Source organism: Paenibacillus sp. VTT E-133280 (genome assembly GCF_002264385.1).
GTDB lineage: Bacteria > Bacillota > Bacilli > Paenibacillales > Paenibacillaceae > Paenibacillus_AQ > Paenibacillus_AQ nitricinens.
In genome coordinates this window covers 1-80,825 of sequence record NZ_NFUX01000022.1, presented here as the reverse complement: position 1 = coordinate 80,825, position 80,825 = coordinate 1, and the positions used below count along the sequence as shown (strand labels likewise).

66 protein-coding genes are annotated in these 80,825 nt (G+C 43.8%); 12 read left to right on the top strand and 54 right to left on the bottom strand.

The genetic code is table 11. The features are described from left to right. Nucleotides 1-38: 38 nt before the first annotated feature. From CA600_RS12165 to CA600_RS12070, 20 genes are all read right to left on the bottom strand, one after another. Nucleotides 39-1,019: a hypothetical protein gene (locus tag CA600_RS12165; protein ID WP_094870411.1), complete on the bottom strand. Its 981-nt coding sequence runs from the start codon at nucleotides 1,017-1,019 to the stop codon at nucleotides 39-41. After that, on the bottom strand, nucleotides 1,006-1,557 hold the full coding sequence (locus CA600_RS12160) for a hypothetical protein (protein ID WP_094870410.1): 552 nt from the start codon (nucleotides 1,555-1,557) through the stop codon (nucleotides 1,006-1,008). Before CA600_RS12160 ends, CA600_RS12165 begins: the two co-directional genes overlap by 14 nt. A 14-nt stretch (nucleotides 1,558-1,571) precedes the next feature. After that, a complete protein-coding gene (locus tag CA600_RS12155; RefSeq protein ID WP_143812135.1) occupies nucleotides 1,572-1,934 on the bottom strand; it encodes a hypothetical protein in 363 nt (120 codons plus the stop codon). Further along, nucleotides 1,931-2,473, bottom strand: coding sequence for a hypothetical protein (locus CA600_RS12150; protein WP_094870408.1), 543 nt, complete (start codon nucleotides 2,471-2,473; stop codon nucleotides 1,931-1,933). The genes CA600_RS12155 and CA600_RS12150 overlap by 4 nt, the downstream gene beginning before the upstream one ends. Before the next feature lie 27 nt (nucleotides 2,474-2,500). Next, nucleotides 2,501-3,022: a hypothetical protein gene (locus tag CA600_RS12145; RefSeq protein WP_094870407.1), complete on the bottom strand. Its 522-nt coding sequence runs from the start codon at nucleotides 3,020-3,022 to the stop codon at nucleotides 2,501-2,503. 56 nt (nucleotides 3,023-3,078) lie between these two features. Then, a complete protein-coding gene (locus CA600_RS12140) occupies nucleotides 3,079-3,585 on the bottom strand; it encodes a hypothetical protein (RefSeq protein ID WP_094870406.1) in 507 nt (168 codons plus the stop codon). Nucleotides 3,586-3,598: 13 nt separating this feature from the next. Further along, complete coding sequence (locus CA600_RS12135; protein WP_094870405.1) at nucleotides 3,599-5,680, bottom strand: hypothetical protein; 2,082 nt, start codon at nucleotides 5,678-5,680, stop codon at nucleotides 3,599-3,601. Beyond that, the gene (locus CA600_RS12130) at nucleotides 5,677-7,524 is read right to left on the bottom strand and encodes an ATPase, T2SS/T4P/T4SS family (RefSeq protein WP_094870404.1); all 1,848 of its coding nucleotides are present in this window, start codon (nucleotides 7,522-7,524) and stop codon (nucleotides 5,677-5,679) included. Before CA600_RS12130 ends, CA600_RS12135 begins: the two co-directional genes overlap by 4 nt. Next, nucleotides 7,517-8,350: a hypothetical protein gene (locus tag CA600_RS12125; RefSeq protein ID WP_094870403.1), complete on the bottom strand. Its 834-nt coding sequence runs from the start codon at nucleotides 8,348-8,350 to the stop codon at nucleotides 7,517-7,519. Before CA600_RS12125 ends, CA600_RS12130 begins: the two co-directional genes overlap by 8 nt. Before the next feature lie 6 nt (nucleotides 8,351-8,356). After that, the gene (locus CA600_RS12120; protein WP_094870402.1) at nucleotides 8,357-8,926 is read right to left on the bottom strand and encodes a hypothetical protein; all 570 of its coding nucleotides are present in this window, start codon (nucleotides 8,924-8,926) and stop codon (nucleotides 8,357-8,359) included. A gap of 5 nt (nucleotides 8,927-8,931) precedes the next feature. Continuing rightward, nucleotides 8,932-9,981, bottom strand: coding sequence for an SAF domain-containing protein (locus CA600_RS12115; protein ID WP_076208263.1), 1,050 nt, complete (start codon nucleotides 9,979-9,981; stop codon nucleotides 8,932-8,934). Between the two features lie 21 nt (nucleotides 9,982-10,002). Further along, nucleotides 10,003-10,350: a hypothetical protein gene (locus CA600_RS12110; protein ID WP_094870401.1), complete on the bottom strand. Its 348-nt coding sequence runs from the start codon at nucleotides 10,348-10,350 to the stop codon at nucleotides 10,003-10,005. A 21-nt stretch (nucleotides 10,351-10,371) separates the two neighbouring features. Continuing rightward, entirely contained in the window at nucleotides 10,372-11,832 is a 1,461-nt protein-coding gene (locus tag CA600_RS12105) for a hypothetical protein (protein ID WP_094870400.1), read from the bottom strand. A gap of 27 nt (nucleotides 11,833-11,859) precedes the next feature. After that, entirely contained in the window at nucleotides 11,860-12,111 is a 252-nt protein-coding gene (locus tag CA600_RS12100) for a hypothetical protein (protein ID WP_094870399.1), read from the bottom strand. Between the two features lie 20 nt (nucleotides 12,112-12,131). Beyond that, the gene (locus CA600_RS12095) at nucleotides 12,132-12,839 is read right to left on the bottom strand and encodes a hypothetical protein (protein WP_094870398.1); all 708 of its coding nucleotides are present in this window, start codon (nucleotides 12,837-12,839) and stop codon (nucleotides 12,132-12,134) included. 20 nt (nucleotides 12,840-12,859) lie between these two features. Continuing rightward, nucleotides 12,860-16,846: a type VII secretion protein EssC gene (gene essC / locus CA600_RS12090; protein WP_179281600.1), complete on the bottom strand. Its 3,987-nt coding sequence runs from the start codon at nucleotides 16,844-16,846 to the stop codon at nucleotides 12,860-12,862. Between the two features lie 727 nt (nucleotides 16,847-17,573). Further along, nucleotides 17,574-19,505, bottom strand: coding sequence for a beta-glucoside-specific PTS transporter subunit IIABC (locus CA600_RS12085; RefSeq protein WP_094870396.1), 1,932 nt, complete (start codon nucleotides 19,503-19,505; stop codon nucleotides 17,574-17,576). Nucleotides 19,506-19,604: 99 nt separating this feature from the next. Further along, entirely contained in the window at nucleotides 19,605-21,029 is a 1,425-nt protein-coding gene (locus tag CA600_RS12080) for a 6-phospho-beta-glucosidase (protein ID WP_094870395.1), read from the bottom strand. Between the two features lie 134 nt (nucleotides 21,030-21,163). Beyond that, a complete protein-coding gene (locus CA600_RS12075; RefSeq protein ID WP_094870394.1) occupies nucleotides 21,164-22,045 on the bottom strand; it encodes an AraC family transcriptional regulator in 882 nt (293 codons plus the stop codon). A gap of 161 nt (nucleotides 22,046-22,206) precedes the next feature. Next, on the bottom strand, nucleotides 22,207-22,965 hold the full coding sequence (locus CA600_RS12070) for an AraC family transcriptional regulator (RefSeq protein WP_094870393.1): 759 nt from the start codon (nucleotides 22,963-22,965) through the stop codon (nucleotides 22,207-22,209). A 111-nt stretch (nucleotides 22,966-23,076) separates the two neighbouring features. On the opposite strand from CA600_RS12070, the gene CA600_RS12065 reads away from it, so the two are divergent. Beyond that, complete coding sequence (locus CA600_RS12065; protein ID WP_094870392.1) at nucleotides 23,077-25,365, top strand: glycoside hydrolase family 65 protein; 2,289 nt, start codon at nucleotides 23,077-23,079, stop codon at nucleotides 25,363-25,365. A 20-nt stretch (nucleotides 25,366-25,385) separates the two neighbouring features. Then, nucleotides 25,386-26,075: a beta-phosphoglucomutase gene (gene pgmB / locus CA600_RS12060; RefSeq protein ID WP_094870391.1), complete on the top strand. Its 690-nt coding sequence runs from the start codon at nucleotides 25,386-25,388 to the stop codon at nucleotides 26,073-26,075. 131 nt (nucleotides 26,076-26,206) lie between these two features. Here pgmB and CA600_RS12055 read toward each other — a convergent pair whose 3' ends face one another. The 4 genes from CA600_RS12055 to CA600_RS12040 all read right to left on the bottom strand — a co-directional run bounded on the left by CA600_RS12055 (nucleotide 26,207) and on the right by CA600_RS12040 (nucleotide 31,770). Then, nucleotides 26,207-27,991, bottom strand: coding sequence for an ABC transporter ATP-binding protein (locus tag CA600_RS12055; protein WP_094870390.1), 1,785 nt, complete (start codon nucleotides 27,989-27,991; stop codon nucleotides 26,207-26,209). 3 nt (nucleotides 27,992-27,994) lie between these two features. Beyond that, complete coding sequence (locus CA600_RS12050) at nucleotides 27,995-29,797, bottom strand: ABC transporter ATP-binding protein (RefSeq protein ID WP_094870389.1); 1,803 nt, start codon at nucleotides 29,795-29,797, stop codon at nucleotides 27,995-27,997. Between the two features lie 233 nt (nucleotides 29,798-30,030). Beyond that, the gene (locus tag CA600_RS12045) at nucleotides 30,031-31,410 is read right to left on the bottom strand and encodes an MATE family efflux transporter (RefSeq protein ID WP_094870388.1); all 1,380 of its coding nucleotides are present in this window, start codon (nucleotides 31,408-31,410) and stop codon (nucleotides 30,031-30,033) included. Beyond that, complete coding sequence (locus tag CA600_RS12040; RefSeq protein ID WP_094870387.1) at nucleotides 31,411-31,770, bottom strand: MmcQ/YjbR family DNA-binding protein; 360 nt, start codon at nucleotides 31,768-31,770, stop codon at nucleotides 31,411-31,413. Between the two features lie 206 nt (nucleotides 31,771-31,976). Here CA600_RS12040 and CA600_RS12035 point away from each other — a divergent pair, with 206 nt between their 5' ends. Next, on the top strand, nucleotides 31,977-32,492 hold the full coding sequence (locus CA600_RS12035) for a DUF3231 family protein (RefSeq protein ID WP_094870386.1): 516 nt from the start codon (nucleotides 31,977-31,979) through the stop codon (nucleotides 32,490-32,492). A gap of 280 nt (nucleotides 32,493-32,772) precedes the next feature. Here the strand turns inward: CA600_RS12035 and CA600_RS12030 are convergent, their stop codons facing one another. The 13 genes from CA600_RS12030 to CA600_RS11970 form a co-directional block, all read right to left on the bottom strand. Continuing rightward, nucleotides 32,773-33,342 (bottom strand): manganese catalase family protein, encoded by a 570-nt coding sequence (locus CA600_RS12030; protein WP_042186391.1) that lies wholly within the window; start codon nucleotides 33,340-33,342, stop codon nucleotides 32,773-32,775. A gap of 50 nt (nucleotides 33,343-33,392) precedes the next feature. Beyond that, nucleotides 33,393-33,659: a spore coat protein CotJB gene (locus CA600_RS12025; RefSeq protein ID WP_094870385.1), complete on the bottom strand. Its 267-nt coding sequence runs from the start codon at nucleotides 33,657-33,659 to the stop codon at nucleotides 33,393-33,395. Nucleotides 33,660-33,662: 3 nt separating this feature from the next. Then, nucleotides 33,663-33,881 carry a spore coat associated protein CotJA gene (locus tag CA600_RS12020; RefSeq protein ID WP_094870384.1) on the bottom strand — a complete coding sequence of 73 codons (219 nt, stop codon included), beginning with the start codon at nucleotides 33,879-33,881 and terminating at the stop codon, nucleotides 33,663-33,665. 209 nt (nucleotides 33,882-34,090) lie between these two features. Beyond that, complete coding sequence (locus tag CA600_RS12015; protein ID WP_094870383.1) at nucleotides 34,091-35,116, bottom strand: AI-2E family transporter; 1,026 nt, start codon at nucleotides 35,114-35,116, stop codon at nucleotides 34,091-34,093. A gap of 48 nt (nucleotides 35,117-35,164) precedes the next feature. Beyond that, nucleotides 35,165-35,659: a DedA family protein gene (locus CA600_RS12010; RefSeq protein WP_094870382.1), complete on the bottom strand. Its 495-nt coding sequence runs from the start codon at nucleotides 35,657-35,659 to the stop codon at nucleotides 35,165-35,167. A gap of 7 nt (nucleotides 35,660-35,666) precedes the next feature. Further along, on the bottom strand, nucleotides 35,667-36,191 hold the full coding sequence (gene pssA / locus CA600_RS12005; protein ID WP_094870381.1) for a CDP-diacylglycerol--serine O-phosphatidyltransferase: 525 nt from the start codon (nucleotides 36,189-36,191) through the stop codon (nucleotides 35,667-35,669). A 42-nt stretch (nucleotides 36,192-36,233) separates the two neighbouring features. Next, nucleotides 36,234-37,988 carry a sensor histidine kinase gene (locus CA600_RS12000; RefSeq protein WP_094870380.1) on the bottom strand — a complete coding sequence of 585 codons (1,755 nt, stop codon included), beginning with the start codon at nucleotides 37,986-37,988 and terminating at the stop codon, nucleotides 36,234-36,236. Beyond that, nucleotides 37,985-38,665 carry a response regulator transcription factor gene (locus tag CA600_RS11995; protein WP_094870415.1) on the bottom strand — a complete coding sequence of 227 codons (681 nt, stop codon included), beginning with the start codon at nucleotides 38,663-38,665 and terminating at the stop codon, nucleotides 37,985-37,987. The genes CA600_RS12000 and CA600_RS11995 overlap by 4 nt, the downstream gene beginning before the upstream one ends. A 163-nt stretch (nucleotides 38,666-38,828) precedes the next feature. Continuing rightward, nucleotides 38,829-40,157 (bottom strand): hemolysin family protein, encoded by a 1,329-nt coding sequence (locus tag CA600_RS11990; protein ID WP_094870414.1) that lies wholly within the window; start codon nucleotides 40,155-40,157, stop codon nucleotides 38,829-38,831. A 51-nt stretch (nucleotides 40,158-40,208) separates the two neighbouring features. Next, nucleotides 40,209-41,345, bottom strand: coding sequence for a radical SAM/CxCxxxxC motif protein YfkAB (yfkAB, locus tag CA600_RS11985; protein ID WP_094870379.1), 1,137 nt, complete (start codon nucleotides 41,343-41,345; stop codon nucleotides 40,209-40,211). Nucleotides 41,346-41,576: 231 nt separating this feature from the next. Then, nucleotides 41,577-42,680 (bottom strand): HD-GYP domain-containing protein, encoded by a 1,104-nt coding sequence (locus CA600_RS11980; protein WP_094870378.1) that lies wholly within the window; start codon nucleotides 42,678-42,680, stop codon nucleotides 41,577-41,579. Between the two features lie 145 nt (nucleotides 42,681-42,825). Next, nucleotides 42,826-43,653: an undecaprenyl-diphosphate phosphatase gene (locus tag CA600_RS11975; protein WP_094870377.1), complete on the bottom strand. Its 828-nt coding sequence runs from the start codon at nucleotides 43,651-43,653 to the stop codon at nucleotides 42,826-42,828. 73 nt (nucleotides 43,654-43,726) lie between these two features. Continuing rightward, a complete protein-coding gene (locus CA600_RS11970) occupies nucleotides 43,727-45,166 on the bottom strand; it encodes a bifunctional metallophosphatase/5'-nucleotidase (RefSeq protein ID WP_256989819.1) in 1,440 nt (479 codons plus the stop codon). 136 nt (nucleotides 45,167-45,302) lie between these two features. Between CA600_RS11970 and CA600_RS11965 the strand changes: the two genes are divergently transcribed. From CA600_RS11965 to CA600_RS11955, 3 genes are all read left to right on the top strand, one after another. After that, on the top strand, nucleotides 45,303-46,016 hold the full coding sequence (locus tag CA600_RS11965; protein WP_094870375.1) for a molybdenum cofactor biosynthesis protein: 714 nt from the start codon (nucleotides 45,303-45,305) through the stop codon (nucleotides 46,014-46,016). A gap of 77 nt (nucleotides 46,017-46,093) precedes the next feature. Beyond that, the gene (locus CA600_RS11960) at nucleotides 46,094-47,134 is read left to right on the top strand and encodes an HD-GYP domain-containing protein (protein WP_094870374.1); all 1,041 of its coding nucleotides are present in this window, start codon (nucleotides 46,094-46,096) and stop codon (nucleotides 47,132-47,134) included. Between the two features lie 128 nt (nucleotides 47,135-47,262). Beyond that, nucleotides 47,263-47,511 (top strand): DUF7667 family protein, encoded by a 249-nt coding sequence (locus CA600_RS11955; RefSeq protein ID WP_094870373.1) that lies wholly within the window; start codon nucleotides 47,263-47,265, stop codon nucleotides 47,509-47,511. 69 nt (nucleotides 47,512-47,580) lie between these two features. Here the strand turns inward: CA600_RS11955 and CA600_RS11950 are convergent, their stop codons facing one another. From CA600_RS11950 to CA600_RS11910, 9 genes are all read right to left on the bottom strand, one after another. Next, nucleotides 47,581-49,440, bottom strand: coding sequence for an ABC transporter ATP-binding protein (locus CA600_RS11950; RefSeq protein ID WP_094870372.1), 1,860 nt, complete (start codon nucleotides 49,438-49,440; stop codon nucleotides 47,581-47,583). 5 nt (nucleotides 49,441-49,445) lie between these two features. Continuing rightward, the gene (locus CA600_RS11945; RefSeq protein WP_094870371.1) at nucleotides 49,446-51,206 is read right to left on the bottom strand and encodes an ABC transporter ATP-binding protein; all 1,761 of its coding nucleotides are present in this window, start codon (nucleotides 51,204-51,206) and stop codon (nucleotides 49,446-49,448) included. Nucleotides 51,207-51,681: 475 nt separating this feature from the next. Then, complete coding sequence (sufB, locus tag CA600_RS11940) at nucleotides 51,682-53,079, bottom strand: Fe-S cluster assembly protein SufB (RefSeq protein ID WP_042186357.1); 1,398 nt, start codon at nucleotides 53,077-53,079, stop codon at nucleotides 51,682-51,684. A 24-nt stretch (nucleotides 53,080-53,103) separates the two neighbouring features. Continuing rightward, complete coding sequence (gene sufU / locus CA600_RS11935; protein ID WP_094870370.1) at nucleotides 53,104-53,535, bottom strand: Fe-S cluster assembly sulfur transfer protein SufU; 432 nt, start codon at nucleotides 53,533-53,535, stop codon at nucleotides 53,104-53,106. Beyond that, nucleotides 53,522-54,748 (bottom strand): cysteine desulfurase, encoded by a 1,227-nt coding sequence (locus CA600_RS11930; RefSeq protein WP_094870369.1) that lies wholly within the window; start codon nucleotides 54,746-54,748, stop codon nucleotides 53,522-53,524. The genes sufU and CA600_RS11930 overlap by 14 nt, the downstream gene beginning before the upstream one ends. After that, entirely contained in the window at nucleotides 54,745-56,046 is a 1,302-nt protein-coding gene (sufD, locus tag CA600_RS11925) for a Fe-S cluster assembly protein SufD (RefSeq protein WP_042186353.1), read from the bottom strand. Before sufD ends, CA600_RS11930 begins: the two co-directional genes overlap by 4 nt. A gap of 27 nt (nucleotides 56,047-56,073) precedes the next feature. Beyond that, nucleotides 56,074-56,856: a Fe-S cluster assembly ATPase SufC gene (sufC, locus tag CA600_RS11920; RefSeq protein ID WP_042186351.1), complete on the bottom strand. Its 783-nt coding sequence runs from the start codon at nucleotides 56,854-56,856 to the stop codon at nucleotides 56,074-56,076. A gap of 313 nt (nucleotides 56,857-57,169) precedes the next feature. Continuing rightward, nucleotides 57,170-57,631, bottom strand: a complete 462-nt coding sequence (locus tag CA600_RS11915) for a Dps family protein (RefSeq protein ID WP_094870368.1) — start codon at nucleotides 57,629-57,631, stop codon at nucleotides 57,170-57,172. A gap of 244 nt (nucleotides 57,632-57,875) precedes the next feature. Continuing rightward, a complete protein-coding gene (locus CA600_RS11910) occupies nucleotides 57,876-58,178 on the bottom strand; it encodes a YunC family protein (RefSeq protein ID WP_094870367.1) in 303 nt (100 codons plus the stop codon). 214 nt (nucleotides 58,179-58,392) lie between these two features. Here CA600_RS11910 and CA600_RS11905 point away from each other — a divergent pair, with 214 nt between their 5' ends. Then, nucleotides 58,393-58,920 carry a hypothetical protein gene (locus CA600_RS11905; protein ID WP_094870366.1) on the top strand — a complete coding sequence of 176 codons (528 nt, stop codon included), beginning with the start codon at nucleotides 58,393-58,395 and terminating at the stop codon, nucleotides 58,918-58,920. A gap of 77 nt (nucleotides 58,921-58,997) precedes the next feature. Here the strand turns inward: CA600_RS11905 and CA600_RS11900 are convergent, their stop codons facing one another. Beyond that, nucleotides 58,998-59,384, bottom strand: coding sequence for a DUF423 domain-containing protein (locus CA600_RS11900; protein WP_094870365.1), 387 nt, complete (start codon nucleotides 59,382-59,384; stop codon nucleotides 58,998-59,000). Nucleotides 59,385-59,553: 169 nt separating this feature from the next. On the opposite strand from CA600_RS11900, the gene CA600_RS11895 reads away from it, so the two are divergent. Beyond that, nucleotides 59,554-60,015 (top strand): hypothetical protein, encoded by a 462-nt coding sequence (locus CA600_RS11895; protein WP_094870364.1) that lies wholly within the window; start codon nucleotides 59,554-59,556, stop codon nucleotides 60,013-60,015. An 85-nt stretch (nucleotides 60,016-60,100) separates the two neighbouring features. On the opposite strand, the gene CA600_RS11890 is transcribed toward CA600_RS11895, so the two are convergent. Beyond that, the gene (locus CA600_RS11890; protein WP_094870363.1) at nucleotides 60,101-60,568 is read right to left on the bottom strand and encodes a hypothetical protein; all 468 of its coding nucleotides are present in this window, start codon (nucleotides 60,566-60,568) and stop codon (nucleotides 60,101-60,103) included. 204 nt (nucleotides 60,569-60,772) lie between these two features. Between CA600_RS11890 and CA600_RS11885 the strand changes: the two genes are divergently transcribed. From CA600_RS11885 to yhbH, 4 genes are all read left to right on the top strand, one after another. Further along, the gene (locus tag CA600_RS11885; RefSeq protein WP_094870362.1) at nucleotides 60,773-61,417 is read left to right on the top strand and encodes a methyltransferase domain-containing protein; all 645 of its coding nucleotides are present in this window, start codon (nucleotides 60,773-60,775) and stop codon (nucleotides 61,415-61,417) included. A gap of 121 nt (nucleotides 61,418-61,538) precedes the next feature. Continuing rightward, nucleotides 61,539-68,270: a beta strand repeat-containing protein gene (locus CA600_RS11880; RefSeq protein WP_094870361.1), complete on the top strand. Its 6,732-nt coding sequence runs from the start codon at nucleotides 61,539-61,541 to the stop codon at nucleotides 68,268-68,270. Beyond that, nucleotides 68,267-69,952, top strand: a complete 1,686-nt coding sequence (locus CA600_RS11875; protein WP_094870360.1) for a DUF11 domain-containing protein — start codon at nucleotides 68,267-68,269, stop codon at nucleotides 69,950-69,952. Before CA600_RS11880 ends, CA600_RS11875 begins: the two co-directional genes overlap by 4 nt. Before the next feature lie 221 nt (nucleotides 69,953-70,173). Then, entirely contained in the window at nucleotides 70,174-71,337 is a 1,164-nt protein-coding gene (gene yhbH, locus CA600_RS11870; protein ID WP_094870413.1) for a sporulation protein YhbH, read from the top strand. A 249-nt stretch (nucleotides 71,338-71,586) separates the two neighbouring features. Here the strand turns inward: yhbH and CA600_RS11865 are convergent, their stop codons facing one another. The 6 genes from CA600_RS11865 to CA600_RS11840 all read right to left on the bottom strand — a co-directional run bounded on the left by CA600_RS11865 (nucleotide 71,587) and on the right by CA600_RS11840 (nucleotide 80,050). Next, complete coding sequence (locus CA600_RS11865; RefSeq protein WP_094870359.1) at nucleotides 71,587-73,092, bottom strand: alpha-glucosidase/alpha-galactosidase; 1,506 nt, start codon at nucleotides 73,090-73,092, stop codon at nucleotides 71,587-71,589. A 118-nt stretch (nucleotides 73,093-73,210) separates the two neighbouring features. Then, complete coding sequence (locus CA600_RS11860) at nucleotides 73,211-74,143, bottom strand: AraC family transcriptional regulator (protein WP_373455813.1); 933 nt, start codon at nucleotides 74,141-74,143, stop codon at nucleotides 73,211-73,213. Nucleotides 74,144-74,307: 164 nt separating this feature from the next. Further along, nucleotides 74,308-76,362 (bottom strand): methyl-accepting chemotaxis protein, encoded by a 2,055-nt coding sequence (locus CA600_RS11855; protein WP_094870358.1) that lies wholly within the window; start codon nucleotides 76,360-76,362, stop codon nucleotides 74,308-74,310. A gap of 93 nt (nucleotides 76,363-76,455) precedes the next feature. Then, nucleotides 76,456-77,298 (bottom strand): sugar ABC transporter permease, encoded by an 843-nt coding sequence (locus CA600_RS11850; RefSeq protein ID WP_094870357.1) that lies wholly within the window; start codon nucleotides 77,296-77,298, stop codon nucleotides 76,456-76,458. Continuing rightward, the gene (locus CA600_RS11845; RefSeq protein WP_094870356.1) at nucleotides 77,295-78,608 is read right to left on the bottom strand and encodes a sugar ABC transporter permease; all 1,314 of its coding nucleotides are present in this window, start codon (nucleotides 78,606-78,608) and stop codon (nucleotides 77,295-77,297) included. The genes CA600_RS11850 and CA600_RS11845 overlap by 4 nt, the downstream gene beginning before the upstream one ends. Nucleotides 78,609-78,715: 107 nt before the next feature. Beyond that, nucleotides 78,716-80,050 carry a sugar ABC transporter substrate-binding protein gene (locus CA600_RS11840; RefSeq protein WP_094870355.1) on the bottom strand — a complete coding sequence of 445 codons (1,335 nt, stop codon included), beginning with the start codon at nucleotides 80,048-80,050 and terminating at the stop codon, nucleotides 78,716-78,718. Between the last annotated feature and the right edge of the window lie 775 nt (nucleotides 80,051-80,825).

The following is an 80,825-nucleotide window of genomic DNA, read 5'->3' as shown; positions in this document are numbered from 1 at the left end:
CTTCCTTCCGTCGCTAATATGTATTTATAGATCTAGATTTACCTAACCGCACAATCCTCAATAAAATATCCTTTTCGCGCGGCCTCCTCTGGATCGAACAGACTTTCTATAACAGTAACCCCCGAGGGTACACAGCTTTCTCCGTAAGCAATATGTCGCCCAGCTGAATTCCGGGTACCTATCAGAACCTTTCGTCGCATTACTGCCCCACTACCTAAGGAATATGCATCCAGCAGTTCTCCACCAGGAAGCGGATAACCTTGAATAAAAGCCATGATCCCTACATCCTGTATGGATTGCTCCTGCAAGCCACGGGGAAGGGTGAACTGAATCGACAAGCCCATTCGTTTCACCAGCTCCAAATGTCTGTTAATGGCTGTTGCCAAGTCTTTTTCAACGAGTGATGTGATCGTACTCTGCCGGATTTCGTGAAATAGTTCTATAGAGGTCAGAGGATTAAGATTGGTCTCAGCCGCTAGGGTTGTATACTCCCCCTCATAGAATTCATTAGTGCTAGTATCATACACCCGCGCATTGTCATCCAAAGTGAAATAAAGCAAATTGCCGTTCTGAAGCTTGTAGTAATAGGGACGCTCAGGCCAACTCACAGGCATAAGTTCGTCCTTCCCGCTATCACTAGCCGTGTCGTCCAGAGTAACCAACGTATAGCCGCTATATCCAAACATCACCAGTGCGGGTATATGCATTTTTAAATTGTTCATTTCAGTCTGGTTGTTCTCCAGCCCAAATTTCAAAGCTAAATTACTGTAAAAAACACTTAGCACATCCTGATCCAGTTGCAGCTGGCGTTCCCGCCCATAGTGCACTGCTGTGGTAGTAGGCTGCTGTTCCAGTCGTGACAGATAATCGCCAGCATCATCCACTGCGGCTTGAAAATCATCCGAATAGCGTTTATACATGTCCTGATTGAAGACCTGAAGATCTTCTCGAGTGTCGCCCATAAGAACAAGAGGAATGACCAGAATTAGAAAAACAAGCACAACACTAAGGGGCTTCACTTCGTACCATCCCCCCATACTTCAAATTGACCGGAATCATTTCACTATGAAACAAGAGCGATCGCATCCGTGAGGCAAGTGTCGTCCCTTCAGATTCCAGCCGGACATTGAACAGATCGCCTACATGCATGGTAAACCTTCTAGCTGGATCATCTGCAGCCAGTAAAGGTCCTGAATGCGGATATAAGATTTCCAAAATATCCTTGCTGAAATATCCGTCATATCGGACACTAAAGCTGTTCTGGAATGTAGAATAATCATCAGGATTCGTATATAAGGGCTGTAAATTCTTTTTGTAATACTCCATTTGCACTTTGAAAACACCATATGAAGCATCCAACGAATGAAGAAACAGCTCATAATCGGAAGTATCCACGTACCCTTTAGCACGAACGGTATCCACAAATTCCACCACAGCCGCATTGGCGGCGAGCTTAGTATTCCTTTCTACAACTTCGGATTGACGGAATGCCGGATAGACTCCGAACACAAATGCCAGCAAAATAATTATAATTACACCTTTCAGCGCGTCTGCCATGCGGCTCCTCCTTTCTAGCGGGTGGCGGAGATTTCCGTAATCATCTCATCGGTTCGCGTGACTCTTAACTGATAAGCAGCATCAGGCACTCCACGCAAATCCACTGCTGTAAGGTCCGATTCCTCATTAATTGCAATGCCATCGATATATAAAATATATTCCCCCTCCAGTGCTGGAGGGATCATACCGATGACCTGCTCACCGCTAATTTTGTTCAAATCACCTGTCCCTTTGTAAGGTGCCGATGCAACTGTCGGCAGCTCATAGTGCCTGTTTGGAACAGCACTCTCCATCTCCAGCCGCAAAAACGTAAATCCGCCTACGGCGAACAAGATCCAAGCAAAGAGGGTTAGTAGGAATTGGGTGCTATTTTTCATTTATGATCCGGGTTCTGATTAAATTCAATAATTCGAACCTCATCATTTTTGTCCTTATGTAAGGTAGCTCTAAAAATAGAAAGCGTATTGACATTACAGTTTTTACTGTTATCTTGGTCTGAGCTCTGGTCAAGCATTGCTGATACACTAAAGTTATCGGCACCACTGTTCTTGTCTCCAAGATCAAGCTCTGATGCCGGGTCTTCACCACTGGCCGCTTTCGCTGGCGCATAATAAGTTTTATATGTGTTTTTCGCATAAAAACCTGTTTTATTTACGCCAGTCTTTATCAGAATGGAAAATTGCGGACGCCCCTTATATCTCATTGCCGCATTAATCACATCCTGGCCAGATACATCCTTATTATCATAAGAATTGAACTCCGCTTGATTGATCATCTGAGTCTGGGCCAATGTCTGCTCCTGGGCACGAATAAAATAATTATTAATGACAAGATATATACTGACACCTGCGGCAATAATCAGAATTGTGACAATAATGCCAATCACCCATTTAAGTCCCGTAGAAATATTCTCCATCTATACCCACCCTTTTCGATATCGTTTTTATTTCTGTTTAAAAACAATTAAACGAACTTCCTCATTGCTGTCCTTATAAACAACCGCTTTAAAGACAGAGAGTGTATTCACCAAATAATTATCTCTGTTATATGAATCTGTATTTGTTTGATCAAGCATTGTCGAAACACTGACACCCTTTGTATATTTGTTATTCTTAGATAAATCAACTACCGGATTAGACGTATCTTTAGGTTCTTCGTAACTAGATTTATAAGTATTCTCCGCATAGAACCCAGTCGTATTTTCCCCTGTTTTAATCAAAATCGCGAACTGCGGACGTCCCTTATACCGCATTGCCGCATTAATCACATCCTGGCCGGATACATCCTTGTTATCATAGCTGTTGAACTCCGCTTGATTAATCATTTGGGTTTGGGCCAGAGTCTGTTCCTGTGCGCGGATGAAGTAGTTGTTGATAACCAGATATATACTTACGCCTGCGGCAATAATAAGAATGGTAACAATAATGCCGATAACCCATTTAAGTCCGGTCGAGATATTCTCCATGATGTTTCCTCCTCACCTTATTTGAAGCTAGTTTTATTTTTTTGCTCTTTACGCATCTACTCCGCAACGAAATAAATAGCTGCAATCCGCTCATTTTTATCTTTTATCAGCTTAGCCTTAAATCTGGCTTGCGGACTAATATAATATCTTCCTGAAGCCTCCGAGAGTTCTTCTACATCTACACCTCTAGTATCAGGTCCCTCTTTGAAACTCCCACTGGAATAATCAAACGCACGGCAATAATCTTCTCCGTTTGGATTCATGCTAAATCTTCTTTCTGCCTCATTCTGACCATTCGCATATGGTTTTTCAATGTATAAGCAGAAGCCCTGCTGCGATTCGTACCTCCGATAAGCCGTAAGAATCTGGGAGCCGCTGACGATCTGATTGTCAAATGCGGAATATTGCTGCTCCGAAAGCTCCCTGGCCTGTGCCGCCGCCTGGCTATTCGCCAATTCGACAACGGGCTGTGTCTTCCCCCACAAGAACAGACCGGATGATATAATGGCCAGCGTAATCAGAATCGATATCGTTGTTTTCAAAAAGCTTGCTATATTCTCCATGCCTGTATCTCCTTCACATTTTGCCAGTTACAACAGTCAGGTCACCCAGCTGCTGGAAGGCCATATAGACGAAGGGAAGCAGTAAATATAAGGTGAACGTTGCCTGCATCGGCAAGAACCCAAACATTTTACCCAGTGTACTTTTCCTGCTGATGACCTTCTCATAGTGCTCCTTGCGCTGATCCATCGCGAATGCCCTCTCCGCATCCATATCATCAAACGCCTTCTTCACCGGGATCAGATCGGCTGCCACCTGCAAGCGGTCTGCGAGCCGTTCGAGGGGAATGAAACGTGCGTCCTCCTTCAGATTCTCAATGGCGCTCCAGCCTCCAGCCTCATAATCCAGCATGCAGCGCAGCAGCTGCCGCTCAAAAATATAGCTGTAACGATGCAGCCACTCTATCATTTCGTACACGCTGATATTCGGAAATTGAGACAGCATCATGGAAAGTGTATTGAAGCCATCCACCTCATTCTGCATTTCCCACTTTCGCAGCTGAGTACGAATGATTAAGTAAGCATCCGGAAGATAAAACCCTGCCAACGCCAGCCCAAAAGCCAGCAAAAGCTCATACCATTTGTAATACTCCTCATGATATTGCTCTACCCTGTTCATTAACTGTGCAGCATAGGCATTCTGGTTCAGATTGTTCTGAAGGAAAGACTTATTCTCCGCTTTCTCCTGAATGTAGGGCAACATCTGATCCGGTGTAATATCCTTCGCTACCAGTTCTCCAATTAAAGTCTGCTCAAAAGCGTACCGTTCCTCGCTAAGCATCTTCTGAGATTCTGTCTGATTGCCGCCTGTGGTGATCTGCTTATTGGGGTACAGGATGTTATGCTTGATATTGGCATGGATCGAGAATTGAAGCGATACGATCAACGTAAAGATAACGACTGCCGCTAGTGTTTTCTGCAAAAAGAAGGCATGTTGCGACAACCCAGAGTTAGCATCCTTCAGTTTGCCGGCTACCTTGAAATGAAGAGGCTCATGTTCTGCCGGTGTGATCCGATCCACCAGTTTGAAAATCCATTTTTTCTTCAGGATCCGATTTAACCACTTACCCTCATCTTTGATAGATTGCGTGTCTTCATCCACACCCTTGAGAATCCGCAAGGCAATAAACGATATTATGAACGTGATATACAGTAAGATTAAAGAATATAACCCCCAGGCCGAATTGTAGTAATTAGATACAATAGGAAACATTCCCTCCGCCCAATTGCGGATTGGATCCAGCATGAATACCGGTGAAATGGCTACAAAAACGATACCGTATAACAAACGATCGATTCGTTCACGGCGATTAATATCCATATGAATCTCTTCTCTGATATTGCCAAGCATCGATAGATAAATCGAACGCTCCCCTTTATGGATATCCGCATCACCATATTCACCTATTTTGTAACTCACCCCAGCCAGTTGCTTCATATAACGGTTAGGTGCAATCTCATAATATTTCTGCAGTTCATCTTCCGGGTCCACCGCTGCCAGAATCCCGGCAATCTGCCGGGCATGCACGGCTACCATTGGTTTCGAACGTTCCGCAGAATTCTCCAAGCTGACTTGCACCATATGTGTCTGATGATATTCATGGCGAATATCCAGAATCATGGACGATTGGTCATATAACATCTGCTTTACTAAACGCCCAATGAAGAGATCACTAAGGACACCTCCAAGATAAACTGAGACTAGCATAATAGTCGCACGGCTTACCCAGGATGAAGTCCAGAGGAATGAACTCAACGAAATGATCAGAATACAAGCAACAATCATTAGCGTCAGCGCAGCCGCGCGACTTCTGATCATGATTTCATTGCCTGCATGAACCAAGGTCAGACGCGAGCGCATCCGGTGAAGAAGTTTCTTCACTAATGGCAGTTCATCAAGTACCGGATAAGTTTTATGGGCCTGCTCCAACCATCTTTTTTCCTTTGTTCTCGTTGGCAGGAGAGCCTTTAGTCGCCTTTGCTCTTGATATTGTGTTCCCTTCAATTTACGCTGCACTATGTTAAGCAGCACAAGCAGGACAACCAGTAGCACTCCCGAGGTTCCCAAAATAATCAACAATAGGTTTTGCAGATTCATGCGGATTGCCCCCAATACTTCTCAAGAAATGCAGCGAATTCTAGTGCATCCTCTTCATCCATATTTTTGCGCATTTCATCGATTTTACGGCTGCTGATCGGATGCTTGGTCACGTATTCTCCGGCTTCCCACATAATGACATCCTTATAGTCATAGGAACGCCGATCTGTCATCCGGCCAAAATATTCGGTCATGGTATCCATAAAAGCATCCAGCTTGTCCGTAATATTCTCAGGATCCTTGTAGTTCTGAGGATATTCGAACTGTGGATCTGCCGGGATAATCTCTGTAATCCGTTCGATATATCTTTTCCCAGCACGCAGGACCAGATGGACGTTGAAGCCAAGCGCCTCAACAACCTGAACCTCAGCAATTTTCTCATTACTGAAGGCTCCCGATGCGATAAGACTATTGCGCAAAGCGCTGACCAAATTGGGCAGTGTTTTGCCGTGGTGTGTAAATAATGTATATTCAGAAGCTACCTGGGCTGCCTGAATCACATAACTGACCACACTATGAGTAGCCGCCTCACCAACAATATTCACAGCGCCATCCGTTTTTTTCTGCACATCCAGCCCATCCTGCCCACTAACGGAGGGGGTTTCTCTAAACGATAAAATATTTTTACCCGGATACATTTTTCTTGCCCAGATCTCGAAGGAAGTCTCCTGAATCCGGATATTCTTCGCATCAATATATTTGATCAGTGCCTTAAGCAGCGTTGTTTTCCCCGAGCCCTGTCTGCCAGTGATAGCAGTGACCTGATGGCCCAGGATGAGAAAAACAAGCATATCAATCGCAAGCTGTGCCCCTTGATCTTGAATCTGCTGATCCAATTCCACGAGCGAATCGTTAAATTTGCGGACAAAAAAAGCCCAGCTTTCAGCCATTTTGGGCCGCACAACCACGACCCGGCTGCCATCAGCCATATCGTTGATGATATAACCCTTGGATTCATTTAATTGTCCAGGGTTACCAAACCCATAGATATTTTGGCAAACCCGCTTAAGCTCCTTCTCAGAACCAAAACTTAAGAATTCCAGGTGAAGCGACTTTCCGCGATAGAACGTCCACACCGCATCATAGGATTGTGGTATGAAATGCTGCTGCTTCGTATATTCCAGAAAATCTGTAGTCTGAACGACATCAGGAGGCATGCCACTTGTTCCTCCATTGACTCCGTCGATGTTCTGATCTCGAAGCTCATCAATAACGCCGAGCCCCTTATAAATTTGATAAGCTCTCTGGACAATAATTTCAATCTTGTCCTGGATGGACAATCTCGGCTGCTCGGACTGATAGATATGGCGAATCTGCTCTTCGGTGATCTTATACCCCTTAGATCCATCAGGCAGCTTTTGCAGTGTATCCAGGCTATATTTGCTTACTATTACATTAAATGCATTCTGACCATGATCTTTTTTGAAAACATAAAGCAAGATATCGAAGCAATCCTGTGAAGTCAATCGATTCGTATGGCCGAAGCTGATAATCTTATCTACATTTCCTTCATCCAGACCGTAGGTCTGAACCAATAGATCCTTCATATAAAGCTTCACGTATTTCTTAGCGGATAGATCGCCGTGCATGCAACTTCGGAGCGCTTTCTGCAATTCCCTTCGCCGCGCCTTCCGACGGTTGTATTCTTCCTCACTTGGGCTTCCTTCATAAAGAGACGCAGCTATAATCTCCTCAAAAGCCCTTCTCAGAAATAGCACGATTTCATTCATATCATATTTCAGTTGGACGGAAGGTGGAGCAGCATCCTTACGTCTGCCCAGCCATAAGTAGAGGAACACTCCAATAGCTATCAGGACTACAAAGATCAGAATCAGATTAATCATTCGCAACATCCAATTCCGATACTGGAGAAATCTCCAGCATCCGGAGAATAAGCTGTCCCATATGTCGTACCGCCTCAGTGAAGCTTCCGTCCTCACTAAACTCCAGAAAACGGGATTTAGCTTCTCTTGCCTTCAATAGAAACTGAACAAAACGCCGTTCATTTTGAGCATCCATATAACCAATATGATGTGGGATAACACCTACTGCTTTTTTCTTCAATTCATACAGCTTAATAATTCTCTCTTTATTGAACCTGGAGCTGCGCTCATAAGCCCCAATACAATAGAGGACTGGCTTATGACTCGGCACAGGAGCTTTGTTTTTATTCAAAAAATAGGAATCCAGACTGACCTGATTCTGATTTAGGTTAACCACAATCAAATCTGCCTGCTCCATAACCAGAGACACAACATCCGGATCATCTTCAGAGGAAAGGTCCACAAATAACAAATCATAAAACCTGCGATAATCCTTGTAGATATGCGGAAGCAAGAGCTTTGTCTCATGTTTCTCAGTACTCATAGATCCCCTAAGCAGTTCCAACCGATCCTTAAGAATGGACTCCGCATGATCTCTAATTCCTTCAGGTGTCAGCATTCCACACTGCACTAATCTCTCAATCGCATCCATTCCGCCGGTTGTCTGTGCAGACTGAAGCGTTGTTCTTGTCTGTGAGAATAAATGCTCAAGCACCCCTTGCTCCAAATGTGTATGTGTCATTAACACGCGGATATGATGATCTAGCGCTATGGTAGCCGCAACAGCTGCCATATTCGAAGTTGTTCTCCCCTGCCCTTGAGCAGGTCCCCAGAAAGCCACTAGCACAATTACCTACCCCCGTTTCCTTGCATACTGCCATAGCTTCTTGATGTCTTGCTTTGGAACATCGCAAATTTCAATCAAAAAGTCATTTACAGCTTCAGCAAAATCCTTATCTACCTTAAGATCCACCCTTCCATCATGGACCCAATCAATTCTTCGCTCCGGACTACTGATGTAACTGATTTTTGAAGTAATCACTGGATAATATTTATCCACATACTTCAGTCCAAGTCCGCATTCTTCTTCTATGATAAGCAGTACAGTAGGAATCCGTTTCTGATCCAGCAACATATCTACGTTCTCCATAGCCTGACGTTCATAGGTGGTTGCGAAGACAATAATCTCCTCCTCAAGACCCTCAGGATACCCATGATGCCAGTCATACAGAACGATATCCGGTTTGTCAGCTACGCTTGAATCAGCAATCTTTATACCAGACACTTCGCCTTCAAAATACTGATAATTCCTGCTGTTATCCGAAATAATCATGACATCGTTGTTGAAATAACTTTTCAACAGAATAGCCGCTGCCAGTATGAAATCGTGCTTCTCGCAATCCCCTGCGACAACAATGTGCAAATCGGTCACTCTCCTTCCAGCAGACTGTCATCTGTGGCTGCTTCTTTATTCGTCACACCCGTTGAACTCTGGTCTGCACTTGAATCGATCGGCGCTTGATTGGTCCGATCTATCACTCCGTTCACGGATTGGCTGTCATCAACTTTCGCAGCCTCCTCTGCTGCCGCCGCTCCCTGCACAGCCTTTCTCTGGATCACACCACTGCCGCTTGGTGCCTGTGCTCCCACACGAATTCTATCTTCATCCTCCATAACTTCGAGCCGTTTCTCCAGTTCCTTACGAAGATTGGCAGCAAGACTCCACTTGGCCTGATCTATAATGAAAGGATTATCCTTAATTACTCCAAGTACATCCAGATTAGGGACATAATTAACTACAGGTTCAGGCTGAAGCTCCGGTTCTACGTACTGTTTCATATACAGTTCTGCGTTATTTATGTATGCATCTACCAGGGCAGCTTGCAGGAGCTGTGCTTCTTCTTCATTGTCATTAAAAAATGTATATTGATTCGCTAAATCTACGTCCTTCAGCGACTTCTTTCCTACGACTATGTAATCCTCGCCATTCGGGAAAACGATCCGAATATCTACGACATCTTTTTTCGTTAACCGAAGCGGCAGTTTAATATATTCAGTCTCTTCTTTTCGTTCTGATGGCTCCAATCTCGCTTCATCACGTACCATTTCAGTAGTTACCGCTGTGCCTGACAATGCATCAATCTTCAAGTACTTGCCTACAATCGCTTTAGACTCACTGATCAGATTATCCGGTGAGGAGAATTTGGGTAGCTTCTCTTCCATTACATCCTCAGCGGTAATCACCTCTCCAGCTAGCTTTGGAGATATCAGAACATACGCTGTCTGGGATTGATCCATATAGCGCTGCAAGACTTCATCTTTATCATTCAGCTGTTCTTCGTAAGCTGCCCGCTCGTCGATCAGCTTAGCGTTATAATGGCGATAAGTTGCAAACCATACCCCGGATGTGGCAACGGCAACAAGACAACCTGATAGGATCGTATATCTCAGTATTTTTTTCCGCTTACGTATTGCCACTTCAAGACCTCATTTCCATCCCTATTTGATTTTCCCTTTCGATTTTGCGGCCGCCGCTGCCGCTGCTGCCCGTTCGGTGGCTTGTCTTTCAGCTTCCTTAATTCTGGCTGCCTCTGCTCTCTCTTCCTCCACCTGTAATTTATCTGCATATTTCATCATATTTGATTCAATTTGGGCTATGGCGGCTTTAAATTCGTTCATTTTCTTTATCCATTCCTCACAATGCTGCTTAAACTCTTCCCCACCCAAATCTACCCAATAACCAGACACTCCTGTGATTGCTGCTCTCATCTTATCGCTGCACTCCTGGGCAGGGGAGAGAAGTCGATGGCAATCAAAAGCAATGCCCCTTACCATACCTGAATTCATACCCAGCCTCCTGATTGATAATTACCGGCTCTCCGGAACAAATGAAAATCCTATGCCTATTAATAACAAGGTCACAAACAAAACCGTCCCAACAATTCCCCAGAGCAGCGTTTGCTTGCGAAAGAGCTTTTTCTGAACGGTCAGCAGCTTCATTACCCATTCAACAGCCGCTTTATCTGGATACAAAGGATCTTGATGTGCAGGCATCAGAGTCGTTTGAATTTCTGCAAAATCCTTTTTCAACATTTGTAATACTTCCTGATGTCCATTTTCCAGCAGTAGCCTGCACCGCTTGCGCTCATAAGGATTAAGGGTGTTCAGCTTCTCTTTCAGCAGTTCATACTTCCACATAGCCCCGTTGCCTACCAAAATAGGAATTTGCGAGTTCCACCACAGCTCGAGTCCGCTGGTGCCCTTCCGCTCCCGATGGATATCCACCCATAGAATGATATGCGTGAAATCACTGGCCAAAAGCTCCGAAATATCCCACGAATACCCTCTGCGATAGAAAGTGACTCCTTCATATTCGAACATGGTAGAAACCGAATCTTCTTTCTCACCCTTAAAAACAATCTGTTCAAGCGAACTGATTTCGGGCCTGTCATCTCCGCATACCAGGGGCTTCCAGCCCAGTTCTGCCAGACCCGCGGCCAGTAGAAACGCCGCTGCACCTACGTCTTCTTCCCCTCCGACACCACAAACTCCGATGACAAGTGGTACATTACTGCCCAGAATTCTCGCACTAACTGCTGGCGTAGATTTTTCTTCTACCGGAATAGATTGTTCCAGACTCTCCAGCGTTTCCGCTTCGGTTAATGACGGGGTCTCCTTTCTGGCCGGAGGCCCCGGTCTAGACGGAGTTGATCCTGCTGAAGAGCGAGGAGCAACGGATGGTCTCCTGTTGGCGGCATCTGCTACAGTTCTGGAACCGGCCGCCACTGGCTGTGGACGGGTAAGCGACTCCACCGGTCTCGGAGGAGCAGACGGTGCCTCTTCCACTGCCGCGTCAAAAGCTACTCTTGATGATGAGCCTTTAAACGAAGAAAAAAGGCCTTTCTTTTTACCCAGGATATGATAATAATCCCTTGTAGTTTTTTTCTCTTTGATCCAATTCAGAAGATCATCGCCCTGGAATTCCGTAGTGAACTGAAGATCATGTATGTTCATATTTACCAGGGTCCGTATAAATTCAATATCCGTTTGCAGCGCCGGGTCTAACTGAACGATCAGCCGAGTATGTTTAAGATATTTGCGGATCAGTGTCATGAAACTGATAATATCCGCAGCCTTGACCGGTGTGCCCAGACCCGCGCCGCCCTCCATAATTACAATGGATGAAGGATCGACTTCCTTACTACTGAAACCACTTATAAAACTATGTAATGTAGAATGTTTACCGGAAATTACATAACCCTCATGCTCCAGCGACCTGGATAGCAGCATTATAAGTTCAGGTGAGCAGACTAAGTGTACGCTTTTCATAGGAATCCTCCTTTACGATCTCCCAGCTCAATAGGGCAAAATACGAACTATGGCTCCGTCCCCTTGTATAATCTCTGCGAGAACAGCATGCGGCCCCAACTCCATCCATTCTTCGCCCGTACGGCTGGCTTCACATTTAAATTCCCAGTGATCCGGAAGCCAGTTGGCTTGCTTAAGTAGCTCGATACATTGCCCTGTAGAAATAGAAAGAGAGACTTCCAAATCCAAATACTTCTCTCTTTCACCTTTAAATACAAAAGTAGTCAGTGCAGTTGACATAGTCTGATCCCCCAGATTTGTTAAGCTTCTTGCAGCCAATTACATAATTCATTTACTACTGTAGACAAGGATTGTGTGGTTTGACTGGCGTCTTCTTCCACCCCACGCAGCAGCCACATTTGATCTTCATGAATCAACAGGTTCAGTTCGCGAATCACCTGTGCCTCCTCGGTAATGCATTGGATTTCTGCCAAGGAAGTTATGAATGCACCTGCTTGAAGAGACTTTCCCACCCACGTTTCAAAATCCACTTCTTTATTTATCGCTTTTTGTAATTTATCTTTATCGCTCAATTCCCACACTAAAGGGATTCTCTCAATGACCTGATACATCAGCTCATGTAATGCATAAATCTCCTGAAGCTTATAAGTGTTACTTTCCGGCTGATGCTCAAGTTCAAACCAAACTTCATCCTGAACAAAATAGAAGACCTTGCAAGTCTGTCGATTCGTATGCATAAGCTGGCAAAAATAAGATTTGCAGCTGGATGCAACAGCGATACCTCTATGAAGCACTTCATTCACTTTGGCGAGCCCCGCAAAATCAACCTCTAAATATCCCTTCACTTCAAGCGACCTCATCTGAGCATCCATTAAGGAGCGTAAATTACGCTCCGACTCGTCTTTGAGATCGATTTCCAGACCTGGAAAACTAGTTCCTCCTATCAATGCAGTCAAATAGATAATTTCTAAAGGATGCAATTCAAACATTTCACGAGCCGGCTTCATCGCTTTTTTCACCTGCTTATCTATAGTTCTGTAATCATTTTGAGGCGTGAAATGGTCCCCTCAGTTAGCAGTATCGCTTCAGTATTATCCAATACCTCGTTCAGCTCATGGTATTCCATACTCTCGAGTAGTGGAGCATAAGACAAATGATCATTGGGTCTTCCATCGGACAACAACGCATGTCCACTGTTAATCAGTTCACCCGCAAAATCAGTGACCAATTGCATTTGATTCAGTTCAAACGAATCGCTGCCGACCAGCAGCATTACACCAAGTCCACCGCCAAACCTCGCTACCCGCTCCAAATGATCCAGTGAATCATTCTCCATCAGATCAAAAGCGGACTTAAGATGAGGCATTACAATGACGAGAAGCGGATACTTAGACAGAATATACTCTGCCTCGTCAAACTCTTCACGGTTTTGAGCATCTGCAAAAGCTTGCCGTGCATCATTTTTCCTTAGTTGCAGCTGATCCACTAAAGATTGTGTGAGCTGTAAAAACTCTTCAGCTGTGCACATATAGCGGGTAATCGTTGAACTAGCTTTCAAGCTCGGTATACTGACAACACCACTATCAAACAGATGGAATTCCATAGTTACTTCACCTGCTGATTTATCAAGAACTTGTATTAAGGCGTTAAATCTAAAATCCACATGCTTTTGAGTAGTATAAGACACTACAAAATTGCTAACCTGCTTTACATTGATCTCTACCGGAAGTGTAGTATCCCAATCCAGCCCGAGCGGTACCTGATAATTCCCCTGCGGTTGTTCCTTCGGCACACGTTCCAGAAGCTCTGCCAGTGAAAGCTTGTCCGGGATCACTGAAATCCCCACAGGGTTATTCACACCTGCCACTGCTTTCATCTCCGAACTAATCCGGCGGAGAGAGGCAGCAATCTGATCATCCGAGCTGCCATCCACAGGAAGCGCGGTATGAAATTCCAGAATCAGGTTATCTTTGAGCAGTCCGCGGCCTACTGTATTCGTTGGCTCCATCCCTTCTGTTCTGCCCAGAATACTGGAATAATCCAATCTATCAGACATTTGGTATACTAGAGCCTGCTTAATATTCTGGCTGATTCGGTAAGGATAAGAGTTTACAGCATTGGCAGCGAACACGAAGTATATCCCGTAATTACCGCCTTCACGCACCAACTTGGAAAGCTCTAAGATAAAGTCATCATAGGCTTCTGAGAATCCTGTGTAATTATCGAGCAGAATAACAATGTAAGGAACCTTCTCTCCAGTGGCCGCACTGTACGAGACCAAATTGCTGATTCCAAGCTGAGAAAACTTACGTTTGCGTTCATCCAATTGGGACAACAACCAACTGATCAGTTTTCCAAGCTTTTGTTCGTCCTCTGGAAAAATAATATCCCCTACATGTGGAAGCTCGTGGAATACTCCCAAGGTGCGTGTACCAAAATCCAATATATAGAAATGAACGTAATCAGGTTCATATTTCAAGGCGAGGGACATGATAATTGTCTTTAACAGCGTAGTCTTACCGCTGCTCGGCGCTCCATAAACCAGTAAATGTCCATCCTGATTAAAATTAATATCCAGATTGTATTGCTCCTGATCTGACGGATTATCAATTCGTCCAACGGTGGCAATAAGACTCTGATCTGGCTGCTTCCATGATTGCCCATCCCAGATCTGATTCTGATCCATAACATCCGCTAAAGTCATAGTCTCCGGAAGTGGAGGCAGCCATAGCTGAAAGGCCTCTCCGATCGATTGCTCAGCAGAAATGGCAGCTATATGATTAACCACAGCCTGCAGCTCACTCAGTTGCGAGGCATGATCACTGTTTTTCGCCTTAGGAATCAGAGCTCTGCGTTCACCACTTAGTGAAACGATATCCATCTTTGGACTTCCATCCTGATCTGTCTCCCCTGCTTGATAAGGCGCTCCGCTCCAGGAGGATTGGAACAAAGTGAACACTTCATTATTACCAACTTGCAAATACCCACGGCCTTTTTCTTTGATCTCTGCTGCCTCCGTGCGTTTCAGCATCTCCTGACTATCCGAAGGTGTCTGCACCTTCAGACATAGCTTAAATCTGGAGTTACTCCAGATCTGGTCATCGACTACGCCAGAAGGTTTTTGTGTTGCCAATATTAAGTGAATCCCCAAGCTTCTTCCGACCCGTGCCGCACTGACTAGCTCTTTCATAAATTCCGGTTGATCTGATTTAAGTTCTGCGAACTCATCTACCACTATGATCAAATGCGGCAAAGGAAGGTTAACTTCTTTATTGCGGTAAAGAACGATGTAATTATCAATGCTGGTCACTCCGGCTTCACTGAACAGTCGCTGTCTCCGCAAAAGCTCACTTTTGATGGAGGCAAGGGCCCGATTGATCTGATTACCGCCAAGATTGGTGATTGTTCCCACCAGATGTGGAAGTCCAAGAAAAGCATTAGCCATTCCTCCACCCTTATAGTCGATCAATACAAAAGCAATCTCATGCGGATGAAAGTTCACTGCCAGACCCAAAAGTAGAGACTGAAGCAGCTCACTTTTCCCCGATCCGGTAGTGCCGGCTACTAGACCATGTGGACCATAGCTTTTTTCGTGCATATCGAACAAAAGAAATTTCCCGCCTGCCCCGAGCCCCAGAGGAATGGACAATGTACGGTTAGCCTGGTTTTTTGACCAGCGCTCCAATACCTTTAGAGCCTCTACCTGCTCAACCTCAAAGCTCTCCAGAAAAGTTACCATTGGTGGGATATAGCTGTTATTTTGACCTTCCTTAATTCTGAGCGGAGACAAAGAACGGGCAAAAAACTCTGAATTTTTTTTATCCAGAGAATCGGCAGAAAAATAATCCGCTAAATGACTTAACAGCTGATTAGTATCTTTTCGAACCATCCCCTTACCATCCTTGATTTCCAGAATAGCCTGGGAATTCAGCGGCAGCGCAACATCAATCTTTTCCGATGTAAAAATGCTGGTCACCCCAAGTGAAGCATTGGCCGAGAGCAAATACTTCATCATATCCGTGCTGTCCCACAGTTCAGGAGCAAAAACCAGAAAAACATAATGCGGGGTCTGCATTGGCTGTAGTCCATAACCATTCGTGCTGTTTTCTTCTCTTTTTCTAAGCTCTGGAAGTAATTCATCCGCAATATTGGAGGCATCAAAGGATGTTGTAGCCAAACTTCTCTGGCTTCGATTTTTATTCCATGTATGGGGCAACCATTTCAACCATTCCCAGTGCTGCAGATCATCAGGCTGCATCACGCATATTACCCTTACATCATCGTAGCCTTGGTGTGTTGTTAAATGAACTAGAACACCATTGAGGAAATCACGAACCTCCTGCTGTTTGCCGTAAATTCCGAGCGTATTAATATTCCTTAGCGGTATGTAGACCGGAATATCTCGCACAAAATACATCTCTTCGCATATTTTACTGGCGATTTCTTCAAGTGGGTTGTCATCGTCAATCGCTTTCGCTTTCGAGCTATATATTGGCACCAGAGCAATCGGCTGGATACCAACACCAACCCTGAGATTCAAAAAGTCATCTTCAATTCCGGTTTTTTCCCACAGCTGCTTGCTTCTCACCCGTACGATTTCAACACAAGATTGAATACTTGGATGGATATATGTATAGGCTTCTCTTTGCGTACTGGCGGCACTTTGTAAATCATTACGAACCTGGAATAAGTAGTTGAGATATTTCTTTTCAAGTTTTTTGTTCTGTTCATGATGTTTTTTCACACTGGATTTATAATTCAAAATTGAAACCATGACCGTCAGAACAGTCATACCCATGGTTGATATCAGCATGGTAAACGACCTGGTCAATGTTGACATAAATATAGAGATGACTAACATCCCGATGGGAGGGACTATAATCGTCAACCATGAGAAGGTTGGTTTTCCCGATGGTCGGGCAGGATCCTCCAAAACCAATTCGCCTTCCGGGTAATTCGGTTTAATTCGAGGGGTTCTTTGTACCTGATTAGTTAGCATTTCTTGAGTACTCATCTTTTTCATCACCACTGGATAGGAATTTTGGATTAACAAGAATAAATAGTGTAAATTTTAAATAAAAAAATAAATTATTTTCCAATTTAGGAGATACATACTGCATTATCGGTTCGACGACTAAATAGTTTATATTTTCCATAACATTTTTTGCTAAAATGGTTCAAAGATCCCCAATAAATTACCATTATTTTCATAAAAGTAAAATTACTAGTGTATATAGATCCAGTTCTAAGGTCACCTAATCGTGCTTTATTTTTGATATAATTTAAGACATATGGCACATTTACTTTTTTTATTTCTTTTTGTCCATCATACTTCTCGGTACTAAAATTACGAGTTTTTTGTATCCAATATTCCATTTTAGACCCTATGTATCAGACCATTTCTACCAAACTGGAGAGAATTCATACTTCTGGAAGGAATTAACCCGTGAAAAAACCAGGAAATTCCTGCTAACTCGAACTATTTCCCGGTATCAAATCTCATATATGTTTAAGCAAATGCAAACAGACAACCTCGTATGAGGCTGCCTGGCTACCCTGTATATTCATAATTTACGTCTTCTCAACTAATACTGGAATTTGACTTTTTAACGCAAATTCAAAACATTTATTTTGTTGAACTTTTTACAATTATATTGCCCCACGGTACCAGTGAAACTATTTGGGTTCAGACAAACCGCTAGGACACTGAAACGCCGGATCGGCCCTATCACTTCCTATTATTAACGTGTAACCAAGGCCAACTTTTCGTTTATCTTCACAGAAGTCCCCGCCTGATTTATGACTTTTGTCGTTTCGGTCGTATTCGTAATGATGATCGGTGTAATAATGTTGAAGCCTTCACGGCGGATGCTTTCCAGATCAACTTCCATCAAGATGTCACCTGCATTCACCGTATCCCCCGGCTGAACCCGAGTATTGAAGTATTTACCTTTCAGCTTAACTGTATCTATCCCCACATGAATCAGTACTTCTGTACCATCATGGCCTACTATCGCAATCGCGTGCTTCGATTTCGCCAGGGTAGCTACTATACCGCCAATAGGTGAAGCTACCTGCCCGGAGGATGGCTCAAGTGCCAACCCTTTTCCCATCGCCTCACTTGCGAACGCCTCATCCGGCACTGCTGAGAGCGGCAATACCTTGCCTGACATAGGACTAGTCAACAATGCGGAATTAACCTTGTCCGTTTCTATAGCACTGGAGTTTACTTCAATGGTCCCTGAATCTTGCACAGGATTGTTTCCGGACTCCTGAGCAGCATCAGCTGCAACCAGCGTATTATCTTCAACATCGTTGAAGCCGAACATGAGAGACAGCAGAAACGCTGCGACAAAAGAAACGACAATCATAATCACACCATAAATAATGTTTGAAGTTCCTCTTTCACCGGAAAAAGCAAGCAGAGCCATAATATTGTTCTGCGGAACATATAGAGTTACATGTACAATCCCCGCGAAGCAGCCTGCGATGCCCGCTGAGATAGCGGCGGCTAACATCGGTTTCTTCAACTTCAAGAGTACACCATACAAAGCTGGTTCGGTGATGCCCATCGTGGAAGAAACCCAAGAAGCGGAAGCTAATTGCTTCATCGACTTGCTCTTAGAGCGAATGGCAACGGCTAACGTAGCTCCAGCCTGAGCAAGGTTCGCACAAATCTGAGCTACCAGAATTAAGGCTTCCTGCCCGGTAGCTGCAAAGGCAGAGATGAATATTGGTGTAAGCGCATGGTGCATCCCAGTCATAACAATGAACGGGAAAGCAGCAGCAAGGAGAGCTACCATGACAAAACCGAGCGTGCCTTGCATCAATTCAATCACATAAGCCAGTCCTTGTCCGGCATAGTTCCCGAGCGGTCCGACAACGATTAGCGCCAAAGGTGCGCTGATCAACAATAGCAGCGTTGGATTTAACAGGATTTTCAGCATATTAGGAACGATTCGATCTATATATTTCTCAATATAGGACATCATCCATACTGTCAACAGGACAGGAATGACTGAGGCTGCATATATGACAGGTGAAACCGTTATCCCCAGGAAGGAGATTGGATCTTTAGAAGCCACCCAGGAAGAGAAGTTAGGATGGAGTAGAACACCTGCGACGATAACTGCAACTGAAGTATTGACTTTGAATTTCCGGGATGCACTAACCGCTAACAGAATCGGCATGAAATAGAATGCAGCATCCCCGATAATATCCAAGATTCGATAGGTGTCTGCTTCTGGTGACATCAGATCGAAGGTGGTCAACAGCGACAGAATGACCTTGATCATCCCTGCAGCCGTTAACGCCGGAATCATTGGTGTCATACAACCGGTAATCGTATCAATGATCCGGCCTAGGACTCCTTTGGTTTTACCGTTCCCTGGAGACTTACCGGAACCACTCTCATCTGCACTTTGCACATTAAGATCAATAATTTCTTTATAGACCGCATTTACTTCATTGCCGATGATGACCTGATATTGATCAGATGTTACGTTTACTCCCGCTACCGCTTCCATGCCGTTCAACTGTTCCTTGTCGGCTTTATCATTGTCTTTTAAACGGAACCGCAAGCGAGTCATGCAATGCTCCAGGTCAATGATGTTTTCCTTCCCGCCGACGAGAGATATGATTTGTTCCGCAATTTGTTTGTAGTCTTTTTTCATATGGTCTTCCCCCTTAACCGTTTTCATTCGAGCCCTTTGAAAATAACGGAGCCGCAAGTCCTCTTCCAGAGGACCGCTGCTACGTATATAGAGACCTCTCTAGAGGCACTCACCATTTGATTCAATCACCTTTTTATACCAGTGGTAACTGGCCTTTTTATACCGTTTAAAAGTACCCTTGCCATAATCATCAGCGTCCACATAAATAAATCCGTAACGTTTGGACATTTTGCCTTCACTTACACTGACCAAGTCGATGCAACCCCATGACATATAACCAATAAGCTCGACTCCATCCTGTTCTACAGCATCCTTCATATTGCGTAAATGATCGGATAGGTATTCAATTCGGTAATCATCTTGAACATGAAAGTCCTGATCTGGTTCATCAGCGATGCCAAGGCCATTCTCGACAATAAACAACGGAATCCGGTAGCGATCATATAATTGATTCATTGTTATACGAAGTCCAATCGGGTCTATTTGCCACACACTTCCACTTGGTGGTAGATAAGGATTCTTCACCGTCTCAAAACCATTCGTACGACGAGTCTCCAGTCCTTCCGTGGAAGCTGCTGTACAAGCACTTGAGTAATAACTGAAGGAGACAAAGTCTACTGTATGGTTCTTGAGGATTTCAAAATCTTCCGGTTCCGTATGAATGTTGATCTTGTGCTTCGCAAAATAGGGTGCGATATAATTTGGATATTTGCCGTATACCTGTACATCGGAGAAGAACAGTGTATGTTTGTCACTTTCCAGAGAAGCGAATACATCCTCCGGCTTGCATGTATATGGATAGGTCTTGCCAGCCGCTAGCATACAGCCGAACTGAATGCCCGGAACCATTTGCTTGCCCGCTTCCACGGTCAGAGCGTTAGCCAGAAGCTGATGATGCGCTGCCTGATATTTTTTCTCCAGCTTGTTATCTTCCGCAGTAAAGGTTAAGCCCCCGCCTATAAAAGGAATATGCAAAACCATATTCATCTCATTAAAAGGGATCCAGTATTTTACTCGGTGCCCAAATCGGTGAAGCAGCGCCTTAGCGTAATTTAAGTAAAAGCCAACCACTTGGCGATTCGCCCAGCCCCCGTAATGTTCCACCAAATGCATCGGCAAGTCAAAGTGAGAGATCGTAATCACTGGCTCAATGTTGTATTTCTCAAGCTCGTCCAATATGCTCTCATAAAACGCGAGGCCTGACTCCAGCGCAGTAGCTTCATCCCCATTCGGAAATAGGCGCGGCCAAGAGATAGAGAATCGAAAAGAATTGATGCCCATTTCCGCCAGCAATGCGATATCCTCTTTGTAATGTTCTCGGAAATGAATCCCGGTATGGCTCGGATAATGTTGGCCTTCTTCTGTAAAAATATTATCTTCGTCCATCATAACGTCTTTTAAACGACGGTCATTCATAGGCAGTACGTCAAAATTAGATAGACCTTTGCCATCCTCTAAATACGCACCCTCGGTCTGTATAGCCGAAATAGCGCCGCCCCACAAGAAATCTCGGGATAATTTCATGATAAAACCTCCAAGTTGCTAACAATTTGTAAATGCTCTCATTGATGAGCACCCAGCCTGTTTTCTTTAGTTGCCTATGCCTATAATAAGGCTTGCTACGAAAGATTGAATCCCTTGATTTTGTCAAATTGTTCTCATATTTGGTCCTGTCCAAAGGCACCTTTGATGGTTGAGCTTTTATATTGCAGAGGCGCAATTCCAATACTTTCCTTAAACAAACGATAGAAGGTCTTAGTACTTCCGAAGCCCACCTTGCCGGCGATCTCCGTCACAGGATCATCTTCATTGAGGAGAATCCATTTCGCTTTATCAATCCGATATTCGTTCAAAAAGGTGACAAAAGTTTTGCCGGTATGCTTCTTAAAGAATTTTGTGAAATACGATGGGGTGAAGCCCAGAATTTTGGCAGCATCCTCAAGTTTTATAGGATGGGTATAGTTTTTCTCCACATACTGGAAGACCATGGACAACTGCTCAAGAATTTCACGGGAATAAGGCTTATTGCTGACCATACGCGGTTTAAAATGATCCAGTTCGCGATACATCACAGTGATCAGCTCACATAAAAGGCTTTTAATGGCATATGCGTAACCGATCTGCTGCGTCTTGCCTTCCTGATATAGCTCATTCAATAACTGAAGAATCTTTTTCTGAACCTCTGGCCGCCAGTACGTGGAATACGGTTCAATTGAGGCAAACAGCTCCTTCAGCGTAAAAGGTGTGTTGTTCAGAATCATCACGTCCTGAAAAAAACTAAGGTCAAATTGGAAGACCAGCCGCTCACTTTTAGGTGAAGCCATCACATAATGAATGTCTCCACCTTTGATGAAGACGAACTCATTTTCTTTGAGCTGCATCGGCTGGTCATTTACTCCAAGGTTCACTTTTCCTTTTACAATCCAGATAATCTCCATTTCCTTGTGCCAATGCGGTGTAGTCAATATATTGCCATCGTTCTCAATACAGCGGTACGGAAAGGCTTTATCCAGTCGTGGGAATTCCAAATAAATGGCCATCTTATCATCTCTCTAACTTAATTTAGTGGATTAATAATCTCATTTATCACGGATAAAGGCGAGTTTGGCTATTGAAGCTGAAACGTAAAAAGAGCTATCCAGTACCCAACCAGGGAAGCATGGACAGCAAATTTTAGGGATCATTAATGATTCCATTTCTCTCATTTCGTAAGTGCTCCACCGTCCCGGCGAAACTGCTTGGGGGTCAGGCCAGTGTATTTTTTAAATAACTGTGTATAGTAACTTTGGCTGCAAAATTTAAACATTAAAGCGATTTCGGAAATAGACTGATTCGTATGAATGAGGATCGACTGCGATTCCTCAATTCTACGCCGGTTGATAAATTCCGTGAGCGGCATACCCGTTTCACGCTTGAAGCGGTCGGACAAATAACTGGGATGCACACCGACATGTCCGGAAATCAAGCTAAGGTTCAAATCTTGAAACAGATGCTCGCGTATAAAATATATGGATAGATTGACAATATGTGAATAGTGAAGGTTCTCCTTCTGCTGCCGCATCACTGTGATGAATTGCAGGACCATTTCATATTCATATCGATGAAGTGCATCAAGCTCCGTCGAAGCTTCCACTGCACGGATGAACGTATCACTCAGCTGAAATGCTGTCTCAGGGTCAACACCACCGCGGATAATCGCACGTGTAAACAAGGTGCAGGATGCAATCATAGCGTTTTTCTTGGAGCGCAGCGGATATCGGGCTAGCGTAGCGGCTTCCATTGTGTTAATTCTATGCAGTGCTTCGAGTGCCCGGTTCTCGTCTCCCAGTCGGATAGCTTCCAAAAGCTCATGTTCATAATCCAGCGGAGGATGGACAAATCCCTCTGTCAGATCCACAGAACGTGTGGACCAATATTCCGGTAGTTTATGTTGTCCTTTAAGTCCTTTAAGTTGATCCATACTTATTAACCTCACCTAAAAATTTTGATAATATGCTAAATAATTTAGTATAATCTTAGCTCTTTCGGACTTAAAATTCAATTCATAACCATCAAGGGAGGAAACACTAGCATGAGCTGGAGCATTGCTAATCAAGGGTTATCAGCAGATACCCTGCTAAATTTGGAAAGTATTTTTGCGCTGGGGAACGGATATTTGGGCGTGCGTGGAAATTTTGAAGAAGGCTATTCCGATAATGAAATCCGCAGTATCCGCGGTACGTATTTGAACGCTTTTCACGATGTGATTGACATTCCCTATGGGGAGAAGCTGTTCGCCTTTCCAGGGACCCAGCAAAAACTAGTTAATATTATTGATTCCCAAGAGATAAATATTTATATAGGCGAAGATAAGGAGCCCTTTGCACTTACTGAAGAGAGTGTGCTTGCTTATGAGCGTAACCTCCATATGGACAAGGGCTATTCGGAGCGTAAAATCCACTGGAAATCCCCCTCCGGTAAAGAACTCAAGCTGCATTTCCGGAGACTCGTTTCTTTTACTACCCGGGAGCTATTTGCTATTCATCTCACACTTGAGCCTGTTAATTTCAGTGGTCCAATTCAAGTTGTATCCCGTGTAAAAGGCGATGTTAGCAATTATACGAATCCGAATGATCCACGTGTAGCAGCTGGCCATGCCAAACGCCTAAGTGTAGTAGCGTCTGATGTTCGCGGTGAATATATATGCCTGGAGAATGAGACGATGGCTTCCGGTCTGCGGACCTCCTGTGTCACCCGTCATGAATGGGACGGTGATTGGCTGGTTGAAACTCTAGCTGGAGAAACCGATGCTACAGTGACAGCAACTGCATCTATATCCGGTCCGATGTCTATGACCAAATGGAATGTTTATACGGATACACTACGCCATGAACAAGGTCTTGTAGATAGAGGAATTCAGGTACAGGAATCACTCCAGAACCGTTCCTTTGAAGACATGCTGGAACAGCAGGAGCAATATTTAGCTGACTTCTGGAAGCGTTCCGATGTAGGGATTGAGAACGACTCATCACTTCAGGAGGGCATACGTTTCAACCTTTATCAGTTGTTGCAATCTGCCGGACGCGACGCGCACAGCAATATCTCTGCCAAAGGTTTATCCGGAGAAGGATACGAGGGTCATTATTTCTGGGATACGGAAATTTACATGTTCCCTGTGTTCCTAATGACTTCTCCTGACTTGGCCCGGCAGCTCCTATTGTACCGGTATTCCAAGCTGGAGGAAGCAAGAGAACGGGCTAAAGAGATGGGCCATGCCCAAGGGGCACTGTTCCCATGGCGGACGATCTCAGGTACGGAATGTTCCTCTTTCTTCCCATCCGGCACAGCCCAATATCATATCAGTGCCGATGTAGCCTACAGCTATATCCAATATCATCTCGCGGAAGAAGATGACGCCTTCTTGCTCCAATACGGCGCAGAGGTGCTATTTGAGACGGCGCGGCTGTGGATGGAAATCGGTCATTTTTACGAAGGTAAATTCCACATTGACGAAGTAACCGGTCCAGATGAGTACACTTGTCTGGTGAACAATAACTATTACACCAATGTAATGGCCAAACATAATTTGAAATGGGCGGCACGCAGCTTCGCTCGACTTCAGGAGTATGACAAGGTTGCATTTCAAGCACTGTGTATCCGTCTGCATGTTACTGAACAGGAAGCGGATAGCTGGCTGACAGCGGCGAATGCCATGTTCCTCCCTTACGACGAGAAGCTGGGCATTAACCCACAGGATGATACTTTCTTACGCAAAGCGGTCTGGGATTTCGAGAACACACCACCGGAGAAACATCCGCTGCTGCTGCATTACCACCCGCTTACCCTGTACCGTTATCAGGTCTGTAAGCAAGCGGATACCGTACTGGCTCATTACTTGCTGGAAGACGAGCAGTCGCTAGAAACCATTCGCAAGTCGTATGATTATTATGAGCAAATCACTACTCATGACTCTTCCCTATCTTCTTGCATATTCAGCATTATGGCCTCGAAAATCGGGTATAAGGACAAGGCGTATAACTACTTTATCGAGACTGCTCGGCTGGATCTCGACAATACACACGGAAACACCAAAGATGGATTACATCTCGCCAATATGGGTGGAACGTGGATGGCTATTGTGTACGGTTTTGCCGGAACACGACTCAAGGAAAATGGCTTATCGCTCGCTCCGTCCCTACCTACTGGCTGGCAGAAATACAATTTCCGCCTCACCTTCCGCGGGCGTCTCATTGCTGTAACCATTCGCGAGGAAGGCGTGGAGCTTGAATTGCTAGAGGGTGAAGCACTGGATCTAATTCTCTACGGCCATTCGGTGACTCTGGGCAACGACAAGCCAGTAACTCAAGCACTACAAGCCTAATTCATAAGGAGCACAATACAATGAATGCAACCTCTCAAATTCAAGCCGTAATCTTTGATCTGGACGGCGTTATTACCGATACCGCAGAATATCATTATCAGGCTTGGGGTATGATTGCGAAAGAGCTGAGCCTCCCGTTCACCCGAGAGTTCAATGAGAACCTCAAAGGTGTATCGCGCATAGCCTCTCTGGAGTTGCTACTTGGACAAGCGACAACTCTGCACACCTACTCTCCCGAAGAGATGGAGGAGATGGCGAACCGCAAAAATGAGTTTTATCAGCAACTCATTAAGCAGTTAACCCCGGCCGATGTGCTGCCTGGTATTTCTGAATTGCTCGCCGAGCTGAAGAACCACGGAGTGAAGACTGGCATTGCCTCCGCTAGCAAAAATGCCTTTACTGTTATCCGCCTTCTAGGTATGGAGAAAGACTTCGGAGTTATTGTAGATGCAGCCAAGCTTGCCCGCAACAAACCAGACCCGGAAGTGTTCCTGACCGCCGCCGATGCGCTTGATGTAGATCCGCAATTTTGCGTCGGGGTCGAAGACGCAGTCGCCGGGGTAGAAGCGATCAAAGCGGCAGGTATGTTCGCGGTATATATCTCCTTACAGGAGAGCTTGTCCATCGCTGATATGAACTTGAACAACACTGCTGAACTTAACTACTCCGAGCTAAACCAGCAATTCTCTAATAAGAATAGAGTAAGCTAAATAATTGGGTATCCCAGTCTAAATATATGTAAGTTACGAACTAAGCCGGCAAGCTCATAAGGGAAGCTTGCCGGCTTTTGTTTGAAATATGCTTTTCAGAACATCCGCTTCTGATTTCGATTGTCAATAACCTATTGATAATATTTCGCTTGTGCTTTCCACATCGTGCTGTACTCCTGCTGATCTTTCAACAATTGATCATGTGGACCGTATTCACGCAATTCACCATTGTTAAAAAGTGCGATTTTATCGCAGAATTTACAAGCAGATAACCGATGCGAGATATAAATAACGGTTTTATTTGCTGCCAAGAGATTGAAGTTGTTGTACATCTCAAACTCCGCATAAGGGTCTAGCGCAGCTGTAGGCTCGTCCAGAATAAGAATAGGTGACTTTTTGAGTAAAGCTCTAGCAATTGCTATCTTCTGACTTTCACCACCCGAAAAGTCTGTGCCTCTATCATCAAAGATTTTAAATACCTGTGTATCTAGTCCTCTTTCTAAATATTTCATTTTTGCTTCCAATCCTACTTGATTAAGCACTTCTTCCATTTCCTTATCCGATGTTTCGCTATCCTTCACGCATAAGTTGTCTTTGATAGAAAATGAAAATAATTTATAATCCTGAAACACAACACCTAAGATTTTCATATATTCATCGTATTGATAATCTTGAATAGATCTTCCATTCAGAAGAATCTCTCCTTGATCAGGTTCATACAATCGGCACAGCAGTTTAATAAAAGTCGTTTTACCTGCGCCATTTTGACCTACTATAGCTAACTTCTCTCCATTTTTTATGGTCATTGATACATTTTTTATTGAATAGCTCTCGTTTCCCGCATATTTAAAAGACACATTACAAAATTCAATCTCAACATTCATGAGTTTCTCAAGACGCTCTTCTCCGCTTTTCATTGTCGGACTTAGACTTTCAAATTCTCTAAACACCTCAATATATTTACACATTTGTCTAAACTCTACATAGGCATTCATTGCTAACGAAACTTGTGCAGAAAAGCTATTGGCGGCAGAAATATACATAACAAAACCACCCATTTGAATTTCACCTGTAACTACTTTCACAACCATGTAGGTGTAGATAATGACCATTTGCAATTGAAGATTAACACTGGCCAGTCCCTTATATCTCCCCACTTTTTCGTATAGCCCTCCAAAACCACGAACACTTTCATTATGGTAAGTATCCACTTTATTCAGCAAATAAGGAGCCATCCCAAACAAACGGACATCTTTAGCCATGGAAAAATCAACAGCCAGTTTGGAATAATAACCAAATTTCCGATTCAGAGGAGTTAATAATTCATGAAAATTGAATTGAGCTTGCTGCGACTTTCTAAAGATAAAGGTATTAAGTACAATCATCCCAATAATTACCACGATGATTCCAACGTTTAAAGTAGAAACTAAGGCTGTTAATCCCAAAAGGGAGAGCATTGTTTGCAGCAAAGTCTTCATACTAACTAACATTTTACGTATAACATCCTGCTGACGAATGGGAGCAAGCGCCTGTTCTTTAAGATCTAGCACTTTGGAATTTTCTAAACTCTCATAATCCAGATTCATAATATGATTTCCAATATGTAGCTCTAAACTATCCATGACCAAGAAATTGGACAGTTCAATTTGTTTATTTAGGTAACTCTGAAGTAACCCCAAGACAGCATTACCTGCCACCAAAATTCCTATCCAGAGGATAATATTCATTTCGCGGCCGGCCCCCATCAATTCATCAATCAAATATTTGGGAAGGATGATGTTTATAAACGGGAAGATTGCGCTGCATAATGAAGATACCACCATTAGCGGGATGTACGATTTAGACATGGAATGTACCAGCTTCCAAAAGTAGAGGGTCACATGCCAATCCTTTTTCAGCGCAGGGAATGGATTCATAAGCTAGGCTTCACTCCCATTATAATATTGTGCTTGAATCTGATACATTTGATTGTATTTTCCTCTGCGTTCCATCAATTCGCTGTGAGAACCAGCTTCGGAAATCTCTCCTTGCTCCATATACAATATCTGGTCACAGAACCGTGTGCTAGACAACCGATGAGAAATATATAATGCTGTTCTCTCACCGATCATTTCATTAAATCTTGTATACAGGTTGAATTCAGCAATTGCATCAACTGCTGCAGTCGGCTCATCCAAAATAATCAATTCTCCATTCTTATAAAGCGCCCTTGCCAACATCATTCTTTGGTTTTCCCCTCCAGAGAACTCAACACCTTGATCATCCAAAAACTTTTGCATTGGGGTGAGAATGCCTGATTTCAAAGAGGCGACTTTTTCGCTTAGTCCCGCTTTTCCAAGACTGTCATGAATTCTTAAAGCATCAGACTCTCTATGCTCTTTTAGAGAAATATTCTCTGCTAGTGAGAAAGCGAGTACGCGAATTTCTTGAAAAACCGTAGAAAATAATTTCCAATAATCCGTTTTAGCAAACTGTTTGATATTGATTCCATTCAGCGTAATCTCTCCACTATCGGGTTCATACAACCTGCATAACAATTTGATAAGCGTTGTCTTACCAGCACCATTATGACCCACAATAGCAAGTCGTTGATGCGGAGGTATGATGAAGGATATTTTATTAAACACAGGCAAGCTGTTACCAGGATAAGTAAAGGAAACTTCTTTAAATTCTATCGAATAAGGACCTGTTGGGAGTGCATGCATTGCTCCTTCCCCCTGCTTATCATGCGGCTTCTCTAAAAAGTTACGGAGTTCCTCTATGTATAAATTCTGTGTGCGCAGATGGGCTAAATCTTTCATAAATCCCTGAAGAACGCCAGAAAATCCAGCGACAGCAGTTGTGTACATCACAAAATCACCTATAGTTATCCTCTGATGAAGGTAAAGATACGCCAAATAACCATATACAATCCCCTCACGGAACAACCGGATCAAAATATCTAATATTTCACTCTGAAAATAAGAGCTGCTGATAGAGGACTGAATTTTCTGTCTATTTTGAACGCTTGAATGGTATAGTGACACCAATGTATTGTTAAAGGAATTAATCCGAATTTCCTTACCAATAGTAAAGTCTTGCATAATATCCGTATAATACCTTCTCTTCCTCTCCAATTCCGAAAGCTGTTGTTCATGTTCATACTCATAACGTTTAGCACGAAGGGAAAACACATAAGAACACCCAATACTTACAATTAGAAAAACAATAACACCAAAACTTAATCCTCCAATTACAGTTATATAACCCGCAAAAGCAAGAAATCCAGCCAGACTTGCAAAAAATGTATGGAATAGTCCCTGAAATCCATTCTCCACACTTTGTAGGGAACGCTTGGCCTGCTCCATCTGATTAAGATAACCGGGATCTTCTGTATTTTTGAAATCAACATTCATATTTTGTGCAGTGTGGGCGTGGATCTGTTTAAATACAACTTTCATTAATTGAGTTAAACCCAAATTTTGTAGATATCCTGTAAAGTAGCTAATGATAGTCAGTAATAAAAACATCAGTGAAATTAGGAAGATAAACTGCTGAAGTCTTTGCTGTCCGGTCAATTCATCTATAATAAATTTTGGGAATAGGATCAAAAGGAAGGGCTGTATAGCCGAAAGAAGCGTTACAGTTGAGTAATAAATAATGGAACGTCTACTGTTAGTCCAGGATGTGTAGAGGACATAGCCAATGCTGGTACAAGCGGAGGTTAAGGATTTTGTTCTCATTACGGAAAGTTCTCCTTAGTATTTAAAATGTTTCTTGATTACATACATTTTATCAATACTATTATTTGGAAACAGTATGAATAAATTAGTATAAACAGTATTATTTTAGGTGGATTAACTCATGAATTCATGCATCACAAATAAAAAGGTTCTTGATAGCCGAAGCTAGCAAGAACCTTAATCTTTAGTTTCATCCTCAGAACACCGACTTCTAATCGCCATTTCGGGCATTTTCACAGCATTTCAGCTTTATCAGATCTATCTTTAAAAAGCTTCTTTATCGTGAGTCCAAATAAAACACAGCAAGTCAGTGCCGCACAAAAATCAGCAATAGGCTCAGCTATAATCACTGCATCTGTTTTCGGGCTAATAAATGTCGGGAGCAAAAGGACTAATGGAATAAGCAAGATAATCTTACGCAAGATTGCGATAAAAATAGAAACCCGGGCTTGTCCCAAAGCAATAAATACTTGTTGAAACGCTAATTGAATACCAAAAATACAAGTGCCAAGGAAAAATATCTTCATTAATCTAGCCGTGAGAGCCACAAGCTCAGGATTATTGGTAAAAATGATTATGGGCAACTGTGGAACGAAAATGGCTATGCTCCACATCGACAATCCAAAAGCTGCGCAAAAAACACTGCAATATAAAATGGTGGATTTTACACGTGCAAAATCACGAGCTCCATAATTATAGCTAATAATAGGCTGTGCCCCTTGCGCAAAACCAGATAACAACGTCCCAAAGATTTGCATCAGCGTGCCCATAATCCCCATGGCAGCAACGTACATATCGCCTCCAAATTTAGCTAAGGACGTGTTAAATACAATTTGAATTAAACTTTCGGTCGACATCATAATAAACGGAGAAAGCCCCAATGCAAGTACACTTGCAGCTTCTTTAGGTTTAATGCGCATATTCGATAGACGCAAGCGCAGATGCGCACGTTTAGAGATTAAGAACCCCAATACCCAAATCGCCGAAATAAATTGGGCAATTACAGTTGCCAACGCTGCACCCTTAATGCCCATATTCATCTCAAAAATAAAAATGGCGTCAAGGACGATATTCACAACCGCTCCAATGCATACCGTGAGCATGGCTGTTTTGGCGTATCCTTGTGCTGCAATGAATGGATTCAATCCTAAAGAAATGAGCACCGCCACAGTTCCTAGAAGGTAAATGCTTAAAAAATCGTCGGCTAGCGGCAATGTATCGTGACTCGCCCCGAATAACGTTAAGAATGGCGACTTAAAGATAAGAAACAAAGCGGTTAGGATTATGGATGCCATCAGCAGCATAGTAAAACAACTTCCCAGTAATTCTTCTGCTTTTTTATGTTCTCCTTCGCCCATCTTTATGGAAGCTAGGGGTGCCCCACCAGCTCCGATTAGAGCTGCAAATGCTGAAATCAACATAATGATCGGAAAAGATATCCCTATAGCGGATAAGGCTAACGTTCCCCCCTCCTCCATTCTTCCAAGGAACATCCGGTCAACTACGCTGTACATGGCATTGATTAACTGAGCGATAACGGCAGGAATAGCCAACAAGAAAATCAGCTTGGGAATACTTTGCTTGGCAAAACGATCCTTCATTTGATTATTCATTTAATTCAATTCCACTATAGCTTCTCGCAGGCTTTTAGGAAGCTTTTTGACAACCATATCGTAGGAATGGTCTATCATGTCAAAGACATCCGACTCTGACAAGGAACCATCGATCATGATTGAATTCCAGTGTTTTTTGTTCATATGAAATCCCGGTTGAACGCTCTCATGTTGCTCTCTAAGGTTTTCCGCAATGATCGGGTCACATTTTAGATTTAAGCGAACGACCTTCCCTGTTTCCTCAAAAATAAGCGCGAACATTTTATCAGCTACTTTGATGACCAATGGAGTGGGGCCAAACGGATGCTCTTGAGTCGCTCCTTTCTTTTTCAAACAGTATTCGATGATATTATTCTTCAAATCTCTCTCTCCTTCGCTGATCAACAATATGATCATCTCTGCCTTTAACCACGTTTCTTAATTATATCATTTTGTTCAGCTGAGCAGTTTCTGTATAATTTTTTTAGCTTTGAGATAACTCATATTTTTGGAGCAAACGACCGCAACATCTGAACATTTATGGGCATACTACATACGTTTAAATTTAAATATAAAGGAGCTTTCTTATGACAGGAATTTTAGGTGGCAACCCCAAGGATGAACCAATGCATTATGGAGAGATCTTTAGTGTATGGCAAGCTTCGATGGTAGCAAAGGGCGCCCTTTCGTGTTACCGAGCTTACTTATATCATGCCGGCGACAATGATCTCAAAAAAGTATTAAGCACATTAATTGATCAAGCTGAGCTTGAAATTAGTGAGTGTGATACGCTGCTGGCAGATAACGGGATTGCTTCAGTACCAGCGATGCCGAATAGACCCGAAGTTAAGCTTGAAGATATTCCTATAGGTGCACGATTCACAGATCCCGAGATTGCTGCTAAAATTGCTGCCGATACTGCTACAGGATTGGTAGCTTGTAGCCAGGTTATGGGTCTTTCTATCAGAGAAGATATTGGTGCATTATTTGCAAAATATCACCTAACTAAAGCAGCGATAGGCGTTAAAATCCTCAATTTGAGCAAGAAAAAAGGGTGGCTAATTCCTCCACCACTTCAGGTAAAAAGACCAGCGTCTGAATAAGCCTTAAATTTGTTTAGCTCCTTTCCGTTGCTGGTGCGGAGCTTCTATTTTAAAGTCATTTTCTCATTAGTTGATTGCACCCTGAAAAGGCCTTCGATAAATCGGAGGCCTTTTTGGTTGTCCCACAAATTGTTTCTTTTGAATAGGCTAAGCGATCAGTACTGCAGGCCCGCCTATAGAAATGGCTAAGCCTGAACCTAAGAAATGCAAAGGGAATGAGAGCTGTATAAATTTAAAAAGAGTAAAGTGACCTATTGGTCGCTTTACTCTTTAGTATCACTCAGAATACCCGCTTCTGATTCCGGTCATCAATAATAATCTGCACGGCTTCTTTAAACCGAATCGCATGGATAATCTCCCGCTCCCGCAGGAACTTGAGGCTATCCTGCAGATCCACATCATCTGTCATGTCAATCAGCCACTGATATGTAGCCCGGGCCTTTTCTTCCGCAGCAATGTCCTCATACAAATCTGCCAGTGGGTCACCCTTAGCTTGAATATAAGCCGTCGTAAACGGTACGCCTGAGGCATTATTGTAGAACAGGGCATGATCATGCGCGGCAAAATGAGGACCTAATCCAGCTTCCTCTAATTCGCATACCGACGCGTCCTTTGTCAGCTTGTAGATCATGGTAGCAATCATTTCGAGGTGGGCGAATTCTTCTGTAGAAATATCGTTCAAAACGCCAATAACTTTATCCGGTATCGTGTATCTTTGATTCATATAGCGCAGGGCTGCGGCCAGCTCGCCGTCTGCTCCTCCGTATTGCTCACTTAAATAACGCGCCATCCGGATATCACATTTGCCGACCCGTACCGGATATTGCAGCTTCTTCTCATATATCCACATTCGGGAACTTCCCCTCCTCTAGAAATTTAGTTCTTTACAGTACACACTTCTTATACCTGCCAAGGCCAAGGCGTCTGATTCCATTCCCACGGACATTTCGAATAAGCGCGGCCAAAATTCTGCAGCGGACCATATAATTCCTGAAATTGATTCGCTAGCTTGGTACGTTCCTGAGTCAGCTGATTAAATTGTTCAATACTTCTCAAATCATCAGGATGAGTATTTAGATATAAGTTCAACTCCACTAAGGCAAAGTCAAGTGTCTGCAGCTGCTCAAGCAATTCATAATAACGTTGATCGCAAGGATTTGCCTCCATAATCTATTTTCCTCCTCCTTTGCACTTGGATTCATACGGACTGTAAAATGCTGGCCATAACGTGCCATACCTTAGAGCCTCCTGCAAACTAAACTGAGGTAAATCTGGCGGCTGAAAATTAACAAATTGATTGGGTGGAACTACATAAGTCTTAAACGGCACCGGCGGGCAAGGATCAAATGGGCCCCTAAAGGGGGTGTACCTCCGTACCTGTGATTCCATCTTTTAGTACCTCCTTTGTTCCTGTTCCTTTTTTGAAGACTCTGAACATAGCTTCCTTAGCTAACTTATGACAGCAGAACACAATATAAAACGTTATTTACAAAAAAAGCTCCCAGGCTTGTACTTTTCGTGTAATTACACGACAAATAAGCTGCCTTCGGAAAAGTACCGAAAACAGCTTGTAACTTGGATCATATTGAGTATTAAGATCAAGACTTCACTTTTTCGGACGACTCTTCGTGGGTAATCTCAAGGATATCCAACATAAATACAAAGATGGGAATACCAAGAAGAAGTCCCCACACACCTATATAATGCTCAGAAAACAACAACACGATAAAGGTGTAGAACATCGGCAAATTCATTTTTGTAGACATCAACTTAGGATTCAAGAAATAGCCTTCGATAAAATGCAATACCGCAATAATCCCCAGCACATAAGTGACTGTTGTCAGACCACCGATGTTGTAGCCGATGATTAAGAGCGGAATGAGCGAAATCAAAAAACCAACCACCGGAATGAGACTGAGCAGAAAAATCAAGATCGAAAGGGCAAATAAATATGGGAAGTTAAGCAGCCACAAGCCAATTACAGTAAGACAGGTGTTGAACATGGCAATGAGAATTTGTGCTTCAATTACTTTCCCAAAGGAAACGATGAATTTTCGGCTGAAATACTCCAAATCTATATAAAACCAGGCAATCCGGCTCTCTCTCATCCTAGAAGTGAAACTGACGACCCGGTTCTTCTCCAGAATAAACACAAAACTTAGAATGGTCGATATAACAAATGTCGCACCCCAGTTGCTAACCTTCAGCACATAATCGATACCTCTTTTGATGTAGGACTGATAGTTAAGGTCCCTGAACATATCATACAAATACAATGTAATCTTGTTCTGCGGAAGATCTTCTGATTTGAGATTGGTAAGGAAGATGGTTAATTGCTTAATCTGTTCCAATACTTTAGGGAGATATTTAGCAAGGGCCAGTACAATCACTGCGATTAAAGCGAGGTATAAAATGACAATAATCACCTTACTGTTAACCTTCATAAATTTACCGATTTGTTTACTAAGCAATGTCTGAAAGCTGTTCATGACAAAAGCAATCAAAAACGTCAGCAACACCAGATTAAGCATCCCTCGAATACTGAACAGCAGCAACCCGATAAGTGCGAGAATAAAAAAACGCCTGGTGGTTATATTCGCGTAGAATCGCTTCAATACATTCATAGATCTTGCTCCATTCAATTGCGATTAATATTGCTGATCATCCATTGGCTATAAAAAGGAAAACCTTGCCCCCACAAAAAAGCCGATGGAAACAAAAAGGAGTGACCAGGTTAGGGCTCCTGCAGTCGTTATGAGTATATATTTTTTGAAAGACATCGCACTGATTCCTGAGATATAGCTTGATACATGCCTCAGACCGGGAATGAAATAGGCAATGAAAATCGCCCAGTTGCCGAACCGCAAAAACCATCTTTTCATACTGGCAAAACGCTTGGGTGTAAGTCCAACCCACTTGCCGAATTTTTCTACCACAGGTTGCCCTAGTCTTAAACCAATGGTATAGCTGATAAGCATTCCTGTGATAGATCCCATGAAACAAACCAATACAGAAAGTGAAAAGTCCAAAACCATAACGGATGATAAATAGCCTACAAACAGCATTAACACCTCATCTGGTACAGGAAGTCCGATAATCCCAAGTGCCATAAGGGCAAATATGGCTAAATATCCGTACTGCGAAATGATCTCAATAATCCAAGGCATGGGTGTATCACTTCCTGTTGAAGGATTTTTTAAGTGACGGAAATGGGATACGACTGACCATCATTACGGACAGTATTGCCATTAATACGATGACTAGTCCTGGTTTCATGCGTTCATCTAGTAAAGAAATCATCGACAGAATGACTCCAGCAGCAGTAATGGGCATCCCCACGAACCCTTTGGAAGGCGCCGACAGATTAAATCTGGCCAAACGAAGTGCACCACAGATCAAAAAGAAAACTGAAGCTGCAGGTCCAATCCAGTGAGCATCTTCTAACCTATACAATAAGATAAGGAAGGTTGGCGCTAAACCAAATGATATAATATCCGCCAATGAGTCCAATTGTTTACCGAATTCACTGGTACATTGCAGTATTCTTGCCAGTAATCCATCGAGTACATCGCATATTGCCGCAAACAATATCATTAATAAAGCCAGGCTGTATCGTTCTTGAACCGTGAAATACAAAGATAGTGATCCAAGCCCCAAGTTTCCAAGTGTGCACATTGAAGGCAACCAATTCAATTTCATACGGTTTCACCCCTTTCATTGTAGTATTTTTTGTAGATCCGTTTAACCTTCAAAGGTCACAGTAAAGCTCACGCCGTTCTCCGTATTTTTCACTGTATAAAGACAAGCGTGCATATCTAGTATTCGCTTTGCAATGGAAAGCCCCAGACCTGTACCACCCGTCATTCGACTGCGAGACGGCTCAGACCGATAGAACCGTTCCCAAATTTGCTCCAGCTGATCTTCGGGGATAGATTCTCCTATATTTTGAACAGTGAATACAATAGTCTGGGCATGACTCTCAATATTGACAGTGATAGAACTTCTTTCTTCCGCATGTCTGATAGCATTGGTCATAAAATTCAGCACAACTTGTTCGATCCAGTTCATATCAGCATATATTGGTAATTCGTTCGCAGGAATAATGATGACCTCCAAATGTTTTTCACTCAGCAAGTGAACCAGCTTGTCCGTCACCTTTTCCGTCAGTTCACTTAACATGAAGGAAGTTTTCCGAAGTTTAATCGTGCCCGACTCCAACCGAGCTAGATCTAGCATGTTTTTAACAAGAAACTCCATTTTATCTGCTTCCTCAATAATCACCTTAATGTAGTGATCCTGCTTTCCGGCGCTAACACCGTCTTCTAATCCCTCCGCAAAACCTTTGATAATACTGAGCGGTGTCTTCAATTCATGGGAGGCATTGGCAAAAAAGTCCTGCTGCATGATCTCCATTCTTTTTTTCTGCTCCATATCCTCAACCAGCTGCTGGTTGGCCTCTCTTAACTCTCGTAAAGCAGAATCCAGACTTAGTGATAAAGTAAACATGCTATTAGAAAGACTGCCTAGCTCATCCTTCTGCCGAATCGATGTATCCCCTGTAAAGTCCAGAGAAACCATCCGTTTGGCTATGTTGTTTAACTTAATTAGCGGACGCGTGACCATTTTCGAAAAAAAGAGAGAAAGAACCAAAATCAGAACAATACCGCCTATTCCCAGATATAAAAAGAACCAACGCAACGCCTCGTTCGAATCCTTGACTTCCTGTAATGAGGTAACTGTGAATAGTAGTTCAATTTCTCCGTTACTTTGCTTAAGGGGCATGATAATCACAGAATTACGACTCCCACTCCAGGGAGCAATCCAGTCTTGCTTCTGCAATTTCAAATTTTTGAAGTCGTCTATCTGCGCCGGCGTCAAAGGAAACCATTCCTCTAGTGCCTCAAACAGTATGCCTTGGCGTGGATTCCATATTTTCATATCAGGCAGTACAATTTCTGCAACTGTACCAGATGCATGAATCATCCCGGTTTCTTCCGTCTCCCCTATTGTCCCGCTCCCTTTTTTTGTAATACTTATAGGGTAGAGTATAACGGGTGAAGAACTGTCTTCATCCAGAAGTTCACCTTCAACGCTCAACTGATCATCTACTTTTATGTTTGCTGCTCTAAGCGCATCCCCGTACTGATTCATGAATAGGGATAAAGAAACAACCATACTCTTTCCATCATCATCAATTAACTTTATATGAAATGGATCTTCCGAATTCATTTTTCCATCCAGCTTCAAAATAACCATTTGTGTTTTATTCCGCAGCATAAACCGAACGAGCTCCTGGGAGGTTCGAGTGCTTCCCCACGGCTCGCTTATATATCTTGCAGCAAAGCTCTTAAGATGTTTCTCCACGCGGTTCTCTTTTTGTTTTTGGTAGAAATTATCAAACAATAGCGTTTGGCTTAGAATGACCATCCCATAAAAGCAGAGGAAAAAGATAACAGTCATTACAAACAGTTTAAAAGTAATTCCGCGTCTTCTCATGCCTCTTCCTCAAACATGTACCCTGTACCAATCACCGTACGAATAAACCGAGATTCATACCCCAATTTACTTCTAAGCTTTTTAATATGACTGTCCACAACTCTGGAGTCTCCTTCAAATTCAATTCCCCAAATCCGACTAAGGATCGTATCCCTTGAAATGACAATCCCTTTATTTCGTATTAAAAGCCATAAAAGATCGTATTCCTTAGGGCTAAGCTCCACTTCCGCATCTTCTACCTCTAACCGATGAGCTAAGGTGTTAAACATCGCAGAACCAAATTTTATTATGCTGGATTCAGGCTGATGGGTGCCTTCAACACGCTTCATAAGTGCATTTGCCCGGGCTACCAGCACCTTTGGACTAAATGGCTTTGTAACATAATCATCCGCACCTAATTCAAATCCATAGATCTTGTCTTCATCTGTGGACTTGGCAGTTAACAATATGATTGGTATCGCTGATTTCTCACGAACTTCTCGGCACACTTCAAAGCCATTCATGGCAGGCATCATGATATCCAAAATCAGCAGATCCGGCAGCAGTGAGTCAAACCAAATCAATGCATCTTTTCCATTATCCGCTTCGAGCACTTCCCAATCATTCTGTATGAAATAATCAGACACCAGTTCACGAATACGAATTTCATCCTCAACGAGAAGAAGCTTCTTTTTCAATCTAGACCCCGCTTTCAAATCATTTATAAACATTAGCATAGTCGAACGCTATGTCCTTTATGTGTCCACAAAAAACTCCCCCTGTCATGAGCCATGCAGCTCTAGCAGGAGGAGTTCATTTTATCCCTGATCACCCGGAACAATACGTACTATTTTCAATAGGTTAATCTTTATCCTCGTCTTGTTCTGAAGAGGTTTCTTCATCCTCCACACGCGGTTCGTGATGAATATTAATTCTAGTAATCCGTAGTCTTGTCGATTCCTCTACTTCAAAAACAACATCTTCAACTTTAACTCGTTTACCCTTACTTGGATTACCTTCCAGCTCCTTAAACAACCAGCCACCTATGGAATCCACTTCATCATCTTCGATCACTACACCTGTAAGATCGTTGACATCTTCAATCAACATCCGGCCCTCAACGGAAATATACTCTCCATTACGCTCCACACTTGGACGCTCATCTTCGAACTCGTCATGAAGATCGCCTACGATTTCTTCCAGAATTTCTTCTGCTGTCAGTAGCCCGGCTGTACCGCCGTATTCATCAACAACTAGCGTTAGCTGAGCTTTATTCTTCTGCATAAATCGCAGTGTGTGGCTAATCTCCATCGATTCCGGTACGTTAAGGATCGGTCGAACCAAAGTCGTAAGATCATTCTGCTGCTCAGGTGGAGCAAACAACAGGTCGGTAATATGAATAAAACCGATAATACGGTCCTTATCTTCAAAGGCAACCGGATAACGTGAATGTCTCGTTTCGGTAATGATCTTCATGTTTTCTTCGAGCGAAAGATTACTGTACAGCACATCCATGTCCGTACGCGGCATCATAACTTCACGTGCGAGCAGATCAGAGAATTCAAAGATATTATCCATCAGCTTCATCTCATCTTTATCAATGACACCACTCTTAGCACTCTGATTCATCAGGATACGAATTTCCTCTTCTGAGTGGGCGGCTTCTCCCTCATTCGCAGGCTCAACACCCACTAAGCGAAGCAATGCGTTCGCCGATGCATTCAGTACCCAGATAAAAGGCATGAACAGATTATAGAAGAACATCAGAGGTGCCGAGAGCAATAGCGCAGACCCTTCTGTTCTTTGAATTGCAAGGGATTTCGGTGCAAGCTCCCCAAGTACAATATGTAAAAATGTAATAATTGAAAATCCAATAACAACAGAAACGGTAGAAATCAGAGTACCATCGGTAATTCCCATCTTATACATTAACGGTTCGACGAGCAGCTCAGAAATGGCCGGCTCACCGACCCAACCTAACCCCAGTGAGGCAAGTGTTATCCCGAATTGGGTGGCAGATAAGTACGAATCCAGTTTCTTATTGACCTTGAGTGCATATCCAGCCATTTTATTACCTTCACTGACAAGTTGGGTCAGACGAGACTGTCTGACCTTAACTAATGAGAACTCCGCTGCTACAAAAATACCGTTCAATAATACGAGCACCAGAACAAGCAAAAGATTAAGCATTAATCTCCCAACTTCAAATTCCGTATGCACCACGTTAACAACGCCTCATTTCTACAGATTGATCGCTTTTCTAGTTTTGAAGTCCACTTCCGGATAATACATATCCGCTACTAACAGGTTAGGTCCGCAACAACCAGCTGCATCACAGTAACAGTTTACCTTCTGGTTCAGCGGATGCTTCGTCTGCCAATCGATAAATATATCATCCAATTTTTGGTTATCTATGTTGCCAAAGGCTGCGATATCCGCGAAATCTGTAACAAAAACATCTCCAGTAAACATATTTACGTTCACACGATTCCGACCATCCGGATCATTACGAAGCGTAACATTCTTCTCTGCACGCATTCTACTTAGCAACTTCTGATCTTCTTCCAGGAAGCTACATGCAAAAAACGGAAGCGTGCCGAACAGCATCCATACCTCTGGATCACGCTGGTCCAGTAACGAATGGATCGCAGTCCGCATTTCATTTAAGGACAACACTGGCAGTGCGGAAGCAAAGCTTGAATTGTACATCGGATGAACCTCATGTCGTTTTGCTCCCATGTCAAGAATCAGCTTATGAATTTCAGGCAGCTTAGTGTGGGTACGGTAATTAATCATAGTTTCCGCAGAAATTAACATACCATCCTCACTTAACTGACGAGAGTTCTCAATCATTGTATTATATAACCGGTAAGCGGCTTCCTTGGCAACCGCATGACCACTGTTCGCAAAACCGACTTCATGAAAATCATCACCGTTCACATAATTAAATGAAATATGCATAACGTCCAGATAAGGAAGCAGCTTCTCATATCGGGAATATGGCATTGTCAGATTAGAATTAATTTGTGATCTGATTCCCCGCTCCTTGGCGTACTTCAACAATGGCACAATGATATTATCTACTGTTCCGGCGCGGAACATAGGCTCTCCGCCTGTAATACTAATGGTCTCCAGATGTTCAACTTCCTCTAAACGGTCTAGCATATTCTTAAGGGGTAGCATATCCCCTTCTCTAGAGGTTAGACTATCACCTACAGCACAGTGCTCGCATCGCATATTGCATAAATTGGTTACAGTGAATTCCACACTCGTTAGCACATGGCGGCCATGCTTACGTAGAGAAGTGATTGGATCCCATGGATCGTAACTTGGCGACAGCTCCCTCGGTGAAGATATTAATGGTCTTAAAACATTCATTTGTACTAGCTCCTTTAAATCTTATTCCTATTATTAACCCAAAATCATGAAGAAAGAACGATGACTTACCCTATATCATACCACGTTAGTCAAAAAAACTGCACTTTGGATGTCTTTCTGGCCGTCTTTACTTACCTTACATTTCAAAAAAATAAAAGCAGCGAGACGAAAAATAGGCTTCCGACATCTCTTCGGACAAGCCTAATCTTCTCTCCACGCTGCTATAAATAATCAATTTTGCGTTTCCAAAGAACCGCCTTGTTCTGCGACGTCAATAATAACAACGGAGAGGGCTTTACTAAGATCTCGTTCAAATGGTACGACTTTCTCTCCTTCAGCACCCGTAAGCACACGTATGGTGGGCCTGTGAGGCGTACTTGGATCTATTTTGACCACAACCCCGCTCTCACCCGTACTAAGCTTCACCGTAAGTCCCAGCGGATAGATAGCTACGCGATCTCTAAACAGCTCTAAATGCTTCTGCTCATACAAAGTACCGGAACCAACATAGAGGGCCTCAACGGCTTGATGTGGCAGCATAGCCTTTTTGTAGACTCTATTGGAGGTCATGGCATCGTAGGAGTCCGCTATACCCAGCCACTTGGCATATTCATGGATTTGGGGTCCTGTTAATCCCCGAGGATATCCGGAACCGTCGATGCGTTCATGATGCTGCAAGGCACAATGTGCTGCGAGCAGCGGGATATTCGGTTCCTCCTTTAGAATCTGAAACCCGATCTCGGTATGAGCCTGCATGTGGCGGAATTCTTCATCACTGAGCCTGCCGGGTTTCTGTACGATTTTTATCGGAATTTGTGTCTTCCCAATATCATGCAGCAGCGCGCCAAGCCCAATCACTCGAAGTTCCTCTTTGCTATACCCGTGAGCTATACCAAGCACTAAAGTGTACAAGCAGACATTCAGGGAATGGACATATAAATAGTTATCAGCAGTGTGCATATCCATCAGCATGATCATCGGATCTTCTTGCAAAGACATATCATCTAAAATATTATCCATGATCTTAGAAAATTTTTTGTCCAGATGATACAGACCCTTGGTAATTCCTGAAGCCCCAGACATATGCTGAAATTGATTACGAATCACCTTTAGGGCCTGATTGCGCGTCTCATCCTGTAGAATACTAGTAATCACAATATCGTCTGTGACAGAATCCTCTATGTAGATATAGCCGATGTCAATCCTTGCAAGACGCTTGATCAATGCATCCGTAAGCTCCACCCCATCCGCGAGTAGAGTTAGACCTTCATCATTATATATTTTTTTACCTAATTTCATGCCTGCTTGAAGCTGATTCACGGATACTAAACGCACTAAACTCACTCCTGCCTTTAACGGTAAAATACTATTCTGTATTGAAATCCTTGGGCAACACGCTTTGTCTATACCGTTTTGATGGACATTCAGACAGGTGTACCTTTAAGAAAATCAGATGTGTCTAGGTATATGCCAATGGACATTAACGCATAATAAACAACCAGAATACAGCAGCAAGTATGAATCGATAGATCGCGAAATGCGTTAATCTAATTTTCTGAATCAATTTCATAAACAAAATGACTACTATATACGCCACTACAAAAGAAATCAAAAATCCAATTACAAAATAACCAATCGACTCACTTGTGAAATCTTTATACGAATCCAGCAGTTCATATCCGGAAGCCGCACACATGATAGGAATCGCTATGAGGAAGGAAAAATCCGCAGAGGCCTTATAGCTGACCCCGCTTAACATCCCTCCAGAAATCGTAGACCCGGAGCGGGAGAAGCCAGGCCAGAGGACCGAAATAATCTGATACAATCCAATCGCCAGCGCCTGTCCGTAAGACAAATCATCCAGTTCGTGAGCAGTAATCCGTATTTTGCGTCTGTTCACCCATTCTGCTACAATCATTAGAATCCCTCCGGCCACAAGCGCCCAGAGCACAGTGGAAGCACCAAAGAGACTTTTGATAAAATCACGGGCAAAAAATGCCACAGCAAGCGCTGGGGCAATCCCAAGAATCACATGAATTAAATTCAGACGGGATGCCGGCATAACGCCTCCTCTGCCCGAACTACTACGTCCTATCCCTAGCAAATTAAGCACACGCTTGCGGTAAACAAGTGCAATCGCCAAAATCGCCCCTAGTTGAATTACAATTTCATAAGTCTTCATAATCGAATCTTGCTCAGCGAAACCCAATAGCTTCGTAGTCAAGATCATGTGCCCGGTCGAAGATACAGGAATAAATTCAGTGATCCCTTCGACAATTGCTAGAATAATAGCGGTAATCGTGTCCATAACTGTCCTCCTATTTTTGGAAATCTAGCACTGTTAGATCGAGCCTATAAGTGTAGATTATGAGCTGTTGGCCTTATTCAGACTTAGCCTCCCAGCGAGTAAGCAAGCATTCATCGAGGCTGTTTGGACGCTGTAACTCCATCCGCAAGAGATCGCGCAAAAAATGTGGTAATAGAAACAAAGCATCCTTCCCATTCGCGATCGTCTCATAGCCAGCCCTGAAAGTAAACATGTCCAGCGTACCAACATTATACTCTCTTTCATCCTCCAGTGGGTTTCCTTCGACAAAAACTGCAACACTCTTATCATACGGTATCTTTAGTGGGTCGTACAAGATTTTTAATCCATCTACTGCCAAACTGCCCAGATGAATCCCGCGGAAACCGTACCCGTAGATGACCTTATTATAAAATTCCTCTGTAAGGCTCTGTTCCAAAGCTGTGCGAATATCTTTACCCTTTAGCTTAATTATGCAAGTATTGATGGGAGAAGGACAAAGTGCGTGTAGCATCCCTGTCGTAACCTCGCCTTCCGGCAATGGTCCTAGCAGTTGACCCGTGTTAACTAATGACAAACTAGTTCCTGTAAATCTACGTACTGCTTGTGCCAGAAGATTGCCAAAAGGAGACTCTCCCTGCAAATCCAAAGGAAGCTCACGATCTGTAATCGCTACTACTGTCTGAAGAGATTCACGACCATGCTCCAAATGAATTGCGACGGCAGGACCTACAATCCCTTCCTTAAGTAAGGGGTCAATTGAAATACAACCACCTGTAACCAGGTAGAATTCAGCTTGTTCATCTCTCCGCTCAAATTGCAACTTCCCGAGATAACGCCCGAATTTCCCCGCTCCGCATACCGCTGTTCCGTTAATCATGAGCGGCTCTTCCAGCAAATGATGCGTATGTCCACCAAGAATGGCATGTACGCCCTCTAACCGTTCTGCCAGAATTTTATCCGTAGGAAGTCCGAGATGAGATAGAACGATTAAAATATCCACTTGTGGCGCTAAAAGTTGGCATTGTTCCCGGAGCGCAGTCTCAGGATCTAAAGCATCCCAGCCCAAAAGGGAATAGAACGAAGTAAATGCCGCTGTTGCTCCGGTCACTCCAATTCTAATTCCATCCTTCTCCAAGATCGCATGACACTTCATCCAGCTTGGTGGCTTTCCTGTCGAAGACTCTACAAAATTACAACAAACTACCGGACACTGTAACCCGGCAAAAATAGATGACAACATTTCCTGTGAGAACGTAAGTCCCTCATTATTGCCAATGGTTACAGCATCATATCCTGTTAAGTTTAATACGTCGATGTTAGCCTGACCCATAGTGCCTTCTGTTTCAACAGCTGCACGATCCATATGATCACCAATATCCAGCAGCAGTACAGGCTCTTCTCCCGCTGCAGCCCTTTGTGCGAATATTTCCGCTGCCATCGGACTTACCATTTCAAAATGGCTATGTATATCATTGGTATGAAGTATGGTCAGTCTTTGCGGCACATGCCCCATAAGCAACATTCCTCCTACCCTTGAGCTGCTCTTTAATGAAGCAGTCGGTGCGTGATCTTATAGAGCCTAGCATAACATTTTCAGACACATTATGGTATATTGAAGACATCAGATCATACATCAGAGGAGAATAAAAATGCATATTACTATCCGACTATTCGCGGGTCTGGCTGAGACAATCGGCTCTTCTTCTCTGTCCTTCCAAGCGACTGAGATTCCCTTAACAGCTGGCAAGCTGAAGGAGCTTCTATCTGCCTCTTATCCGAACGCAGCATCCCAAATTGGGGCTTCTTTAATTGCCATTGACCAAGAATATGCTCCTGATGATTCTATCATCACAGCGTCTTCCGAAGTCGCACTTATTCCTCCAGTTTCCGGGGGGGAGAATGGCACTATATATGAAACTTCTACTAATGGTCTCTACAGTATATCGGACCAGCCTTTAAATGCAGAGAAGCTTCTAAATGCTGTTCTTGACGTCGATCACGGAGCATCCTTAGTATTTATCGGCACTACACGTGAAATGACCGGTGAACAACGTACAACCGCACTTCATTATGAAGCCTATATTCCTATGGCCTTAAGTAAACTAGAGGAGATTGGTAAAGAGGTCAAGAACCGCTGGAGCGCAAACTGCGCCATATCTCACCGCATTGGGCATGTAGGTTTAAAGGAAGCAAGTGTTATCATTGCCATCTCCACACCCCATCGCGATACCTGTTACGAAGCCAGCCGCTTTGCCATTGAACAATTGAAACAGACGGTTCCCGTTTGGAAAAAAGACATTAATGAATCGGGCCAACATTGGGTGAACTCTGATCAAAAAGCTTTCGATATAACCTCCAAATAATCTTTTCTCCTTTTTGATTGAAAAATCTGAACTTTGTTGATATTCTGGATAAAATCGGATAAAAGGTGGCATAGGCATTGAGAGTACACGTCTCGGATCTAAAACCTGGTAATCACCTTAACGCGGACGCGTATAGTTCTAGGGGTTTACATGTATTACCAAAAGGATCGCTGCTCCAAATAAATGATATTGCCAAGCTGATGCAGCTCGGAGTTGATTATGTTGATATCGAGACGTTAGAGGAAGAGGTATCACCCCTCAGCAGACCTTCAATTATTCAAACGGTGACCACTAGTTTTGATACCATGATTGACGGCTTCGAGTCTCTTTATATGGAAGCGTTATTAAAAGGAAGCTTCAACCAATCCGTGGTAAACGACATTCTTCAGCCTTCGCTTCAAACTTTGGACAAGCATAAAGATGTAGTGTCCCTCCTGCTTTTGCTAGATCGGGAAGATAACTATACCTACAATCACTCCCTTCAGGTAGGCATGCTCTCTTATTATATTGCGATATGGCTTGGTTATTCCAAACAAGAATGCTATGAAATTGGTCGTGCAGGATATTTGATTGATATTGGAAAATGTCGGATTTCACCCTCTCTCTTGAATAAACCAGGCAAGCTAACGCCAGATGAGTTCGAGGAAATCAAACTACATACAAAGTACGGCTACGAAATTATACGGAATTCCATGGACGATTCTTACACAGCTTTGGCTGCTCTCCAACATCATGAACGTGAGGACGGCTCTGGCTATCCGAGCGGTCTAACCAAAGCCGATATTCATCCTTATGCACAAATCGCAGCTGTAGCTGACATCTATAGTGCGATGACTTCTAAACGAGTCTATCAGTCGAAGCAAGAGCTTATTTCCGTCCTGCGTGAAATAAACAATCTAAGCTTCGGTAAACTGAATGCTAGAACGGTTCAAGCGTTTATCCAGCATTTAATGCCCAATTTCATCGGCAAGCGTGTGTTGCTGGACACAGGTGATATTGGCGTGATTATTATGAACAATATGGTCGATATTTTCCGTCCACTGGTAAAGATTGACGGAATGTTCGTGGATCTTTCCCGCGAACGGAACGTTGCCATTGTAGAAATTTATATGGACTAAGGCGTTTCGATTCCTGATCCCCCCTTTTCTTTCGGGGGGATCTTTTCTGTCATCATATTTGATGATTGGAGTACAAATTTTTTGGCGAGACTAATATATGGCTTAACTATTTCCAGGAGGTAAAATGTATGCTTCCAGTCCATGAACGTCTTGCCGAGCTATTCACTCTAAGTCGTCTACGTCAGCTTACAGCCTCCGAAGAAACGGAACAACAGCAATGCCTTCAGGTGAATGCTACTTACTGCTTCGAGATGGCTCGGCTACAAAATGAAATACTGTTAGCGGAACAAACAACGGATACACAGTGGCATCAGGATATTTGTGCCCAAATGTTTGAGTTACGTGTAACGGGTAGATTGCCTAAACGCCCGAAATAATTGGATGTACGATATAAAACAGCCCACTCCTCAGTTGCTTTGGCAAGGGGAATGGGCTGTTGTTCTTTGCTATAGAAAGCGGAACTGCGCTTCTATTAAACCGTTATACACACCATCACGTGATGTCAGTTCCCGGTGGGTTCCTTCTTCTTTAATCTCACCATGGTCCAGAACGACAATTTTATCCGCATGGCGAATGGTAGATAGTCTATGAGCGACGATAAAGGAGGTCCGGCCCTGAAGTAAGATTTTGAGTGCCTCTTGAATCTTCAGCTCCGTTTCTGTATCAATACTTGCCGTAGCTTCATCAAGGATCAGAATCCGTGGATTCGCCAATAGTGCACGGGCAAAGGAGAGCAGCTGACGCTGTCCCATGGACAAGGCACTACCACGCTCTTCTACCTCTGTCTCATACCCGCCAGGAAGCTTCATAATAAAGTCATGGGCGTCTACGGCTTTCGCAGCATTTTCCACTTCTTCATCGGTAGCATCCAGTCGGCCAAATCGGATATTATCGCGAATCGTTCCTGAGAAGATGAAGGTGTCCTGCAGCACGATTCCGATCTGCCTTCTCAGACTATCTAGTGTAACTTCACGGATATCTTCACCGTCAATCGTAATTCTTCCGCTCTTAATATCATAGAACCGGCCAATCAGATTAATAATTGTACTTTTCCCTGAGCCAGTATGACCCACCAGCGCGATCGATTGCCCAGCTTTTACATCCAGATCGATGCCTTTTAAAGCCGCCCGACCTTTTTCATATTCAAAAACAACTTTATTAAAGGTAATATCTCCACGAATCATCCCTAGTGGTTTAGCCCCTGGATTATCTTGAACCGAAGGCTGCTCATCCAAATATTCAAAGATCCGTTCTGAGGAAGCCATCGCTACCAGGAGCTGGTTATACATCTGCCCCAGACGGTTGATCGGGTCCCAGAAGTTGCTGACATAAGAACTGAACGCTACCAGCAAACCGACAGTAAGCTCGCCAGATTGGATGAGATACGCTCCTAGCCAAAAGAGGATCATCGTTCCAAAACCACCAGTGATCTCGATCATCGGCCCGAAAGCTTGGTTCATCGCAGATGCTTTATTCCAGGACTTTTTGCTGTCTGTATTCATAAAATCGAAATAATTCATGTTTTCACGTTCTTGTGTATAGGCCTGTGTGACTCTGATCCCCTGAATCGATTCGTTTAAGTGAGAATTAATTCTAGAGTTCTTCATCCGCACATCCTGCCAAGCGATCCGAATCTTCTGACGCAGCTTAGTAGAAATAAAGAACATGATCGGAACCGTAACCATTACTGCAAGACCAAGTTTCCAGTTGATCAATAACAGAATAATGGTAATCCCCAAAAGCTGTACACAGTCAATCATCAGATTGACTACCCCGTTCGTGAACAAATCCTGCAGTGAGTTGATATCATTCGTTACACGTACTAATACCGAGCCTGCCGGGCGTTTATCGAAGAAGTTAAAAGAGAGCTTCTGAATATGCTTGAACAAGTCAGAACGCAAGTCATAAATGACTCTTTGTCCAATGATGTTCGTGTACTTAATCCGGTACACACCTGCAATCCATTGAATGAGATATAAGACAATGACACCTGCCGTAAGCGAATAAAGAAGTGTTAAGCTTGGATTCCCAACCTTAGGCGCTATAGCACGGTCGATAGCTAAACTTGTCAAGAAAGGAACGGTCAGCTTCGTAATGGTTCCCAGAATCATCATGATAGATACCAGTGGAAGCATCTGTTTGGCGTAAGGCTTCATATAGCTGAATAATCTGGTGAACTGCTTCCAGTCAAACGCTTTGTCGATAACATCATCGTCTTTGTACACGAAACGTTCATCAAGTGTCTTCTGCTCGGCTGCTTTACGCTTTGCTACCGTAGCGGTGTTCTGTTTGGCTTCAAGTTTCATATGCCTCACTCCTCCCCTCTTCCGGTAGCTCTGGCCAGATAGTCAGCATATTGTATCCGGTATACATCTTGGTATGGGCCCGGAACCTCAATTAGCTCCTGATGAGTACCACGCTGCTGAACATGACCTTCGTTCATGACAATGATCTGATCCGCATGTCGCAAGGAGGATATCCGATGGGCAATTATAAGTGTTGTACGCCCATTCATGACCTCCTGGAATCCTGCTTGAATCTCATGTTCCGTTTCCATATCGACCGCACTAGTCGCATCGTCGAGGATGAGAATACGCGGATTCTTAAGCAGGGCTCTTGCGATCGCAATCCGCTGCTTTTGTCCGCCAGAGAGCCCCATCCCGCGTTCACCCACTACAGTGTCATAGCCGTCTGCCATCTCCATGATGAAATCATGCGCCTTTGCCAGCTGTGCAGCACGGATAATCTCCTCCATGCTTACATTTTTCAAGCCATATGAGATATTGTTGCGGATGGATGAGGAGAACAGGAATGTTTCCTGGAATACGGTGGCAATCTGTGACCGCAGACTGCGCACACTATATTCTCTAATATCAATGCCATCCAGCGTAATACTCCCTTCATTTACATCATAAGCACGCATCATCAGTTGAGTAATAGTGGATTTACCTGAACCTGTGCCTCCAAGAAATCCGATAATTTCACCTGATTTGGCTTCAAAATGGATGTCAGTAACAGCAGGCATTTTGTTCCCGTACGCAAAGGTGACATGATTAAAGGCAACGTCCCCTTTAACCTCGGAAGGCACCAGTTCACGGGCATCCTCTATATCCTTCACATCAATTTTTTGATTAAGTACTTCAAGTACACGTTCTCCCGAAGCTTTGGACTGTGTATAGTTATTAATATGAAAGCCTAGCCCCCATACCGGTCCAATGATGTACCAAATCAAACTGAAGAAGGCGACCAATTCCCCTAGTGACATTTTCCCGTTAATGACAAGTGTACCACCCACGCCTAACAGGATAGCTATACTCACCGATGCTAAAAGCTCCATGACAGGAAAGAACTTACTCCAGAGCTCTGCGGCAAAAATCTGATTATTCTTATAACGTTCATTACGGTGTGAGAATTTCTCAACTTCGTGAGCCTCTCTAGCAAACGATTTGACAGTTCGCACACCCGTGATATTCTCCTGTACAGCCGTTGTCAGAGAACTCAGCGCAAGGCGCATCTCTTGGAAGGCCGGATGAATCTTGGACTCAAATCTTAAAGCTACTGCTGCCAGAAATGGCATAGTAATCAAAGTAACCAATGTTAGCTGCCAATTAATGGTGAACATCATAATAGAACCAAAGAACACCATAAAAAACACATTTAGCAACTGAGCAAAACCAAAACCGATAAAGTTCCGAATCGCTTCCAAATCCCCGGTCAGCCGGGACATCAGATCTCCTGTTTTCGCGGTATCATAATAACGGAAAGATAGAAATTGCAATTTCTCATAACAAGCGTTACGTAGCCGATATGCTAGAAAATTACCTAACCGCCCTCCGTAAAAACCATGTGCAAATTGCAGGCATGCTTTTACGATTACTACAGCTAACACACTGAGAGCCAACACAGGCACCTCTTTAAACTTGAGTGGAACAATTACTTCATCGATCAGCTTCCTTAACAAATTTGGGGTAATTAGCCCCACTGCAGTTGCGGCGGCCAAGCATACAATCGAAAGAATTAAATAATGCAGCTTCTCTCGGTAATAGCCTCGCAGTTGCCTGAGAACATCCATATCTCTCCTCCTTAAAGCTTTACGAAGTAAAGCTGACCTTCGTAAGCATAGACTTAGCTTTACTTCGTAAAGCTATTTTTTAGCGCTTTCAATTTAGTGACTTTAAGCAGTGTATCATCCCTAATTTAAAGCGGCAAAGGGTAGAATTGAGCGTTTATCCTGTTATTTCGGAAAAAAGACCCATATATAGGTGATAAACGACCATCATTGTCTTAAAATACTCGAGTTTCCTCCTTAATGCTGTTGAATTAAGAAACATCATAATCCTTAATGTGACCGCCTCCTCCAAAAAAAACTTTTATCATGCTTTTTTGCATAAAATTTGGATTTTAGGCCTCTCAAATGAAAACCTCACTTCAATTTCCAATAAAAAAATACGTATTCGAGTGACTTGAGCATAAAAGCATCAAGATCACTGCGAATACGTATTTTGTATTACTTATTAGAGTGAAGCCGGAACCTTGATAAATCAAGGTTAACCGATACTTCCCTCCATTTCGAATTTGATCAAACGGTTCATTTCGACTGCATATTCCATCGGCAGTTCTTTGGTGAATGGTTCGATGAAGCCCATAACGATCATTTGAGTTGCCTCAGCTTCTGTTAGGCCGCGGCTCATTAGATAGAACAGCTGCTCCTCAGAAACTTTGGATACCGTTGCTTCGTGCTCAAGAACGATGTTATCGTTCATGATTTCATTGTAAGGAATCGTATCCGAAGTGGATTCGTTATCCAAAATGAGTGTATCACATTTGATGTTCGATTTCGCACCTTCTGCCTGACGGCCGAAGGAAGCAAGACCACGATAAGTCACTTTACCGCCGTGCTTACTAATTGATTTCGATACAATGGTGGAAGTTGTGTCTGGAGCCAAATGGATCATCTTGGCGCCTGCATCCTGATGCTGGCCTTTACCCGCTACCGCGATGGACAGCACTGAACCTTTAGCTCCACGGCCTTTAAGAACAACCGCAGGGTATTTCATAGTCAGCTTGGAACCGATGTTGCCATCGACCCATTCCATCGTAGCATTCTCTTCTGCAACCGCACGTTTTGTAACGAGGTTGTAGATGTTTGGAGCCCAGTTCTGAATCGTAGTATAACGAACGCGTGAGTTCTTCATACACAAGATTTCAACAACCGCACTATGCAGAGAATTCGTGCTATAGATTGGCGCTGTACAACCTTCTACATAATGCACGAAGCTGTCTTCGTCAGCGAGGATCAAGGTACGCTCAAATTGTCCCATGTTCTCGGAGTTAATACGGAAGTAAGCCTGCAAAGGAACTTCACATTTCACACCCTTAGGAACGTAGATGAAGCTTCCGCCTGACCAAACTGCACTGTTAAGTGCTGCAAATTTATTATCGGTTGGAGGGATGATCGTCCCGAAGAACTTCTTAAGAAGTTCTGGATGTTCACGCAGTGCAGTATCGGTATCTGTAAAAATAACCCCTTGATCTTCAAGGCTCTTCTGCATGCTGTGGTATACAACCTCAGATTCATATTGTGCCGAGACGCCGGCGAGGAACTTCTGTTCCGCTTCAGGAATACCCAGCTTATCAAAGGTTTCCTTGATTTCGGAAGGAACTTCTTCCCAAGTCTTCCCTTGTTTCTCGGAAGGTCTTACATAATATTGAATATCCTCAAAATCTAAATCGTCCATATTGCCGCCCCATGTAGGCATTGGCATTTTACGGAACTGTTCAAGGGATTTTAAGCGGAAATCAAGCATCCACTGTGGTTCATTTTTGATTGCTGAAATTTCTTTAACAATTTCGGCCGTCAAACCTTTACCAGACTGGAATATCGACTTATGCTCATCACGGAACCCGTACTGGTATTCTTCCATATCAGGCGCTTTCTTAGCCATGGTGTCAGCCTCCTTGTTCTACTATTATTTATGTTGCTCTTCTTCGTCAATTCCTTTACGAAGTGCGTTCCAAGCCAGTGTTGCGCATTTGATCCGCGCAGGAAATTTATTCACACCCGATAGGGCTTCGATATCTTCATACTCTCCAAAATCCACATCTTCACCCTTCATCAATAAGGAGAAGTTATCAGCTAGTTCAAGCGCACGTTCAACCGTTTGTCCTTTGATCGCCTCAGTCATCATCGAAGCCGATGACATACTGATCGAACAACCTTCACCGTTATAACGGGCATCTTTTACGATTCCATCTTCTACCTTAAGCTGAAGTGTAATACGGTCACCACAAGTTGGGTTATTCAGTTCAATTTTCAGAGCATCATCTTCAAATGAACCACGATTCCGAGGACTTTTATAATGATCCATAATTACGCGTCTGTACAAGTCATCCAAGTTCATAGCCGAAGTACTCCTTTGTCTTGATTAAAGCGTCCACCAGTCGATCTACATCCTGCTCGGTGTTATACAGGTAAAAGCTCGCACGTGCTGTTGAACTGGCTTCCAGCCAGCGCATCAGCGGCTGACAGCAGTGATGACCAGCACGGATGGCAATACCCTCCGCATCTAGTACTGTAGCGACATCATGCGGGTGAACGTCACCCAGATTAAAGGTGACAACGCCAACCTCACGATTGCGAGGACCATAAATAGTTAAACCATCTATTTCAGATAGACGTTGCTCTGCGTAAGCTGCAAGCTGCTTCTCATGGCTGTGAATCGCATCCATGCCGATTTCTTGCAAGAAATCTACTGCCGCACCTAATCCAACAGCACCCGCAATGATCGGTGTGCCTCCCTCGAACTTCCAAGGGAGTTCCTTCCATGTCGATTCGTAGAGACCGACATCATCAATCATTTCGCCACCGAACTCGACAGGCTCCATAGCTTCCAAAAGTGCTCTTTTGCCGTACAAAGCTCCAATTCCAGTCGGTGCTAGCATTTTATGTCCGGAAAGTGCATAGAAATCACAATCCAGATCCTGCATATCAACCTTCATATGAGGTGTGCTCTGTGCGCCGTCTACGACAATTACCGCACCGTTACGATGAGCAATTGCCGCAAGCTCTTTAATCGGATGAGTTACTCCCATAACATTAGATACATAAGCGATAGCAACGATCTTAGTTTTATCCGTAATCGTCTTCTCAGCATCTTGAAGCGTAATCGTTCCGTCAGGTTGCAACGGTATATATTTTAAAGTAGCACCTGTCTTCTTAGCTAGCTGCTGCCAAGGGATCAAATTACTATGATGCTCCATCAGGGTGATGACAATTTCATCGCCTTCACCCACTGCAGATGGCCCGTAAGAAGAGGCAACAAGATTTAGGGCAGTGGTTGTGCCGCGCGTAAAGATGATTTCTTTAGTGCTGCGGGCGTTAATAAACTTAGCTAGCTTCTCCCGGGCTCCCTCGTAGGCATCTGTTGCACGGCTGCCTAGAGTATGGACGCCACGGTGTACGTTGGCGTTATCCCACTCATAATACGACTTGACCGCCTCAATCACTTGACGAGGCTTCTGTGAAGTAGCAGCACTGTCCAGATAGACCAGTGGATGTCCGTTCACATTCTGGTTCAGTATGGGAAATTGCTCCCGGATGGCATTGCTAATCATTGACCTAACTTCCTTTCCACAAGAGATTGGAGCTGATTGCGCAGTCCCTCTAGTGGAATTTGCGACACAACAGGAGCCAAGAAGCCATAGATGATCAGAGTTTCTGCATCATGCCGTGTAATTCCGCGGGACATCAGGTAAAAGACTTGCTCGTGATTGACCTGTCCTACGGAAGCGGCATGGCCTGCTGTAACATCATCTTCATCAATCAGCAGGATCGGATTGGCGTCACCACGGGCTTTTGGACTCAGCATCAATACTTTCTCCGTTTGCTGACCGTCGGCTCTTGTAGCACCTTTCTCGATCTTGGTAATTCCGTTGATGATAGAAGTCGCATTATCACGCATAACCGCACGAGTGATCATGTCACTTGGGGTATTTTTGCCGAAATGCTGAGCTTGAGTAGTGTAATTCAGTTTCTGTGATCCCGTACCCACAGCAATTACTTTAGCATCCGAGCTAGAGCCATTACCTTTAAGCACAGACTTGGTATCACTTGCTGTATCACCATAGTTCATCTCTCCAACAATCCATTCGATCGTTCCGTCATTCTCAACAACAGCGCGGCGGTAAGTCACATCTGTTGTATCCACGCCCAGCTGATGCACTGTAGCATAACGTACTTTAGCACCTGCACCCACGAATACTTCTACAGCACCATTGTGCAAGCCAGCTTCCTCTTTATCCGACACGTAGTTGTCTACATATGTCAGGGAGCTGTTAGTATCCGCTACAATCAGAATGTGAGGAACAAATGAAGCTTCCGCATCATCTGTTAACAGCACCGCCTGAAGTGGAGTTTCAACCACTACATTCTTAGGAACATAGAGGAAGACTCCCCCGTTCCATAGTGCTGCATGAAGCGCAGCGATAGAATGCTCGTCAGGCTGAATCGCCTTATGCAGGTAACGTTGTACCAAATCTCCGTGCTCTTTAACAGCCGTTTGCAGGTCAGTAAAAATAACACCTTGTGCTGCAAGTTCAGGAGCTAGTCGTGTATATACTGCACCAGAGTTACGTTGAATAATCAGACTGCCTTCTTCCTGATCCTTGATCAAGGAGGAAATGGAAGCAGGTGCATCCTTCAGTGAAGCAATAGTTTCGCTTGCTTTGTAGCTACCATAATTGTTCACATTCCAACGATCAATCCGTGTCTTCTCTAATTTAGGCAGTGTCAGAGTAGCTGCCAGTTCTAGTGCTTTCAAGCGGCTTTCTTTCAGCCAACCCGGTTCGCCGCTACTATGCGATAATTCGCTCAAGCGCTCGGCATCCACCGGAAGAATGGTCTGTGTCGTCATAAGTGTTCTCCTCCTTCCTGGCGTTTCTTACGCGTCTTGCCCTACTGTTTCGTCTTCAATTCCAAGTTCTTCTTTAATCCATTCGTAGCCTTCTGCTTCCAGACGTTGTGCAAGCTCAGGACCACCGGATTTCACAATTCTGCCCTGCATCATAACATGTACAAAATCAGGCTTGATGTAGTTCAAGAGACGTTGATAGTGGGTAATAACCAGGAAACCGCGATCTTCACTCCGCATGGAGTTTACGCCTTCGGCAACAATTTTCAAAGCATCAATATCAAGACCAGAGTCAATTTCGTCCAGAATCACGATTTTTGGATCTAGCATCATCATTTGTAGAATTTCGTTACGTTTCTTCTCACCACCGGAGAAGCCTTCGTTCAGGTAACGGTGTAGGAACTCAGGATTCATGTCCAGTTCCTTCATCTTCGCTTCCATAAGACGGATAAAACGAATCAAAGAAATTTCGCTTCCCTCTTCACGACGGGCATTAATGGCAGAGCGCAAGAAATCGGAGTTTGTTACTCCAGAAATTTCACTTGGGTATTGCATAGCAAGGAAAAGACCTGCACGTGCGCGTTCATCAACTGCCATCTCCAGAAGATCTTCACCTTCAAGTGTTGCTGTTCCTTCAGTCACTTCATATTTAGGGTGACCCATAAGAGCTGACGCCAAGGTACTTTTACCTGTACCGTTTGGTCCCATGATGGCGTGAATTTCGCCACCTTTCATTTGAAGGTTAATCCCCTTCAAAATCTCTTTTCCCTCAATCGTCGCTTTAAGTCCCTCAATGACAAAATCTGCTGCCATAATATTATTCCCTCCATTGATCGATTTGCGAAATCAAAAGTTGTATTGAAACAGGATGATCCTGATTCCCAGCACAATTAGATTCTATATCACATTATAATTATTATAAATTGAATCACAATGATTATCAATGATTCTCAACAATTTTATAACAAAGCCTGTTTTTTTACAAATATCTCTTTTTATTTTGCCTATGATGTACCGCATAATTTCGCTATTTTTAGCGTTGACTCCAAGTACAACACAATGATGATCAGGTTAACGCAAAAAATAAGACCTCCCGCAGGAAGCCTTATTTCATGCGCTTTATCGTTTAGCTAAGAAAGGAACGCAGCATCCATTGATGTTTCTCAAGATCACCACGAATTTTAATAAACATGTCGGAGGTTGGCTGATCCTTAATTTCCTCAGCAAGCTCAATGCCTTCTGTCAACTCTTCAGAAATAGTAGCGAAGTCTTCAATCAGAGACTGGACCATTCCACGTGTATCCTCTTTACCCGTAGCTTCTTGAATCGTTGCCAATTCCAGATATTCTTTCATCGTCGCAGCGGGACTTCCCTTGATGCTTAGCAGACGCTCTGCAACTTCATCCATTTGCAGCGTCACTTCATTATATAGATCCTCAAATTTCACGTGAAGAGAGAAGAATTGTTCTCCTTTTACGTACCAATGAAAATTATGGATTTTAACGTACAGTACATTCAAGTTAGCAACCTGACGATTCATAATTTGTTCCAATGAAGTTGTATTTACTTTATTAGATGCTTTAGCCATGAGATGATCCCATCCTTATCCTTTATATTTACCGGGCTGCTTAATCCTTCGTCCGGCAGCAACTTGTCTATTCTTAATTTACCCCTTAGCATGTAAGACGAAACAAGAAGTACCCTTCCATAAAATCTCTGTTTCAATTATTCACACTAGAGACGCTCTCTATAATGTTCAATTTGTGATTCTTGCCAAAAAAACACAAGAGGCCATTGGCCTCTTGTGTTTTGGATTTTGTAAGATGGTTCAGTCAGACCATAAGAAGTAATGCATCTGCACCCGTCATGCCGGGTACGATACCTAGACGCTCCGCTTCAATGGTAACCGACTCCAATGGGGCAGCTAACAGCTGAGACAGCGTACGTACACCAACCGCCCTGGCTGCGATAATATTCCGATCACTGAGCTTTTCATTGAGCAAACCAACATCCAGCGCACCACACATAATATACCCTCGGCTTGTGCTGATTGAGAGCAGCGTTGTTTTCGGAAGCTTAACCTCTACCCCGATCAGCGTATGTTCACCTACGATAATGGGCTCCATAGTAACCAATAGCAGCACCTCCTTTATTCACCAACCACGATGTATATGTATGCTTCACCCCCTGCTGATGTGCAGTTGGTAGTCCTAGGCTTTTCGTAAAAACACAGTACCTTGGTCCCATTTTCTCTAGTGTCAGGTATATGATTATTACTTGTTTAATGTTATAGTTTATTTACATTCTTATAATTGTAAAGAAATGTTCAAACGAAAAGCTGGGGGATCTATGGACGAGAAACTACAACACACAGACGGCAACTATTTATTTAATGTCGACATCCTGATTAATGCCCGTACCAACCCGCTTGCATTGCAATATCTGCTTGAAATGTTGAACAATAATGACAAAATCACAGATTTCAACATTAACTCCGGTCTTGAATTAGGGAGAACCATTGACAGCTTGCTTCGTTCTGCCAAACTAGCCTTGAATCAAAGCTCTGCTCCTCCCACTTCATTTAAGCTGCCTCCAAAGACCGCTAAAAAGCAGCTCGATAAACCGATAGATAAACAGGCAGAATTGCCTGCACAGCAGTCAGCTATTGAGACACCAGCTGATGCATACGGGAAAATTCGACAGTATATTCAGAACAACCAATTAGTACGTTTACGAGCGAATCGGTACGGAAAACAAGTGTCCATGCCCTGTCGTATTTTAAATTTTGATGAAGCAGCCAACTCAATTAGTGTCTATCACGTGGATGAGAAACAGGTATACAGCTTTAATTTAAATGAGATCGACGAATTTCTGTAAACGTATACGTTACATAAATAAGCATCCGCCCCTATAAGGAACGGATGCTTATTTATCAACTTCTGTAATTTGATCGCTTAGGATGCCTCTTTGCTGCGTGAGAATGCTTCCACAGCCAAACATAACCAGCCTGCTATGAAGCATACACCACCAATAGGTGTAATCGCTCCAAGCACCTTAATCCCGGAAATACTCAGTACATACAAGCTGCCCGAGAACAAAATCGTGCCTGCTATTAATAGCCTTCCTGCCCAGCGTAACCGGGTGCTTTCTCCCCATTGACCCACAGCCAGCGCTATCAGAATTACACCCAGCGCATGTACCAAATGATACTGTACACCCGTCTCATATACCTTCATATATTCTTCGCTAATAACAGGTTTTAATAAATGAGCGCCAAAAGCGCCTATTCCTACTGCCAGCATTGCTAGCACAGCCCCCCAGGCCATAAGTTTCCGTTGCATGCGATTACAACTCCTTAATATTAGACTTCTTCTATCATAAACGATTACCGATTGCTTTTTCCAGCAGCCATTTACGAATTAGCCACAATCAGGGGTTGCTTTTTTAGCATCAATATGAAAAAGTGGATATAAACAACATTTCATTCTTATCTCTCAAGGAGTGCAACCTATGAACCTTAATTCTCTCTCAAAATCTGACGCGCCTACAGCAGAGGTAGGAAATACCCAACCTGATCTGAGCCAACCAAGTGCTGGTTCGTCGTCTTCGTACCAGAAAGCAGATCATGATCTACAACACTCTGGACCTGGTATTGCTTCTTTCATCATCAGCCTCGTGACCATAATGGGTTATGCAGCTCTCTTCATCTTCATTATTATGAAGGCTTCTTCCATGGTTAACGAGAACTCGAATCTACTAGCCGAATCCTCGCAGTCCATCATGCTTCTTGGAATGACTGTTATTATTCTTTCAGCTCTTAATGTAATTGGTGTTGTCATCGGCATTATTGGACTTTCCATTCGGAAGAGACGTAAAGTGTTCGGCATCATAGGCACAATCATTAATGGTGTGATTCTCTTACTCTTTATGTTGCTTATTACTATTTTCTTAGTCAATGCCGGGACGTTATAACGTTTCTATCAGATTCCATAATAAAAGGGCTGTTCCTGAATTTAATCAGGGCAGCCCTTTTATTATTCCTAAATGATAAAGTTCTTTATTTTGCAAGGGATAGTTTCGAAAGGATCCGCTGTTTAACTGTAGCATCGCCATCCACTGCTTTTTCTACATATTCAAAAACTACAGCATCATCCGTATTTAACTTCTCAAGAACGCTCTCCATACCAGCTGTGATCTCAAAAGCCGTAGGACCTTCTTTGGTCTCAATCTCAACAGAATGACTATCTATTTGTCCGACGTAAACGCCTGTTCCTTTAAGAATTTTGGCTTCTGGATTTGTAGTAGGTTTGGGCGCTGGAGTACTAGGGTTCTCTGTGGGTGCAGTTGTACTCGTACTTTCTGTAGGTACGGGTGTGCTTGTGCTCTCCTCTGTTGGTACTGGAGAAGCTGTTGCAGTTGGTTCTGCAGACGGCTGTGCCGAATTATTAGTAGCGCCGCAAGCGGTTAGGGCTAGTGTTAATGCTGCTATTGCAGCTATGGCGGGTAAGGAACGTTGTTTTTTCATGGTGATTGCCTCCTCTATGTTTAGCGGTTATTTTCAAAGTCATTTTGACAAGCCTACTCTATAAACGTTTTCAACTCTGCTAAGGTTTCATAATACATTACTTTTTAATAACTTCCATTTTTTAATAGGCATCCGCCGGATGCAGGCTGAAGCGAGATTAATACAATAGTGTTGAGCCTGATTTATCCCTAAGGAGTGGTCCCCTTGAGAATCGATATCGGCTGCGGATCCAGTAAAGAAGCAGGTTATCTCGGGATCGATCGTATCGCGTATCCCGAGGTGGATATTGTCTGTGACATTAGCCAAGGCATCCCTTTACCGGACAATACCGCTGAGTTTGTAATGGCTAGTCGTGTACTACCCTATATCGACGATTTATCCGCGGCTATGTCGGAAATTCACAGAATTTGCATCCACAAAGCCATTGTTTGTATTCTGGCCCCGTATGCCCACAGTTTTGTTCATATGTCCAATCCTTCCTTTAAGCAGAAGTTTGATGAATATACTCCGAGGTATTTCACAGGATCCTTTTTTCAGCCCCCGTCCGGTCCAGTATGCCCATCGATTCCTGACTATCCAATCCCTGTGCCGCCGTTCGATTTTCGGTTAATGCGGATGGAGCTTTTCTATCAATACCCTTATGAAGATCCACTTTATGAAACAGAAGAACTAGAAATACTAAAGACGCTTCAAGCCAATGTTGTGCATGAGATCATGTACCATTTCACCGTAATCAAGGCAGAAATTTCTATTCATGAGCTGGAAATGATGAGTAGAGGGCATTACGCTGAACCCCGTGTTCTTATGAAACGCAGGCTAAAATCACACGATAGACAAAATTTCCTATAATTTATTGATGGGACATACAATTATACCCGAATTACATCATAGGCTAACATACAGGTATTAACTTTGCCGTCCTGATTATGGGACGGTTCACTTTTTTAAAAGCAAATTAACCTCGAAGGAGGTGAGAATCATTCCACTAGTCGTACGGGCAACGATCAATGCGACCGGTGCTATCACATTTACGGGCAACACACTTGGACTTAGTCGCTCCGATACGGTCGGAGTGCCAGGGACACTAGACAGCATCGGCGGTTTCACCACTGTTAACACTACATCTATTTTTGGCACCTATCCCAATGGAACTACAAGTCTTTATACGAGCAACAGTTCATCCGCTATACTGGTCCTGCCATCAGGCAGCACTGTGCTATATGCAGAGCTGATATGGGGCGGAACCTATATCAATGGAACCGTAAACCTCAGTGCAGCAATAAACAACCCTGTCTCTTTGATAAATCCTGCCGGGAGTACGTTCAGCATAACTCCCGATGCAGCAACTAGTAATACTGTTGATTTAGGAAATGGCGCATCTGCATATGTTCGTTCTGCTAATGTCACCAGTATTATTTCACAAGGCGGTGCCGGAACCTACACCACTGGTGGTGTAGTTGGCACGATCGTTATTCCTAGTGATTCCACAGCTAACCATGCGGGCTGGACACTTGGTGTAATCTATCAAAATACATCCTTGCCCTTCCGTAATATGTCCTTACGGGCAGGTGCAATACTTGTACAGGCAACTTCAGCACCAGTCTCTACTACAATAACAGGCTTTGCAACTCCAATTACAGGTGCACTTGGAGGTAGGGCACTATTTAGCGCACAGGAGGGTGATGCGAACCGTTCGGGAGACCAGGCATTATTCGGGCCTACATCAACAACGCTCGTAGCTTTATCAGGACCCAATAACTTTGCCAACAACTTCTTCGCTTCACAGATTAACAACGATCTAGGTGTACTGGATACCACTGGAACATTCGGAAATCGCAATCAAACAAACGGAAATCCCGGCACCAACATCATCGGTGGCCGACAAGGCTGGGACATTACTAATGTCGACGTATCAGCCAGACTTGCAAATAATCAGTCTTCAGCGATTTTACAATTAACTACCTCCGGTGATGCTTATGTACTTAATGGAAATGCCATACAAGTAGATATTAATGCACCTAAAATAAACGTTACTAAAAGTGCCAATGTGTCCGTTCCGATTGTCGGAGATACGGTAACTTACACTGTAATCGTCAGTAATACTGGAACAGCAAGTGCGGCTAGCGTCGTTTTATCAGATGCGCTGCCAGCAGGATCGACCTTTGTCACCGGAAGCGTTGTAGTGGCCGGCGTCGCAAGGCCCACCTTTGACATTACAGCAGGAATCTCTTTGGGGTCATTGGCTCTGAGCACTTCAATAACGGTTACATATCAAGCTAAAGTCACTTCATTACCACCAAGTCCGCAGAATATCGCTAACACCGCAAATGCTGCTTTTACATTTCAAAGTGTAGCTGGCGGTTCTATCATGACGGGGGTCATTCCATCCAATACGGTAACTTTACCCGTATATTCGCCCATCCTTAACATTGTAAAATCAGCAAATACTGCAAATGCGACCGTCGGAGATCAAATTACCTATACACTTCAAATCACCAACACTGGTAATATCGGTGCGCTAACAACAGTTACGGATAATATTCCTACGGGGAGCTCTTATGTTGCAGGTAGCTTTACCGTCAATGGATCTCCTGTCGCTGGAAATCCAGCTACAGGAATTGCTATTGGGACGATCGCTGCTGGAGGCAGCTCTACTGTTCAATTTCGTGTCTTAGTCAACAGCCTTCCATCTCCACCGCAACTGGTCGACCAAGCAAGCGCTGCTTATACCTTTCAGGTTCCAGATGGGCGAATTATTGCTGGATCAGCCTCATCCAATACTTTGTCTATTCCAGTGAGACTCCCTAATGTTGCCGTGGTCAAAAGCGCAGGATTTGCTGATGTCGCTGTTGGCGATACACTCCTTTATACCTCCGTTATCACTAACAACGGGATCGAAGCAGTTACTAATGTCATCCTTACAGACACCATACCCACTGGGACTTCACTGGTTTCGGGAAGTGTTACAGTTGCAGGGACGTCACAACCCTCTGCAAATCCAGGAACAGGCATTACTGTTGGTTCAATCGCTGCAGGGAGTTCGGTTACCGTCACCTTTCAGGTCAATGTTATCTCATTGCCTAGTCCAGCACAGCTATTAAACAAGTCTACAGCATCCTACAGTTCAGGAGCCTTTACTGGTATTTCACTTTCCAACACAACTACGACTCCAGTATATCAACCCAGCATTCAAATTGTTAAAAGCTCGAACACCGCTAGTGCAACCGTAGGTGGCAATGTTCTTTATACGTTAAATGTTCAGAATTCTGGAAATATTGGAGCTGCTGTAACCTTAACCGACAATATTCCCTCAGGGGCTACCTTTGTATCGGGTAGTGTAACTGTAAACGGAGTCGCACGACCAACAGATTCTCCACTTACAGGCATTAATCTAGGTACAGTGGCCTTAGGAACTGTTGTGCCCGTAACATTTCTAGTCACTGTCCAATCTCTTCCTTCACCACCTGTTCTGAACAATCTAGCCAGTAGCAGTTACACCTACCAATTACCAAGCGGCAGATCCTTATCCGGAACTAGCCAATCAAACACCGTCAGCATCCCTGTCTCTGCCCCTAATGTTACGCTAAGCAAAACCGCAAGCGTTGCAGATGTCGCAGTCGGAGAGAATCTGACTTACACAATCACAGTGTCCAACACAAGTAGCGTAGCTGTGAGTAACATCGTCGTCTCTGACCCCATTCCTACTGGAGGCACCTTTGTAGCAGGTAGCGTTATTGTTGGCGGCTCATCGGTGCCAGCCGCAAATCCAAATACAGGAATATCTATTAGTAGTATCGCTGCAGGCAACTCTACAACACTTTCTTTTAAAGTGAACGTGTCTTCTTTACCAAATCCAGCACAGTTTGCAAACAGAGCCAGCGCTTCTTTCACCTCCGGTGCCTTTACCGGTTCCTCACTCTCGAATACAGTAGTAACTCCTGTTTATCAACCGATCATTAGTATGGTCAAAAGCGCGAATACAGCTCAGGCATCCGTTGGGGGATCTTTGTCTTACTCGATCCTCATTAGCAATACAGGAAATATTGCAACCACACTACTATTGACTGATACGCTTCCACCCCAAGCTGTATTTAACGTTAATAGTGTAATCATAGGTGGAACACCTTTACCCGGCTACAATCCTGTAACCGGCATTCCTGTAGGCCCGTTGGCACCAGGTGACAGTGTGTCCGTAAGCTTTCTGGTCACGATAACTGCATTACCACCTACACAGGTGTTGCTAAACTCCGCTTCAGCAACATTTAGCTACACCCTCCCAGATGGGCGTCAACTTGGAGGAACTGTAGTGTCGAATACGCTCTCTGTCCCTGTTTCTGCCCCTAACGTCAGTGTCAATAAAAGCGTGAATGCTACTGACGCCGTTACAGGTGACATCCTTACATTCACCTCTGTATTGACGAACAACAGTATTGCTACAGTTAGCAACATCATTCTCAGCGATCCACTGCCTGAGAATGCAGCTTTTATTCCCGGAACCGTAATTGTAGGCGGCATTACCCAGCCGCTAGCAGTTCCGTCCGCCGGCATTCCAATCGGTAGTCTGGGTCCAGGCGCCACAGCTACCGTAACATTCGAGGTGAGGATAACGATGCCGATACCATCACAGATTAATAATCAGTCATCCGTCAGTTTTACATCCGGTGTATTCTCCGGTTCTTCTTCATCTAACATTACTAGCACACCAGTCACTCAACCACAGATTTCCTTATTAAAAAGTGCAGTCGATGGAGATGGGGATGCACTGGTTGTAGGTGATACAGTCATCTACACGGTGGTTGTAAGTAATACAGGTAATCTTGCTGCAAATGTAACTTTAACCGATAACATTCCTGTTGGAACTGTCTTTAATCCTAACAGTGTTATTGTAGGAGGCATGCCGCAGCCAGGTGCAGCGCCCGATACCGGTATAGCTGTAGGCAGTGTGGCACCGGGGACCAGTATCCCTGTTAGCTTCTCAGTTAATATCGTGACGCTGCCATCACCACAACAAATCAGCAATCAAGCTTCTGCAAGCTTTACCTTTACCCCTCCTGACGGTAGACCTTTAAGCGGAACTGCTGTATCTAATACAGTCACACTACAAGTCTCAGCTCCTAATATCGTCGTTGTCAAAAGCTCCACCTCAACTTCCGTAGCGATCGGAGATACGGTCACTTACAACGTAAATATTACAAATAGCGGTATAGAAGCTGTCAATAGCGTAATACTTAATGATCCAACACCAACCGGTGCTGCTTTTGTAACAGGGAGCGTATCCGTGAATGGAGTGCCTTTTCCAAACCTGAACCCTTCTTCGGGGATATCAATTGGTACCCTAGCGCCTGGAGCTTCGACTCTAGTTGCATACAGTGTTATCGTGACCTCTGTTCCTCCTACTGCTTCACTTATCAATAAGGCATCTGTAACCTTTACATCAGGTGTTTTTTCCGGTTCGACTTTCTCCAATACAGTTACCATTCCTGTGTACCAGCCGAACATCTCGGTCGTCAAAACAGCAAGTACGAATAACGCTACAACAGGTGACGCTGTTAGCTACACCCTGACCGTGAGCAACACAGGGAACTATCCGGCAAGCTTAATCATTACGGACAATATTCCTGCGGGTACTACCTTCGTTCCGAATAGTGTACTCATTAATGGACTCCCCTTAGCGCAAGCGGATCCATCTACGGGGATTCCAGCTGGAGTTATTGCACCCGGTGCCACTACTGCAGTAATATTCACTGTTGATATCACCTCACTGCCCAATCCTCAGCAGTTGGTCAATCAGGGTACCGTAGCCTATAGCTTCACTTTGCCTGACGGCCGCACACTTGGTAGTTCCGTCCTATCCAATACAATCACTATCCCTATCTCTTCACCAAATCTGGCTGTAGTAAAATCTACACCTACCACATCAACAACGGTGGGTGATACGATTACCTATACGGTTACGATTACCAATAACGGAATTGAAACGGTGAATAACGCCGTCTTCACGGATGCCCTTCCTGCGGGTACTACATTTGTATCCGGCAGTGTTCTTGTTAATGGTGTGCCTCGTGCGGGGGGCAGCCCTGCCACGGGGGTAACCTTAGGCAGTATCGCACCAGGTGTAACCGTAACTGTAGCCTTCACGGTGAACACAGTCTCATTGCCGCCTTCAGGTCTACTAAATAACCAGTCAACCGTTAGCTTCACCTCAGGAGTACTCTCTAATGTAGCCTTTTCTAACATTGTATCAACGCCTATTTATTTACCGATTCTAGCCGCAGCAAAAAGCTCCAATACAGTTCAAGCGACCGTCGGTGATACCATAACCTATACAATTAACGTAACCAATACAGGGAATTACGGGGCTTTAGCTACTCTAAGTGATACCATCCCTTCCGGAACGACTTTTGTGCCTAATAGCGTACTTATTCAAGGCGCTCCGGCTCCAGGAGCAGATCCTGCAGCTGGCATTCCACTTGGTGTAATATCCGCAGGTGCAACACTGTCTGTCATGTTCTCAGTACTCATTACAACACTGCCAGCAAGCCAGCAGCTGATAAACCAAGCTTCCGTAGCCTTTGCTTACACCTTGCCTGATGGTCGGACATTTAACAGTTCGATCAATTCCAATTCGACATCGATTTCCGTATCTTCACCAAATGTCATCGTAACTAAGTCTTCACCAGCTACAGATGCCGTTGTTGGCGATACTATTACCTACAACATGACGGTTACCAATAGTGGAATAGCCAACATCAACAACGTAAATATTAGTGATCCAATACCGGCTGGATCTACATTTGTCACTGGGAGTGTGCTCGTTGATGGTATTCCACATCTTAATGCCAATCCTGCGAATGGCATCTCACTCGGCACCATTGCACCGGGCGTTTCAGTCAATATCTCGTTCAACACTATCGTCAATGTGCTGCCTAATCCTGCTACGTTAACCGACCAAGCTTCCGTAAGCTTCACATCTGGGGCATTCTCAGGATCTTCATTCTCTAATACGCTTGTTATTCCGGTTTATCAGCCTATCATCGTTGTTATCAAAGGTGCGGATAGAACTGCTGCAACTGTCGGAGATACGATTACGTACTCCCTGAAGGTAACGAATACCGGTAATCTCACAGCAAATGTAGTCATAACTGATACGATTCCTAGCGGAGCTATCTTTGTTCCAAATAGCGTACTTGTTAACGGAGTGCCGCAACCAGGATCCGACCCGTCTACTGGATTAAATATTGGAGCAGTTGCTCCGGGAAGCACAATAACAGTGACCATAACCCTTCAGGTTACAGTAGCTTCTCTTCCGTCACCGCAGCAGTTAGTCAATCAAGCTTCATCAACGTTCTCGTTCACACCACCAGATGGTCGTCTACTCACCGGAACTTCAGTTTCGAACGTCTTAATTATCCCTGTTTCTTCTCCGGATGTAAGTGTCATTAAGAGCACTGCCTCTGTAGATGCTGTGGTCGGCGACATCATCACTTATACAATTGTTGTTACCAATTTGGGAATTTCACCTGTCAATAACGTCATCATAGTTGACCCTATCCCAGCAGGCAGCCAGTTTGTAACAGGCAGCATCACTGTAGACGGAACCCCACGACCTAATGGCAGCCCGGCTTCCGGTATTGCCATCGGAACGATTGCTGCTGGTGCTTCCTCAACCATCACCTTCCAGGTTCAGGTAGTAGCGTTATGATTCCCGGCTCACGTACCCAGCCTGTCGTAACCAATCAATCTATGGTACTCTTCAACTCGGCAGCGGGTGTTGACGGCATTGTCTATTCCAATACCGTTAACACCCCGGTCGTGGGCCCCGTGCTTTCATTGCTGAAGAGTACAGACAAATCCCATGCCTCATTAGGTGACACTCTAGTGTATACCATTACAGCTTCCAACAATGGGAACACAGAAGCTGTGGTAACTGTGTACGACACTCTTCCAGAGGGCGTATCCTTTATTTCTAACAGCGTGCTTAGAGACGGTGTGCCTCTCCCAGGGGCTACACCGTCTTCAGGCATAACGCTAGGTTCCATCGCTCCACAGAGTCAGGTGAACATCGCCTTTCAAGTCGTTATCATCTCACTGCCTTCTACGCTTGTGCTACAAAATAAAGCACTAGGCCGTTTTTCTTTTGCTACACCGGAGGGAAGGATCATTAACGGGGATTTATATTCTAATTCCGTATTCGTTTCTTTGCTTTCGTATCAGCTCTCTACCTCGTTGACCGCAAGCACTCCGACCTCTTTTATAGGCGATGTAGTTACCTATACATTACGGCTCACGAACGAAGGTAACAGCCTATTAAATCAAATCAGCGCAACGATATCTATTCCGAACGGAGCTGTGTTCATTCCAGGGAGCGTCATTGCAGGTGGAGTCTATTATCCAGAATCAGATCCTATGCAAGGAATAGGAATCGGTCAGCTTGATAAAGACCTAAGTATTGATATTTCTTTTCGTGTTCGAGTGACTGAGATCCCTCCATCCTTGGACCTGACTAATCGGGCAACTGTCACTTATACCGTCGATGACGATCCCAATATAACCGAGAGTAACACCGTCGTTGTCTCACTTGTTCTGGCAGGTGTCACCATCAGCAAGAGAGTAGATCATGTTACAGCAGCTCCAGGTGACAACCTAAGATATGAACTAACTGTAAGCAACAGCGGGAACTTGGCCGTAAATGCAATCCTGACGGATGCTATTCCTCCCGGCACTCTTTTCGTATGGGATAGTGTTCTGTTAAATGGAGTCATGCAAAAAGGAGCCCGTCCCGCAGACGGCATTCAGCTTGGTACTTTAAGAGGCGGAACTTCAGCAGTCGTAGTCTTTCAAGTGAGCGTCCCCGCAGCTATAAACATTCAGGCCATCGGAGCTGTACAAAACCATGGAAGTGTTCAGTATACTTTTGTACTCCCGGACGGACGAACAGTAAGACAAACCTCTCGTTCCAATACCGTTACTACCTTAATCGTCACACCTGTGATTTCTCTCGAAACTCATGCAAAGCCTACCCTTGTGGAAGAAGGAGAACATGTCCAGTGCTGGGTCTCCCTAACGAATAGTGGGAATTGGCCAGCAAAAATATCCCTTGATCGGCTATCACCGGAGGAATGTCTTATTGATCCTAGCAGTATTGTGATTGACGGAATTCCAAATCCACAATCTTCATTTAACGGTATCTTGTCGCTAGGGACAGTCAAAGGTGCTGTTACTGTAAACATCCATTATTTTGTCAGGGTAAGTGAACATGTAATGATGCGTTTCCTTAAAGGCTTAGTAACCGCTCAATATTCTTTCAATTTGGATGGACGTGAATATGCTGGCGAGAGCCAGTCGAACAGTTATACATTGACCGTGGATGAGATCAGCGAATAAGAAATCACATATCCCCCATCCCCATGAATATACTTTAGTTACAACCCAAGAAGAAACGACGTTGTCGTCCTCTAAAGACGATAACCGTTTCTCGTAGAAATATAAGGATAATGTATAGGGTAAAACCTATACTTTCTTATATTTTCAAAACATCCTCACAAAGTGAGGCTTTGCAAAAGGTTCCCTCGATTAACATTCATATTCCATGGGAGGTGGTCATCCTGTCGCATTCATCTGGTCCCTTTTCCTTTGTAGTCTCAAAAGAAGACTGGTCCCTTCATCGCAAAGGCCATCAGGATCAGGAGCGTCATCAACAAAAGGTTAGAGAAGCTATTAAGGATAATTTGCCGGATCTCGTGACCGAAGAAAATATTATTTTGTCAGGCGGTAAGCAGATTGTTAAGGTTCCGATTCGCAGTCTGGATGAGTACCGAATTATTTATAACTTTCGTAAGCAAAAGCATGTAGGACAGGGCGACGGGGAAAGTCAGGTCGGCGATGTACTTGGGCGGGATTCACAGTCAGCACAGCCCGGCAAGGGGGAAAAAGCAGGCGATCAACCTGGTCAAGACACCGTGGAAGCAGAGGTCAATCTGGAGGATCTAGAGGACATCTTGTTTCAGGATATGGAGTTGCCACATCTGAAGCCCAAGAATAAGGAAGAGATTGAGGTTAAATCCATCATCTTCAACGATATCCGTAAAAAAGGCATGATGTCCAACATCGATAAGAAACGTACCCTGCTGGAGAATCTTCGGCGTAATGCAAGCAGAGGAAATCCCGGCATTCACAGCATAAGTCCTGATGATCTGCGCTACAAAACATGGGATGACATTCGAACGCCTCACTCCAATGCGGTCATTATTGCGATGATGGATACGTCAGGTTCGATGGGATCTTTTGAAAAATACTGCGCCCGCAGCTTCTTCTTCTGGATGACCCGTTTTCTGCGCCGCCAGTATGAGAAGGTAGAGATTGTCTTTCTCGCCCACCATACGGAGGCCAAAGAGGTCAGCGAGCATGATTTCTTCACACGTGGCGAGAGTGGGGGAACCATCTGTTCCTCAGCCTATCAAAAAGCGATTGAGATTATCGATAGCCGATACCCGCCAGCGCAGTACAACATTTATCCGTTTCACTTCTCTGATGGCGATAACCTCACCTCCGACAACGAACGTTGTGTGAAGCTAATTGGAGAATTGCTAAAACGAAGCAATATGTTTGGTTACGGGGAAGTGAATCAGTACAACCGCAGCAGCACACTAATGTCCGCTTATCGTCATCTGAAGCACGAGCAATTCATGCATTATGTCATTAAAGACAAAAAAGAAGTGTACCAGGCGCTAAAGACCTTCTTCAGTCAAAAGGGTACTGTAACTTCATAATCACCTATACATGAGTATCCCATCAGTCATTTCATGACTTTTGGGATACTCATATTTTGGGGATTCCTCTACCCAGCTTGGGGGCTCCAAGGTTCGGAGCTATCGGATAGAAACCCATATAAACAGCCTCCACATCCCAGTACTTGGGAGGGGAGGTTGTTTATATAAAGGAGCTCTAATCAACTGTCTGAAGCCGTCTCACAGTACCTTTGTTATCGCTTCTTCCAAGTGTGCTGCACCCACTACAATCTAATGAGCCTTTTCCCTATCCTTGCCTTTGTCAGACTCACCGGCATTTCTATTCGCTGTATCCCGGTCCTGCATCATCTCTTCCACCGTTTTCACCTTCAGGCGAGCAGCGCCTTCGTTATTAGTCTTCGTTGGAATCAGATTTCCTGTAGCTAAGCGCTCCTTCGCTTTTGCAATGGCCTCGCTGTATTGTGGCAGCCACTGCTCCCCAGCTACGAGCATCTCATCGACCATCTGCCAGATTTCTTTCGGGTTACATACGGCACCTACGAGCGGATCCATCATAAAGGCTTGACGCAGCAGCTTGTCATCGCCATGCACCGCGGCTTCGACGGCTAGACGTTGCACTGAGATACTAACGTTGCACACCGCTGCGAGACCAAGCGGTAATTCTCCCACAAGCGGCATCGATATCCCGTTCCGGTCCACATACCCCGGTGCTTCGATGATCGCATCATCCGGCAAATTAGAGATCACACCATTGTTCACAGTGTTAAAGTGACCTCTGTACACTCTGCCCGTTTCCAATCCTTCAATAATAAAAGAGCCATGCTCTTCTCCACGATTCTCCACCGTATACTCCAGTGCCGGGTCCTTCATCCAATTCGGAAAATCCGTTTCGAACCAATTCCGCCCTTCAGTGCAGACACGTAGATATCCGCCAGTCTCTCCGTTAATCCAGCTTCCTAGGTCGATCCAATCCATAATTTCATCGCTCCGTTTACGGTACCATGGCACATATTCACTTAGGTGACCATTGGATTCAGTACTGTAATATCCAAACCGGCGCAGCATGTCGATCCGAACTTTTTCTGTGCGACTGAATTCTGGATGATTCTCAAAAGCTTCTAAAAGACCTTCGGTCAAATCCTTTCCCTGATGACTCGCTGAAATATACCAAGTCTGGTGATTGATACCCGCACAGATAATATCGACTTCTGACTTCTTCAGCCCATACACATCTGCAATTTGCCCATGCCCATGCTGCACTCCATGACACAGACCAATCGTCCGTACACCGCCGTATTTGTTGCAAGCCCAAGTCAGCATAGCCATAGGATTCGAATAGTTAAGCAGGAGTACATCCGGCGCAGCCATCTCCCTAATATCACGGCAAATATTCAGCATTTCCGCAATCCCGCGCTGACCATACATAATGCCTCCTGCACAAAGGGTATCCCCTACGCACTGATCGACGCCGTATTTCAAAGGAATATCCACATCTGTAGCAAATGCTTCCAGCCCACCCATACGAATAGTACAAAATACGTACTTGGAATCCTTCAGGGCTTCTCTTCGATCCGTCGTTGCCTGGATTTGAATATTTAATCCATTCTCTCTAATATCACGTTGGCACAGTTCGGTAACCATCTCCAGGTTGTGGCTATTAATATCCATAAACGAGACTTCAATATGATTAAATTCCGGCACGGTTAGTAAGTCCCGCAACAATCCACGGGTAAATCCAATGCTGCCTGCCCCAATAAAAGACACTTTAAATGACATCCTTATCATCCTCCGGTAATGAATTGGTTGTTCCTGTCCATTGTAGCAGGGGCGCTAGGGAAAGCGTAACCAATATCATGACCTCTTTTGAAGGAAGGTGTCAAAAATCCTAACTTGTCTATTGAACATCCATCTCTTCATAACTCCAAGCATGACGCTCAATGGAATTACGATATTCTACGGGTGTGCAGTCAGTATATTTCTTGAAGAGGAGATGAAAATATTGTCTGCTACTAATTCCTACATAATCGGCAATTTCAGCAATCGGAATATCACTTTGCCCCAGCAGCATCTTCGCTTTCTCCATTCGCAGCATATTCAAATAATCACTGAGTGTCCTACCTGTATGTGACTTAAAAATACGATGCAGATATCCGGGATGCAGATTGACCGCGGCAGCGATATCCTTAACCTGAATACTCTGGTCGTAATTCTGATGCAGGAATTCGATACTACGCCGCACATAGAGCTGTGACGGCTGTTGACTGGCATGAAGCTGATCCTGTCGCAAGCTAGATAATCGAAGCAGAAGCTCACAAAACAATAAGTCGACCATACTTCCACCTTTCCCGCCACTTTGATCAAGCTCCAGTACAAGTCCTTTTAGAACATGATAAATTTCCTCCGGATCAGGCATGACTAGACTGGAAAAGGGAACCTTTAACCATTCAGCAAGTGCCGCTTCTTTCCGAGCGAGCTTGCCGATTGATGGAGCAACCCCTGTATATTCCGTAAATCCAAACTCCACATTCAGCATTCTACAGGGCGCCCCATCCTCGACAATCAGTCTGTGCGGAACATTCGCATCAAGGATGATCAATTCTCCCCGTTTTAATCTAAATCTCTCTTCTTGCCCCGCTCTCGGGTGAACATCCACGACACAGCTCCCTGAGATCAAATACATAATTTCGGTTGAATTATGCTGATGGTAGGACATATAGTAATTGTTCCATTGTTTATAATAGTAAGCAAAAAAATGAGGACTATAATCCCCTTCAATTAATGCCTGCTGAAAAAGACTCCCACTAAGACTTAGATGCAAATTTGTCAATCGATCACTCTTTTCTACTATTAAAATGTTAATCCAAGTGTATCTCCCAAACTCCTTCTAAGACAAGAAGAACGCCTTAAAGTCATTAAGTTAAAAAAACGAGCAAAACTCCAATACATAGGAGAGTTGCTCGTTTTATTGTTTTTACTAATAAGATTTAATTCTCATACTTGAAAAGAAACCATAGATTGCTTAAGATCTGCTGCTAAGCTCTCTAGCTTTTGAGATAAAGCAACAAGCTCCTCACTTACAGTAAACTGCTGTGAGGACATCGAAGCTACCTCCTCTGTCGAAGCCGTTGTCTGCTGCACTATGGCACTGACACTCGCCATGGATTCGCCTAATTGACGCTGAAACGCTATCAGTTCATGAATAGAAGATGAGGATTCATTAATATGTCCCATGAAGTGTTCCATTTCCTCTTTCACACTGACAAATATCGTCGATGACTCCCGTACGGAAGAAATCTGTTCACGAAACTTTGGAGCGGTCTCATTGATATCCTTAACGGTGTTCTCAATGTGTAGACCAATCTCTTCTGTAATCTTGGAAACCGATTGAATCGACTCATTCGATTGGTTAGCGAGCTGTCTGATTTCATCCGCAATCACTATAAAACCTCTGCCTGCCGCACCCGCTCTTACCGCTTCTATAGTGGCATTTAGTGCCAAGATATTGGTCTGCTTATTCACGGCTATCATAGGACTTAGAATACTGCGAATTAAATGTGTACTCTCTCTAAGCTTATTGGAGTTTTCTTGTATCCGATTGAACATCTCCACCGTAGATTCACTCTGCTCTACTAGCAGCTTCATCAGTTCTGTCCCCTGATCACTAACCTCGATAACCCGCTCCGCAGAAGCATCCATTACTGTATTCAATTCAGTTACTTGGCTCATTTTACTGCCAATGATTTCGACATTATGATGGCTTCTTTCTGCTTCAGCAGCAAGGCTGGCGGCTCCAAGTGCAATCTCACCCGTAGCAGACGCGACCTCTCTGGCATGAAGTGAGGTTGTACCTGATGCTTTAACTAATTGTTCCGAGGTACCCAGCACTTCATCCGCTGACATCTCACTCTGGCTTGCCAGAAGAGAAATTTGCTCCATCATTTTGTTGAAGCTATGCCCAAGCCGGCCAATCTCATCCTTACCTTTAAAATTCGTTCGTACCCGAAGATTTCCTCGTTCGCCATCTTCCATTAAAGTCGCCAGCTTACCCAGAGGACGTCCAACCAAACGAACCAGAATATAACCAATTAACAGGGCTATCACGGCAGCTGCCAGCACCACAGAGAACGTGATATACAGAAGCTTGTCCGCCGACTTCGTAAAATCACTGACCGGTGCATAGCCCATGAGTGTCCACTTCGCAGTTTTTAAAGGCTGATACACGACAAGCTGCGGACTTCCGTTCTCATCGGCTGCTGTAAAAGAATGTTTCTTCTCTACATCTTGCTCATCTGTTACTTTTATGTAAGAGGGTTGACCCAGTTTAGCATGATCCGCACCATAAACTATGTTACCTTCTGTGCTCAAAATTCGAATCTCACCCGTAATTCCAATCTGAAGATTAGACAACATTTCGGTCATGGCCTTGCCTTTAACTTCGATCAGCATATAATACTCCGCTTCAGGATGTACAAGATTGCGAAGCAATCTCCCCATAGTTAAAGTAGGTTCAGTATAAGCATCAAAGAAGCCCTTCTCACGAACCGGAAACCACACTGGCTCCCCTTTAGCATCTGCAATTTGTTTCAGTCTTTCAGCAATACCTTCATCACTACGAAGGCCACTAATGCCAGTAGATTTATACGATTCCGTTTCTTCCAAGCTCTTAGATACCAGTCTGACGCCATACATCCGCTCATCTGATCCTTTAACTAAGTCTAGCTTTCTACGAATCCGATCTTCCGCGGAAACTTTGGCTACCGTTGTAAGTTCTCCACTTTTTATGTTTTCCAAATCACCTTTTAATGCGGAGTCGAGGGCAAACTGCCTTGAGAGCGCTTCGTATTCTGTTAGGACAAAATCCAGCTTGTCCGCTGCTTGAACTACAGACTGCGAAGAGGCTGCGGCAACCTCATCTGTAATGATATCTTTAGCAGCAAAATATGAAGTCAATCCTAGTACAGAAGATAAGAGCACTATGGAGCTGAATAGAATAACGAACAGCTTTATTCCAACGGATCTAATTTGTAGAGTCCATAGCTTTTTCATTATGTTCACTCCCTATAATGGAATAAGGGTACAGCCCTCCATTTCTGTACAAAGGCTGTACCCTGTTCATTCTTTAGTTTGAAGTATTTCCGTTTACCCTTTACTGGCTCCTGCGGTCAATCCATCTACAAGCAGACGCTGCAAGAATACAAACAAAATCATAATCGGAATAGAGATCAGAACAGCACCGGCAGAGAACAAGGTAAAGTTAGTGTTTTGGTTCGTGTTAACCATATCCCACATTCCAACTGCGACGGTCCAGTTTTCCTTCGTCCGTAAAATAAGTCTGGCAAAAATGAAATCGACCCAAGGACCGACAAACTGAGTCAGTGCCATGTAAGTGATCATAGGGCGTGACAAGGGAAGAATAATTCGCATAAAGATACCGAAATTGCTCGCCCCGTCTATTCGAGCCGCCTCATCCAAAGAACGAGGAATGGTGTCGAGGAAGCCTTTGGCGATAAAGGTCCCCCCGAGCGGCGCCCCGGCTGCATAAACGATAATCAAGGCAATATGCGTATCCAGCAAATTAAACTCCTTAAGGAGCATATAAATGGCAATCATACTCATAAAACCAGGGAACATCCCAAGGATCAGAACCGTAGATAATGCTGTTTTACGCGCTTTAAACCGGAATCTGGATACAGCATAACTGGTTAACAAGGTAAGTACTACACCGATAAGCATGGAGAATATGGCTATTTTCAATGTATTCGCATACCAAGTTCCAAACATATAGCTTGGTGACGTGAACAATTCTCTGTAGTGATCGAAGGTGAATTGTTCAGGGATAAACGTTTTGCTGTACAATGATTTACCAGGCCGGAAGGAAGCAAATAGAATCCAGAGGGCCGGATAGAGTGCCGCTATCGACAAAGCAATCAAGATGATGTAACTACCACTTAAGCGAATAAAGTTCGCGATCTTTCTGCTCATTGGATCATATCCTCCTCTTTGAATGATTTCGTCCGGCGGTAATTGTACAGGGAGAATGAAGCAACAATGATAAAGATAATAATCCCTATTGCCGAAGCCATGTTGTTTTTATTCTGATCAAGTGTTAATTTGTATAGCCAGGTTACCAGCAAGTCCGTGGAACCGGCATATTGATAATCACCATTTACAGGACTACCACCTGTTAATAGGAAGATCGCATTAAAGTTGTTAATGTTACCTGCGAATTGCGTAATTAAAGTAGGCGCTGTGGAGAACAATACCATCGGTAACGTAACAATACGGAACTTCTGATAACCTGATGCTCCATCCACCTCAGCGGCTTCATACATATCCCGAGGGATTGTAGTCAGTACGCCCATAATAAGTAACATTGAGACTGGAATACCAACCCACATGTTAACAATAATTACGGTAACCTTAGCCCAGAATGGATCTGTCAGCCATGGTAATCCGCCCATTCCAAAATACCCAAGGTATTGGTTGATCGGACCGAATTGACCGTTAAATAAATTGCGCATCAGCAGCAAAGAGATTAGCTGTGGTACTGCGTAAGGCACAATCAGAATAACTCTCCACATTCCTTTGAAACGAATACCTTTTTGGCTCACCAATAAGGCTACCAATAGTCCTCCGAAATATGTAGTAATCGTTGAAAGAACTGCCCAGATAATCGTCCATGTTAATACACCATAAAAGGTGTGGCTCCATGTTTTGAGAACTAATAAATTTCGGAAGGTCTGAAATCCAACCCAGTCCACCAATTTAGCGGGTGGAAGATGATCAGGTGCGGAATAGTTCGTAAACGCCAGCAGGATCATGAAGATGATTGGCATGATTGTAAAGAATAGAACACCAATACCCGGCAAGACCAAGAACGTCTGAGCGAACTTATAATCCAGTATATAGCGAACACTTTGTTTAAAGGTGTTTGCCTGAAGACCGTTATCGCGTTTCTCTCCAGTCTTATAAGCATCTTTAATGTTCAAATACCAAGCGAGGATTATGATGATAAGCATTAGAATGGTGATCAAGCTTTGAATCAAAATATAAATCGAGTGATCACCAGCTACCATCTTAGCAATGCCTTTTACTTTTACCAAACGGCTAGGGTTCTCTCCTAGTGTGACAAAACCCCATAAAGCAGTAGCAAGATTCTGAATAAAATAATAAACAGCGGCGGCTTCTACAACTAAAAACATGATTCCTTTGATGAATTGGCGGTTATATATTTGTCCCAATCCCATGAAAATCGTCGACAGTATTGCGGCCCTCGTGCGATGTCGCTGCATTTCGCTTCCGTTCTCCTCTCCGAGTGAAAATAAGAAGCTGCCCTCCGCTAAACATGCGACGGGCAGCTTGATTCACTGTATGCTGTTAAGACTGTGATTTATGATCCTTATTGCGATGAACTGTTGTTCAAATCTTTGATTTGTTGAACGGCTTTGTCCATTGCTGCTTTTGGATCTACACCCTTATCCCAAATTTCTGGGAGTGCTGCATTTACAGGGCTCCAAACGTTACCCATTTCAGGGATAGAAGGCATTGGTTGGGAACTCTTAGCTTGTGCTGCAAAAGCGGATACGAATGGATCATTAACGATTTGTGGATCAAGAAGCGCTTCGTTGTTAGTAGGAACAGAACCGATCGTTTTGTTCAGTAACAATTGAGCGTCTTTGCTTGAAGCAAAATGAGCGTACAATTTAGCAGCATTCGGATATTGAGTAAACGAGTTAACTGCGAAAATTTTGATACCAGAGAATGTGATGGCTGTTTTGCCATTTACTGTAGGGATCGGTGCGATACCAAGGTTATCTCCGAGAGCGGCTTTGTAGCCTCCAAGCTCCCAAGGACCAGTGATATCCATCGCTACATCACCAGAGTTGAACAAGCTGCGTTTGATATCACTATTGATATCTCCACTCTTAATTGGCAATGCTTCTTTCATTTTCACAAATTCTTTAAGTCCTGCAACAGCTCCATCATTAGCAAGTCCGATATCTTCTTTATCTGTACCGTCCTTACCGAACAGATATCCGCCATCGGAAGCGATAAACATGTAGTTGAAGTACAAGTTTCCTACTTCCCACATAATGCCGTATCTGTTCTTGGATTTATCGGTGAATGTTTTGCTGAAAGCAAGAACATCGTCAAAAGACTTAGGTGCTTCTTTAACGAGTGATTTATTGTAGAACAATGCATAAGTTTCTGCTGCTCTTGGGTAACCATACAATTCGCCTTCGTACGAAGATCCGATAATCGAAGCTTCAGTATTGCTAGCTTTTGTTTCTTCACCGAAGACATCGTTTGGAAGAACCAAGCTCGCACTTGCCGCTTTACCTAAGTTGTCGTGAGGAATAAGGATAACGTCTGCAGCTAATCCTGAAGGACCATCTTGCGTAAGTTTAGTTACTTGATCTGGTGGTGCCAACTCTTCGATCTTGACTGGAACGTTATATTTCGCTGTGAACTGCTTAGCAATTTCATCTGCGAATGGTCTTTCTTCCTTACTTTCCCATACGACTAGAGTCGCTCCATCTTCAGGGACAATCTCTCCTGTTGCAGCTGCATCTGTGCTCTCTGGCGCTGCAGTCTCTGTAGTGTTGTTAGCAGCATTAGTAGCTTTTGCTGCATTGTTTCCCCCGGCATTCCCATTGTTGTTCGAACCACACGCTGTAACGGACAGTGCCATAGAGACAGCAGCGGTGATAACCATCACTTTTTTCAACTTCATTACTTTAACCCCTCCCAATTTTAAAAAAGAATAAGATGGTAAAATAGTAGAACCAGAAACTTGCGCAAACGATTTCAGAAAAGCTAAAAAAAAAGTTATTCTTTTAGCTCGCTCCTTCTTGAGGTGCAATTCGCAGTGCAAGAAAGCGCTTCATTCATGAATACATCATACAACAGTATCGTTTGTTTTTAAAAACGTTTGCACATACCATATTTGACCATTTTCCATTAATTGATAAAGACTATAGGCATTTATCTCCATTTTTCACATGATATCTTTTAATTAATCGATAATTCATGTGTTTAAAAATGGAATTGTTAATTTATTTGCCCCTCATATCCCACAAATTCACTTTTCCTATAGATTTACAATTATCTGAGCGTAGAAACGCGCATATACTTAAGTGAAAATTTGTGCAATGGTTTGAACAAGAGTATTGAAAGCCCTTTTATTCCATGTTATAATCCAAATCGTTAAGAGGCACTCCAACATGAATCAACGCATCTATTGTCTGCCTCCTGTTTTATATAACTAAAAGGCAATGTTACTTATGAAAGGTACAACCTCGGACAAGCTACTTCGCGGCGGTTGTGCCTCTTTGTTTTGTGCAAGATTGCCTCATCATTTGCGCATGTTGCATAAAAAACTGTGCAACCAATAACAATAGCGACATTCTAACCTCCACGCGCTGTGGTCAATGGTTCGGAAAAGTATCGCTCACAAAACTTAAGCGTATGCTTTCGAGGTAGTTTTGCCGAAGCTGGTCAGGGAAGTA

Bases quoted from the DNA above. Each gene is read 5' to 3' on its own strand.
- CA600_RS12160 (WP_094870410.1), bottom strand. From the start codon at position 1,557: ATGGCAGACGCGCTGAAAGGTGTAATTATAATTATTTTGCTGGCATTT.
- CA600_RS12155 (WP_143812135.1), bottom strand. From the start codon at position 1,934: ATGAAAAATAGCACCCAATTCCTACTAACCCTCTTTGCTTGGATCTTG.
- CA600_RS12150 (WP_094870408.1), bottom strand. From the start codon at position 2,473: ATGGAGAATATTTCTACGGGACTTAAATGGGTGATTGGCATTATTGTC.
- CA600_RS12145 (WP_094870407.1), bottom strand. From the start codon at position 3,022: ATGGAGAATATCTCGACCGGACTTAAATGGGTTATCGGCATTATTGTT.
- CA600_RS12140 (WP_094870406.1), bottom strand. From the start codon at position 3,585: ATGGAGAATATAGCAAGCTTTTTGAAAACAACGATATCGATTCTGATT.
- CA600_RS12135 (WP_094870405.1), bottom strand. From the start codon at position 5,680: ATGAATCTGCAAAACCTATTGTTGATTATTTTGGGAACCTCGGGAGTG.
- CA600_RS12130 (WP_094870404.1), bottom strand. From the start codon at position 7,524: ATGATTAATCTGATTCTGATCTTTGTAGTCCTGATAGCTATTGGAGTG.
- CA600_RS12110 (WP_094870401.1), bottom strand. From the start codon at position 10,350: ATGAATTCAGGTATGGTAAGGGGCATTGCTTTTGATTGCCATCGACTT.
- CA600_RS12105 (WP_094870400.1), bottom strand. From the start codon at position 11,832: ATGAAAAGCGTACACTTAGTCTGCTCACCTGAACTTATAATGCTGCTA.
- CA600_RS12100 (WP_094870399.1), bottom strand. From the start codon at position 12,111: ATGTCAACTGCACTGACTACTTTTGTATTTAAAGGTGAAAGAGAGAAG.
- CA600_RS12095 (WP_094870398.1), bottom strand. From the start codon at position 12,839: ATGAAGCCGGCTCGTGAAATGTTTGAATTGCATCCTTTAGAAATTATC.
- essC (WP_179281600.1), bottom strand. From the start codon at position 16,846: ATGAGTACTCAAGAAATGCTAACTAATCAGGTACAAAGAACCCCTCGA.
- CA600_RS12085 (WP_094870396.1), bottom strand. From the start codon at position 19,505: ATGAAAAAAGACTACAAACAAATTGCGGAACAAATCATATCTCTCGTC.
- CA600_RS12080 (WP_094870395.1), bottom strand. From the start codon at position 21,029: ATGAAATTATCCCGAGATTTCTTGTGGGGCGGCGCTATTTCGGCTATA.
- CA600_RS12075 (WP_094870394.1), bottom strand. From the start codon at position 22,045: ATGGCCATTTATTTGGAATTCCCACGACTGGATAAAGCCTTTCCGTAC.
- CA600_RS12070 (WP_094870393.1), bottom strand. From the start codon at position 22,965: ATGGATCAACTTAAAGGACTTAAAGGACAACATAAACTACCGGAATAT.
- CA600_RS12065 (WP_094870392.1), top strand. From the start codon at position 23,077: ATGAGCTGGAGCATTGCTAATCAAGGGTTATCAGCAGATACCCTGCTA.
- pgmB (WP_094870391.1), top strand. From the start codon at position 25,386: ATGAATGCAACCTCTCAAATTCAAGCCGTAATCTTTGATCTGGACGGC.
- CA600_RS12055 (WP_094870390.1), bottom strand. From the start codon at position 27,991: ATGAATCCATTCCCTGCGCTGAAAAAGGATTGGCATGTGACCCTCTAC.
- CA600_RS12050 (WP_094870389.1), bottom strand. From the start codon at position 29,797: ATGAGAACAAAATCCTTAACCTCCGCTTGTACCAGCATTGGCTATGTC.
- CA600_RS12045 (WP_094870388.1), bottom strand. From the start codon at position 31,410: ATGAATAATCAAATGAAGGATCGTTTTGCCAAGCAAAGTATTCCCAAG.
- CA600_RS12035 (WP_094870386.1), top strand. From the start codon at position 31,977: ATGACAGGAATTTTAGGTGGCAACCCCAAGGATGAACCAATGCATTAT.
- CA600_RS12030 (WP_042186391.1), bottom strand. From the start codon at position 33,342: ATGTGGATATATGAGAAGAAGCTGCAATATCCGGTACGGGTCGGCAAA.
- CA600_RS12025 (WP_094870385.1), bottom strand. From the start codon at position 33,659: ATGGAGGCAAATCCTTGCGATCAACGTTATTATGAATTGCTTGAGCAG.
- CA600_RS12020 (WP_094870384.1), bottom strand. From the start codon at position 33,881: ATGGAATCACAGGTACGGAGGTACACCCCCTTTAGGGGCCCATTTGAT.
- CA600_RS12015 (WP_094870383.1), bottom strand. From the start codon at position 35,116: ATGAATGTATTGAAGCGATTCTACGCGAATATAACCACCAGGCGTTTT.
- CA600_RS12010 (WP_094870382.1), bottom strand. From the start codon at position 35,659: ATGCCTTGGATTATTGAGATCATTTCGCAGTACGGATATTTAGCCATA.
- pssA (WP_094870381.1), bottom strand. From the start codon at position 36,191: ATGAAATTGAATTGGTTGCCTTCAATGTGCACACTTGGAAACTTGGGG.
- CA600_RS12000 (WP_094870380.1), bottom strand. From the start codon at position 37,988: ATGAGAAGACGCGGAATTACTTTTAAACTGTTTGTAATGACTGTTATC.
- CA600_RS11990 (WP_094870414.1), bottom strand. From the start codon at position 40,157: ATGCTTAATCTTTTGCTTGTTCTGGTGCTCGTATTATTGAACGGTATT.
- yfkAB (WP_094870379.1), bottom strand. From the start codon at position 41,345: ATGAATGTTTTAAGACCATTAATATCTTCACCGAGGGAGCTGTCGCCA.
- CA600_RS11975 (WP_094870377.1), bottom strand. From the start codon at position 43,653: ATGGACACGATTACCGCTATTATTCTAGCAATTGTCGAAGGGATCACT.
- CA600_RS11970 (WP_256989819.1), bottom strand. From the start codon at position 45,166: ATGGGGCATGTGCCGCAAAGACTGACCATACTTCATACCAATGATATA.
- CA600_RS11965 (WP_094870375.1), top strand. From the start codon at position 45,303: ATGCATATTACTATCCGACTATTCGCGGGTCTGGCTGAGACAATCGGC.
- CA600_RS11955 (WP_094870373.1), top strand. From the start codon at position 47,263: ATGCTTCCAGTCCATGAACGTCTTGCCGAGCTATTCACTCTAAGTCGT.
- CA600_RS11950 (WP_094870372.1), bottom strand. From the start codon at position 49,440: ATGAAACTTGAAGCCAAACAGAACACCGCTACGGTAGCAAAGCGTAAA.
- CA600_RS11945 (WP_094870371.1), bottom strand. From the start codon at position 51,206: ATGGATGTTCTCAGGCAACTGCGAGGCTATTACCGAGAGAAGCTGCAT.
- sufB (WP_042186357.1), bottom strand. From the start codon at position 53,079: ATGGCTAAGAAAGCGCCTGATATGGAAGAATACCAGTACGGGTTCCGT.
- sufU (WP_094870370.1), bottom strand. From the start codon at position 53,535: ATGAACTTGGATGACTTGTACAGACGCGTAATTATGGATCATTATAAA.
- CA600_RS11930 (WP_094870369.1), bottom strand. From the start codon at position 54,748: ATGATTAGCAATGCCATCCGGGAGCAATTTCCCATACTGAACCAGAAT.
- sufD (WP_042186353.1), bottom strand. From the start codon at position 56,046: ATGACGACACAGACCATTCTTCCGGTGGATGCCGAGCGCTTGAGCGAA.
- sufC (WP_042186351.1), bottom strand. From the start codon at position 56,856: ATGGCAGCAGATTTTGTCATTGAGGGACTTAAAGCGACGATTGAGGGA.
- CA600_RS11915 (WP_094870368.1), bottom strand. From the start codon at position 57,631: ATGGCTAAAGCATCTAATAAAGTAAATACAACTTCATTGGAACAAATT.
- CA600_RS11905 (WP_094870366.1), top strand. From the start codon at position 58,393: ATGGACGAGAAACTACAACACACAGACGGCAACTATTTATTTAATGTC.
- CA600_RS11900 (WP_094870365.1), bottom strand. From the start codon at position 59,384: ATGCAACGGAAACTTATGGCCTGGGGGGCTGTGCTAGCAATGCTGGCA.
- CA600_RS11895 (WP_094870364.1), top strand. From the start codon at position 59,554: ATGAACCTTAATTCTCTCTCAAAATCTGACGCGCCTACAGCAGAGGTA.
- CA600_RS11890 (WP_094870363.1), bottom strand. From the start codon at position 60,568: ATGAAAAAACAACGTTCCTTACCCGCCATAGCTGCAATAGCAGCATTA.
- CA600_RS11875 (WP_094870360.1), top strand. From the start codon at position 68,267: ATGATTCCCGGCTCACGTACCCAGCCTGTCGTAACCAATCAATCTATG.
- CA600_RS11865 (WP_094870359.1), bottom strand. From the start codon at position 73,092: ATGTCATTTAAAGTGTCTTTTATTGGGGCAGGCAGCATTGGATTTACC.
- CA600_RS11855 (WP_094870358.1), bottom strand. From the start codon at position 76,362: ATGAAAAAGCTATGGACTCTACAAATTAGATCCGTTGGAATAAAGCTG.
- CA600_RS11850 (WP_094870357.1), bottom strand. From the start codon at position 77,298: ATGAGCAGAAAGATCGCGAACTTTATTCGCTTAAGTGGTAGTTACATC.
- CA600_RS11845 (WP_094870356.1), bottom strand. From the start codon at position 78,608: ATGCAGCGACATCGCACGAGGGCCGCAATACTGTCGACGATTTTCATG.
- CA600_RS11840 (WP_094870355.1), bottom strand. From the start codon at position 80,050: ATGAAGTTGAAAAAAGTGATGGTTATCACCGCTGCTGTCTCTATGGCA.